General features: G+C 72.3%; 106 protein-coding genes, 3 tRNA genes and 3 pseudogenes (2 of these 112 cut by a window edge). 48 read left to right on the forward strand and 64 right to left on the reverse strand.

From position 1 onward, the window contains the following. Positions 1–281: the start of a 3-isopropylmalate dehydratase large subunit gene (leuC, locus tag ABZV00_RS15215; RefSeq protein WP_355606074.1), read on the reverse strand. It extends 1165 nt beyond the left edge of the window; 281 of the gene's 1446 nt are visible here — the first part of the coding sequence; its start codon is at positions 279–281; the stop codon falls past the left edge of the window. A gap of 49 nt (positions 282–330) precedes the next feature. Here leuC and ABZV00_RS15220 point away from each other — a divergent pair, with 49 nt between their 5' ends. Then, a complete protein-coding gene (locus ABZV00_RS15220) occupies positions 331–1017 on the forward strand; it encodes an IclR family transcriptional regulator (protein WP_007456408.1) in 687 nt (228 codons plus the stop codon). 131 nt (positions 1018–1148) lie between these two features. On the opposite strand, the gene ABZV00_RS15225 is transcribed toward ABZV00_RS15220, so the two are convergent. The 4 genes from ABZV00_RS15225 to ABZV00_RS15240 all read right to left on the reverse strand — a co-directional run bounded on the left by ABZV00_RS15225 (position 1149) and on the right by ABZV00_RS15240 (position 2565). After that, positions 1149–1221 (reverse strand) — tRNA-Glu (locus ABZV00_RS15225). 152 nt (positions 1222–1373) lie between these two features. After that, positions 1374–1446, reverse strand: a tRNA-Glu gene (locus tag ABZV00_RS15230). A 135-nt stretch (positions 1447–1581) separates the two neighbouring features. After that, positions 1582–1653 (reverse strand) — tRNA-Gln (locus ABZV00_RS15235). A 108-nt stretch (positions 1654–1761) separates the two neighbouring features. Further along, positions 1762–2565 carry a fumarylacetoacetate hydrolase family protein gene (locus ABZV00_RS15240; protein WP_328424428.1) on the reverse strand — a complete coding sequence of 268 codons (804 nt, stop codon included), beginning with the start codon at positions 2563–2565 and terminating at the stop codon, positions 1762–1764. 174 nt (positions 2566–2739) lie between these two features. On the opposite strand from ABZV00_RS15240, the gene ABZV00_RS15245 reads away from it, so the two are divergent. The 3 genes and pseudogenes from ABZV00_RS15245 to ABZV00_RS15255 all read left to right on the forward strand — a co-directional run bounded on the left by ABZV00_RS15245 (position 2740) and on the right by ABZV00_RS15255 (position 5340). Then, a complete protein-coding gene (locus ABZV00_RS15245) occupies positions 2740–4200 on the forward strand; it encodes a hypothetical protein (RefSeq protein ID WP_355606078.1) in 1461 nt (486 codons plus the stop codon). A gap of 34 nt (positions 4201–4234) precedes the next feature. Further along, positions 4235–4402, forward strand: a pseudogene (locus tag ABZV00_RS15250) (3-methyladenine DNA glycosylase); the annotation flags it as partial. Positions 4403–4710: 308 nt separating this feature from the next. Beyond that, the gene (locus tag ABZV00_RS15255; RefSeq protein ID WP_355606081.1) at positions 4711–5340 is read left to right on the forward strand and encodes a hypothetical protein; all 630 of its coding nucleotides are present in this window, start codon (positions 4711–4713) and stop codon (positions 5338–5340) included. A gap of 379 nt (positions 5341–5719) precedes the next feature. Here the strand turns inward: ABZV00_RS15255 and ABZV00_RS15260 are convergent, their stop codons facing one another. Next, on the reverse strand, positions 5720–7114 hold the full coding sequence (locus ABZV00_RS15260) for a recombinase family protein (RefSeq protein ID WP_355606084.1): 1395 nt from the start codon (positions 7112–7114) through the stop codon (positions 5720–5722). A 48-nt stretch (positions 7115–7162) separates the two neighbouring features. On the opposite strand from ABZV00_RS15260, the pseudogene ABZV00_RS15265 reads away from it, so the two are divergent. Continuing rightward, a pseudogene (locus ABZV00_RS15265) lies at positions 7163–7411 on the forward strand (3-methyladenine DNA glycosylase); the annotation flags it as partial. Between the two features lie 15 nt (positions 7412–7426). Here ABZV00_RS15265 and ABZV00_RS15270 read toward each other — a convergent pair. The 9 genes from ABZV00_RS15270 to ABZV00_RS15310 all read right to left on the reverse strand — a co-directional run bounded on the left by ABZV00_RS15270 (position 7427) and on the right by ABZV00_RS15310 (position 14847). After that, positions 7427–8023 carry a TetR family transcriptional regulator gene (locus ABZV00_RS15270; RefSeq protein ID WP_328424418.1) on the reverse strand — a complete coding sequence of 199 codons (597 nt, stop codon included), beginning with the start codon at positions 8021–8023 and terminating at the stop codon, positions 7427–7429. Positions 8024–8096: 73 nt separating this feature from the next. After that, positions 8097–9095 (reverse strand): aldo/keto reductase, encoded by a 999-nt coding sequence (locus ABZV00_RS15275; protein ID WP_355606087.1) that lies wholly within the window; start codon positions 9093–9095, stop codon positions 8097–8099. Between the two features lie 120 nt (positions 9096–9215). Next, complete coding sequence (arfB, locus tag ABZV00_RS15280; RefSeq protein WP_328424414.1) at positions 9216–9641, reverse strand: alternative ribosome rescue aminoacyl-tRNA hydrolase ArfB; 426 nt, start codon at positions 9639–9641, stop codon at positions 9216–9218. A 34-nt stretch (positions 9642–9675) separates the two neighbouring features. Then, complete coding sequence (locus tag ABZV00_RS15285; RefSeq protein WP_355606091.1) at positions 9676–9972, reverse strand: hypothetical protein; 297 nt, start codon at positions 9970–9972, stop codon at positions 9676–9678. A 110-nt stretch (positions 9973–10082) separates the two neighbouring features. Further along, entirely contained in the window at positions 10083–10940 is an 858-nt protein-coding gene (locus ABZV00_RS15290; RefSeq protein WP_355606094.1) for a trypsin-like peptidase domain-containing protein, read from the reverse strand. A gap of 38 nt (positions 10941–10978) precedes the next feature. Continuing rightward, the gene (locus ABZV00_RS15295; RefSeq protein WP_355606097.1) at positions 10979–11938 is read right to left on the reverse strand and encodes a VWA domain-containing protein; all 960 of its coding nucleotides are present in this window, start codon (positions 11936–11938) and stop codon (positions 10979–10981) included. Beyond that, positions 11935–12948 (reverse strand): DUF58 domain-containing protein, encoded by a 1014-nt coding sequence (locus ABZV00_RS15300; RefSeq protein ID WP_355606390.1) that lies wholly within the window; start codon positions 12946–12948, stop codon positions 11935–11937. The genes ABZV00_RS15295 and ABZV00_RS15300 overlap by 4 nt, the downstream gene beginning before the upstream one ends. A 26-nt stretch (positions 12949–12974) precedes the next feature. Next, complete coding sequence (locus ABZV00_RS15305) at positions 12975–14024, reverse strand: MoxR family ATPase (protein WP_355606100.1); 1050 nt, start codon at positions 14022–14024, stop codon at positions 12975–12977. Positions 14025–14343: 319 nt separating this feature from the next. Continuing rightward, on the reverse strand, positions 14344–14847 hold the full coding sequence (locus tag ABZV00_RS15310) for a hypothetical protein (RefSeq protein WP_355606103.1): 504 nt from the start codon (positions 14845–14847) through the stop codon (positions 14344–14346). Positions 14848–15241: 394 nt separating this feature from the next. Here ABZV00_RS15310 and ABZV00_RS15315 point away from each other — a divergent pair, with 394 nt between their 5' ends. Beyond that, positions 15242–16180, forward strand: a complete 939-nt coding sequence (locus ABZV00_RS15315) for an endonuclease/exonuclease/phosphatase family protein (protein WP_355606393.1) — start codon at positions 15242–15244, stop codon at positions 16178–16180. A gap of 34 nt (positions 16181–16214) precedes the next feature. Here the strand turns inward: ABZV00_RS15315 and cimA are convergent, their stop codons facing one another. Beyond that, positions 16215–17798 (reverse strand): citramalate synthase, encoded by a 1584-nt coding sequence (cimA, locus tag ABZV00_RS15320; protein ID WP_355606106.1) that lies wholly within the window; start codon positions 17796–17798, stop codon positions 16215–16217. A 322-nt stretch (positions 17799–18120) separates the two neighbouring features. Here cimA and ABZV00_RS15325 point away from each other — a divergent pair, with 322 nt between their 5' ends. Continuing rightward, positions 18121–18579: a PRC-barrel domain containing protein gene (locus ABZV00_RS15325; RefSeq protein ID WP_355606109.1), complete on the forward strand. Its 459-nt coding sequence runs from the start codon at positions 18121–18123 to the stop codon at positions 18577–18579. Positions 18580–18635: 56 nt separating this feature from the next. After that, on the forward strand, positions 18636–19376 hold the full coding sequence (locus ABZV00_RS15330; RefSeq protein ID WP_355606112.1) for a tyrosine-protein phosphatase: 741 nt from the start codon (positions 18636–18638) through the stop codon (positions 19374–19376). Positions 19377–19502: 126 nt separating this feature from the next. On the opposite strand, the gene ABZV00_RS15335 is transcribed toward ABZV00_RS15330, so the two are convergent. Together ABZV00_RS15335 and ABZV00_RS15340 are read right to left on the reverse strand one after the other, a co-directional pair. Continuing rightward, positions 19503–20600, reverse strand: a complete 1098-nt coding sequence (locus ABZV00_RS15335; RefSeq protein ID WP_355606115.1) for a branched-chain amino acid aminotransferase — start codon at positions 20598–20600, stop codon at positions 19503–19505. A gap of 172 nt (positions 20601–20772) precedes the next feature. After that, the gene (locus tag ABZV00_RS15340; protein ID WP_355606117.1) at positions 20773–21804 is read right to left on the reverse strand and encodes a 3-isopropylmalate dehydrogenase; all 1032 of its coding nucleotides are present in this window, start codon (positions 21802–21804) and stop codon (positions 20773–20775) included. Between the two features lie 227 nt (positions 21805–22031). On the opposite strand from ABZV00_RS15340, the gene ABZV00_RS15345 reads away from it, so the two are divergent. After that, positions 22032–22874: an FAD:protein FMN transferase gene (locus tag ABZV00_RS15345; RefSeq protein ID WP_355606120.1), complete on the forward strand. Its 843-nt coding sequence runs from the start codon at positions 22032–22034 to the stop codon at positions 22872–22874. 369 nt (positions 22875–23243) lie between these two features. Next, entirely contained in the window at positions 23244–23600 is a 357-nt protein-coding gene (locus ABZV00_RS15350; protein WP_355606123.1) for a hypothetical protein, read from the forward strand. 78 nt (positions 23601–23678) lie between these two features. Here the strand turns inward: ABZV00_RS15350 and serA are convergent, their stop codons facing one another. Beyond that, positions 23679–25277: a phosphoglycerate dehydrogenase gene (serA, locus tag ABZV00_RS15355; protein WP_328424388.1), complete on the reverse strand. Its 1599-nt coding sequence runs from the start codon at positions 25275–25277 to the stop codon at positions 23679–23681. A gap of 265 nt (positions 25278–25542) precedes the next feature. On the opposite strand from serA, the gene ABZV00_RS15360 reads away from it, so the two are divergent. Then, complete coding sequence (locus ABZV00_RS15360) at positions 25543–26535, forward strand: hypothetical protein (RefSeq protein WP_355606126.1); 993 nt, start codon at positions 25543–25545, stop codon at positions 26533–26535. A gap of 52 nt (positions 26536–26587) precedes the next feature. On the opposite strand, the gene ilvC is transcribed toward ABZV00_RS15360, so the two are convergent. From ilvC to ABZV00_RS15380, 4 genes are all read right to left on the reverse strand, one after another. Beyond that, on the reverse strand, positions 26588–27601 hold the full coding sequence (gene ilvC, locus ABZV00_RS15365) for a ketol-acid reductoisomerase (protein WP_328424384.1): 1014 nt from the start codon (positions 27599–27601) through the stop codon (positions 26588–26590). A gap of 57 nt (positions 27602–27658) precedes the next feature. Continuing rightward, positions 27659–28174 (reverse strand): acetolactate synthase small subunit, encoded by a 516-nt coding sequence (gene ilvN / locus ABZV00_RS15370; RefSeq protein WP_089017348.1) that lies wholly within the window; start codon positions 28172–28174, stop codon positions 27659–27661. A gap of 27 nt (positions 28175–28201) precedes the next feature. After that, a complete protein-coding gene (locus ABZV00_RS15375) occupies positions 28202–30085 on the reverse strand; it encodes an acetolactate synthase large subunit (protein ID WP_355606130.1) in 1884 nt (627 codons plus the stop codon). A 187-nt stretch (positions 30086–30272) separates the two neighbouring features. Next, positions 30273–32645 (reverse strand): EAL domain-containing protein, encoded by a 2373-nt coding sequence (locus ABZV00_RS15380; protein WP_355606133.1) that lies wholly within the window; start codon positions 32643–32645, stop codon positions 30273–30275. Between the two features lie 110 nt (positions 32646–32755). Between ABZV00_RS15380 and ilvD the strand changes: the two genes are divergently transcribed. Both ilvD and ABZV00_RS15390 read left to right on the forward strand, forming a co-directional pair. Next, positions 32756–34603, forward strand: coding sequence for a dihydroxy-acid dehydratase (gene ilvD / locus ABZV00_RS15385; RefSeq protein ID WP_355606135.1), 1848 nt, complete (start codon positions 32756–32758; stop codon positions 34601–34603). A gap of 144 nt (positions 34604–34747) precedes the next feature. Continuing rightward, positions 34748–35584, forward strand: a complete 837-nt coding sequence (locus tag ABZV00_RS15390; protein ID WP_355606138.1) for a hypothetical protein — start codon at positions 34748–34750, stop codon at positions 35582–35584. A 175-nt stretch (positions 35585–35759) separates the two neighbouring features. Here ABZV00_RS15390 and ABZV00_RS15395 read toward each other — a convergent pair whose 3' ends face one another. Further along, entirely contained in the window at positions 35760–36950 is a 1191-nt protein-coding gene (locus tag ABZV00_RS15395) for an ROK family transcriptional regulator (protein WP_355606141.1), read from the reverse strand. Between the two features lie 193 nt (positions 36951–37143). Between ABZV00_RS15395 and ABZV00_RS15400 the strand changes: the two genes are divergently transcribed. Genes ABZV00_RS15400 through ABZV00_RS15425 form a run of 6 tightly spaced genes read left to right on the forward strand, consistent with a single transcriptional unit; the run spans position 37144 to position 42137 of the window. Further along, entirely contained in the window at positions 37144–37872 is a 729-nt protein-coding gene (locus tag ABZV00_RS15400) for an amino acid ABC transporter ATP-binding protein (protein WP_328424369.1), read from the forward strand. Positions 37873–37891: 19 nt separating this feature from the next. Continuing rightward, positions 37892–38860: a glutamate ABC transporter substrate-binding protein gene (locus tag ABZV00_RS15405; RefSeq protein WP_355606144.1), complete on the forward strand. Its 969-nt coding sequence runs from the start codon at positions 37892–37894 to the stop codon at positions 38858–38860. Between the two features lie 16 nt (positions 38861–38876). Then, positions 38877–39521, forward strand: a complete 645-nt coding sequence (locus ABZV00_RS15410) for an amino acid ABC transporter permease (RefSeq protein ID WP_328424365.1) — start codon at positions 38877–38879, stop codon at positions 39519–39521. Continuing rightward, positions 39518–40384 carry an amino acid ABC transporter permease gene (locus ABZV00_RS15415; RefSeq protein WP_328424363.1) on the forward strand — a complete coding sequence of 289 codons (867 nt, stop codon included), beginning with the start codon at positions 39518–39520 and terminating at the stop codon, positions 40382–40384. The genes ABZV00_RS15410 and ABZV00_RS15415 overlap by 4 nt, the downstream gene beginning before the upstream one ends. Further along, a complete protein-coding gene (locus ABZV00_RS15420; RefSeq protein ID WP_355606149.1) occupies positions 40381–41397 on the forward strand; it encodes an asparaginase in 1017 nt (338 codons plus the stop codon). Before ABZV00_RS15415 ends, ABZV00_RS15420 begins: the two co-directional genes overlap by 4 nt. Beyond that, positions 41394–42137: a copper homeostasis protein CutC gene (locus tag ABZV00_RS15425; protein WP_355606151.1), complete on the forward strand. Its 744-nt coding sequence runs from the start codon at positions 41394–41396 to the stop codon at positions 42135–42137. Before ABZV00_RS15420 ends, ABZV00_RS15425 begins: the two co-directional genes overlap by 4 nt. A gap of 109 nt (positions 42138–42246) precedes the next feature. Here the strand turns inward: ABZV00_RS15425 and ABZV00_RS15430 are convergent, their stop codons facing one another. The 6 genes from ABZV00_RS15430 to rsgA form a co-directional block, all read right to left on the reverse strand. Continuing rightward, the gene (locus tag ABZV00_RS15430; protein WP_355606154.1) at positions 42247–42783 is read right to left on the reverse strand and encodes a hypothetical protein; all 537 of its coding nucleotides are present in this window, start codon (positions 42781–42783) and stop codon (positions 42247–42249) included. A 306-nt stretch (positions 42784–43089) separates the two neighbouring features. After that, the gene (locus tag ABZV00_RS15435) at positions 43090–45540 is read right to left on the reverse strand and encodes a glycoside hydrolase family 2 protein (RefSeq protein WP_355606157.1); all 2451 of its coding nucleotides are present in this window, start codon (positions 45538–45540) and stop codon (positions 43090–43092) included. Continuing rightward, complete coding sequence (locus tag ABZV00_RS15440; protein ID WP_355606396.1) at positions 45537–46379, reverse strand: carbohydrate ABC transporter permease; 843 nt, start codon at positions 46377–46379, stop codon at positions 45537–45539. The genes ABZV00_RS15435 and ABZV00_RS15440 overlap by 4 nt, the downstream gene beginning before the upstream one ends. Positions 46380–46444: 65 nt before the next feature. Further along, positions 46445–47464 (reverse strand): sugar ABC transporter permease, encoded by a 1020-nt coding sequence (locus ABZV00_RS15445; protein WP_355606160.1) that lies wholly within the window; start codon positions 47462–47464, stop codon positions 46445–46447. Between the two features lie 359 nt (positions 47465–47823). Continuing rightward, positions 47824–49131, reverse strand: a complete 1308-nt coding sequence (locus tag ABZV00_RS15450) for a bifunctional class I SAM-dependent methyltransferase/N-acetyltransferase (RefSeq protein WP_355606163.1) — start codon at positions 49129–49131, stop codon at positions 47824–47826. Then, the gene (gene rsgA / locus ABZV00_RS15455; protein ID WP_355606165.1) at positions 49128–50225 is read right to left on the reverse strand and encodes a ribosome small subunit-dependent GTPase A; all 1098 of its coding nucleotides are present in this window, start codon (positions 50223–50225) and stop codon (positions 49128–49130) included. The genes ABZV00_RS15450 and rsgA overlap by 4 nt, the downstream gene beginning before the upstream one ends. A gap of 947 nt (positions 50226–51172) precedes the next feature. Here rsgA and ABZV00_RS15460 point away from each other — a divergent pair. Then, on the forward strand, positions 51173–51478 hold the full coding sequence (locus ABZV00_RS15460; RefSeq protein ID WP_355606168.1) for a hypothetical protein: 306 nt from the start codon (positions 51173–51175) through the stop codon (positions 51476–51478). 24 nt (positions 51479–51502) lie between these two features. Here the strand turns inward: ABZV00_RS15460 and ABZV00_RS15465 are convergent, their stop codons facing one another. Both ABZV00_RS15465 and ABZV00_RS15470 read right to left on the reverse strand, forming a co-directional pair. Next, on the reverse strand, positions 51503–52366 hold the full coding sequence (locus ABZV00_RS15465) for a recombinase family protein (RefSeq protein ID WP_355606171.1): 864 nt from the start codon (positions 52364–52366) through the stop codon (positions 51503–51505). 193 nt (positions 52367–52559) lie between these two features. Beyond that, positions 52560–52964 (reverse strand): extracellular solute-binding protein, encoded by a 405-nt coding sequence (locus ABZV00_RS15470; RefSeq protein ID WP_355606174.1) that lies wholly within the window; start codon positions 52962–52964, stop codon positions 52560–52562. A gap of 384 nt (positions 52965–53348) precedes the next feature. Between ABZV00_RS15470 and ABZV00_RS15475 the strand changes: the two genes are divergently transcribed. Further along, positions 53349–54368: a LacI family DNA-binding transcriptional regulator gene (locus tag ABZV00_RS15475; RefSeq protein ID WP_355606177.1), complete on the forward strand. Its 1020-nt coding sequence runs from the start codon at positions 53349–53351 to the stop codon at positions 54366–54368. A 22-nt stretch (positions 54369–54390) separates the two neighbouring features. On the opposite strand, the gene ABZV00_RS15480 is transcribed toward ABZV00_RS15475, so the two are convergent. Further along, positions 54391–56829, reverse strand: coding sequence for a GGDEF domain-containing phosphodiesterase (locus tag ABZV00_RS15480; protein WP_355606180.1), 2439 nt, complete (start codon positions 56827–56829; stop codon positions 54391–54393). Between the two features lie 216 nt (positions 56830–57045). Here ABZV00_RS15480 and ABZV00_RS15485 point away from each other — a divergent pair, with 216 nt between their 5' ends. Next, complete coding sequence (locus ABZV00_RS15485) at positions 57046–57423, forward strand: PH domain-containing protein (protein WP_355606183.1); 378 nt, start codon at positions 57046–57048, stop codon at positions 57421–57423. 33 nt (positions 57424–57456) lie between these two features. On the opposite strand, the gene ABZV00_RS15490 is transcribed toward ABZV00_RS15485, so the two are convergent. Further along, complete coding sequence (locus tag ABZV00_RS15490; RefSeq protein WP_355606186.1) at positions 57457–58383, reverse strand: 2-hydroxyacid dehydrogenase; 927 nt, start codon at positions 58381–58383, stop codon at positions 57457–57459. 185 nt (positions 58384–58568) lie between these two features. On the opposite strand from ABZV00_RS15490, the gene ABZV00_RS15495 reads away from it, so the two are divergent. The 3 genes from ABZV00_RS15495 (at position 58569) to ABZV00_RS15505 (ending at position 63289) form a co-directional block, all read left to right on the forward strand. Continuing rightward, complete coding sequence (locus ABZV00_RS15495) at positions 58569–60386, forward strand: SpoIIE family protein phosphatase (RefSeq protein ID WP_355606188.1); 1818 nt, start codon at positions 58569–58571, stop codon at positions 60384–60386. Positions 60387–60468: 82 nt separating this feature from the next. Continuing rightward, entirely contained in the window at positions 60469–61641 is a 1173-nt protein-coding gene (locus tag ABZV00_RS15500; RefSeq protein ID WP_355606191.1) for a PQQ-dependent sugar dehydrogenase, read from the forward strand. Positions 61642–61702: 61 nt separating this feature from the next. Further along, positions 61703–63289, forward strand: coding sequence for a metallophosphoesterase (locus tag ABZV00_RS15505; protein WP_355606193.1), 1587 nt, complete (start codon positions 61703–61705; stop codon positions 63287–63289). 36 nt (positions 63290–63325) lie between these two features. Here ABZV00_RS15505 and ABZV00_RS15510 read toward each other — a convergent pair whose 3' ends face one another. From ABZV00_RS15510 to ligA, 6 genes are all read right to left on the reverse strand, one after another. Continuing rightward, positions 63326–65683 carry a pyruvate dehydrogenase gene (locus tag ABZV00_RS15510; protein WP_355606195.1) on the reverse strand — a complete coding sequence of 786 codons (2358 nt, stop codon included), beginning with the start codon at positions 65681–65683 and terminating at the stop codon, positions 63326–63328. Between the two features lie 142 nt (positions 65684–65825). Continuing rightward, positions 65826–67325 carry an Asp-tRNA(Asn)/Glu-tRNA(Gln) amidotransferase subunit GatB gene (gene gatB, locus ABZV00_RS15515; RefSeq protein ID WP_355606198.1) on the reverse strand — a complete coding sequence of 500 codons (1500 nt, stop codon included), beginning with the start codon at positions 67323–67325 and terminating at the stop codon, positions 65826–65828. Positions 67326–67338: 13 nt separating this feature from the next. Further along, positions 67339–68814 (reverse strand): Asp-tRNA(Asn)/Glu-tRNA(Gln) amidotransferase subunit GatA, encoded by a 1476-nt coding sequence (gene gatA, locus ABZV00_RS15520; protein ID WP_355606200.1) that lies wholly within the window; start codon positions 68812–68814, stop codon positions 67339–67341. After that, complete coding sequence (gene gatC, locus ABZV00_RS15525) at positions 68811–69116, reverse strand: Asp-tRNA(Asn)/Glu-tRNA(Gln) amidotransferase subunit GatC (RefSeq protein ID WP_328424332.1); 306 nt, start codon at positions 69114–69116, stop codon at positions 68811–68813. The genes gatA and gatC overlap by 4 nt, the downstream gene beginning before the upstream one ends. Before the next feature lie 156 nt (positions 69117–69272). After that, the gene (locus tag ABZV00_RS15530; protein WP_355606203.1) at positions 69273–71930 is read right to left on the reverse strand and encodes an EAL domain-containing protein; all 2658 of its coding nucleotides are present in this window, start codon (positions 71928–71930) and stop codon (positions 69273–69275) included. Between the two features lie 158 nt (positions 71931–72088). Further along, positions 72089–74224 (reverse strand): NAD-dependent DNA ligase LigA, encoded by a 2136-nt coding sequence (ligA, locus tag ABZV00_RS15535; RefSeq protein WP_355606206.1) that lies wholly within the window; start codon positions 74222–74224, stop codon positions 72089–72091. A gap of 186 nt (positions 74225–74410) precedes the next feature. Between ligA and ABZV00_RS15540 the strand changes: the two genes are divergently transcribed. After that, positions 74411–74956: a type II toxin-antitoxin system PemK/MazF family toxin gene (locus ABZV00_RS15540; RefSeq protein WP_355606209.1), complete on the forward strand. Its 546-nt coding sequence runs from the start codon at positions 74411–74413 to the stop codon at positions 74954–74956. Between the two features lie 56 nt (positions 74957–75012). Here the strand turns inward: ABZV00_RS15540 and ABZV00_RS15545 are convergent, their stop codons facing one another. From ABZV00_RS15545 to ABZV00_RS15565, 5 genes are all read right to left on the reverse strand, one after another. Beyond that, positions 75013–76023 carry an ADP-ribosylglycohydrolase family protein gene (locus ABZV00_RS15545; RefSeq protein ID WP_355606212.1) on the reverse strand — a complete coding sequence of 337 codons (1011 nt, stop codon included), beginning with the start codon at positions 76021–76023 and terminating at the stop codon, positions 75013–75015. A gap of 30 nt (positions 76024–76053) precedes the next feature. Next, a complete protein-coding gene (locus ABZV00_RS15550) occupies positions 76054–76419 on the reverse strand; it encodes a VOC family protein (RefSeq protein WP_355606399.1) in 366 nt (121 codons plus the stop codon). Between the two features lie 36 nt (positions 76420–76455). Then, the gene (locus ABZV00_RS15555; protein WP_355606215.1) at positions 76456–77460 is read right to left on the reverse strand and encodes a methionine synthase; all 1005 of its coding nucleotides are present in this window, start codon (positions 77458–77460) and stop codon (positions 76456–76458) included. A 75-nt stretch (positions 77461–77535) separates the two neighbouring features. After that, positions 77536–78609 (reverse strand): tRNA 2-thiouridine(34) synthase MnmA, encoded by a 1074-nt coding sequence (gene mnmA, locus ABZV00_RS15560; protein WP_328424318.1) that lies wholly within the window; start codon positions 78607–78609, stop codon positions 77536–77538. Positions 78610–78789: 180 nt separating this feature from the next. Continuing rightward, the gene (locus ABZV00_RS15565; protein ID WP_355606218.1) at positions 78790–79965 is read right to left on the reverse strand and encodes a cysteine desulfurase family protein; all 1176 of its coding nucleotides are present in this window, start codon (positions 79963–79965) and stop codon (positions 78790–78792) included. Positions 79966–80153: 188 nt separating this feature from the next. Here ABZV00_RS15565 and ABZV00_RS15570 point away from each other — a divergent pair. Continuing rightward, positions 80154–80432, forward strand: a pseudogene (locus ABZV00_RS15570) (anti-sigma factor); the annotation flags it as partial. A 133-nt stretch (positions 80433–80565) separates the two neighbouring features. Here the strand turns inward: ABZV00_RS15570 and ABZV00_RS15575 are convergent. From ABZV00_RS15575 to ABZV00_RS15590, 4 genes are all read right to left on the reverse strand, one after another. Beyond that, positions 80566–81525, reverse strand: a complete 960-nt coding sequence (locus ABZV00_RS15575; RefSeq protein WP_355606221.1) for an electron transfer flavoprotein subunit alpha/FixB family protein — start codon at positions 81523–81525, stop codon at positions 80566–80568. A 14-nt stretch (positions 81526–81539) separates the two neighbouring features. Continuing rightward, a complete protein-coding gene (locus tag ABZV00_RS15580) occupies positions 81540–82319 on the reverse strand; it encodes an electron transfer flavoprotein subunit beta/FixA family protein (protein ID WP_355606223.1) in 780 nt (259 codons plus the stop codon). 198 nt (positions 82320–82517) lie between these two features. Beyond that, complete coding sequence (locus tag ABZV00_RS15585) at positions 82518–82925, reverse strand: hypothetical protein (protein ID WP_355606226.1); 408 nt, start codon at positions 82923–82925, stop codon at positions 82518–82520. A gap of 2 nt (positions 82926–82927) precedes the next feature. Continuing rightward, positions 82928–83725, reverse strand: a complete 798-nt coding sequence (locus ABZV00_RS15590; RefSeq protein WP_355606229.1) for a GNAT family N-acetyltransferase — start codon at positions 83723–83725, stop codon at positions 82928–82930. A gap of 41 nt (positions 83726–83766) precedes the next feature. Between ABZV00_RS15590 and ABZV00_RS15595 the strand changes: the two genes are divergently transcribed. Genes ABZV00_RS15595 through ABZV00_RS15605 form a run of 3 tightly spaced genes read left to right on the forward strand, consistent with a single transcriptional unit; the run spans position 83767 to position 84943 of the window. Next, positions 83767–84159 (forward strand): DUF202 domain-containing protein, encoded by a 393-nt coding sequence (locus tag ABZV00_RS15595; protein WP_355606232.1) that lies wholly within the window; start codon positions 83767–83769, stop codon positions 84157–84159. 34 nt (positions 84160–84193) lie between these two features. Then, the gene (locus ABZV00_RS15600) at positions 84194–84499 is read left to right on the forward strand and encodes a DUF202 domain-containing protein (protein ID WP_355606235.1); all 306 of its coding nucleotides are present in this window, start codon (positions 84194–84196) and stop codon (positions 84497–84499) included. A 27-nt stretch (positions 84500–84526) separates the two neighbouring features. Further along, positions 84527–84943: a PLD nuclease N-terminal domain-containing protein gene (locus ABZV00_RS15605; RefSeq protein WP_355606238.1), complete on the forward strand. Its 417-nt coding sequence runs from the start codon at positions 84527–84529 to the stop codon at positions 84941–84943. 45 nt (positions 84944–84988) lie between these two features. Here the strand turns inward: ABZV00_RS15605 and ABZV00_RS15610 are convergent, their stop codons facing one another. From ABZV00_RS15610 to ABZV00_RS15625, 4 genes are all read right to left on the reverse strand, one after another. Then, complete coding sequence (locus ABZV00_RS15610) at positions 84989–85798, reverse strand: ABC transporter permease (protein ID WP_355606241.1); 810 nt, start codon at positions 85796–85798, stop codon at positions 84989–84991. Further along, positions 85795–86766 carry an ATP-binding cassette domain-containing protein gene (locus ABZV00_RS15615; protein WP_355606244.1) on the reverse strand — a complete coding sequence of 324 codons (972 nt, stop codon included), beginning with the start codon at positions 86764–86766 and terminating at the stop codon, positions 85795–85797. Before ABZV00_RS15615 ends, ABZV00_RS15610 begins: the two co-directional genes overlap by 4 nt. A gap of 167 nt (positions 86767–86933) precedes the next feature. Next, positions 86934–88556: an acetolactate synthase gene (locus ABZV00_RS15620; protein ID WP_355606247.1), complete on the reverse strand. Its 1623-nt coding sequence runs from the start codon at positions 88554–88556 to the stop codon at positions 86934–86936. A gap of 116 nt (positions 88557–88672) precedes the next feature. Then, entirely contained in the window at positions 88673–89446 is a 774-nt protein-coding gene (locus ABZV00_RS15625; RefSeq protein ID WP_328424289.1) for an enoyl-CoA hydratase-related protein, read from the reverse strand. A gap of 98 nt (positions 89447–89544) precedes the next feature. On the opposite strand from ABZV00_RS15625, the gene ABZV00_RS15630 reads away from it, so the two are divergent. The 3 genes from ABZV00_RS15630 to ABZV00_RS15640 all read left to right on the forward strand — a co-directional run bounded on the left by ABZV00_RS15630 (position 89545) and on the right by ABZV00_RS15640 (position 91104). Beyond that, complete coding sequence (locus ABZV00_RS15630) at positions 89545–90024, forward strand: DUF6232 family protein (RefSeq protein ID WP_355606250.1); 480 nt, start codon at positions 89545–89547, stop codon at positions 90022–90024. Positions 90025–90253: 229 nt separating this feature from the next. Further along, positions 90254–90736, forward strand: coding sequence for a DUF6232 family protein (locus tag ABZV00_RS15635; RefSeq protein WP_355606253.1), 483 nt, complete (start codon positions 90254–90256; stop codon positions 90734–90736). Continuing rightward, positions 90733–91104 (forward strand): hypothetical protein, encoded by a 372-nt coding sequence (locus ABZV00_RS15640; protein ID WP_355606256.1) that lies wholly within the window; start codon positions 90733–90735, stop codon positions 91102–91104. Before ABZV00_RS15635 ends, ABZV00_RS15640 begins: the two co-directional genes overlap by 4 nt. A 48-nt stretch (positions 91105–91152) precedes the next feature. Here the strand turns inward: ABZV00_RS15640 and ABZV00_RS15645 are convergent, their stop codons facing one another. Further along, positions 91153–92760 carry an alpha/beta fold hydrolase gene (locus ABZV00_RS15645; protein ID WP_355606259.1) on the reverse strand — a complete coding sequence of 536 codons (1608 nt, stop codon included), beginning with the start codon at positions 92758–92760 and terminating at the stop codon, positions 91153–91155. 100 nt (positions 92761–92860) lie between these two features. On the opposite strand from ABZV00_RS15645, the gene ABZV00_RS15650 reads away from it, so the two are divergent. Further along, a complete protein-coding gene (locus tag ABZV00_RS15650) occupies positions 92861–93586 on the forward strand; it encodes a hypothetical protein (protein ID WP_355606261.1) in 726 nt (241 codons plus the stop codon). Between the two features lie 37 nt (positions 93587–93623). Here the strand turns inward: ABZV00_RS15650 and ABZV00_RS15655 are convergent, their stop codons facing one another. Next, positions 93624–94082: a rhodanese-like domain-containing protein gene (locus ABZV00_RS15655; protein WP_355606264.1), complete on the reverse strand. Its 459-nt coding sequence runs from the start codon at positions 94080–94082 to the stop codon at positions 93624–93626. 70 nt (positions 94083–94152) lie between these two features. On the opposite strand from ABZV00_RS15655, the gene ftrA reads away from it, so the two are divergent. Next, the gene (gene ftrA / locus ABZV00_RS15660; RefSeq protein WP_355606267.1) at positions 94153–95187 is read left to right on the forward strand and encodes a transcriptional regulator FtrA; all 1035 of its coding nucleotides are present in this window, start codon (positions 94153–94155) and stop codon (positions 95185–95187) included. Positions 95188–95197: 10 nt separating this feature from the next. Here ftrA and ABZV00_RS15665 read toward each other — a convergent pair whose 3' ends face one another. Further along, positions 95198–96091 (reverse strand): ribokinase, encoded by an 894-nt coding sequence (locus tag ABZV00_RS15665; protein ID WP_355606270.1) that lies wholly within the window; start codon positions 96089–96091, stop codon positions 95198–95200. A gap of 26 nt (positions 96092–96117) precedes the next feature. Next, positions 96118–96960, reverse strand: a complete 843-nt coding sequence (locus ABZV00_RS15670; RefSeq protein ID WP_355606273.1) for an ABC transporter ATP-binding protein — start codon at positions 96958–96960, stop codon at positions 96118–96120. 131 nt (positions 96961–97091) lie between these two features. On the opposite strand from ABZV00_RS15670, the gene ABZV00_RS15675 reads away from it, so the two are divergent. Further along, positions 97092–98099 (forward strand): ABC transporter ATP-binding protein, encoded by a 1008-nt coding sequence (locus ABZV00_RS15675; protein ID WP_328424269.1) that lies wholly within the window; start codon positions 97092–97094, stop codon positions 98097–98099. Next, entirely contained in the window at positions 98096–99112 is a 1017-nt protein-coding gene (locus ABZV00_RS15680) for an ABC transporter permease subunit (protein WP_355606276.1), read from the forward strand. The genes ABZV00_RS15675 and ABZV00_RS15680 overlap by 4 nt, the downstream gene beginning before the upstream one ends. Positions 99113–99377: 265 nt before the next feature. On the opposite strand, the gene ABZV00_RS15685 is transcribed toward ABZV00_RS15680, so the two are convergent. Then, positions 99378–100490: an RNA-guided endonuclease TnpB family protein gene (locus ABZV00_RS15685; protein ID WP_355606279.1), complete on the reverse strand. Its 1113-nt coding sequence runs from the start codon at positions 100488–100490 to the stop codon at positions 99378–99380. Between the two features lie 119 nt (positions 100491–100609). Continuing rightward, entirely contained in the window at positions 100610–101785 is a 1176-nt protein-coding gene (locus tag ABZV00_RS15690) for an ROK family transcriptional regulator (RefSeq protein WP_355606282.1), read from the reverse strand. Positions 101786–101953: 168 nt separating this feature from the next. On the opposite strand from ABZV00_RS15690, the gene ABZV00_RS15695 reads away from it, so the two are divergent. The 4 genes from ABZV00_RS15695 (at position 101954) to ABZV00_RS15710 (ending at position 105149) form a co-directional block, all read left to right on the forward strand. Next, positions 101954–103408, forward strand: a complete 1455-nt coding sequence (locus ABZV00_RS15695) for a glycoside hydrolase family 3 N-terminal domain-containing protein (protein ID WP_355606283.1) — start codon at positions 101954–101956, stop codon at positions 103406–103408. Between the two features lie 118 nt (positions 103409–103526). After that, positions 103527–103997: a hypothetical protein gene (locus ABZV00_RS15700; protein ID WP_355606286.1), complete on the forward strand. Its 471-nt coding sequence runs from the start codon at positions 103527–103529 to the stop codon at positions 103995–103997. Continuing rightward, positions 103994–104488, forward strand: a complete 495-nt coding sequence (locus ABZV00_RS15705) for a DCC1-like thiol-disulfide oxidoreductase family protein (RefSeq protein ID WP_328424259.1) — start codon at positions 103994–103996, stop codon at positions 104486–104488. The genes ABZV00_RS15700 and ABZV00_RS15705 overlap by 4 nt, the downstream gene beginning before the upstream one ends. Beyond that, positions 104451–105149, forward strand: a complete 699-nt coding sequence (locus ABZV00_RS15710; protein WP_355606288.1) for a TetR family transcriptional regulator — start codon at positions 104451–104453, stop codon at positions 105147–105149. Before ABZV00_RS15705 ends, ABZV00_RS15710 begins: the two co-directional genes overlap by 38 nt. A 255-nt stretch (positions 105150–105404) precedes the next feature. Here ABZV00_RS15710 and ABZV00_RS15715 read toward each other — a convergent pair whose 3' ends face one another. Both ABZV00_RS15715 and ABZV00_RS15720 read right to left on the reverse strand, forming a co-directional pair. Then, entirely contained in the window at positions 105405–106067 is a 663-nt protein-coding gene (locus ABZV00_RS15715) for a GNAT family N-acetyltransferase (protein ID WP_355606291.1), read from the reverse strand. A 95-nt stretch (positions 106068–106162) separates the two neighbouring features. Further along, positions 106163–106642: a DUF4396 domain-containing protein gene (locus tag ABZV00_RS15720; RefSeq protein ID WP_355606294.1), complete on the reverse strand. Its 480-nt coding sequence runs from the start codon at positions 106640–106642 to the stop codon at positions 106163–106165. 211 nt (positions 106643–106853) lie between these two features. Between ABZV00_RS15720 and ABZV00_RS15725 the strand changes: the two genes are divergently transcribed. Beyond that, on the forward strand, positions 106854–107051 hold the full coding sequence (locus tag ABZV00_RS15725) for a DNA repair protein (protein WP_355606297.1): 198 nt from the start codon (positions 106854–106856) through the stop codon (positions 107049–107051). Positions 107052–107165: 114 nt separating this feature from the next. Further along, positions 107166–107681, forward strand: coding sequence for a hypothetical protein (locus ABZV00_RS15730; RefSeq protein ID WP_355606300.1), 516 nt, complete (start codon positions 107166–107168; stop codon positions 107679–107681). A gap of 10 nt (positions 107682–107691) precedes the next feature. Here ABZV00_RS15730 and ABZV00_RS15735 read toward each other — a convergent pair whose 3' ends face one another. Together ABZV00_RS15735 and ABZV00_RS15740 are read right to left on the reverse strand one after the other, a co-directional pair. Next, positions 107692–108423 carry a Clp protease N-terminal domain-containing protein gene (locus ABZV00_RS15735; RefSeq protein ID WP_355606303.1) on the reverse strand — a complete coding sequence of 244 codons (732 nt, stop codon included), beginning with the start codon at positions 108421–108423 and terminating at the stop codon, positions 107692–107694. 104 nt (positions 108424–108527) lie between these two features. Continuing rightward, positions 108528–108992 (reverse strand): carboxymuconolactone decarboxylase family protein, encoded by a 465-nt coding sequence (locus ABZV00_RS15740; protein ID WP_355606306.1) that lies wholly within the window; start codon positions 108990–108992, stop codon positions 108528–108530. Between the two features lie 148 nt (positions 108993–109140). On the opposite strand from ABZV00_RS15740, the gene ABZV00_RS15745 reads away from it, so the two are divergent. Further along, complete coding sequence (locus ABZV00_RS15745; RefSeq protein ID WP_355606309.1) at positions 109141–110007, forward strand: sigma-70 family RNA polymerase sigma factor; 867 nt, start codon at positions 109141–109143, stop codon at positions 110005–110007. Positions 110008–110009: 2 nt separating this feature from the next. Here ABZV00_RS15745 and ABZV00_RS15750 read toward each other — a convergent pair whose 3' ends face one another. Next, positions 110010–111026: a glycosyltransferase gene (locus ABZV00_RS15750; RefSeq protein ID WP_355606311.1), complete on the reverse strand. Its 1017-nt coding sequence runs from the start codon at positions 111024–111026 to the stop codon at positions 110010–110012. A gap of 125 nt (positions 111027–111151) precedes the next feature. Between ABZV00_RS15750 and ABZV00_RS15755 the strand changes: the two genes are divergently transcribed. The 4 genes from ABZV00_RS15755 to ABZV00_RS15770 all read left to right on the forward strand — a co-directional run. After that, the gene (locus tag ABZV00_RS15755) at positions 111152–111979 is read left to right on the forward strand and encodes a DUF72 domain-containing protein (protein ID WP_355606312.1); all 828 of its coding nucleotides are present in this window, start codon (positions 111152–111154) and stop codon (positions 111977–111979) included. 105 nt (positions 111980–112084) lie between these two features. Continuing rightward, positions 112085–112507 (forward strand): VOC family protein, encoded by a 423-nt coding sequence (locus ABZV00_RS15760; protein WP_355606314.1) that lies wholly within the window; start codon positions 112085–112087, stop codon positions 112505–112507. Between the two features lies 1 nt (position 112508). Beyond that, positions 112509–113060, forward strand: a complete 552-nt coding sequence (locus tag ABZV00_RS15765; protein WP_355606316.1) for a YdeI/OmpD-associated family protein — start codon at positions 112509–112511, stop codon at positions 113058–113060. 77 nt (positions 113061–113137) lie between these two features. Next, a protein-coding gene (locus ABZV00_RS15770; protein ID WP_355606319.1) for a nuclear transport factor 2 family protein crosses the window boundary here: on the forward strand, positions 113138–113294 show its start. 242 nt of this gene lie beyond the right edge of the window; only the first 157 of its 399 coding nucleotides appear in the window; it begins with the start codon at positions 113138–113140; its stop codon lies off the right edge, out of view.

The following is a 113294-nucleotide window of genomic DNA, read 5'->3' on the forward strand; positions in this document are numbered from 1 at the left end:
GTGGGGTCCGCGATGGTGAGCAGGTCACCACGGCGGAGCCGGAACGCCGGATCGGCGTACCCGGTCGGGGTGTTGTGGTCCTCGGTCGCGAGCGTCAGGTCGGTACGGCGCACCCGGCGCCCGGCGAGCCGCAGCCCGTCGAACGCCTGCGGGCTGGTCACCTCGTGCAGCAGGTGCAGGTCGATGAAGAGCAGGTCCGGCTCACCAGCGGCGGACCGTACGACGTGCGCGTCCCAGACCTTCTCGGCCAGGGTCCTCGGCTCAGGAGTGACTCCCACCATCTGGACATCCTAAATTCTGGGAGGTAAGTTTCGGCTTGTGGGACACAGTATGAGCGGTGTCGGCGTTCTCGACAAGGCGGTGGTCATCCTGGCCGCCTGCGTCGACGGCGCCAGCCTGGCCGAACTCGTTGAACGTACGAAGCTGCCCCGGGCCACCGCACACCGGCTGGCACAGGCACTGGAGATCCACCGGATGCTGGTCCGGGACACCCAGGGTCGCTGGCGGCCCGGCCCCCGGTTGGGTGAGCTGGCCAACGCCGCGCCGGACGTCCTGCTGACCGCCGCCGAGCCGTTGCTGGCCGCGCTGCGCGACGCCACCGGCGAGAGCGCACAGCTGTACCTGCGCCGCGCCGACGAGCGGATCTGCGTGGCGGCGGCGGAGCGCGCCAGCGGCCTGCGGGACACCGTTCCGGTCGGCTCGGTGCTGCCGATGACCGCCGGTTCGGCGGCTCAGATCCTGCTCGCCTGGGAGCCGCCGGAGGCGGTGATGCCGCTGCTGCCGCGCAGCAAGTTCACCGGCCGCACCCTTGCCGAGGTACGCCGCCGCGGCTGGGCGCAGAGCGTCGCCGAGCGTGAGGCCGGTGTGGCGAGCGTCTCCGCCCCGATCCGCGACCGCACCGGCCGGGTGATCGCCTCGGTCAGCATCTCCGGCCCGATCGAGCGCCTCGGCCGCCGCCCCGGCGAACGTCACGCCATGGCGGTAGTGCGAGCCGGCCAACGCCTCTCCGGCCTCTGACCGACGCGTTGATCATGAAGTTGGCGTCACCGGCACCGGCGTGTCGCACCGCAAACTTCATGATCAACGCGGGTAGGTGGGGGTGGGACGGGAAAGGCTCGTCTCGCTGCGCGAGACGAGCCTTTGGTATGTAGCCCCGACCGGATTCGAACCGGCGCTACCGCCTTGAGAGGGCGGCGTCCTGGGCCACTAGACGACGGGGCCAGAACTTTCCTGCTTCACCGCCCTCGCGGGCGGTGCGGCTGTAGTCTAGCGGCACCGCACCCGGGGGTGAGCCCGGGGTGCGGGGCGGCCGGCGCACTCCGCTGGACACGAAACAGCCCGCCTCACCAGGTGAGACGGGCTGTGCACAGATGTAGCCCCGACCGGATTCGAACCGGCGCTACCGCCTTGAGAGGGCGGCGTCCTGGGCCACTAGACGACGGGGCCAGAACTAATTCTGCTCCTCAGCCCTCTCGGGCGGAGGAGCTGCACTCTACCAGAGACCACTCTCCGCCCCCGAAGGGGCGGAGTCGAACTCCGTCAGAATCCAGCGATCCGGGATTCTCGCGAATCCCAGCTGCGCTGGGGTACCAGGACTCGAACCTAGACTAACTGAACCAGAATCAGTCGGGCTGCCAATTACCCCATACCCCATTGGCCCCTTGCGGCGCCGGGAGTGAACATTACCCTCCCCGTGCCGGCAGGCCAAATCCGATCCCCCCGAACCACGCGTGAGCTGTGGAAACAGGGGCATCGCGCGGATCAGGCGACGGGGACCACGGTGTTGCTGAGTTCGCCGATGCCCTCGATCCGCACGGTGACGGTATCCCCCTCGACGAGCGGGCTAACCCCCGCCGGGGTGCCGGTGAGCACCACGTCGCCGGGCAGCAGAGTCATCACATGCGAGATGTACGACACCAGGCCCGGCACGTCGAAGACCATGTCCTTCGTCCGGCCGAGCTGGCGTACCTCCATCTCCTCCGGGTTGCGGCCCACCTCACACCGGATCTCCAGGTCGGAGACGTCCAGGCCGGTGGTGATCCACGGACCGATCGGGCAGAACGAGTCGAAGCCCTTGGCCCGGGTCCACTGCCCGTCCGAGCGCTGGAGGTCCCGGGCGGTGACGTCGTTGGCGCAGGTGTAGCCGAAGATCGCGCGCTCGGCGGCGGCCCGGTCGGCCCGGCGCGCCCCCGGCGCGCCGATCACCACCGCCAGTTCCGCCTCGTGTTCGACCTGCTTGGAGAAGATCGGCAGCCGGATGGCGTCCCGGGGACCGATCACCGAGGTGGACGGCTTGAGGAAGAGCAACGGCTCCTTGGGCACCTCGCTGCCGTGCTCGGCGGCGTGCTCGGCGTAGTTGCGACCCACGCAGACCACCTTGCTGGGCAGGATCGGCGAGAGCAGCCGGACGTCGGAGAGGGCCCAGCGGGCCCCACTGAAGGACAGTTGGCCGAACGGATGACCCTCGATCTCGGCGATGGTCAGGCCCTGCAGCCCAGCCTCCGCCTCGCCCTCGACGACCCCGAACGACATTCCCTTGGCATGAGCGAAACGAGCGATACGCACCTGGCCAATCTAGCCCCGTCGACGGGCCTGCCGGCCAGGACCGGCTGCCGGGTGTGCTCAACCCGTCAGGGCGGGGCACCTTACCCGAGGCCGCAACGGTCGGGGCGGACTTCCCGACTTCGTACCCGCACGGAGGGAGCCCGCCCCTAGCGTCGGCTCCGGAGGTTCGTTCGTATGCCTGCATCGACACGACACCACAGAGCCCTCGCAGTGTTCGTGCACTGCCTCGGCATCCTCGCCGCCGTGCCGGCCCTGCCGGCGGCGGCTCCGGAGGCGGCGGCCACGCCACGACCACCGGCCGTCACGCCACAACCACCGACAGCCACGCCACGACCGACGGCGGCGGCCACGCCCAGTTCGGTGGCGGCCACGCTGCCACCGGTCACCAGCACGCCGCCACCGGTGGCGGTGGCCGCGCGGGCGCCCACGGCGACCGCGGAACCAACACCACCCTCAGCCCCACCGGCGGTGGCGCCACCCGCCCGGGTACCGGCGTCGACGCCGCCGCCACCGGTCACGGTGGCGGTCGCCCCGGAGAGCAGCCCGGCACCGCGGTACCGGATCCACGTGCGCAACGTGGGCAACTCGCCGGTCGACACCACCGTGCGCCAGGAGCTGCCACCCGGCTCCTCGGCCACCTCGATCAGCGCCGGCGGCCGGTCCACCCGGGCCGGCGGGTCCGCCGCAGAGGTGACCTGGCGGTTGAGGCTGCCCGCGCACAGCACCACCACGCTGGGCACCGCGCTCACCGCGACCGCGCCCGGCCAGCCGCTGACCGCGCCGGCCTGCGCGTTCACCAGCGACGGCAGCCGGCCGTACGACTGCGGCACGGCCACCTGGCAGGCGGCAGCGCCACCCCCGGCCAAGGTCACCGAGACACCGCCCTGGCAGCGGATCCCGGTGCTGCTGGCGGGAGCGGCCATCCTGCTGCTGCTCAGCGCCGGTCTGGTCTGGGTGTGGCGACGGCGGCGCGGGCGTCGGGTGACGGCCGCCGCCCTGGCCACCGACGGCGGGCCAGACGCTGGACGGGGAACGATCTACCCGCGCCCGGCCGCACCCAGCCCGGCGAAGCGCCGGCGTACCCCGCCGGTCTGGTTGCTGGTGGGCGTGGCCGTGGCGGTGCTGGCCGGGGTGATCGGCGCGGCGGGGTGGACGGCGACCCAGCGGGTCGCGGCGATCGACACCGAGAAACAGCCGACCAGCGGCGCGTGGATGGGCACCGGGGTCTCCGGGCCGGTTGGTGTGCCGCTACGCGAGTCGGCGTTCGAGTTCACCGTGTACGGGATGTCCTGCGGCTCGGCCGGGGCCGCCCGGCCGGCTGACGGGGGCGGTGCGGCTCCGGCCGCCGGTCGACGCTGCCAGGCCACCGTGGGCGTGCGCAACGTCACGGGCGACCACCAGCCCTGGCACGGTCAGCTGCAACGGGCCTACCTGCCCGGGGGACGCTGGGTGAGCACCGACGAGTCGGCCACCAGGGCGGCCAACCTGGGTCGGGACGTCTTCGCCGACCCGATGGCCGCGGGCAGCCGGGTGGTGCTCCCGCTGGTCTTCACCGTCGACGGTCGGGACCCGCCCCGGCAGTTGGAGCTGCGCAGCGGGGTGTTCTCCGCCGGCGTGCGGGTGGACATGCCCTGATCGGCGGACGGGCGGCGGTCGTACCCTGGGGTCCGTGACCGCCGCCCTCGCCCCCGCCGTGCTCGACGTGGCGGCCTGGCAGGCCCGCCGCCGGGCCCACGAGGAGCGGGTGGACGTCTGGCTGACCCCGCACCTGGCCCGCCGACGCCGGGGTGAGCGGCACCCGGTGAACGACTTCCTGTTCACCTACTACTCGCACCGGCTGGTATGCAAGCGGTACGAAGCGGACAACAAGGGCCCGAACCGGTGACCAGCCTCCCAGCCACAACCTGGCTTCCCCTGTTGGAAGCTCACGAGAAGCGCGCCGACTCCCTCACCGCAGGCCACCGTGCTCGCAAGGCAACGAGGGAACGCCATGCGATCGATGACTTCTTGTACGACTACTACGGCACCAGGCCCTCTGTGCTGCGGCGGTGGCACCCCGGCGTAGGCATCTCCTTGGAGCCCGGACCGAACGGCTCTGCTCCACATCAGCAGTGGCGTTGGTACGCCACGAACGCGAACGGAGTCGTGAGCCTCGACGTCGCAGCGCTCAGGGTCGACCGGGCAGAGTCGGTACGCTTCATCCATCGGCTGCTCTCCGCGATCGCATCGCGGCCAGCCTTCACTGGCTGCTTCGGCCTGCATGAGTGGGCGATGGTGTACCGCCAACGTGAGCATCGGCATCCCCTCCCCCTGCGACTTGGGCAAGAGGGCACTGACGCGGTAGTCGAGTCCCACCAGATCCGCTGCACACACTTCGACGCGTTCCGGTTCTTCACCCCGGACGCAGTCAGCCTCAACCGGCTCCAACCCACCAGGGAGAGCCAGGTAGAGCTTGACCAGCCAGGCTGCTTGCACGCCTCGATGGACTGCCACAAGTGGGCGACCAAGCTGGGGCCTGCGGTTCCAGGGGACCTGGCGCTCGACTGCTTCGAGTTGGCGAGGGACATCCGGCTACTCGACATGCAGGCATCCCCGTACGACTTCTCCTCGTACGGGGAACCGGCAGTAGCCATCGAGACTCCTGAGGGCAAGGCCGAGTACGTCGCGCGGCAGCGCGAGTTCTCGCAGCGTGCCGGCCATCTGCGTTCCCGACTGATCGATGTCTGCGCGGCCTTGCTCGACCCAGCGGAGCCAGCGGCACGGGTGGGAGTATGACCCCCTGAAGGGCCTCACCCGCACCGCCATGTGTTAGCAGCTGTCATCTTGCCCCGGTTTCCGGGTCGATCAGACGGGGCGTCCCCCTTGAACTGGGCCGACACCACCGGATCGGCTGCCGTAACCGACCCTGGCATCAACAGACGCCCGCCTCGGCGTGGCCGCAGCCGTTAAGGCGCTTGTCAAGTGGGCGACCACACGGTCCAGCACGGCGCGGAACTGCTCGACGTCGTCCAACTCAACATGTTCGCTCACCACCGCATCCGAGCCTGCCGCAACGTAGTCGACATCGACCCATCCACCGGCGTAGAGCACGAACACCGGAGTCCGAAGATGGGCCCCTTCGGGGCCCTCTCCCCGGTTCGGTTCCTCCCCTGTGTCAGATGCTTGCCACCTTCGCGGGGTCGCCCGCCCTGAACAACACATCGACATGCCGCTCATCGGTGCGGCGGACGCCACGCCCCTTCTGGCGGAGACGACAGCTCACGACAACCGCGAGGATCAGGGACCGCCTGCGGTCTACATCCAACCCATCCCAGTGACGGCGTACCTGCTCGTCCGTCATCCCGGTGATGCCCTTGACCGCGCTGTCACTCCCCAGTTGGGATAGCTGATCCTCCAACTCATCCACCCGACTGCGCATGGTCTGGGATGCAGTCAGGAACTGCGATCGCGTAACGAGCCCGGCAGCGTAGTCGGTGGCCAGATCATCGAGCCGTGACCGCAGGCTCCCCAGTTCGTCTCTCATCTGCTGAACAGGCAGGTCATCCTCGCTCTGCTCGAACGCTTCCGCGAACTGGGGAGCGGTCAGGAACCGGATCACACGCTCGCTGACCATGGTGTCAGCCTCGTCCTGACGGTGGGATACGCAGTGCTTGAGCTTGCACTCGTACACGGCGTAGCTACCCTGCTCGCCCTTCCGTCCACGCCGTGCCGTGCGGATGGGGCCACCGCACTTGGCGCAGGTAGCGACACCCGTCAGCAGGCTGCGACGGGGACCGCCACCACCAGTCTTGCGGGCAGGGGAGTTGAGCACACGGACAGCGGAACGGTAGATCTCCTCGGGCACCAAGGCATCCCAGTTCCCAGGGCCGACCTCACCCCCTGCGTACGTACGGATAGCGCAGTTCCTGGCAGACATGAGGAGCTGACGAACAGTCGCGCCCATCCAACTCCTCCCCCTGGTGGTGAGCATGCCCTGGCGGTTCCACTCGTCAGCGATCGACAACAGGGAGCGCCCCGCCAGCAGATCCTGGTACGCACGCTGAACGGCGTCGGCTTCGCCAGCACGAGGCGATCCGTCACGCTCGTATCCGAAGGGTCGAGCCGACCACCAGGGCCGGCCCTGGGAAGCGCGCTGCGTGGCTGCGAGGCGCTGACGAGCAGCCTTCTGCTGGCCCTCGAACTGAGAGAACGCGGTGACCACGTTGGCCATCAGGATGCCTGTCGGGTTGCTCAGGTCCAGCATCCCTGCGGTCACGGCGTGGACGGGTACGCCGTAGCTGATCACCCGGTCCAGCTCACGGGTGAGGCGGACGAGCCGGTCGAGATGCCAGACGATGATGGCATCAGGCTTCGGGCTCAGGGTGAGCAGCTTCTCGAACGCCGGCCGGACACGGCCGGTCGTGGCGCTGATGCTGTTGTCGATCAGCTCCCGCGTCACGGTCCAGCCCTGACGAGCTGCCAACTCCCGGCAAGCTTCGAGCTGCCGATCAACGCCCAGCTCGTTACCCAGCTTGTCCAGGCTGAGCCGTGCGTAGATGACGACGTCCATCCCTGCGTTCCCTCCCTCGAAGTTGCCTGGGATGATGATACGCATGGTCTGTACAAGTGGGCGTACAAGCTCTCCCCGTTGGTCAGCTCGGAGCTGGTGGCCGACGCCTTCGCGCTGGCCCGGGAGATCCGCACGCTGGACATGCGGGCCAGCCCGTACGACCTGGCGGCGCTTGGTTGCCCCCCGGTACGGGTGGAGACGCCGGAGGGCCGGGCGGAGTACGCCGCCGCGCAGCGCGGGTTCACCGACCGGGCCGCCGTGCTGCGCGACCGGCTGCTCGCGGCCGTTCCCGCCTGACCGGGGTCGGCCAGGTCAGCTCGCCGGGCGGGTACGCAGACCGTCGATGAGCAGCGCGACGACCGCCGCCAGGTCGTCGTCGAGGCCCGGCTCGCTCCACTCGGCGCGGTGGGCGGGATGGTGGAACCGGGCGGTGGCCTGCAACAGCGCCCGGCCGGCCACCGCCGGGTCGGGCACGCTGAACTCGCCGGCCGCCACCCCGTCTGCGACGATCAGGCTGAGCTGACCGGCGAGGACCTCCAAATGGTTGGCGACCACGCCCTCGGAGAGGGTGGCGAGCTGGTGGAAGTTGGTGAACAGCTCGGGGTCCTCCCGGGCAATCCGGCGCTTGGTGCCGCTCAGCTCGGCCAGCCAGCGGCGCAGCCGTTGCGGGGCCGGGCCGGGCCCGGTGGCAACCTCGATCAGCGGGGTGGAGACCCGGGCCAACCAGCGGTCGGCGACCGCCTCGCGCAGCGCGGCCTTGCTGGCGAAGTGCCGGTAGACGCTGCCGTGGCTCACGCCCAGCGCGCGGGCGACGTCCAGCACGGTGGCCTTGGCCGGCCCGTACCGGCGCAGCACCTCCTCGGCGGTGTCGAGGATGCGGTCGGCCGTCAGGGCGGTGGCGTCGCTCATCACCCCAGCCTCCCTGACCGCGCGGACGGCCGTGGCGCGGCCCCCGGCCGGCGGTCGCGCCACGGCCGGGCGGTCATGCCCGCTCGCTGTCCAGGAACGCCATCTGCGCCTCGTCGTAGCGCGTGCCGGCTGCTGCGCCGGCCGGGACGGCGGCCTCGATCGCGGCCAGGTCCGCGTCGGTCAGGGTGACCGCCGCAGCGCCCAGGGCCTCGGTGAGCCGGTCCCGGCTGCGGGCACCGATCAGGGGCACGATGCTCTCGCCCCGGGCGAGCACCCAGGCGATGGCGATCTGCGCCACGGTGACCCCCCGGGCCTCGGCGATGGCGCGCAGGGCGTCCACCAGGGCCAGGTTGCGGTCGAGGTTGGCGCCGGAGAACCGGGGCAGGTGGCTCCGGAAGTCGGTGCCGGCGGTCTCCCGCCGTGCCGTCCAGTGGCCGCTGATCAGGCCGCGGGACAGCACCCCGTAGGCGGTGATCCCGACGCCCAGCTCGTGGGCCGTCGGCAGGATCTCGGACTCCGGGTTGCGGGAGATCAGCGAGTACTCGATCTGGAGGTCGGTGATCGGGTGCACGGCGTGCGCCCGGCGCAGCGTCTCCGCGCTCACCTCGGACAGACCGATGTGCCGGATGTGGCCGGCCTTGACCAGCTCGGCCAGGGTGCCCACCACGTCCTCCACCGGCACGTCCGGGGAGAGCCGGGCCGGGCGGTAGATGTCGACGTGGTCGGTGCCGAGACGGCGCAGGGTGTACGCCAGGAAGTTCTTGATCGCGGCGGGTCGGACGTCGATGCCGTTCCAGCCGCCGTCGGCGTCGCGCAGGGCGCCGAACTTGACGCTGATCACGGCGTTGTCGCGGTTGCGGCCGCGCAGCGCGTCGCGCAGCAGCAGCTCGTTGTGACCCATGCCGTAGAAGTCGCCGGTGTCCAGGAGGGTGATGCCGGCGTCCAGTGCGGCGTGGATGGTGGCGATGCTCTCGGCCTCGTCGGCGGCGCCGTAGAGGTCCGACATGCCCATCAGGCCGAGCCCGAGGGCGGAGACGGTCGGGCCGGTGGTGCCGAGGTTGCGGGTGTCCATGGGGTGTTCCTCTCACCTGGGTTGCCCGGCCAGCGTACATCCTTTGACTGACAGATTCCAGATTCTGTCACCCGATAGCCAAAGAGGCTCCCGCTCGGACTGGAGATGAGTTGTTGGTCGTTACTCGCCGTCGGTCCGGCGGTCGCGCTTGCGCTGGGACTGACGCTTCTTCTCGGCCAGCCGGCGCTCCTTGGCGCCCCGGGACGGACGGGTCGGCCGGCGCGGCGGTGGCGGGGGCGACGCGGCCTCCCGCAACAACGCGAGCATCCGCTCGCGGGCGGCCTCCCGATTGGCCAGCTGCGCCCGGTGCTCACTGGCGGCGATCGTCAGCACCCCGTCCACCAGGCGGTTGGCCAGCCGGGCCAGCGCCCGCGACCGGACCGACTCGGGCACGGCCGGAGAGTTGGCCAGGTCGTAGCTCAACTCCACCCGGGAGTCGGCGGTGTTCACGCCCTGCCCACCCGGCCCGGACGAACGGGAGAAGCGCTCCCGCAGCTCCCCGGCAGGGACGACCCACCGGTCGGTCACCCGCAGTCCGTCGTCCACGCCCCGAGGCTAACCCCCACCGGTGTTCCCGGGGTCAGCGGTGCGGCGGTTCACTCTGCGTCGCTGACGGGCTGGGCGCCGGGCCTGCGGTCTCCTCGTCCGAGCCGACCGCGGCGTACGCCACCGCGCCGAAGAGCAGCAGCCCGATCACCGCGGCCTTCACGGCGACCCCGCGGATCAGCAGCCAGGCGCCACGGCGGGCACCCGGCACCGATTTCTTGACGGTCTGGTAATCGCTCCACCCACGCCGCGCGCGGGTGTACGCCGACCCCACTGCACATCCGATGACCAGGCCCACCAGCAGGAGGACCGTGAGAAGAGGACGCTCCACCTCCGCCAGTATCCATACCGAGCGTAATATTTCCATGGCCCGATGCTCTCCGGCCGGATATCCGACACTGCCCGTGATCCCAGCGGCCACCTCCGGGCAGTCCGTGCAGCTCAGCCGCCCTTGCCGATGATCGTGTCGGCGGTCTGCTGCACCTGCTCGATCGGGATGGCGAAACCGATGCCGATTGATCCATTGCCGTCGATGGTGGCGATCGCGGTGTTCACCCCGACCACCTCACCGCGGGCGTTGACCAGCGGCCCGCCCGAGTTACCGGGATTGATGGAGGCGTCGGTCTGCACCGCGCTGTGCCGGTTGTTGCCCAACCGCACCTGACGGTCCAACGCACTGACGATGCCCGCGGTGACCGTCCCGGACAGACCGAGCGGCGAGCCCACCGCGAGCACCGGCTCACCGACCCGGGTCGCCCCCGGCTTGGCCAGCGGCAACGGGGCGAGCCCGGCCGACGGTGGCACCTTCAGCACCGCCAGGTCGCTGCGCGGTTCCCGGCCGACCACCTCGGCGGCGAACCGGCGGCCGTCGGGCAGCTCCACCGTCACCGGTCCGCCACCGCCCTTGGCCAGGATGTGGTCGTTGGTGATCAGGTGCTGCTCGTCGTCCACAGCGAAGCCGGAGCCGGTCGCGGAGCCGCCGTTCGCGCCAGCGAGCACCGACACCACTCCGGGCACGGTTCGCTGGGCGGCGGTGACCAACTCCGCCGGCACCGGGGCGGCGGACGCCGCGGCCTCGCCCGGGACGCCGTCCCGGCTGGCCACCACGCCACCGGCCACGGCCCCGGAGACGGCGGAGAGCGCCACCACCGCCAGCGCGGCGAGCAGGCGGCCCGGCCGCCGCCCGCCAGGCTCCCGGCCGGAACCGGGCGCGTCCCACCACCCGCGCCCGTCCGGGTCGAGCTCCGGCGAGATGAACCAGGGACCGCGCGGTTCGCCCAGTCCGGTCTGCACTGCCATGCGTACTCCTTCCGGTCGAAGTCCGTTGCGCGGCGAGGTCAGGGCAGCCGGGAGAACCAGCGCATCGAGCCGGCGGCGGCGCCCATCGCGAAGACCAGGCCGAGGCCGATGAACCGGGCCGAGACGTCCTGCCGCTCGGTGCGGTAGCCGACCGAGCTGCCGATGTCGTCGTAGACGGCGCGCAGCTCTTCGGTGGTGCTGGCCTCGTGGAACATGCCGCCGGTCTCGTCGGCGACCGCCTTGAGGGTCTGCCCGTCGACCGGCACCTGGATCGGCCGCCCGCCCCGGTCCACGAACCCGGACGGGGTGCCGAAGGAGATGGCGTGCACCGGCACCTCCGCCGCCACCGCGTCCGCCGCCGCCTCCATCGGATCCATCCCGGAGGTGTTCGCCCCGTCGGAGAGCAGGATGATCCGGGCCGGCGGCGGCTCCTTCGCGGCCTGGCTGTCCAAGCCCTTGACCGCACCGAGCGAGGTGTTGATGGCCTCGCCGATGGCGGTGCCCTGTACCCCGGTCACCCCCTCGGCGAGCCGGCCGATCCCGTCCTCCAGGGCGTCCCGGTCGGTGCCGGGTGGCACCAGCACGGCCGCGCTGCCGGCGAACGCGACCAGACCCACGTTGAACTCGTCGGGCAGACCCTCGACGAAGCGCCGGGCCGCCTGCTTGGCCGCGGCCAGCCGGTCCGGCTCCACGTCGGTGGCGAGCATGGAGGTGGACACGTCGACGGCCACCATCACCGTCGCCCGTTCCCGGGGCACCTGGACCTCGGCGGTGGGCCGGGCGAAGCCGACCACCAGCAGCGCCAGCATGGCCAGGAACAGCCCGGCCGGTACGTGCCGGCGCCAGGCCGGCCGCTCCGGCGCCACCCGGTCCAGCAGTCGCAGGTTGGTGAAGCGGACCGCGTACCGGCTGCGTCTGCGCTGCATCACCAGGTACGCGACGACCAGGGCGAGCACGCCGAGCAGCAGCCAGAGTCGCAGCGGCGACTGCCAGATCACGCGGCACCTCCCCGGGCGACACCGGCCGGCGCGGCGGCCAGCCGGCGCTGGGCGTGCACGTGCCGGACGATGTCCGCACTCCAGTCCCGGTCGGTGCGCAGCGCCAGGTGGGTGGCCGCACTGCGGCGCAGCGCCTGGTGGACCTGGTCACGCTGGGCGGCTGCGGCCTCGGCGTACCGCTCCCGCAGCCGACGGTCCGATGTGCACACCTCCCGGCGACGGCCGGTCTCCGGGTCGACCAGGGTGATCAGGCCGACGTCCGGCAGCTCCAGCTCACGCGGGTCGGTCACCTCGATCGCCAGCACCTGGTGCCGGGCGGCCAGCCGGCGCAGGGTCCGTTCCCAGGGCGGCGGCTCACCGGGGTCGTCGGGCAGGCCGTCGAGGAAGTCGGAGACCACCACGACCAGACCGCGTCGGTTGGCGACCCGGTGCAGCGCGGCGAGCCCGTCGGTCAGCTCCGGCGGCCCGACCGGCACCGACACCCCCACCGACGGCATCCGCCCGGGCCGGTCGCCGGGCCCGGTGGCGCGCGGGGCGGCCAGTAGCGCGCGGAGCAGACCGAGCAGATGGGTACGCCCAGTGCGGGCCGGAAAGCGGCGTACCCCGTCGGCGCGCAGCACCTGAGCACCGAGCCGGTTGCCGACACCGGCGGTCAGGAAGCCGATCGCAGCGACCGCGGCGACCGCCAACTCCCGTTTGTCCAGGTCGGCGGTGCCGAACTCCATGCTGGCGCTGGCGTCGACCAACAGCCAGGTGGTCAGTTCACGGTCGGCGTCGACCTGCCGGACGTGCGGCACGGCGGTTCGGGCCGTCACCGCCCAGTCCATCCGGCGGACCTCGTCCTCGCCCGGCCGGTACTCCCGACTGCCGGCGGGTTCGCTGCCCGGCCCGGGCAGCAGGCCGCGGTACTGGCCGTGCAGCAGGCCGTTCAGCCGGCGGGTGACGGTCAGCTCCAGGCGGCGCAGCCGCTGGTCCGGAGCCAGTTCGGCCAGACCGGGGTCCGCCGGCACAGCGACCGGCGTGGTGCTCGCGCGCCTCATGCCGCGGCCAGATCCTGGGTCTGCTGCGGATGCCCGGTGGCCAGCCGGGGCGGTGGCACCGCCTCCACCAGCCGGCGGACCACGGTCTCGGCCGACACGCCGTCGGCCACGGCGTCGAAGGAGAGCACCAGCCGGTGGGCGAGGACGTCCACGGCCAGTTCACGGACGTCCTCGGGCATCACGTACTCCCGCCCACGCAGCAGTGCCTGTGCCCGGGAGGCCGCGACGAGGCCGAGGGTGGCGCGTGGACTGGCCCCGTACGCGAGCAGCGGCGCGAGCTCCTGCAACCCGAACCGGCCCGGATCACGGGTGGCGAGGATGAGCCGGACCACGTACTCGGCCAACGCGTGGTGGACGAAGACCCGCTCCGCCCGGGCCTGGAGGTCCAGCAGCCGTTGCGCGTCGAGCACCCGGCGCGGGCTCGGCCGGTCGGTGCTCATCCGGTAGAGGATGGCCAGTTCGTCGGCGTCGCTCGGGTAGTCCACCACCACCTTCATCAGGAACCGGTCCCGCTGCGCCTCCGGGAGCTGGTAGACCCCCTCGGATTCGATCGGGTTCTGGGTGGCCAGCACCAGGAACGGCGCCGGGACCGGCCAGCTGCGCCCGCCGATGGAGACCTGCCGCTCGGCCATCGCCTCCAGCAGCGCCGACTGGACCTTGGCCGGGGCTCGGTTGATCTCGTCGGCCAGCACCAGGTTGGCCATGATCGGGCCGAGCTCGATGTCGAAGGTCTCCTTGGAGGCCCGGTAGATCCGGGTGCCGACGATGTCCGAGGGAACCAGGTCCGGAGTGAACTGGATCCGGGAGAAGGTGCCGCCGACCACGGTGGCGAGGGTCTGCGCGGCCAGCGTCTTGGCCACGCCGGGGACCCCCTCCAGGAGGCAGTGGCCATTGGCGACCAGGGCGGTGAGCAGGCGCTCGACGAGCCGATCCTGCCCCACGATCACGCGTTTGACCTCGAAGAGGGTCTGTTCCAGCTCGACGCCGGTCGGCTCGGGATCGACCGAGCTGGGCATGCTGGCCAGGGTGTCCGAGATGTCCGTCACGGTGCTTGCTTCCCGGGCGGCAGCCCGGCAAACGTCGGATTATCGGCGCCGAAGCCTCCGAGGTGGGCGGGGTCGGGATGAACTGCCCGGTCGGGGGACAACATCCCGGGATGGCATGAGCCACGCGACCTGCCGCAGACCGGACGCCGTCCGCCCCGACCGGTGGCGGTCGCTGTTGATCGACTCGGTGTCGGCGATGTCGCGGTGTCCCGGTGCGGGGATGCCCCGATGTCGGTGATCTGGAGTTGACCATCGCCATGAACCGGCGGCTGCAGGACGAACCGGGTGCCGGCCCCGCGTGGGGCCGGCACCCGTGCCGTCAGGCGGTGTGGATGACCAGGTGGAAGCCCAGGTCGACCGGGGTACCGGCCGAGTTGCGGGTCTGGATGAAGACCGCGTTCGGTGTGCTCAGCCGCGGTGCGACCGAGATCTCGCCGCCCGCAGGGACGCAGCAGGCGTCACCGCGGCCGAGGGTGGCCACGAAGACACCAGCGGTGACGGTGTAACCGACCTGGACCTCGTACTGGCCGGGGCCGTACTTGATCACGGTGCCGACGCCGCGCACCTTGGTGCCGTTGGCGTTGACGACGACGATGCTGGTGGTCGCGATGAGCGTCGAGTTGGCCTTCAGCGCGGCGCGGGCCTTGCGGGTGGATTCCGCCGTCACCGGCGGCTGGGCGTTCGTGCCGCGCGCAGCCGGCTGGACGGCCTCCTGCGGCGCCTTCGCCGACGGCTGTGCGACGGCGATGCCCCCACCGGCCAGGCTGAGCGCCAGAACGGCGAACGTAATCGCTGCCGCCTTGCGTCGGAAAGATGTTTTCATGACAGGTCCCCCTTGTGTGACCGTGCGGATTCGGCCGACCCGCGGGGCGGGACGGATGACTGCCTATAAATAAGTGGACGACGACAATGGGACCGGAAAAAGGTCTCTCACGCGCACCTGGTGAGGTTGATTTCTCAACGATCGAGATCCGGCCTGAGCTGGGCTTACTACTCAGAGTTGCGTCGTTTAGGCCAGGTGGAACGTAGCATCGTAAAAAGCCGAGCGTCAATAGTTGACCTGGCCTTAGGCCGCTGCCGGCCAGCCGTCAGATAATTGTGAAATGTGAGCGGATAACCGTTCACGAAATGGCGCGACGAATTCCGCTAGGCTGACCGCCGTGATCGTCGACGCTCCCCCCGGTCCGACCCGACGCCGCGCCGACCGGCTCGGCACGGTGCTCTGCTGGTTGGTGGTCGTCCCAACGACCGCCTGGGCCGCCGCCCGGCTGGCCGGCCTGGACCGGGGGCCGCTGGTGCAGGCGCTCGCCTTCACCCCGTACGTCGCGGGCTGGAGTGTGCTGGCCCTGGCCCTCACCCTCGCGCTGCGGCGCTGGTGGCCGGCGGCGATCGCGGCGCTGACCGCGGTGGCGCTGCTCGGCGTGGTCGCACCCCGGGCACTGGCCGCCCCGCAGCCGGCGGCGGGTGGGCCGACCGTGCGGGTGCTCACCGCCAACCTGCTCGCCGGCTCCGCCGACCCGCGGACGCTGGTCGAACTGGTCCGGCAGCATCGGGTGGACGTGCTCACCGTGCAGGAGTTCACCCCGGACGCGCAGGCCGCCCTGGACCAACTCGGCCTCGACCAACTGCTGCCCCACCGACAGCTCAACCCGCAGATCGGCACGCCCGGGTCCGGGCTCTACTCGCGGTGGCCGATCACCGACGCCGGCATCCGGCACAACCTCGAAGGGTGGGGCTTCAGTCAGGCGTACGGCACGCTGGTCGTGCCCGGCGCGCCCCCGGTCCGCGTCGAGTCGGCCCACCCCTCGGCGCCGTACGCGCTGGACCAGGTCGACGCCTGGCGTACCGACCTGGCCGCGCAGCCACCGGCCACCCCGGACGGTGGCCTGCGGATCCTCGCCGGGGACTTCAACGCCACCCTCGACCACAGCCCGCTGCGAGCCCTGCTGCGCACCGGCTACGTCGACGCCGCGGACGCCTCCGGGGAGGGGCTGACCGGCACCTGGGGCCCGTACGACGGCGACCTCATCCCGCCGGTCACCATCGACCACGTGCTGGTGGATCGCCGTATCGCGGTCCGCTCCGTCACGGTGCTCACCCTCCCCGCCACCGACCACCGACCCGTGCTGGCCACCCTCACCCTCCCCACCCCCTGACCGCCCACCCGCGACCCGGGGGGGCCGGCGTGGGTCAGACGGTGGTGGGGGCCAGGCCGTAGGTGAGGGCGTCCACGAGGGCGTGCCAGCTGGCCTCGACCACGTTGTGGTGCACGCCCACGGTGGTCCAGTCCCGGCCGTTGCCGTCGGCGGTCTCCAGCAGCACCCGGGTGACCGCGCCGGTGCCGTGACTGCCCTCCAGGATGCGCACCTTGTAGTCGGCCAGCTCGAAGTCGCGCAGTTGCGGGTAGTGCCGCGTCAGCCCCACTCGCAACGCCTCGTCCAGGGCGTTGACCGGGCCGTTGCCCTCGGCGGTCGCGATCACCCGCTCGCCGCGTACCCGGATCTTGACGGTCGCCTCGGAGACGACCGCGCCGTCCTCGCGGTGCTCGACCAGCACCCGGTACGACTCCAGGGTGAACGGCCGGGCCGGCCGGCCCTCCGGCAGCTCGGAGCGGACCAGCAGCTCGAAGGAGGCGTCCGCGGCCTCGAAGGACCAGCCGCCCGCCTCCAACTCCTTGACCCGGTTGGTGACCCGGGTCAGGGCCTCCGGACGGCCGGCCAGATCCAGGCCCAGCTCACGGCTCTTGAGCTCGACGCTGGCCCGGCCGGCCATCTCGGTCACCAGGATCCGCATGTCGTTGCCCACCACCGACGGGTCCACGTGGTTGTAGAGCAACGGGTCGACCTTGATCGCGCTCGCGTGCAGCCCCGCCTTGTGAGCGAAAGCAGCGGCCCCGGCGTACGCCTGGTGGGTGTCGGGGGCGATGTTGGCGATCTCGGCGATGGCGTGCGAGACCCGCACCATCTGTTCCAGGCAGCCCTCCGGTAGGACCGGCATGCCCAGCTTGAGTTGGAGGTTGGCGACCACCGCGAAGAGGTCGGCGTTACCGGGGCGTTCGCCGTACCCGTTGGCGGTGCCCTGGACGTGGCGGACGCCCGCCTCCACGGCGGCGATCGTGTTGGCGACCGCGCAGGCGGTGTCGTTCTGCGCGTGCATGCCGAGCAGCCCGGCGTCGACCCCGAGCCGTTGGGTCAGGTCGACGATCGCGGCGGTCACCTGGGAAGGCAGCATGCCTCCGTTGGTGTCGCAGAGCACCATCCGCTCGGCGCCGGCGGCCAGCGCGGTCTGCACCACGGCCGCTCCGTACGCCGGGTCGTGGCGGTAGCCGTCGAAGAAGTGTTCGCCGTCGACGAAGACCCGGCGGCCCTCGCGCACGAGGTGGGTGACCGTGTCGTGGATCATCGCCAGGTTCTCCGCGCCGGTGGTGCGCAACGCGCGCTCGACGTGCCGGATGTCGGCCTTGGCGACCAGCGCCACCGCCGGGGTCTGCGCGTCCAGCAGGCCGCGTACCTGGGGGTCGTCGGTGACCGCGACGCCGGCCTTGCGGGTGGCGCCGAACGCGACCAGCACGGCGTGCCGCAGGTTGAGTTCGCTGCGCGCCCGCCGGAAGAACTCGGTGTCCTTGGGCACCGCGCCCGGCCAGCCGCCCTCGATGAAGCCGACGCCGAACTCGTCGAGCAACCGGGCCACCGCCAGCTTGTCGACCACCGAGTAGGTGAGCCCTTCGCGCTGGGCGCCGTCGCGCAACGTCGTGTCGAAGACCTGGAACGTCATCAGGATCCTTTCTGGGAGCAACAAAAAGACCTCCCGCGGGTGCGGGAGGTCTGCGCGCTCGGCGGAGGGGAGGGCCGGCGCGCTAGGTCGCAATAATCAGGGCGGTGCTGGTCACGATCACTACTGTGCCACCCCGCTCCTGTATTTGGGAGGAATAATCCACATGGCGGGACGGCGAGACAGAGTCGGTACGCCCCGAGGGGTCGACGCCGCACCTGCGGTGTCGACCCCTCACCGTTTCCGGACCCCGGCGGCCGGGTAGCTCCTGCGGGGAGGCACCCACCGACGCCGAGACGATCGGCGACAGTCAGGAGTGAACGGCATGGACAGGATCGATCCGCACGCCACCCACGCCGGGCCGGACCCGCTGCGCGGCGGCGACCAGGGCGCTGTGCCCGGCGGCGCGCCGGCCGGCACCTTCGACCCCTGGCGCTACCGGGATCAGGCCGGGGTGGCCGACGCCGACCTGGTCGGCTACAAGGTCGAGGCCATCGACGGCGGGATCGGCAAGATCGACAGCGCCAGCCACGAGGTGGACGGCAGCTACCTGGTGGTGGACACCGGCCCGTGGATCTTCGGCAAGAAGGTGATGCTGCCGGCCGGCACGGTCAACCAGGTCGACCACGACCAGCGCACCGTCTCCGTCGACCGGACCCGCGACCAGATCAAGGCCGCCCCGGAGTACGACGAGACCAGCCACAGCGACCCGAGCTACCGGGATCGGCTGGGCGGCTACTACGACGAGACGTACGGCGCACTCCCGCCCGGCACCGCACGGTAGCTGAACGGACCCGACGGCCGGTGGGGCACTGCCCCACCGGCCGTTACCGTGTCAGCGTGGACGCCATCGACGACAACCGACACATCTCGCTGCCCGCGACCTTCAACTTCCGCGACGTCGGTGGCTACGCCGGCCACGACGACCGGACCGTGCGCCGGGGCCGGCTCTATCGCTCCGACTCGCTGCACCGCCTCGACGAGCAGGACCGGGACGCGTTTGCCGCGATCGGCATCCGCACCGTCATCGACCTCCGTCGCCCGCAGGAGGTGGACCGGGACGGCCGGGTGCCGGCGTACCCGGGGCTGACCTACCGGCACATCCACCCGGAGCACGCGGACTGGGCCGGGCAGCCGCACGAGGAGGGTGCCAGCCTGGCCCGCTACCTCGCGGACCGGTACGCCGACCTGGCGCAGACCGGCACCGCCGGCCTGGCCGAGGCGGTGGGGCTGATCGCGGACTCCGCCAATGCCCCGGTGGTGGTGCACTGCGTGGCGGGCAAGGACCGCACCGGCATCGTCTGCGCTCTGACCCTTGCCGTGCTGGGCGTCGACGACGCCGACATCGTCTCGGACTACGCGCTGAGCGCGGAGGCGTCGGCCCGGTACAGCGCCTGGCTGGCCGCCACCACCAGCGGCAGGGTGGACGTGCCGGCACCGTTCCTGGCCTCGCCCGCCGAGGCGATGGAGATCTTCCTGGCCGAGCTGCGCGCGGGGCACGGCTCGGTCGAGGGGTACCTGCGCCACGCCGGGGTCACCGAGGTGCAGCTCGCCGCCCTCCGCGACCACCTGCTCGACTAGCCCGCCGGTCGTCGGGGGCGATACCGCACGGTCATGGTGATGCCCGTGCGGTATCGCCCTCCGAACCGACCGTGTCGACCCGGCCGCGCCCACCCGTCCAGCCGGACCCGTGGGCGCGTGCGGGCGTCAGAGGACCCGGTGCACCCAGCCCTGCGGGTCGGCAGCCTTGCCCCGCTGGATGTCGACCAGCTGCTGGCGCAGCGCCATGGTGACCCGGCCGGGCTCACCGCCGCCGATCAGGAACTCGCCGTCCGGGAAGCGGACCCCGCCGATCGGGGTGATCACCGCGGCGGTGCCGCAGGCGAAGACCTCGCGGAGCCGGCCGCTGGCCGCGTCGGCCTGCCAGTCGGCGAACGTGACCGGCCGCTCCTCGACCCGGTGCCCGGCCGCGCCGGCCAGCGTGATGATCGCGTCCCGGGTGATACCCGGCAGGATCGTGCCGGTCAGCGGCGGGGTGACCACGGTGTCGTCGTCGTAGACGAAGAAGACGTTCATGCCGCCCAGCTCGTCGACGAACCGGCGCTCCACCGCGTCCAGGAAGACGACCTGGTCGCAGCCAGCCTCGATGGCCTCCGCCTGGGCCGCCAGTGACGCGGCGTAGTTGCCGCCGCACTTGGCCGCGCCGGTGCCGCCGGGCGCGGCCCGGGTGTAGTCCGGCGAGACCCAGACGGTGACCGGCTTGACCCCGCCGGTGAAGTACGCGCCGACCGGCGAGGCGATCACCAGGTAGAGGTACTCGTTGGCCGGGCGGACGCCGAGGAAGACCTCGCTGGCATACATGAACGGCCGCAGGTAGAGGCTGCCGTCCTCGCCGGTCGGGATCCAGTCCCGGTCGACCTCGATGAGCTTGTGCAGCGAGTCGACGAAGACCTCGGGTGGTAGCACCGGCATCGCCATCCGCTGCGCCGAGGTGGCGAACCGGGCGGCGTTGGCGTCCGGCCGGAACATCGTCACGCCACCGTCGGCGGTCCGGTACGCCTTCAACCCCTCGAAGATCTCCTGCGCGTAGTGCAGCACCGCGCTGGCCGGGTCCATCGGGATCGGCGCGCGCGCCTCCACCCGGGCGTCGTACCAGCCCTTGCCGTCGGCGTACCGGACGGTGACCATGTGGTCGGTGAAGACTCGGCCGAACCCGGGATTGACCAGCAGGGCGGCCCGGTCGGCGGCGGATACCGGCGCGGGATTCGGACGGATCTCGAAGTCGAGCTTGTCACCACCGCTCATCGCGCTGACCTCCCTGCAGGACAACGGCATGCGGGACCGCACACCGACATGGCTGTGCCAGAAACTTACCCCGAACGGTCGTTCAGCGGGTAGCGCCGCTCGGGGGCATAGGGAACCCCGGATGGCCCCTCGTCGGACCGACCGGCGGGTGGCCGGTCGGCCCCGGGGCGAGTCAGGCTACGGCGTGCGCGGCGAGCCGGTCGCCGACCTCGGCGGTACGCAGCGTCACGCCCGGGGTCCGGCCGGCAAGCTCGGCGGCAACCGCCGCGTTGACCCGGGTAGCGGCCTCGGCGTGCCCGAGCTGCTCCAGCAGCAGCGCGGCGGAGAGCACCGCGGCGACCGGGTCGGCGATGCCCTGCCCGGCGATGTCCGGCGCCGAGCCGTGCACCGGCTCGAACATGGAGGGGTACGCCCCCTCGGGGTTGATGCAGCCGCTGGCGGCCAACCCGATCCCGCCGGTGACCGCCGCGGCGATGTCGGTGAGGATGTCGCCGAACAGGTTGTCGGTGACCACCACGTCATAGCGCTGCGGCTGGGTGACCAGGAACATCGCGGCCGCGTCGACGTGCTGGTACTCGGTGGCGATGTCCGGGTGCTCGGCGGCGACCGCGTCGAAGGTACGCGCCCACAGCGACCCGGCGTGGGTGAGCACGTTGGTCTTGTGCACCAGGGTGACCTTGCGCCGCTCCCGGCGACCGGCCCGGGTGAACGCGTCGCGGATCACCCGCTCCACGCCGTGCCGGGTGTTCAGGCTCTCCTCGGTGGCGACCTCGGCGGGGGTGTCCCGGTGCAGGGAACCGCCGGCCCCGGCGTAGAGACCCTCGGTGCCCTCGCGCACCACCACCAGGTCGACCTCGCCCGGCTTCACGTTGCCCAGCGGGCCGGCGACCCCGGGCCAGAGCCGCGACGGGCGCAGGTTGACGTACTGGTCGAAAGCGAACCGGAGCTTGAGCAGCAGGCCCCGCTCCAGCACTCCCGACGGAACGGTCGGGTCACCGACCGCGCCGAGCAGAATCGCGTCGTGCCCGGCCAGCTCGGCCAGGACCGAGTCGGGCAGCACCTCTCCGGTACGGTGCCAGCGGGCCGCTCCGAGGTCGTACTCGGTGGCCTGCACGCCGGGTAGCACGGCGTCGAGGACCTTGCGGGCCTGCGCGACCACCTCGGGCCCGATGCCGTCCCCGGCCACCACCGCGATCCGCGCCACGCCCGCACTCCTCTGTTCGACTGCCCCGTACCGGGCAACGGTACGTCGCCGTCCCGCCTCCCGGTACGGATCGTCCACACTCTGGGACACACCGATACACAGCACCCTCACAGGTGGGATCCATGAGCCAATCATCTCCGCTGCCTAACGTAGGGGTCAGCGGGTCAGGGGGGCCCGCGACACGGGGTCGCCGATGACGCGACGCCACACTGTGAGGGGCAGGTGCCATGCGCATCGACGAGCAGCCGCGGACCCGCTGGCCCGATCCGTCGGCCTTCCGGAACCGCCGGCCGGACCTGCGGCTGGGCCGCCGCCGCCAGCGGATCGATCCGGCCAGCGCCACCGAGGGCCGGATCGCTGTCCAGCACACCGTGCAGACCCCGACCGCCGAGTACACCCTGCTGCTCAACGCACCCGAGTGGCTCGGCCGCCGGGGCGTCGGCGAGGCACTGCGGGACAGCGTCGCGGAGTTGCGCGCCATCGACCTCACCTATGGCCCGAACCGGCCCGAGAGTCTGGTTTCCATGCTGCGCCGGGGCGAGATCAGTCCCGATTCGTACCCCCCACTGGCCGACCTGGTGGACCGCTGCACGGCGATGCGGGCCGCCACCGACGGGTGGTTCGACGCCTGGGCGGTGCCCGGCGGCTTCGACCCGGGCGGTCTGCTCGGCGGCTGGGCGGTGGAGCGCGCCGCCGCCCGGTTGCGCGCCGCGGGCATCCACGACTACGCCGTACTCACCGGTGCCGACCTGGTGGTCCGTGGCCACGCGCCACACGGCGGCCCGTGGCGGGTGGCGGTGCATCACCCGACCGCACCCGAACGCGCGCCGCTGGTGCTGGAGATGACCGCCGGAGCGGTCGGCACCTCCGGGGTGACCGGGCGCCAGGGACATGTGGTGGATCCGCACACCGGTGAGCCGGCCAGTCAGCTCGTCGCCGCCACCGTCGTCGGCCCCGACCTGACGGTCGCCGACGCCTACGCCACCGCGCTCTACGCCGCCGGCCCCACCGGCCTGTCCTGGTTCCGCGCTGGCTCCGACTACCGCGCGCTCTTCGCCCACCGGCGCTGAGCGGAACGTTGCCGCACCGGCCCGCCTCCCTGTGGCGCTGCGTCCGATTCGCACGTCGGCCGCCACTCGGGCCCGCGATCGGCCCCCACAGTCTCGGCAACGACCGTGGGGGCCGGTCAGCGACGAGTGCGCGTGGCTCGCACAATCGAGGGGTGCGGACCGGTCGGGCCGGACGTCGACCGCGCCACCCGAAGACGGGTCGGCGCCGCGAACTCGGCCAGTGACCGCAGTCGGTACGCTAGCGAATCGACGCAACTCGACGCAAGAGTCTCCACAGCGGACCGTCGTGACCGGAGTATGGCGGATCGGCGATTGGCCTGCGGCGAGGCAGTTTCGACATGGTGAACGACGGATGGCACGCTGTCCGCCGTGAGTTTCGATCTGAGCGTGTGGGCCCTGGAGGACGGGGCGACGCCCGAGGACGTGCGGGCCGCGGTCGAGGGGTGCCGGCAAGGGCGGCACGTCGACCGATACCCGGACCCGCGAGTGGTCAGCTTCTATCGGGCGATCACCGCCTCCTACCCGGACCGGCACCCCGGCCCGGACAGCCCGTGGGCCGTGACGCCGCTGCACGCCGCCCACGACCACGTCGAGCTGAACCTGCACCCGACCTGTGCGGACCAGGTGCTGCTGGACATCGAGCGGCTGGCCGGCGAGCACGGGCTGATGCTCTTCGACCCGCAGGACGGCTCGGTCTACCCGCCCCCGGCCCGGCTGCCCGGCTGACCGGGCGGCAGGACACCCCACCACGGGTATGACGAGGGGCCCGGCGAATCGCCGGGCCCCCCGTGGTGCTGCCGTCGACTACTCGTCGCGCAGATCCGCGGCGCTGGCCGCCGTCGCGCCGATCGAGTCGGCCGCCGAGGTGAGCAGGTCGGCGCCGAGCGCCTGGTCGACGGTGAGCGTCATCAGCGTCTCGCCGCCCGCCTCGCGCCGGGCCACCTGCATGGCGGCGATGTTGATGCCCGACTCGCCGAGCAGGGTGCCGACGGTGCCGACGACACCGGGCCGGTCGGCGTAGCGCAGGAAGAGCAGGATGCCCTCCGCGCCGATCTCCACGTCGAAGCCGTCCACCTCGGTGAGCTTGAGGACGTCGCGAGCACCGGCGTGGGTGACCGTGCCGGAGACGCTGACCGTCCGGCCGTCCGGCAGCGCGCCGCGCACCGTGACCAGGGTGGGCTGCTCAGCCGTCTCGGCCAGGCTGGCCAGGGTGACCTCGACGCCGCGCTCGGCGGCCAGGTGCGGGGCGTTGACGTAGGTGACCTGCTCCTCGACCACCGAGCTGAACAGGCCCTTGGTGGCGGCGAGCTTGAGCACCGACACGTCGTGGCTGACGATCTCGCCGCGAACCTCGACCGTGACGCTGGCGGCGACACCGCCGGCGACCGCGGTGAAGGCCCGGCCGAGCTTCTCGGCCAGCGGGAGCAGCGGCCGGACGTCCTCGGCGACCACGCCGCCGGCCTGCACGTTGACCGCGTCCGGGACGAACTCGCCCTGCAACGCCAGCTTCACGCTCCTGGCCACCGCCAGGCCGGCCTTGTCCTGCGCCTCGTGCGTGGAGGCGCCCAGGTGCGGGGTGGCCACCACGTTGTCGAAGGCGAACAGCGGCGAGGAGGTGCAGGGCTCCTTGCTGTACACGTCGACGCCGGCACCGGCGACCCGGCCCTCGGCGATGGCGTTCGCGAGCGCCTGCTCGTCGACCAGACCACCGCGGGCGGCGTTGACGATGCGGACGCCGGGCTTGACGATCGCCAGCTCCTTCTCACCGATCAGGCCCACCGTCTCCGGGGTCTTCGGCAGGTGGATGGAGATGAAGTCGCTCTCCCGCAGCAGCTCCTCAAGCCCGACCAGGCGTACGCCGAGCTGCGCCGCCCGCGCCGGCTGGATGTACGGGTCGTACGCGATCAGCCGGGTGCCGAACGCGGCGATGCGCTGCGCGAACAGCACACCGATGCGGCCGAGCCCGACCACGCCGACGGTCTTGCCCTGCACCTCGACGCCGGTGTACTTCGACCGCTTCCACTCCCCCGCCTTGAGCGCGGAACTGGCGCTCGCGGTGTTGCGGGCCACGGCGAGCAGCAGCGCGACGGCCTGCTCGGCGGCGGACACGATGTTCGAGGTGGGCGCGTTCACGACCATGACGCCGCGCGCGGTGGCGGCGGGCACCTCGACGTTGTCCAGCCCGATACCCGCCCGGGCGACCACCTTGAGTCGCGGCGCGGCGGCGATCGCCTCGGCGTCGATCTGGGTCGCGCTGCGCACGATGACGGCGTCGGCCTCGGAGAGCGCCGAGAGCAGGGCCGGACGGTCGGTGCCGTCGACGTGACGGACGTCGAAGTCGTAGGCGAGCACCTCGATGGCGGCGGGGGCGAGTTCTTCGGCGATCAGTACGACAGGATTCATCGGTCCTCGTAGAGGTCGTGTTTGCGATCGGCCCGGGCGGTAAGGCGCCGCACTGCGCCCTGCGCTGATCCGTGCCGTGGCCGTCAGGTGCCGGCTGCGCACCTACCCGCGATCGTAGGTGCCTCGCTGGTCGGCATGTTCCGGTCCGCGGGGTGAGGGCCCTCACACGCCGGGTCGGGCGACGGACATCGGGCGTTCACCTGACCGACATGGTTGCCCTGGCCAGCTACAACCGGAGGCACCAGCCCTCGGGGAGGAGCCGCCCGTGCCGCTCGTCATCCGCATCACGCTGCTCCGACAGCTGACCCGCGTCGATCTCGCGCGGTTCGGTCCGATGCTGGCCGAGGCGTTGGTCACCCGGTCCCAGCAGGTGAGCATCCGACGCGGTTTCGTGGTCCGGCGCACCGCCGCCGCGGACGAGGCGGTCGCGCTCTACCGGCGGCTGGTCCAGGGCCGGTCGGGCCGGCACGAGGTGGGGCTCGCGCGAGCGCTCGTCGCGCAGGGTTCGGTCCCCGACGACCGCACCGTGGCGTCCGCGCTCGACCAGGGCTGGGAGGCGATCGGGTACGTCGAGAACGCGACCGACCGAGACGGGCTGGTCGTTCTGGCCGCAGCGCACCTGATGATGGCCAACCTGCTCTCCCCCAGCGCCCCTCAGGACGCGCTGCCCCTTGCTGAGCAGGCCCGGGCGACATGGCTACGCTGCGCGCCGCTCGGCGTCCGAGAGCTGACGGGGCTGGCCCGGTCGCTCACCGTGCTCGGTAGCTGCCAGGCGGCGCTGGACGCGCCGGTCGAGGCGTTGGCCGCCCGGGAGGAGGCGGTCGAGACCTTCCGGCGGCTTTCCGCCTGGGCGCGGCTGCGGTACATGCCCGCCCGATTTGACGCGGTGACCGGGCTGGCCGAGTCCCTCGCCAGCGACGGACGGTGGGCCGAGACGCTGACGCTGACAGCGGACCCCCGCGAGGATCTGACCTTCTGGGCCCGTTGGGAGCCGCTGCGGGCCCGGCCGGCGCTCGGCCGACTGCTGTTCGTGATCGCCACGTGCCGCTTAGAGCTCGGCGAACCGGAAGCGGCCGTGACGACGGCCGAGGAGGCGGTGGGGCACTTCCGTTGGCTGGCCGAGCACGATCCCGTCCGGTACGACCACCGGTTGGTCGCCGCGCTGCGCACGCTGGCCGGCATTCTCAAGGCCTCGGCCGGTACGAGGAGGCAGCCTGGGCAGCCGGTGAGGCCAGGTCGATCGAGCGTGGCTGAGTAGCGCGCGCGGCCGCCCGGCCGTGTCTGGACGGCCGGGCGGTCGCGCCGCGACGTCAGGCGGTCTCGGTGATCGGCCGGTCGACCCAGCTCATCATTCCGCGCAGCTTCTTGCCGGTCTCCTCGATCGGGTGCGCCGCACCCTCGGCCTGCCACTTCTTGAAGTTGGGCCGACCCGCCTCGTCCTCGGCAACCCACTCGCGGGCGAACTCGCCGGACTGGATCTCCCCGAGGATCTTGCGCATCTCGTCCTTGACGCGCGAGTCGATGACTCGCGGGCCACGGGAGAGGTCGCCGTACTCGGCGGTGTCGGAGATGCTGTAGCGCATCTTCGCGATGCCGCCCTCGTACATCAGGTCGACGATCAGCTTCAGCTCGTGCAGGCACTCGAAGTAGGCCACCTCGGGGGCGTAGCCCGCCTCGGTGAGCACCTCGAAACCGGTCTGCACCAGCGCCGCGGCACCACCGCAGAGCACCGCCTGCTCGCCGAAGAGGTCGGTCTCGGTCTCCTCGGTGAAGGTGGTCTTGATCGCGCCGGCGCGGGTGCCGCCGATCCCCTTGGCGTACGCGAGGGCGAGCGCGAGCGCGTTGCCGCTGGCGTCCTGCTCGACGGCGACCAGGCAGGGCACGCCCTTGCCGTCGGCGTACTGCCGGCGGACCAGGTGGCCCGGGCCCTTCGGCGCGACCATCGCCACGTCCACCTCGGCCGGCGGCTTGATCAGCCCGTACCGGATGTTGAAGCCGTGACCGAAGAAGATCGCCTTGCCCGGGGCGAGGTGCGGCGCGATCGACTCGGTGTACAGGGCTCGCTGGGCGGTGTCCGGCGCGAGCACCATGATCACGTCGGCCTCGGCCGCGGCCTGCGCCGGCGTGACCACCCGCAGGCCCTGCTCCTCGGCCTTGGGGCGGCTCTTCGAGCCCTCCGGCAGACCGATCACCACGTCGACGCCGGAGTCGCGCAGCGACAGCGCGTGGGCGTGGCCCTGGCTGCCGTAGCCGATGACCGCGACCTTCTTGGCCTGGATCAGGCCGAGGTCGGCGTCGTCGTCGTAGTACACCTCAACACTCATTGGGACTTCCCTTTCGTACGACGGCCGGAGCGGCCCGTCGTGGTCCGTGTGGATGGGTCAGGCGGCCCGCAGCGCGGGGCCAGCGGTGATCGAACGCGAGCCGCGCCCGATCGCCACGAGCCCGGACTGGACCATTTCCTTGATGCCGAAGGGCTCGAGGTCGCGCAGCAGCGCGTCGAGCTTGTCCGGGGTGCCGGTGGCCTCGATGGTCAGGGTGTCCGGCGCGACGTCGACCACCCGGGCGCGGAACAGGTTGACCGTCTCCAGTACCTGGGTCCGTGCGGACCGGTCGGCGCGGACCTTCACCAGCAGCAACTCCCGGGCGACCGAGACCTGCGGGTCCAGCTCGACGATCTTGAGCACGTTGACCAGCTTGTTGAGCTGCTTGGTGACCTGTTCCAGCGGGGACGACTCCGCGTTGACCACGATGGTGATCCGGGAGACGTCCGGGTTCTCGGTCTCGCCCACGGCGAGGCTGTCGATGTTGAACCCGCGCCGGGAGAACAGGCCGGAGACGCGGGCGAGCACGCCGGGCTTGTTCTCCACGAGCACGGACAGGGTGTGCATCGTCATGCCACGACCTCGCTTCGCTCACTCATGTCAGATGTCATCCTCGTCGAAGGCCGGGCGGACGCCGCGGGCGAACATGATCTCGTCGTTGCTGGTGCCGGCGGCGACCATCGGCCAGACCATGGCGTCCTTGCCGACCACAAAGTCGATCACCACCGGGCCGTCGTTGATCTCCATGGCGGCGGCGATGGTCTTGTCCACGTCGGCGGCGTTCTCGCAGCGCAGCCCGACGCAGCCCAGTGCCTCGGCGAGCTTGACGAAGTCGGGAATGCGGTGCTTGTGGGTGCCGAGCTCGGTGTTGGAGTACCGCTCGTTGTAGAACAGCGTCTGCCACTGCCGCACCATGCCGAGGTTGCCGTTGTTGATCACGGCGATCTTGACCGGGATGCCCTCCAGCGCGCAGGTGGCCAACTCCTGGTTGGTCATCTGGAAGCAGCCGTCGCCGTCCACCGCCCAGACCACCGTGTCCGGCTTGCCGACCTTGGCGCCCATCGCCGCCGGCACCGCGTAGCCCATCGTGCCGAGGCCACCGGAGTTCAACCAGGTGTGTGGCTTCTCGTAGGAGATGAACTGGGACGCCCACATCTGGTGCTGGCCCACCCCGGCCACGAAGATCGCGTCCGGGCCGACGATCTCGCCCAGCCGCTTGATCACGTACTGCGGGGAGAGCGTGCCGTCGGCCGGCTCGTCGTAGCCCAGCGGGTAGCGGTCGCGCAGGTCGTCCAGCTGAGTCCACCAGTCGGCCAGGTCGGTGCTGTGCCCGGCCGACCGTTCGATGGCCACCGCGGCGATCAGCTCGTCGATGACGTGCCGGGCGTCACCCACGATCGGCACGTCCGCGTGCCGGTTCTTGCCGATCTCGGCGGGGTCGATGTCGGCGTGCACCACCGCCGCGTCCGGGGCGAACGAGTCCAGCTTGCCGGTCACCCGGTCGTCGAACCGCGCACCCAGGGCGACGATCAGATCCGCCTTCTGCAGGCCGTAGACCGCCGCGACCGTGCCGTGCATGCCGGGCATCCCCAGGTGCTGCCGGTGCGAGTCGGGGAACGCGCCGAGTGCCATCAGCGTGGTGACCACCGGGATGCCGGTCTGCTCGGCCAGCGTGCGCAGCCCGTCGGTGGCACCGGCCTTGAGCACCCCGCCGCCCACGTAGAGCACCGGCCGGCGGGCGGCGGCCATCAGCCGGGCCGCCTCCCGGATCTGCTTGCCGTGCGGGTGCAGGGTGGGCCGGTAGCCGGGCAGATCCAGGGTGGGCGGCCAGGCGAAGGTGGTCGGCGCCTGGAGCACGTCCTTGGGGATGTCGACCAGCACCGGGCCGGGCCGGCCGCTGCTGGCCAGGTGGAAGGCCTCGGCCAGCACCTGCGGGATCTCCTCGGCGGTCTGCACGAGGAAGTTGTGCTTGGTGATCGGCAGGGTGATGCCCTGGATGTCCGCCTCCTGGAAGGCGTCGGTGCCGATCGACGGGCGGGCCACCTGACCGGTGATCGCCACCATCGCCACCGAGTCCATGTACGCGTCGGCGATCGGGGTGACCAGGTTGGTGGCGCCCGGGCCGGAGGTGGCCATGCAGACGCCGACCTTGCCGGTGGCCTGCGCGTACCCGGTCGCCGCGTGCCCGGCGCCCTGCTCGTGCCGGACCAGGATGTGCCGGACGGTGGAGTCGTAGAGCGGGTCGTAAGCCGGCAGGATCGCGCCGCCCGGGATGCCGAAGACGACGTCGACGCCGAGCGCCTCAAGGGACCGCACCAGCGAACCGGCGCCGGAGACCTGGGCCGGAGCGGATGGCCGTACCGCCGGGGTGGCCGGGCTGGCCGGGGTGCGCGCGGCGGCGGGGTCGACGTCGCCGGCCGGCTCGGTGGCCGCGCGGGCACGGCGGGCGGTATGGGCGAGGGTCTCGGGCGTGGGTCTCGTCATGACGGTTCTGGCCTTCGGCTGGAGTGGCTGGGGCTTGTCAAGCGATGCGACGCGGGCGGGGCCCGCCCCGACAGGTTCCGATGGCAATAAAAACGGCCCTCGTGCAGATGCACGGGGCCAGCGCACTCTCAATGAGGGAGAGTGCGCTCAGGTAAGTACTCGCAGCGACCGGTACGACGACATGCGGCTAAGCCTGACGCATCTCACGCGATGAGTCAACTGATCCCACATGTTGGTTAACGGAACGCGGCGCGTCCGCCGGCGACACGCCCTCGGCAACCGGGATGACCTGCCCGGGCCCGCCCGAAACCCGGCGCGGCGCGGGCAGCGGCCCGGGTCGCGCACCCGGCGAGGTAGCCGCCTCCAGCATCGCCTCCAGGTGCTCGGCCGGCACACCCCAGCCGAAGAGCGCGCCCTGACCGAACCGGCAGCCGGCCGCCACCACCGCGGCCAACTCCGTCGGCGCGGTCACCCCCTCGGCGATCACCTCCAGCCCCAGCTGGTGGCCCAGTCGCATGACGATGTCGACCATCGGCGCGAACGCCGGGCCGTCCTTGCCGACCGGGCGGACCGGCTCGTGCTCGGCGACCAGGCTGTGGTCGATCTTCAGGATGTCGATCGGCAGCCGGCGGAGCTGCCCCAGCGAGGAGTAGCCGGCGCCGAAGTCGTCCAGCGCGATCCGTACGCCGGTCAGCCGCAGCGCGGTGAGCCGCCGGATCAGCTCGTCCAGGTCGGTGGCGACCGCGTGCTCGGTGACCTCCAGCACCAGCCGCTGCGGCGGCACGTGGTGGGCGCGCAGCGCCTCGGCGACCTGGACCACGTACTCCGGGGCGTGCAGCTCGCGCGGCGAGACGTTCACCGAGACCCAGACGTCGTGCCCGTCGGCCAGCCAACGGGAGAGCTGGTAGCAGGCCTGGTGCAGCACCCAGGCCCCGAGCGTGGCGATCATCCCGCACTCCTCAGCCAGCGGGATGAACTCGTCCGGACGGACGTTGCCCAGCTCGGGGTGGTGCCAGCGGAGCAGCGCCTCGGCGCCGACCGGCCGCACCGACGGCAACGAGGCCACCGGCTGGAAGGCCAACCGCAGCTCGTCGCGCTCGATGGCGCCGCGCAGCTCGTGCTCCAGCGTGGTGCGCCGACGCAGCAGCTGGTCGTACGTGGCGTCGTAGCGCTCGATCCGGTTCTTGCCGCGCTGCTTGGCGTAGCGCAGCGCCAGGTCGGCGTGGCGCAGCAGCAACTCCACGTCCGGCTCGCCGGCCCACCCTGCCACCCCGATGCTCACCGACAGGAAGACCGGCCCCTCCGGCTGGTCGTACGGGCGGTTGAGCACCCCGAGCAGCCGCTCGGCCACCCGGTCCGCCTCGGCCGGCCGCCCCGGCATGAGCACGGCGAACTCGTCGCCCCCGAGCCGGGCCGCCACATCGCCGGGGCGCAGGTTGCCGCGCAGCCGCCGGCCCACCTCGGCCAGCACCGCGTCGCCCACGTCGTGGCCGCGCATGTCGTTGACGTTCTTGAAGCCGTCCAGGTCAAGCCCGAGCAGCACGCACGGGGTGCCCGCCGCCGCGCTGTCGTGCAGCGCGCGCAGCAGCCCCCGCCGGTTGGCCAACGCGGTCAGCGGATCGGTGTGTGCCAGCTCACGGAAGTGCGCCTCCCGCTCGGCCAACCGGCCGGCGTAGTCCCGGACGTCCTTGAGGGTGAGGTACTGCCGGGCCACCAGGGCGAAGCCCTCCACGCTGCCGGCCACGATGCCCGCCGCGGTGAACCGGCCGCCCTGCAGGAGGTGGTGCATCGCCGAGGCGGCCATCGCCAGCATCGGGGCGATCGCGTACTCGCCGTCGCGACCGGTCAGGTCCAGCTCGACCTGCCCCGGCCGGTCGGCCCGGAGCACCGCGAGCGCAACGGTCAGCAGGCCGGCGGCGAGCACCACCGCGCCGGTCAGTGCCATGGTCGGCCCGGCCTGGCAGAGCCCGGCGGCGAGACCCAGCCCGCCGCAGGTCACCGCGCTGATGCCGACGCCGAGCGCGGCCAGCCGCTGGCGCGGGGCGGCAGCCCGGAAGACGACGATCACGGCGAGCCCGGCGCCGAGCGCGGCGGCCACCGTGGCCACCAGGATCGCCGGGCAGGCCATCGGGGTGGAGGCGCCGAGCAACCGGGTGGGCTCGGAGAAGAGCACCCAGCCGACGAACCACAGCGCGGCGGCCATGATCAAGCCGTCCAGGGCGAGCCGGGCGGTCGCCGCCGAGGTGGCGGCCACCCCGGGCAGCCGGAGCAATCCGGCCGCGAAGGCCAGCCCGCTCACCGCCGTGCCGATCGCCACCACGGTGGCCCAGCCGGTGCGCTGCCCCTGCTCGTGCGCCCAGTGGTCGTTCGCGGCGAGCGCGGCCACCACCCCGACCACGAGGCTGAGCAGAGCGACCCCGGCGGCCACCGCGAGCAGCAGATGCGCGGGCCGGCGCGACCCGGTGCGCCGCCGGGCGACCACGGTCAGCAGTACGACGGCCGCAGCGGCGACGAGCCCGCTCAGCACCGCGACGGCGACCATGCCCGGGGGGAGATGCACGCCCCCAAGAGTGCCGGATGCGCGCTCGTCGTGGGGGACCGGATGTGCATCTGTTGGGACACGCGCGCACTCTGGACAGCCACCGTGGCGGCGGTGTCAGACTGGTACGCATGCCTGAGCTGCGGTCGAAGACCTCCACGCACGGTCGGACGATGGCCGGCGCCCGGGCCCTCTGGCGGGCCACCGGGATGACCGACGACGATTTCGGTAAGCCGATCGTCGCCATCGCCAACAGTTTCACCCAGTTCGTGCCGGGTCACGTACACCTCAAGGACATGGGCGGCCTGGTCGCCGACGCGGTGGCCGAGGCCGGCGGTGTGGGGCGGGAGTTCAACACCATCGCGGTCGACGACGGCATCGCGATGGGCCACGGCGGCATGCTCTACTCCCTGCCCAGCCGGGAGTTGATCGCCGACGCGGTGGAGTACATGGTCAACGCGCACTGCGCGGACGCCCTGGTCTGCATCTCCAACTGCGACAAGATCACCCCCGGGATGCTGCTGGCCGCGCTGCGGCTCAACATCCCGACCGTCTTCGTCTCCGGCGGCCCGATGGAGGCCGGCAAGACGATGGCGATCGAGGGCGTCGTGCACAGCAAGATCGACCTGATCGACGCGATGATCGCCTCCTCGAACGAGGCGGTCACCGACGACCAGCTCGGCGAGATCGAGCGCTCCGCCTGCCCCACCTGCGGCTCCTGCTCCGGCATGTTCACCGCCAACTCGATGAACTGCCTCACCGAGGCCATCGGGCTGGCGCTGCCCGGCAACGGCTCGACGCTGGCCACCCACGCCGCGCGCCGGTCGCTCTTCGTCGAGGCCGGCCGCACCATCGTGGAGATCTCCAAGCGCTGGTACGACGGCGACGACGACTCGGTGCTGCCCCGCACGGTCGCCTCCAAGGCCGCCTTCGAGAACGCCGTCGCCCTGGACGTCGCGATGGGCGGCTCCACCAACACGGTGCTGCACCTGCTCGCCGCCGCCCGCGAGGCGGAGATGGACTTCGGCGTCGCCGACATCGACGCGATCTCCCGGCGGGTGCCCTGCCTGGCCAAGGTCGCGCCGAACTCGCCGCTCTTCCACATGGAGGACGTGCACCGCGCCGGTGGCATTCCGGCGATCCTCGGCGAGCTGGACCGGGGCGGGCAGCTCAACCGGGACGTGCACGCCGTGCACTCGCCCTCGCTGGCCCAGTGGCTGACCGACTGGGACGTGCGGGGCGGCTCGCCGACGCCGACGGCGGTCGAGCTGTTCCACGCCGCGCCGGGCGGGGTGCGCACCACCGAACCGTTCTCCACCACCAACCGCTGGTCGTCGCTGGACACCGACGCGGCCGAGGGCTGCATCCGGGACCGGGAGCACGCGTACTCCGCCGACGGTGGGCTGGCCATCCTGCATGGCAACCTGGCCCCGGAGGGCAGCGTGGTGAAGACCGCGGGTGTGCCGGACGACTGCCTGACCTTCCGCGGGCCGGCGAAGGTCTACGAGTCCCAGGACGACGCGGTGACGGCGATCCTGGCCAAGCAGGTGGTCGCCGGGGACGTGGTGGTGATCCGGTACGAGGGCCCCAAGGGCGGCCCCGGCATGCAGGAGATGCTCTACCCCACCTCGTTCCTCAAGGGTCGAGGGCTGGGCCGCTCCTGCGCGCTGCTCACCGACGGTCGCTTCTCCGGCGGCACCTCGGGGCTCTCCATCGGGCACGTCTCCCCCGAGGCGGCCTCCGGCGGGCTGATCGCCCTGGTCCGCGAGGGCGACGAGATCGTCATCGACATCCCCGGCCGGTCCATCGAGCTGAACGTGCCGGAGGACGTGCTCCAGGCCCGGCGGGTGGCCGAGGAGAAGCGCGACAAGCCGTACACCCCGACCGACCGGCAGCGGCCGGTGTCGGCGGCGCTGCGCGCGTACGCCTCGATGGCCACCTCGGCCAGCGACGGCGCCTACCGCCGCGTCCCGGAGTGAGTGGACGCGCCGGCGCCAACGCGGTCCTGGGCACCAACGATAGATCGACGGAAAGGTGTTGCCCCGGGGTCGACAGCGTGGGATAGCGTGTCGTCGGTCTATTGGGGAGAGAGCCCCAAATCCTTCGGGGAAAGAAGCGCTCACGTGTCACTTTGGAAGAAGACCGCGGTGGTAGCGGTCTCGGCGCTCACTGCGCTCGCTGTCTCTGCCTGCGGCGCGAAGTCCGGCTCGTCCGAGGCGCCGAAGCAGCCCAGCGTCCTGGAGCTGCTCGCCAGTGATCTCAAGGGATCGTTGCAGAAGACGGTCGACGCCACCGACAAGACCGATTCGGTGACCGTGACGATGACGGGCACGGCGGGCGGCGAGAAGATCTCCATGCAGGGTGTCCTGGACCTGGGTGACCCGCTCAAGGCCGAGATGAAGACGTCCGACCCGGACGGCACCACGACCACCGTCCGGATGATCGGCGCTGTGGTCTACGTCGAGATCCCGGCGGAGGACCGCGAGAGCACGGGCGGAAAGCGCTGGATGAAGATGGACCTGAGCGCCGTGGGCGAGCAGGCGGGGATGGACTTCACCAAGCAGTTCGAGGACGTCGACCCGATCAAGCAGGTCAAGACGCTGCTCGCCACCGAGGGTGTGACCGTGGTCGGGCAGGAGACGGTGAACGGGGCGCCTACCGTCCACTACACCGTCACCACCCCCGTGGCGACCTACCTCGGGCAGGTCGACGCCAAGCTGCGGGCGGACGTCGAGAAGGGGCTGGCCAAGCAGGGCGTCAAGGAGATCAAGATCGACCTGTGGGTCGACGAGCAGTACCGGCCGCGACGCGCGGGCATGGTCATGGGCAAGATGGGCGACATGGTGGTCGACTACACCGACTACGGCAAGGCGGCGACCATCGAGACGCCGGCGGCGGCGGAGACCGCCGACTTCGCCGAGATGCTCAAGGGCCTGGAGGGCCTGACCGCCGGCAACTGACCAGAATCGGAATACTGCCCGGTCGGCGAGGAGACTCACGGCCGGGCAGTGCCGTTTCAGGAGCCGGGCAGGCCCCATCCCGGAGCCACGCCGTGCCCATTGACCCGACACCGCCGGTCTTCGCGGTGCCGCACGCGTACGCAGCCCTTTCAGCGAGGGCTGGTGTGCAGCAGGGTCAGCTGCTTGCCACGACGTGGTCGATCACCAGGTGGGCGGCGCCCGTGATGCCGACATCCTGGCCGGTGGCGACCCGCTCGATGAGCAGGGTCTGGGTGGCCAGCGGCAGGCACCGCTCGTAGAGGGTGCCCCGCATGCTGGCGAGCAGGGGTTCGCAGTCGGCGAGCCGGCCGCCGATGGCCACCACCTGCGGGTTGAAGAAGTTGACCACCACGGACAGGATCTCGCCGATGGCCCGGCCAGCCTGCCGGGCGAGCGCGGTGGCATGCCGGTCACCGTCGTCGATCAGGCGGATCACGCCGGTCAGGTCGGAGACCGGCACGCCCTGGTCACGTAGCGCGGTGACCAGGGCCGCGCCGCTGGCCACCGCCTCCAGGCAACCGGCGTTGCCGCAGGTGCAGGGTGGTGCGGGATCGGCCACCACCCGGCAGTGGCTGATGTCCCCGGCCGATCCCTGTGCGCCCCGGTGCAGCCGTCCACTGGAGATCACTCCGGAGCCGATCCCGGTGCCGGCCTTGATGTAGACGGCATGGTCCAACTCGGAATGTGCCGTGCGGTGCGCACCGAGCGCCATCAGGTTGGCGTCGTTGTCCACGAGGACCGGTACCTCGACCCGGTCGGCACAGAAGGCGGCGACGTCGAAGCCGTTCCAGCCGGGCATCCGGGACGGGCTGACGATCCGCCCGGTCGCGTGCTGCACCGGGCCGGGGATGCCGATGCCGATGCCCCGCAGCGCGCCCGCCGCCACCGCACCGCCGGCCGCTTCCCGGCCCGGCCCGCTGGGCACGGCCACCAGCGCGGAGACCTCGGCCAACAACCCGCCGAGCACCTCCTCCGGACCGTCCTCGATGCGCACCGGCAGGGTTCGGGCCTGGACCACCCGGCCGGAGAGATCCAGTGTGCCGACGCGTGCGTGATGCGCCCCCAGGTCGATGGCGCCGACCACGGCGCCGCCGGTGGGCACGGCGAGCTGGCGCGGCCGTCGGCCACCCCGGGACCGCCCGGCGCCGGTTTCCTCCAGCAACCCCTCGTTGATCAACGCCTCCACGCGCTGGGAGACCGTCGACGGGGACAGCCCGGAGAGCCGGGACAGGTCGGCGCGACTGACGGCCGCTCCAGTGGCAACCCAGCGCAGCAGCTCCCGGGGGCTGCTCCGGAGAGCGTCGCGCGGCGCGTCGTCAATCGTCACGTCAGCTTCTTAGCACCCGCAGTTTGTTCAAGCAACCGGTTGACTTAATTTCCCGTCTACCTTTAGATGGCGCTGTTGCTTCGATATGAAGCAAACTTAGTTCTGTAGTCGAAGAAAGTGGGGGCGTCTGGTGGCATCGACGACGGTCTCCGATCGCGCCGGCCGGTCCGGGACGACGGGTCCGGACCGACCGATGGTGTCGGTCCGCGGCCTGAACAAGTGGTTCGGTCCACTGCACGTGCTCAAGGACATCGACCTCACGGTGGCCGCCGGCGAGGTGGTCGTCGTGGTGGGGCCATCCGGCTCCGGCAAGTCGACCCTGTGCCGCTGCCTCAACCGGCTGGAAACAGCCGGTCAGGGCACCGTCGAGATCGACGGTGAGCCGCTGCCCGCCGAGGGCCGCGCGCTGGCCCGACTGCGCGCCGACGTCGGCATGGTCTTCCAGTCCTTCAATCTCTTCGGGCACAAGACGGTGCTGGACAACATCACCCTCGGCCCCACCCGGGTCCGCCGGATCGCCCGGCCCGAGGCGCGCCAGCAGGCGATGACGCTGCTGGAGCGGGTCGGCATCGCCGACAAGGCGAACCACCACCCCGCCCAGCTCTCCGGCGGGCAGCAGCAGCGGGCCGCCATCGCCCGGGCACTGGCCATGCGGCCGAAGGTGCTGCTCTTCGACGAACCGACCTCGGCCCTCGACCCGGAGATGGTCAACGAGGTGCTCGACGTGATGGTCTCTCTCGCCGCCGAGGGGATGACCATGATCGTGGTCACCCACGAGATGGGCTTCGCCCGCCGCGCCGCCGACCGGGTCGTCTTCATGGACGACGGCCGGATCGTCGAGTCCGGCGCCCCCGACGAATTCTTCGCAGCCCCGCGCACCGAGCGGGCCCGCGACTTCCTGTCCAAGATCCTCCAGCACTAGCCCCCAACGGGAGGGTGTCATGTCAATCCTCAAGATGAGCTTCACCGGGCGGCGCTCGCTCGCCCTCACCGCCACCGCGGTCGCGGTGGCCCTCGCCGCTACGGGCTGCGGCGGCGACAGCGACAGCGGCGCACCGGCCCTGCCCGGCAACCCCGGCCTGGGCGGCGACGGCGTGGTCGCCCAGTCGGTGTACGACGCCGCCCCGGTGGCCACCGACGCGGACATCCCGGCGGGCTCCACCATGGACGCGATCCGCAAGCGCGGCTACCTCAGCGTCGGCGGCTCGCTGGACGCACCGCTGCTGTCCCAGCAGAACCCGGTCAGCGGCACCATCGAGGGCTTCGACGCCGACATGGCCAAGCTGCTGGCGAAGTACATCACCGGCAAGACCGAGGTGAAGACCACGACCATCGGCACCCAGACCCGGGAGGCGATGCTCCAGGCCAAGTCGGTGGACGTCGTCTTCCAGACGTACACCATCACCCCGCAGCGGGCCACCCAGATCGCTTTCGCCGGGCCGTACCTCACCTCCGGTCTGGCGGTCGGGGTCCGCAAGGACGACACCTCGATCAAGAGCGTCAAGGACCTCGCCGGCAAGACCGTCATCGTCGGGGCGAACACCCCCGCGGTCACCGCGCTGCCCAGCGCCGCTCCCGGCTCGAAGCAGATCGCCTTCGGGACCGACCCTCAGGCGCTGCAGGCGCTGCTGCAGAAGCGCGGCGACGCGTACGTGCAGGACTTCACGCTGCTCGCCTCCGGCGCCAAGGCGAACCCGGGGATGAAGGTGGTCGGCGAGCCGTTCACCACCGAGGCGTACGGCATCGGCCTCAACCGGGAGGACGCGCAGTTCAAGGAGTTCGTCAACAAGTGGCTGACGAAGATCCAGGCCGACGGCACGTGGGCGAAGGTCTGGGAGGCCACCCTCGGCTCGGTGGTGGAGGGCGGGGCGCCCACTCCGCCGGCCCTCGGTTCCGCCGACGGCTCCTGAGTAGCCTCCCGCGCCGATGGACGCCCTCACCGCCCACCTGAGCGAACTCGGCCACGGCCTGGTCACGACGGTCGAACTGACCGTCGTGACCACCGTCGGCGCGATGCTGCTGGGCATCATCGTGGCCACCCTGCGGATCGCCCCCGTACCGCTGCTGCGCGCCATCGGCACGGCGTACGTCGAGGTGTTCCAGAACCTGCCGCTGCTGGCCCTGCTGGTCCTCTTCGTCTTCGCGCTGCCGACCATCGGCATCACGTTCCCGCTGTTCACCTCCGCCGCGATCGTCATCGCCGTCTACGAGGGGGCGTACCTGGCCGAGGCGATCCGGGCCGGGATCAACACGGTCGGCGTCGGCCAGGCCGAGGCGGCGCGGGCCATCGGGCTCACCTTCGGCCAGTCCCTGCGGCACGTGATCCTGCCGCAGGGACTGCGGGCGGTGATCCAGCCGATCGGCAACATCTGCATCGCGCTGCTGATGAACACCTCGCTGGCCGCCGCCGTCGGCGTGGTCGAGTTGACCCAGGCCGCCAACACCGTGAACCTCATCGAGGCCCAGCCACTCGCCGTCTTCACCGGCGCGGGCCTCGCCTACATGCTGCTGGCCTTGATCATCGGTCAGGTCACCGGCCTGCTCGAGCGAAGGCTGGCGATCGTCCGATGAACCAGACCCAACAGATCCTGTTCGACGAGCCCGGCCCCCGGGCCCGGCGACGGATCCGGATCGCCACCGTGCTGGGCGCCGTCATCCTGGTCGGCGCCGTCGTCGCGGCCGTGTACCAGTTCGCCAGCCACGGCGAGCTGGCCGCCGCCCGCTGGGAACCGTTCACCACCTGGCCGATCTGGCGGTACCTGCTCAACGGGCTCTGGGCCACCGTGCGCGCCGCCGCCGCGACCGCCGTGCTCAGCGCCGCACTCGGGTTGCTGCTGGCGCTCGGCCGGCTGTCGGCGCACCGACCGCTGCGGTGGTTGGCCGGCGCGTACGTCGAGATCTTCCGGACCGTACCCACGCTGCTGCTGATCTACGTGACGCTGTTCGCGCTGCCGCAGTACGGGATGAACTTCCCGCTGTTCTGGAAGCTCGTGGTGCCACTGGTGGTCTCCAACTCGGCGGCGTTCGCAGAGATCTTCCGAGCCGGCATCCTGGCCCTGGACCGGGGGCAGACCGAGGCCGGCCTCGCGGTCGGGCTGCGCCGCGGCCAGGTGATGGCGCTGGTGGTCCTGCCACAGGCGCTGCTCCAGCTCACCCCGTCCCTGGTCAGCCAGCTGGTCGGGCTGCTCAAGGACACCTCGCTCGGCTTCGTGGTCAGCTACACCGAGTTGCTCTACAGCGGGCAGGTGCTCTCCTCGTACACCCACCTGCTGATCCAGACATTCCTGGTGGTGGCGCTGATCTACCTGGTGGTCAACGCGTCGCTGTCGAAGTTCGCCCGCGTACTCCAGGCCCGCAACGGTCGGTTCACCGGCCGGCGCGGACGACGATCCGCGGACCTGCCGCCGTCGCTCACCGAAGGGAACATCCGGTGACCATCCCCCGCTACGCCGAACTGGCCCGGGTCGTCCGCAACGGTTTCGTCGAGAGCCGGCACTACGGCAGCGTCGTGGTGCTCGACCCGGACGGCACGGTCGCCCGCACTGCCGGCGTACCCGACGAGCCGGTGCTCCCCCGCTCCACCCTCAAGCCGGTGCAGGCGCTGGCCTGTCGGATCGCGGCGACCGCCGGGCCGGGCGACACCGATCCACTGACCGGCCGGGCGCTGGCCCTCGCCGCCGGCAGCCACACCGGCGACGACCGGCACGTCGAGGTGGTCCGGGCGATGCTCGCCGGCGCGGGTCTGACCGAGGACGCGCTCGGCTGCCCGGTGGACTGGCCGGAGGACGAGCCGACCCGGGACCGGCTGATCCGCGCCGGCGGGCAGCGCGAGCGGATCCGGATGAACTGTTCCGGCAAGCACGCCGCGATGCTCGTCGCCTGCGTCGCGCGGTCCTGGAGCACGCACGACTACCTCGATCCCGACCACCCGCTCCAGCGGGAGACCGCCGCCACCGTCGCCCGACTGGCCGGCACGCCGATCACGCACCAGGCGGTCGACGGCTGCGGCGCACCGCTGTTCGGCCTGCCGCTGACCGGCCTGGCCCGCACGTTCCAGGCGCTGGTCACGGCACCCACCGGCAGCGACGAGGACCGGGTCGCCCAGGCCATGCGCCAGTACCCCGAGTACGTGGGCGGCTGGCACGGGCACCCGAACACCGACCTGATGCGGGCACTGCCCGGAGTACTCGCCAAGGGCGGGGCCGAGGGCGTACTCGCGGTGGCCGCCCCGGATGGCCACGCGGTGGCGGTGAAGGTGGTCGACGGCTCACCCCGAGCCACTACCGCCATCGCGCTCGCCGCCCTGGAGGCCGTGGGCGTACCGGTCGGCGGGGCCGACGCCCTGCGCCGGGTGCCGGTGCTCGGCGGCGGCGAACCCGTGGGCGCCGTCACCGCCGTCATCGATTGGACCGCGGCATCGTCTCGCACCGAAAAGGAAGAGTCATGAGCACATTCGAGATCTGCATCGACAGCGTCGAGGGGGCGGTCTCCGCCGAGGAGGCCGGGGCCGACCGGGTGGAGCTGTGCTCCGCGCTCTTCGACGGCGGGTTGACCCCCAGCCTGGGCACCATCGAGACGACCCTGCGCACCGTCACCCGGATCCGGGTGCACGTGATCGTCCGGCCGCGGGCCGGCGACTTCATTTACTCGCCGCTGGAGATCGAGGCGATGGAGCGGGACGTGCAGGCCGCGGTGGCGGCCGGTGCGCACGGCATCGTGATCGGCGCGCTGACCGCCGAGGGTGATGTCGACGTACCGACCACGCGCCGGCTGATCGCCGCAGCCGGCGACGCCAGCATCACCTTCCACCGCGCGTTCGACATGGTCCGCGACCCGTACGCGGCCCTGGAGCAACTGGTCGAGCTGGGAGTGCACCGCGTGCTCACCTCCGGCCAGGAGGTCAGCGTGCTGGAGGGTGCTCCGCTCATCGCCGAACTGGTCCGCCGGGCCGCCGGACGGATCGTCATCATGCCGGGCGGCGGCATCACCCCGCGCAACATCGCCCGGATCGTCGAGGCGACCGGCGCCGACGAGTACCACTTCGCGGCCCTGGTCAGCTCGGACAGCCCGGCTGTGCACCGCAACCCGGCGCCGCTGATGGGCGGCACCCTGCACCGGCCCGAGTACGAGCGGTCCGGCACGTCCGGGGCGTTGGTCGGCCAGGTGCTGGCCGCCGCCCGGGCCTGACCCGCCACGCGCTCCGACGAGCGGTGGGCCTGAGGGACGTCCTACCCCTCAGGCCCACCGCTCGTCGCTGTCGCCCGGTCGATCGCCCCGGACTGGCCCACGGGCAGCCTCAGTAGGCCACCAGCGCGATGAGCAATGAGGACACCGCGGCGACCAGGAGCACGACGCCGGTGCCGAGCCCGACCACCGCGCTCACCGCCACGGCGCGCGCCCGGGCCACCGGGATCGCCGCGACCGCGATCAGGGTGACCAGCGCGGCGACCACATGGATCAGCGGGTAGTCCATCAGTACCGCCACCGGGAAGAGGTGCACGCCCACGACAAGGGCGACCCAGGGGGCGGTCAGCTCACGGCGCCCCAGCAGGGCGAGCAGGCCGGCACCGACGGCGGCAGCCCCGAACTCGATCCCGACGACGATGCCGAAGGTGCGGCTGGTGTCGGCGTCGAACGCCGTACCGTCCGACCAGTGACTCCAGGCGAGGAGACCACCGGCGGCGGCCGTCAGCAGCGAGAGAACCGAACCGGCGATGAGCGCCGGCCGCCACGGCTTCGGCGGCGCCTCCTGGGCCCAGCCGAACCAACTGGAGGCGAAGAACCCGAAGACGAACGCCGTCGCCGCCGCGTCTCGGACATGTTCGGTGATCATTGCGCTCCCCGGGGTACCGCGTGGCTCGACGACCGTTTTCGCCTCTGTCGGCCGCGCTGTCACCAGCGTCCACGACGCGGTAATACTGCCCTGACGGTGCGCTCGCCGACAGCGCGGGTTGCGGTCGCTCAGGCCGCAGCCCCCCTGTCCGGTGACGAGGTTGCTGGCGACGCCGATCGCGACGAACGCCGCCAGCCCCGCGACCCGCCATGGACTGTCTGGACCGTGATACCTCAGCGGCATGAATATGCCGCTGAGGTATCACGCTCACCGGAGAGAATCGGCCGAGGCGACCGGGGACGCTGCTTAGCTTCGCCCGATGTCGTTGACGCAGCGCAGCACCGGCCGGGAGGTCAGGGCTGCGGCGTCCAGCGGGGTGTCGGCGTGGACGGTGAAGGTCGTCGACTCCCCTGGCAGCAGGGTGATCAGCACCTCGTCCACCTCGGCGGACGGCTCCAGCCGGTCCGGGAAGAGGGTCAGGTCGCGCAACACCGTGCGGGCGGTGACCCGGACCCGCTGTCCACCGTCGACCGGCTCGACCGTCGCGTCCCAGGCCGCCGCGGGCCAGTCGACGTCCCGGTCCTCGGCGAAGAGCCAGAGCGCACGCCGTGCGCTCTCCCCAGCCTCGGCCACCAGCAGCTCCCGCCGGGCCTCCTCCGGCCGCGACAGCTCCGCCGGCAGCGTCAGCGTCACCGCCGAGTACGCGGGGACGTCCAGCTCCATCGTCGTCTTCGCCCGGGGCTCGCCGGTGAGGGTCAACCGGGTCACCGAGGCCGACGCCCGCCAGGGCGTGCCACCGTCGTTCACCGCGACCAGGGCCAGGCCGCCTTCGCGGGGCTGCACGGTGAGCAGCCGGTCTGCGTACGCGTGGCGCAGCGCGTACCACAGTGGTTTGCGCCGGCCGTCTCCGTCGACGGCCGACCAGGAGGTGACCGGCCAGCAGTCGTTGAGCTGCCAGACGATGGTGCCCGCGCAGACGCTCCGGTGCGAGCGGAAGTGCTCAACCCCGAGCTGGATCGCCCGGGCCTGGTTGAGTTGCGTCAGGTAGTGCCAGTCGTCGAAGTCTGCCGGGGCGGGCAGGTGCGCGTCCAGGCCCCGCTGGAGCTTGGCGTCCCCGCCGGCCGCCTTCTGGTGGTGCGCCATCCCCGGCGAGTCGTGGGCGAGGGGTTCGTCGCTCAGCGCCCGACGCAGCGTGGCGTACGCCGGCGGCCCCTGGTAGCCGAACTCGGCGACGAAGCGCGGCACGTACTCCCGGTACTTGCGGTAGTCGTCGGTGTTCCACACGTCCCAGATGTGCGTGGTGCCGTGCGCCGGGTCGTTGGGGTGGATCTCGTCCGTGCCTGACCAGGGGCTGCCCGGCCAGTACGGGCGGGTCGGGTCCAGCTCGCCGACGATGCGGGGCAGCACGTCCAGGTAGTAGCCGCGACCCCAGGTGCGCCCGGCCAGCACCTCCTGCCAGTCCCAGTCGTGCCAGCCCCAGATGTTCTCGTTGTTGCCGGTCCAGAGCACCAGCGACGGGTGCGGCGCCAGCCGGGTCACCTGCTCAGCGGCCTCGGCGGCCACCTCGCTGCCGAACGGCTCCTCCTCCGGGTACGCGGCGCAGGCGAACAGGAAGTCCTGCTGGACCAGCAGCCCGCGCTCGTCGGCGAGGTCGTAGAAGTCCGCCGACTCGTACCGGCCACCGCCCCAGACCCGCAGCAGGTTGATGTTGGCCGCCGTGGCCTGGTCGAACCGCTCGGCCAGTCGCTCCCGGGTGACCCGGTTGGGAAACACGTCGTCCGGGATCCAGTTGACCCCGCGCACGAAGACCGGGACGTCGTTGACCGACAGCGCGAACGGGGTGCCGTGCTCGTCGGGGGTGGTGTCCAGCCGGACCGAGCGGAAGCCGATCCGCCGGGACCAGCTGTCCAGGATGTCGCCGTCCGGCGCGTGCAGGGTCACCTCCATCAGGTGGCGCACCTGCTCGCCGTACCCCCGGGGCCACCACAGCGCGGGCTCGCGGGCGGTGAGGGTCAGCTCGGCCGTGCGCTGCCCGGCCGGGACGACCACCTCGGCGTGGGCGCCGGCGACGGTGGCCCGGACGGTCAGCGGGACGTCCGCGACCCGCTCGACCTCGACGTGCAGCTCGACCCGCCCGTCCCGGCCGGCCAGGGTGACCAGCGGGCGGACGGTGGCCAGCCGGGCGGTGGACCAGGCGTGCAGGCCGATCTCCTGCCAGATGCCGGCGGTGACCAGCGTGGGGCCCCAGTCCCAGCCGAAGTTGCAGGCCATCTTGCGGATGAAGTGGAACGGCTCCGGATAGGCGTTGGGCCGGTCGCCGAGCCGCTCCTGCTGCGCCTCGGCGTACCGGTAGGCGGAGTCGAACGCGACGACCAGGTCGTTGTCGCCGTCGCGCAGCAGCGCTCGGACGTCGAACCGGTAGCCGCGGTGCATGTTCTCGGTACGGCCGACCTCGACACCGTTGACGGTGACCGTGGCGACGGTGTCCAGGCCGGCGCAGACCAGGTCGACCCGGTCGTGGTCGCCCGCCGGGCGCCGGAAGCTCGTCCGGTAGCTCCAGTCGGTGCGCCCGATCCAGGCCAGTGCCAGTTCGTTGTCGTCGAGGTAGGGATCGGGGATCAGCCCGGCGTCGAGCAGGTCGGTGTGTACGCAACCGGGCACGGTGGCCTGGACGGTCAGCCCGGCGATCTCGGCCGGCACCGGCGCTCCGGGCGTCGCCTGCAGGGTCCAGCCGTCGTGGAGTGCCTGTCGGCTCAAGACTTCACCGCACCTTCCATGATTCCGCGGACGATCTGCCGTCCACCGATGAACAACATGATCAGCAAGGGGATGGTAGCCACGAACGCACCGGCGAGCACCCGACGGTAGATGACGTAGTTGCCGCTGGCCAGGTCGGAGATGGCGACCATCGAGGTCGGGTAGTCGGTGCCGCCCAGGGTGATCAACGGCCACTGGAAGTCGTTCCAGGTCGCCACGAAGGTGAGTAGGCCGAGCACCGCGAGGGCCGGCCGGATCGCCGGCAGGACGATGGACCGGTAGACCCGCATGGTGGTCGCGCCGTCCATCCGGGCCGACTCGATCAGCTCGTCGGGGACGGTGTTGAGGATGAACTGCCGCATGTAGAAGACGCCGAACGCGGTGACCAGGCCGGGCACGATGACCGCCAGCAGGGTGCCGTTCCAGCCCAGCTTGCCCGTCACGATGTACAGCGCGACGACGCCGAGCTGGTTCGGCACGGTGAGGGTGAGCACCACGAACAGCATCAGCCACCGGCTGCCAGCGAAGCGCAGTTTGGCGAAGGCGAACCCGGCCAGGGAGCAGAAGAACAGCATCGAGACGGTCACCACGGTCGAGACGATGACGCTGTTGATCAGCGAGGCGGCGAAGTAGACGTCCTGGAGGGAGAAGACCTCGTCCAGGTTGACCAGGAACCGGTCCCCGGGGATCACCGCCGGTGGGATCTGGGCCAGTGCCTCGTCGTTGCTGGTGGCGATGACGAACATCCAGTACAGCGGGAACGCCGCGAACAGCATGGTGGTGGCCAGCAGGAGGTACGTCCCGACGCCGGCCGGGGTGTCCTGTGGGGCGCGGCCCATCAGGGCGGCCCGTCGCCGGCGGCTCTTGGTGACCGCCGACCGGGGCGGTGTGGTGTCGACGGCGCTCACCTGGATCGCCCTCCGGAGAGTCGGTTGGTCAGCAGCGTGTTGATCCCGGCGACGACCAGGATGATCAGGAAGAGCGCCCAGCTCATCGCGGCCGCGTAGCCGAGGTTGAGGTCCTTCCAGCCGACCTTGTAGATCAGCTGGGCGATGGTCTGCCACTCGCCGTTGGGTCCGCCGGTGGCGGCCTGGGCGTTGAGGTCGAAGAGCATCGGCTCGATGAAGAGCTGGAACCCACCGATGGTGGAGAGGATGACGGTGAACACGATCACCGGCTGGATCATCGGCACGGTGATCCGCCAGAGCTGACGCCACGGGCCGGCCCCGTCGACCGCGGCGGCCTCGTAGACGTCGCGCGGGATGGACTGCATGGCGGCCAGGTAGAGCAGCGCGTTGTAGCCGATCCACTTCCAGTTGACCATCGTGGCGATGGCGATCCAGGCGTGCAGCTTGTCGGCCCGCCAGTTGATCGGGTCACCGTCGCCGATGCCGAACAGGCCGAGCACCCAGTTGGCCATCCCGAAGTCGCGGGAGAAGAAGACGCTGAACACCATGGTGGAGGCGACGATCGGGGTGACGTACGGCAGTAGCACGCCCACCCGCCACCAGGTCTGCGCCCGGAGCCGGCGGTTGAGCAACGACGCCACGATCAGCGCGAGCAGCAGCTGCGGCACCGAGGAGAGCAGGAAGATGCCGAAGGTGTTGTAGAGCGCGTTCCAGAAGTCGTCGTCGCCGAAGAGCTGGCGGAAGTTGGCCAGACCGGCCCACCCGGTGAGCGTCGGATCGTCCAGCCGGTAGTTCCGCAGGGCGATGACGCCGTTGAAGATCAGCGGGAACAGGCCGAAGATCAGGAAGATCAGGAAGAACGGCGCGATCAACACGTACGGCATGTAGCGCATGTCGAACCGGTACAGCCGGTCGCGCCAGCTGGGCCGGCGGTGGTCCGGGTCGGTGCCGTGACCGTGCCGCCCGGCGGCGGCACGGCGGCCCGACGACGCGGGCGCGGCGCGGGTGGTGGACATCGGGACACTCCAGGGCCGAAGAGACGAGGTACGCGCGGATGGCGCGGGGGCGGCCCGGGTCCGGCCCGCCCCCGCGCAGCGGGCTCAGGAGGTGCTGGCCTTCTCGGCTTCCTTGACCGCCTCACCTCAAGATCGTCCTACTGCCCCTTTCGGCCGTACCTTGGCGGCATCCCTACTAGCCGGTGTCCTGGCAACGGCGCCTGACCTACGCCGGCGAGCTCCTGGCCGCGCGGCGACCGGGCCCGCGTCGGTTCGCGTCCCGTATGGCGGGATGGCTCCGATCGTCGTGCCGGTCCGCTCCTCGATGGAAGGGGCTGTGGTACCCCGGGCGTTTGAGCCCCGGGGCACCACAGGAGGGGTCAGACGCCGAACGCGGCGGGGTACTGGATGGTTCCGGCGGGGACCGTGCGGGTGTTGTCGAGGGCCATGGCCATCATGGCCTCGTCCGGTACCTCGAAGGGTGCGCGGATACCGAAGCGGGAGGCCGGTGTGAAGCCGAACCGCGGGTAGTAGTCGGCGTGTCCCAGGACGAGGACGAGGTTTTCGCCCATGGCCCGGGCGGCGTCGAGTGCGGCGCGGATGGCGGCGGAGCCGGCGCCGGTGCGCTGGGCCGAGGGCAGCACCGCGCAGGGTGCCAGGGCGAGAGCGGGTACGCCGTCGACGTGGCAGCGGGTGAGCAGCGCGTACCCGGTCGCGGTGCCGTCGGGGGTCGCGGTGACCATGGACAGTCCGTCGATCCACGCCTTCGGGTCGGCGCGCAGGGCGTCGACGATGTCGGCCTCCAGGGCGGTGGGGAAGGCCGCGAGGAGGATGTCGCGGATGGCGGGGATGTCCTCGGTGGTCTCGGAACAGGCGGTCCAGGTCGTCATGGTTTCGTCCTCGGTGGTGTCGGGGGTGTGGTCGTGGGGGCGGAGGATGTAGACGGCGTAGTTGTAGTCGCTGCCGTGTTCGCGCCGCATGTCGATCTCTGTCCGGTGTGCGGCCAGGGCCTGCGGCATGCCGGGGTGCTGCGGGTCCGCTCGGTCCATGCGCTGGGTGAGCGGCGTGTAGTACTCGTCCCACCAGTCGCTTTCCGGCAGCGACCGGTGCGCGTGGAGACGGTAGCCCGCGGCCTGTGCGGCGTCGGTGTTCGCGGTGTGGGTGCGCAGCGGGTAGGCCGCGTCCCAGTAGGCGCGCACCGGGGCAGCGGGGCTGGGCACGGTCCATTCCATTTCGGTGACGACGAGGACGCCGCCCGGGGCGAGCAGGCGACGCCAGGCGCGCAGGGCGACGTCGAAGCCGATGGTGTAAACGGACCCCTCGGCCCAGATCACGTCGAAGCTGTGATCGGGGACGGGCAACTGGTCCATCGAGCAGTTGACTACCGTGATCCGGTCGCCCAGGCCCCGGCGGGCCGCTTCGGCGGCAAGGCTGTCCAGGTACGGCTGGTGCAGGTCGACCGCGGTCACGTGCGCGCCGGCTTCTTCGGCCAGCAGCAGTGCGGAGCGGCCGGGGCCGCAGCCCGCGTCCAGGACCCGCGGGTGCTCGGGCAGCGGTCCGGCCGTCTCCAGCGCGTGCCGTGTGGTGGCGTCCGAGCCTGGGCCCTGCCGGGGCAGGTCGTGGTGCAGGGTGAAGAACGCCTGCGTCACCGGGTCGCCGCCGGGGGTGGGGGTGTCGTTGTTGTTCACTGCCGGTGCTCCCGGAACTGGTAGGTGGCGCGCAGGTGGCGCGTGATGTCCTTCCTGGTGGCCTCGCGGTCGGCGCGCAGCCGCGAGTCGGTGCGGGAAGCGGAGTAGGCGTTCTCCCGCAGCAGCCGGTGGTAACTGTCCAGACGGCGTTGGGGAATCTCGCCTGCCTCGACGGCGGCCAGCACCGCGCAGCCGGGTTCGTTCACGTGTGCGCAGTCCGTGAACCGGCAGGCCTGTGCGAGGTGCTCGATCTCGGCGAAGGTCTGTTCCAGCCCGCTCTGGGCGTCGTGGAGACCGATCGCGCGCAGGCCGGGGGTGTCCAGCAGGACCCCGCCGCCGGGTAGCGGGAGCAGTTCCCGCCAGGAAGTGGTGTGTCGGCCCTTGCCGTCCACCTCGCGGACGGCGCCGGTGGCCAGCCGGTCCTCGCCCAGCAGCCGGTTGCCCAGGGTGGACTTGCCCGCTCCGGAAGGGCCGAGCAATACGATGGTGCCGTTCAGGACGGCGGTCAGGGTGTCCAGGCCTTGTCCGGTCACGGCGCTGGTGACCAGTACGTCCACACCGGCGGCCACCCCGGACACCTGCTCCTCGGCGGAGGGCAGGTCCGCGCATGCGTCGGCCTTGGTGAGCACCACGACCGGCTGGGCGCCGCTCTCCCATGCCAGGGCGAGCATGCGTTCGGTTCGACCGTGCTTGAGTGGTGCCGCGAGCGACACCGTCACCACGACGGTGTCGACGTTGGCGGCCAGGACCTGGCCGTGCGAGGTACGCGAAGAAGACGAGCGCACCAGGGCGGTGCGACGTTCCAGCATCGCGTGCAACACCGGCGCGCGGCCGGTGGTGACGGGGCGCAGTGCCGCCCAGTCTCCCGTGCACGGCGCCGACAACGGATCACCGTGATCGGCGGTGCCGGGAATCTCCGCACGGACGATTCCGGCGTCGGTGACTGCTTCGCACGAGCCGCGTTCGGCCCGCACGATGCGGGCGGGGATCAGTCCGGCGGCGCGATGGGGTGCGAAGGCGTGCTCACACGCCTCGTCCCAGCCGTAGTCCGCCAGGGAATACGGCTGAGCATGATGCCAAGAGGATTGAGACAACGTAGGAACCCTTGAAAAGGGACCCCGATCGGCACAGTGGATTGCCTTCCGCGAGCTGTCAAAGCTCTTGCGGGGGCTTCGACGTCAGGTCAGACCGGGGCCCGGGACGTGAGGATGGTCCGGCGGGCACTGCACACGGCAGTGGCCTTGGCGACAGACATCAACTCACCTCCCAATTCTGGTCCTGCAGTGACCTGGTTGTCTCTGCACCAGTGAGGATAGCACCTCCATTCCCGGCTTCGGACAATGCCGGGAACGGAGGTGCGTCGGCGCATGGTTCAGCTCGGGCGGCGAGGTCGCGTGCGGCGACATGTCGCGCCCCGGCGTCGACGCCGGGCGGGCGTACCGGTCCAGGGAGCGGACGAAGGCGTGGCGGGAGCGGGCCGGCAGCGTCGGGGCGGAGGCGGCGGACTCGGCGTCGTAGGCCAGGGTGCTGTGGGCGCAGCTTGGCGCAGGGGCCAGCCGTCCAGGTCCTCGATCCTTGATGTACTCGGGGGGAGGTGAGCGGGTTAGCCGGCGGCCGAGTGTTCTCCTCGAAGAGGAGTCGACGCCCGCCGGCGAACACACCGCAGGTCGAGCCCGGTCGGGTGCACGCGGACACGCAAGGTCAGAGTTTCCCGTCTTCGGGCCGGCGCACGTCCTGGATGGGGTACGGCGTCAACGAGGAGACGCTCGTACAGGGAGGTTGCGCGTTCCGGGTCGCCCGAGGCCCGGTAGACGTTGGCGGAACGGCCCCTGCCGCCACGGCGATTACGCTCCAACCCCCGCGTCATCAAACGCAAGATGTCCAACTGGGCACTCAAGCGAACCGAACACCGCAAGACGCACCCACAGAACCCACCCGACGTCACACTCGTCGGACCGACCCGCACCACCCCAACCCGCCGCAGAAAGACCTAAAAACACCGGTATTGGGGCTAGGGGGTCGGTCCTCGGTGATGTGAGCCATGCACCGTGTGATGGCGGTCCCGGGCACTACAGTTCGCCGGCGTGAGATCAGGCTCGACGCGATCGACTGGCCGTCGCTGTACCACGCCTACGGGTACGGCGGCGACGTCCCGGACCTGATATGGGCCCTGTACTCGGACGATGCGGATCGCGCCGACAAGGCCCTGGGCGAGTTGTTCAACCATGCGCTGCACCAGGGATCGGTCTATCCGGCGACCGTGGCGGCCGTGCCCTTCCTCGCCCACGCCGCCGTGCACGCCCTCCACGGCCCTGTCCTCCCGAAGGAACGACGAAGCGACAAGTAACGCTGTGTGACTAAGGCCGGTCGATCACGAGGCTGCGCGAGTCTTTTCGTCATGTTCGCGGAGCATGCGCATGACGGTCGCTGGGGACGGGTGGCGGCCCTTCTTCTTGCCGGTGGTGATCACGAGCCGGGCTGCGATGTCGCGAAGACTCATCTCCTGGTCGCGCAGGTGCAGGGCCATGGAGATCATGTGATCGTCGGCGACGCCGGCCCCGCCGATGGTCTTGCCCCGCTTGCGGGCGGACTCGTGGCCTTCGAGAGTGCGGTCGCGGATGTACTCGCGTTCCATACCGGACAGGGCCGCGAGCACGGTGAACACGACTCCGGAGGGGTCGTGGGAGCCCTGGAGTTCGCCGGTCAGGAACTCCAGGCCGACGTCGCTCGCCTTCAGGTCCTCGGCCAGGGCCGCGAGGTCGATGCCGCGGCCGAGCCGTTTGTGCTCGTGGACCACGAGGGTGACCCGGACCCCGGAGGCACGCAGCTCGCGGGCCAGTCCGACGACCTTCTCCAACTCGGGTCGTCTGGTGGCGCGGGTGGAGATCTTCTCCGAGAACACGCGGGTGACGCCCGCCTCGGCGAGGGCGTCGAGTTGGGAGTCCAGCGATTGGCGGGCGGTGGACGCGCGTGCGTATCCCAGGCGGGCGTGTCCGACCGGTTCGGTGCCCGCGCCCGCCGGGCGGGGCAGTTCGGTCCACGCGGCCCCGGGCCGGCGGACGGCCGGCGTGGTCACGGCGAGGGCCTTGGCGAGTTGGGGCACGAGTCGGAACCGGGCGGTGTGGTACTGGATCGCCACCCGGCCCTTGCCGGTGCGGCACGGCGAGCCGGCCGGCGCCGCGCAGGAGGACATCGGGCAGTTGTGCGCTTCCACACGCGTGAAGTCGTCGCTCACACCCCGAACCGTTTCATGGGTGCGTTTCAACTGTCCAACCGTTTGCAACAACCCATGAAACAGAAGACGCGCAGCTCGGGTCGGGGCGGGCGCGGTGTTTCACGAGCGAACACATATGAAACGCGAGAGTTGATCACCGCGCGCGTGGCCCCGGATCCCCGACTTCGCCGAAATCAACAGAAGTAGTTGATGACTACGGAGAGCTACTCGCCACTTCGTCGTAGCTATACGAGCGCAGGGCCTTGTCGAGCAGGTTGACGAACTTGTCCGACTGGCTGCGGAAATGCACCATGAAGCCCTCGTCGATGGCGGCGATGTCCGCCGCGCCGGAGCCGGCTACCAGCTTCTTCTGCAGGTCCTCGTGCTGGGCGTTGTACTCCCCCGAGTTCAGCTGGATCTTGACGTTCGGGTTGGCCGCCTCGTACTTCGTCTTGAGGTCCTGAAGGCCGAAGTCACCCCAGAAGTTGATTTTCAGGGTGACCTGCCCGTCCGTCGCGCCGGAATCCTGCCCGCTCTTGCCGCTGCACGCGGCGACCAGGGCGAGACCGACCGTGCCCACGGCGACCGCGCGGGCCCACCGGGTCCAGGAGCGTTTCATGGCATCCTCCGAGCAAGTGGGAACGCTCCCGACATCGAGAGACGTTGACTGAACCGGATAAGTGAGGCCACCGTACGGGCCGGTTCCAGGAGTGTCAACGGCTCGTTAACGCGGTGCACGAGCGGTCCAGGTAAAGGCCCATGGGAGCGCGAACAGTCGTGGTGTAGCGCCTGCCGTCGCAGCTCCGCGCACCGGCCGGCACGCCCGAACCGAGGACACACCGGTACGCTGAACCGGGCAAGTACGCCGCGCCCGGTGCCCGAGGTCTACCGTGGACGGTCGGTTGGCAGCCGCCGACACCGGCTGCGCTAGGTTGAGGCCGCCGGCTTGCCGCGGCAGTCAGAAGATCCGACCCCCGTGGCCGGAGAGTGGAGGAGCACGCCGGTGAAGCGGCCGACCATCGCCGACGTCGCCCGACGCGCCGGGGTGTCCAAGGGCGCCGTGTCGTACGCGCTGAACGGGCAGCCCGGCGTCTCCGAGGCCACCCGGCAGCGCATCCTGGCCATCGCCGCCGAGATCGGGTTCAGCCCGAGCAGCGCTGCCCGGGCCCTCTCCGCCGCCACCGCCGAGGCCGTCGGCCTGGCCCTGTGCCGGCCCGCCCGGATACTGGGCATCGAGCCGTTCTTCATGGAGCTGATCAGCGGCGTCGAGGCCGAACTCTCCGCCCGCTCGTACGCCCTGACCCTCCAGGTGGTGGCCGACCACGACGCCGAGATCGCGGTCTACCGACGCTGGTGGGGCGAGCGGCGGGTCGACGGCGTGCTCGTCTGCGACCTGCGCACCGACGACCGCCGCATCCCCGCACTGGAGCAGCTCCAACTGCCGGCGGTGGTGATCGGCGGGCCGGGCGGCACCGGCGACCTGGCCAGCCTCTGGTCCGACGACGCGGCCGCCCTGACCGAGGCGGTGGAGTACCTGGTCGCGCTCGGGCACCGGCGGATCGCCCGGGTCGGCGGCCTGCCCGACCTGCGGCACACCGAGATCCGCACCGAGGCCTTCGCGGCGGTGTGCCAGCGGCTCGGCCTGGTCGAGGCGGTCACCGTCTGGTCCGACTACACCGGCGAGGTGGGCGGACGGGCCACCCGCCGGCTACTCAGCTCGGCCCAGCGGCCCACCGCGGTCATCTACGACAACGACGTGATGGCCATCGCCGGGCTCTCCGTCGCCCAGGAGATGGGGCTCACCGTGCCGGGTGATCTGTCCATCGTGGCCTGGGACGACTCGCCGCTCTGCCGGCTGGTGCACCCGCCGCTGACCGCGCTGGGCCGGGACATCCCGGCGTACGGCGCGCACGCCGCCCGGCAACTGCTCGTCGTCATCGCCGGACAGCCCGCGACCCGGGTGCAGGACGAGACCCCGCACCTCACCCCGCGCGGCAGCACCGCACCGCCCCGGGACAGGTGAACCGGTTCATCCCGGGGGCTGGTCAGCGGGACGTCGAGGGAAACTCCTCGAAGTACGCCTCGACCCGCTCGGCGGTCGCGGGGCGGGCCAGCGCGAAGCCCTGCCCGTACCGACAGCCGGCCCGGTGCGCCCCCTCGACCTGGGCCGGTGACTCCAGCTCCTCGGCGACGATCTCCACTCCCAGCCGCTCGCCGACGTTGACCACCACGTCGATCAGCGGCGGCTGCCCGTCCGGCCGCGCGCCCACCAGCTCCGGGCCCACCTTGAGCAGGTCGATTGGCAGCCGGCGGAGCTGGGCCAGCGAGGCGTGCTCGGCCCGGAAGTCGTCCAGGGCCGTGCGGACTCCCAGCGACCGCAGACCGGCCAACCGGGCCACCACGGTCGACAGGTCGGCGGCGACCCTCGGCTCGGCCACCTCCACCACCAGCCGCTCCGGCGACACCCCGTACGCGGCCAGCACGGCGGCGGCGCGCTGCACGAAGTCGGGGGTGGTCAGCTCCCGGGTGGTGACGTTGACCGCCATCCACAGCTCCCGACTGCCCGCCGACCAGTCGGCCAACTGCCGGCAGGCCCGGTCCAGGACCCACCACTCCAGCTCGCCGACCAGGTCCAGGTCCTCGGCGACCGGCAGCAACTCGGTCGGGAGCACCGTGCCGAGCACCGGGCTGCGCCAGCGCAACAACGCCTCGGCGCCCACCGGCTGCCGGCTCGCCAGGTCGAGCACCGGCTGGTAGACCAGATCCAGCTCGCCACGCGCCACCGCACCGGGCAGCTCACGTTCCAGATCGAGCCGGCGGACCAACTGCTCCTCCAGGAACGCGTCGTACCACTCGACCCGGTCCCGGCCCAGCTGCACGGCCCGCCGCCGGGCCAGCTCGGCCTGGCGGAGCACGTCCGCCGGCCCGGCGCCGCTCACCTCGGCCAGCCCGATGCTCGCCTGCACCCGCAGCACCGACCCGGCCAGCTGGTAGGGCGGGGTGAGCACGGACAGCAGCCGGGTGCCCAGCGCGTACGCCACCACCGGGCCGGCGGAGGTGACCACGGCGAAGCCGGCGCCCGTGCACCCGGCGACCAGATCACCGCGCGCGATGATCGCGCGGGCCCGGCGGGCCGCCTCGGCCACCACGTCCTCGCGGCCCGTCGGCCCGATCGCGTCTGCGCTGTGCAGGTCCACCAGCAGCAGCGCGCCGACCGGCACCGGCACGTCGCCGATCGCGGCGAGGGCGTCCAGCAGGGCCGCGCGCTCCCCCGGACCGCCCCCAGCGGACAGAACGGACCGACGGCCGAGCGCCGACCAGGTCGCGCCGTCGTCGGGCGGCCAGGTCGAGCCGACGCCGTCCGAGATGGCCGACCCGGCAGCGGTCGTACCGGCCGGATGCTCCGACGCGCCGAGCCAGCGCTGCTGAGCCGCACGGCGGTGCCGGACCGCCCGACCGCTACGCCGGCGGTGTGCGGCACGCCGCTCGGGGGAGGCCGCGTCACCGGCGCGCAGCAGCTCGCGCAGCACCAGTGGCGGCACCGCCGCCAGGGCCAGCAGCACGCTCGTCCGATCCGGCGCCCGGCCCGCGCCCAGGTGCAGGCCCCCCGCCAGCAGCAGCACCGCCGCCGGAAGCACTGCCCGGGGCCAGGCCGGGGCGACCCGACCCACCGTCGCCACCGCGTCGCCCGTGGCCACCGCGTAGCCAGCCGCCACCGCGTCGCCCGCACCGAGCGCGGTGAGCAGCATCCCGAGCACCAGCGGCGGCACGGCCAGCAGGGCCGCCCGACCGGCCGACGCGGGCGGCAGGGCGGTCAACAGCACCAACCCGACCAGGGTCAGCAGGACCCCACCCCGGCAGATCGCGCCGGACGCGCGTCGGTACGGGCCGGTGAACGCACTGAGCGCCGCCATGCCAAGCCCGCCGAGCACCAGCGCGGCGGCCATCCGGGCCGGCACCGGCAGCGTGTCGCGGGGCAGCAGCAACCAGCCGGCGAGGGCCAGCCCGATGGCCGGGCCGGTCGCCTCGATCAGCAACCGCAACCGGGCCTGGGTCGGTGTCCGCGTCCGGCCGACGAGTCGGCGCAGCCCGGCCGCGGACAGGGCCGCCACGACCAGCGACCCGACCAGCGCGGCGGCCCGATGCCCGCTGTCGGCCAGCGGCAACACAGCGGCGCTGACACCAGCTGCCACCACCGCCGCGTCGAGCAGCACCGCCGCCGCGCGCGGCGAAGAATCGGGGTGCGACAGATCGGGGTGCGACGGATCGGCGGGCGACGGATCGGCGGAGCGCCGGGTGGCCAGCCGGGAGAGCCGCACCCCGGCGAGCGTGGCGCCCGCACCGCCGGCCAGTGCGATCACCACCGACGTCGGGGCCAGGCCAGCGGCGCCAGCGAGGACAAGCAGCGTCACCGCCGCGGACACGGCGGCCTCCGGCGCCGCCCGGCGGGGGACGAGGACGCGGAACGGGTACGCGAGGAGCACGGCGGTCGCCTTCGTGAGGGGGCACGGGGCGGTGCGGCGGTGCGGGACATCGGACGTTGCGGGTCCGCTGCCCACCAGTCGAGAACGACCGGCGGTCAAATCGGTTACGCGCCGGACACCGAAAGGAAGCAGTGACCCGTGTCACTGTACGGCGTGCCGGGCGGCCCGGTACCGCCCGCCGCGAGCCGGACCGGCCGGGGGTGGGATCATCGGAGGGTGAGTACGCCCAACACGATCCGCTTCCGGTACAACCAAGCCATCCTGGCCGCCGCGATCATCGCCTTCATCGGCGCCCTGCCGCTGGCCAACGCCCGGGCGTACCTGCTGCCGGTGCTGCTCGTCCCGCTCGCCGTCGGCGTGTGGGCCTGGCGGGCCGGCACCGACGCCGACGACCGGGAGCTGCGCCTGCGCGCACTGGCGGGGCAGCGCAGGATCGGCTGGGACCGGGTCGTCGAACTGGCCACCGACCCGCGCGGGCGAGCGGTCGCCCGACTCGATGACGGCCAGCAGGTCGTCCTGCCGGCGGTACGCGGCTCGGACCTGCCCCGGCTGGTCTCGGCCACCGGCCAGACGCTGCCCGGCGCGGCCGGCTGAGCCACGCAGTCAGCGGCCGGCTGAGCCACGCGGTCAGTAGCCGTCGACCACCGTGTTGATCAGCGGCTGGCCGGCGGCGAAGCGCCGCACCTGATCGCCGACCAGCCGGTAGGCGCGCGGCAGCAGCCCTCGCACCGACCCGGCCACGTGCGGAGTGAGCAGCACGTTCGGCATCGTCCACAGCGGAGAATCGGCGGGCAGCGGCTCCGGGTCGGTGACGTCGAGCGCCGCCGAGATCCGGCCGGTGCCCAGCTCGGCGACGAGCGCCTCGGTACGGGCCACCGGCCCCCGGGCCGCGTTGACCAGCAGCGCGCCGTCCGGCATCGCGGTCAGGAACTCCTTGTCGATCAGGCCGCGCGTCTGGTCCGTGAGCGGCACCAGCACCACCACCACGTCGGCCTCCGGCAGCAGCCGGGGCAGCTCCTCGACGCCGTGCACCCCCTGCTCGGGCCGGGCGGTCCGGGCGACCAGGGTGAAGTTCACCTCGAACGGGGCGAGCCGGTCCCGCACCGCGGTGCCGATCGAACCGGCCCCGACGATGAGCACCCTCTTGCCGGTGAGCTCGTCGGTCGGGGCGACGTCGCCGAATGCCCACCGTCGGTCGGCCTGCGCCCGGACGAAGGCCGGGAACGCCCGTAGCTGGGTCAGGATCGCGGTGACGACCCACTCGGCCGTGGACGGATCGTGCACTCCCCGGGCGTCGCAGAGCGTGACACCCGTCGGCGTCCGGCCCGCCCAGGCGTCCGCACCGGCGGAGAGCAGTTGCACCACCGCCAGGTCGGGCAGTTCGTGCAGCAGCGCGGTCGCGTCCGAGCCGGCCAGGAACGGCGGTACCCAGAACCGCACGCCGGCCACCGCTGAGGGCAGCCGCTCGGCGTGCTCGACGACTTCCACCGTCACGTTCGGGGGCAGCTCGCCGACGAGGTTCAGGCCGGCCTGGTGCGGAATCCATACCTTCACGTCCGCCGACGATAGCCCCCGCACCGGCGGCCGGTGCGGGCACGGCGGCGAACCGGCGTCGCGGGGGATGGCGCGCCGAGTCGGCCCGGGCGAGACTCGGCACACCGACGTTCGGCCGCGGCGCGAACCAGGTATAACGGATGGTCGGAGTGCCGGTCGGCCTCCGCCCCGGCAGACAGGTGCTCATGACCGACGGCTCCCCCGCCCGCCCCCGGCGTTCGATCGCACCACCCCTGGCGCTCGGCGATCCGGCACGGTTGCGGGCGCTCGCCGACACCGGGCTGGACGCCGCTCCGGACGAGGCGTTCGACCGGTTCGCCCGCCTGGTCAGCGACCTGCTGGACGTACCCGTCGCGCTGGTCTCCCTGGTCTCCGCCGAGCGGCAGTTCTTCCCCGGCGCGGTCGGGCTGCCGGAGCCCTGGGCGGAGCGCCGGCAGACCCCGCTGAGCCACTCGTTCTGCCAGCACGTGGTGGACATCGAGGTGCCGATGGTGCTGCCGGACGCCCGGCTCTACCCCCGCGTGCGGGACAACCTGGCCATCGAAGACCTCGGCGTGGTCGCGTACGCCGGGATGCCGCTGACCGACCTCTCCGGCCGGGTGCTCGGCTCGCTCTGCGCCATCGACAGCAAGCCGCGGGCCTGGACCGCCGGGCAGCTGCGGACGCTGGCCGACCTGGCCGCCGCCTGCTCGTCGGAGCTGCGACTGCGGATCGCGCTGGACGGGGCGGAGGAGGCACGTCGGCGGGTCGTGCAGGCGCACGAGCGACTGGAACTGCTCGCCGGCCTGAGCGAGACGCTGGCCGGCACGCTGGACGTGGGCACCGCGCTGCGCCGGCTCGCCGACACCATGGTGCCGCTGCTCAGCGACTGGTGCCTGCTCACCCTGGTCGGGCCGACCGGCCTGCCCCGCGAGGTGGTCGCGGTACACCGGGACCCCGCCCGGACTGCGGACGTCGACCGCTTCGCCGAGCTGCTGCGCACCGGGCTGAGCGCGGATTCGGCCATCCGGGCGGTGCTGCGGACCGGCCGGCCCCGGCTCGGCGGTGTGGCGTCGTTGGCCGACGTGGCACGTGGCACGACGAATCCGGAGATGGCGTCGATCGCCGGCCGCCTGGGCATCGCCTCCTACCTCTGCGTGCCGGTCCGCGCCGCCGGCGGCACGGTGCTCGGCGCGATCACCCTGGTCAACGATGCCCAGCGCCAGCAGTTCGACGACCGCGACCTGCTCACCGCGGTGGACATTGGCCGCCGCGCCGGGCAGGCGATCGGCAACAGCTCGATGTACGGCGAGCAGCGGCACGTCGCCGAGGTGCTGCAACACAGCATGCTGCCGCGGCTGCCGGTCGTACCCGAGCTGGAGCTGGCGGCCCGCTACCAGCCGGCGGCCGACCGGGTGGAGGTGGGCGGTGACTGGTACGACGCCTTCGTCCAGCCCGATGGGGACCTGATCGCGGCGATCGGGGACGTGGCCGGGCACGACATCGAGGCGGCGGCGACCATGGGCCAGCTGCGCAACCTGGTGCGCGGCAACGCGTTCGGCCGGCCGGACGCGGTCGGGGAGCTGATGACCCACCTGGACGGCGCGATCCGTGGCCTGCGGCTGCCGATCGCGGCCACCGCGACGCTGGTCCGGATCTGTCCCCAGCGTTCCGGTGGCTGGGAGATGACCTGGTCCAATGCCGGGCATCCGCCGGCCCTGCTGGTCCGTGCCGGCGGCGCGGTGGAGGTCCTCGAAGCGCCGCCGGAAGCGCTGCTCGGCCTGGCCCGGCCGGTGCGGCGGACCAGCCAGTCGACCAGCCTGGCCACCGGCGACACCCTGCTGCTCTACACCGACGGGCTGATCGAGCGGCGGGACCGGTCCATCGACGAGGGGCTCGCCGAGCTGCTGGACCGGCTGACCGGCACCGACACGCTGCCCCTCGACGAGCTGTGCGACCTGCTGCTCGCCTCGACCCGGCACCGCGAGGACGACACCGCGCTGCTGGCCGTGCGGGCACGCTGAACGGTCCACCCCGGAGCACCGCCGGCATCCGCCGTGTCCTGTCGGGCCCGGCCGGGCCGTCCGGCGGGATACCCTGGGCCGGGTGAGCGCCCGTCCCTCGTACTCTCGCACCCGCCGCCTCCGGGCGGCCCTCGCGGCGTCCAGCGCGGCGCTGCTGTTCGCCGCCGGTTGCAGCTTCGGCGAGCCGGAGCCGGACCCGGCCGGTGAGCCGCCCAACCTGCCGACCCCGTCGGCGCCGGCGAGCCCCGGCGGCGCCGGCCAGCAGGCGGTGGCGACGGTGCTCGCCAAGGGGCTGCGGGTGCCCTGGGCGATCGCCTTCCTGCCGGACGGCGGCGCGCTGGTCACCGAGCGGGACAGCGGCCGGATTCTCCAGGTCGGTCCCGAGTCCGGGCCGGACGGGCTGCGGGTCCGGGTGGTGCAGACGATCACCGACGTGGCGGCGGCGGGCGAGGGCGGCCTGCTCGGCATCACCGTCTCCCCCGGCTACGACAAGGACCGCACGGTCTTCGTCTACTACACGACCGAGCAGGACAACCGGGTCGTCCGGCTGCAGCTCGGTGGGCAGCCCACCCCGATCCTCACAGGCATCCCCAAGGCCAACGTGCACAACGGCGGCGGGCTGGGCTTCGGCCCGGACGGGCAGCTCTACGCCAGCACGGGTGACGCCGGTGAGCGCCCCGCCGCCCAGGACGTGAAGAGCCTCGGCGGCAAGATCCTGCGGATCACCCCGGACGGGAAGCCCGCCGCGGGCAATCCGTACCCCGGCTCCCCGGTCTGGTCACTGGGGCACCGCAACGTGCAGGGCTTCACCTGGGACGCCGCCAAGCGGATGTACGCCGTGGAGTTCGGCCAGAACACCTGGGACGAGATCAACCAGATCACCAAGGGCGGCAACTACGGCTGGCCGCAGGTCGAGGGGCGGGCCGGTGACAAGCGGTACAGCGACCCGATCACCCAGTGGGCGACCTCGGACGCGTCCTGCTCCGGGCTGGCCGCCGCGGATCGGCTGCTGGTCACCGGCTGCCTGCGCGGCAAGCGGCTCTGGGTGATGGAGCTGACCGACATGGGCACGCTGCTCGGTCAGCCCAGTGAGCTGCTCACCAACCGGTACGGCCGGCTGCGCGCGGTGGCCGCCGCCCCGGACGGATCGCTCTGGGTGAGCACCTCCAACCACGACGGGCGGGGCAACCCGGCGGCCGACGACGACCGGCTCCTGCGGGTGGTCTTCGCCGGCGGCGACGGCGGTCGCAGCTGACCTTCGTCACCATCCGCGCAGGTTTGCCAAGATCCTCCGACGGGCAGGTCAGAATCTCAGCATGGACGGGCAGCACGACGAGCAGCACGACGACGCCGGAGACCGGGACGACCCGGTGACCGGTGGCGAGTCGGTGACTGATGGCGAGCCGCAGCGGTCGGCCGGCCTGCGGGCTGGCCGGCTCGGTGCACTGCGCCGCACCGGGGTGATCCTCGCCGTGCTCGCCGTGGCCCTGGCCGGGGCGGTGCTCGGGGTGCTGGCCGGCGGCCGGGTGGACACCGACATCGGGCCGTTCCGGGCCAGCCTCACCCTCACCCCCGCCAGCGACGGCGGCACCACCGTCGACGTGCCTCCGCTCGGTGCGCTGCTGCTGAACAGCCACGACGGGCCGACACATCTCACCGTGCGGCTGGGCGCGCTCGACCAGGGACGCACCGAGGCGCTGCTCGACGACCCGGCCAGCATCAGCCGGGCCAGCCAGAGCGCCGTCGAGGACGTCCGGTCCGGGGTGATGCGGCTCGGCCTGCGAACCCTCGCCTCGGTGGTGCTGGTCACCCTGATCCTCGCCGGGCTGATCTTCCGCGATGTGCGGCGGACCGCCTGGGCGGGCGGGCTGGCACTGCTCGTCACCGCCGGCAGCCTCGGCACGGCGGCGGCCACCCTGCGCCCACAGGCGATCGAGGAGCCGCGCTACGAGGGGCTGCTGGTCAACGCCCCGGCCATCGTGGGCGACGCCCGCCGCATCGCCAACGACTACACCAAGTACGCCGAGCAGCTGCAACGCATCGTCGGCAACGTCAGCCAGCTCTACACGACCGTGTCGGCGCTGCCGGTGTACGAGCCGGCGCCCGGCACCACCCGGGTGCTGCACGTCTCCGACATGCACCTCAACCCGACCGGCTGGCAGCTGATCCGGACGGTGGTGGAGCAGTTCGGCATCGACGCGGTGATCGACACCGGCGACATCACCGACTGGGGCAGCGAGCCGGAGGCGTCCTTCGTCGGCTCGATCGGCCTGCTGAAGAAGCCGTACGTCTTCATCCGGGGCAACCACGACTCGGGCCGCACCGGCGCCGCGGTGGCCCGCCAACCGAACGCGATCGTGCTGAACAACTCGACGACCACGGTCGCCGGGCTGACCATCGCCGGCATCGGCGACCCGCGCTTCACCCCGGACAAGAACACCTCCCCGGCCGGCAGCGGGCTGACCCAGCAGGTGGCCGACCAGGTGATCGGGGCCGGCGAGCAGCTCGCCAGCACGGTGCGCAACTCACCGCAGCCGGTGAACATCGCGCTGGTGCACGACCCGGCGTCCGCCGGGCCGCTCGCCGGCACCTGCCCACTGGTGCTGGCCGGGCACACCCACTCCCGGCAGGTCTCCAAGCTGCCCCAGGCACCCGGGCAGCAGCCCACCACGCTGATGGTGGAGGGCTCCACCGGCGGTGCCGGGCTGCGCGGCCTGGAGGGTGAGAAGCCGACCCCGCTGTCGATGACCGTGCTCTACTTCGACCCGCAGAAGATGCTCCAGGCGTACGACGACATCACCGTCGGCGGCACCGGGCAGGCCCAGGTCAACCTGGAACGGCACGTGGTGGAGAACCCGTCCGCCGGGGCACCCGCCTCGGTCACCCCCACCCCGACCCGCTGAGCGCGGGCCGGGGTGGCAGCGTCGGGAACGTGAGCGTCAGCGCAGCGCGAGGGCGGCCAGGGCGGCGTTGACGATGCTGCCGGGCAGCAGGTCGTGCAACTCATACAGCTCGGCAACGCTGCCGGACTGGCCAAACTCGTCCACGCCGAGCGGCACCGCCGGCGCGCCGAGCGCCGAACCGAGCCAGGCCATGGCGTGCGACGCGGCGTCGTGCACGGTCACCACCGGCACCCGGTCGGCGAACGCGGACCGCAGCGCGCCCGGCACGCTGGGCACCGTGGCGGTCCGCACGCCCTGGCGCAGGGTGCGCTGCCAGGCCCGGTAGAGCCGATCCAGCGAGGTCACGTCCACCACGTGCGCGGCGACGCCCTCCTCGGCCAGCTCCGCCGCGGCGGCCAGTACCTCGGGCAGCACCGCGCCGGAGGCGGCCAGCTGCACCACCGGGGCGTCGGCCAGGTGCGGGTACGCGTGATGCGCGTCCACCAGCCGGTACGCCCCGGCGACCACCTGCCGGCGCAGCACCGCGTCACCGATCCGGGCCCGGGCCGCCTCGAACGGCGCCTGGTCCAGCGGTCGGGTGCTGAGCCGGAAGTAGTACGCGCCGTCCTCGGTGGGCGCGGCGGTCGCGGTCGGGGCCGACCCACCGGCGATCTGCCCGAGCGCGTCGCAGAGCAGCCAGTCCAGGCTGGCCGCGTACGCCGGTTCGAGGAACGTCACCCCGGGCAGCTCCAGGCCGACCGAAGCGGTGATCGTGGACTGGTGGGCTCCGCCCTCCGGGGCCAGCGTGATGCCCGACGGGGTGCCCGCGACCACGAACCGGGAGCCGGAGTAGGTGCCGTACAGGAACGCGTCCAGGCCGCGCAGCACGAACGGGTCGTAGACCGTACCCACCGGCAGCAGCGGCTGCCCGGACAGGTCCCACGACAGGCCGAGCTGCCCGAGCAGCAGGAACAGGTTCATCTCCGAGATGCCCAGCTCGATGTGCTGCCCCGCCGGGCTCTCGGTCCAGCGCAGCATCCGGTCCTCGGTCCAGGAACGCTGCTCGGTGGGGGCGAACACCCCGGTCTTGTTGATGAACCCGGCCAGGTTGGTGGAGGTGGCCACGTCCGGCGCCGTGGTGACCAGGTAGCGGCCGACCTCCCGGTCCCGGGCCAGGTCCACCAGCACCCGGCCGAAGACCTCCTGCGTGGAGATCGGCTTGGCCGCGCGTACTCCGGTGCTCTCCGGGACGGTGACGCCGAGCGCCCGCTCGCGGGGCGCGCGGGACAGCGCCTCCCGACGGGCACCGGCCCGGATGCCGGCGGGTGACGCCGGGTCGAGGCGGTCCCACTCGGTCTCCCGGGTCAGCCCCTGCGCGGCACGCAACACGTCGACCTGCTCGGTGCTGAGCAGCGCCGAGTGGTTACGCGGATTGCCGGCGATGGGCAACCCCCACCCCTTCACGGTGTACGCGAAGACGACGCTGGGCCGGTCGGTGACCGCGTCGCACTGGGCGTACGCGTCGAGCATCGCGGACAGGTCGTGGCCGCCCAGGTCGGTGACGAGCGGGCCCAACTCCTCGTCTGCGATGCCCCCCACGAAGGCACCCACCTCAGCCGGCGCACCGTCCAGGAACTGCTTGCGCAGCGCCGGGCCGGCCAACCCGAACAGCGACTGGTACTGCTCGTTGGGCATCGCGTCGATCCAGTCGCGCAGCACCTCGCCGCCCGGCCGGGCGTACGCCTCGGCGAGCCGACGGCCGTACTTGACCTCCACGACGTGCCAGCCGGCCGCCTCGAACTGACCCCGCCACTGGTTGATCCGGATGCCCGGCACCACCCGGTCCAGCGACTGCCGGTTGAAGTCCACCAGCCACATGACGTTGCCCAGACCGGTGGTGGCGGGGTCGGCGACCGCCTCCCAGATGTTGCCCTCGTCCAGCTCGGCGTCGCCGATCAGCGCCACGAACCGGGAGTGCGGCCGGGCGCCGAAGTGCGCGTCGACGTAGCGCCGGGTGGCGGCGGCGAAGAGCGGAGCCGCCGCGCCGAGACCCACCGAGCCGGTGGAGAAGTCCACCTCGTCGGGGTCCTTGGTGCGCGACGGGTACGACTGGAGGCCGCCGCGGGCCCGCAGCCGGGGCAGGTACGAGCGGTCCAGGTTGCCGAGCAGGTACTGGATGGCGTGGAACACCGGAGAGGCGTGCGGCTTGACCGCAACCCGGTCCTCGGCGTCCAGGTGGGCGAACCAGAGCGCGGTCATCGCGGTGACCAGGGAGGCGCTGGACGCCTGGTGCCCGCCGACCTTCACCCCGTCGCCGGTGGCCCGGTCGTGGTTGGCGGCGTCCACGATCCGGGTGGCGAGCCAGAGCACCCGCCGCTGGATCTCGTCGAGCACATCGAGGTCGTGGTGGTTCACGGTGGCTCCATCCGGGCGTCGCCGTTGACGCCCTCGCGAGGGGTACGGATCACGCCGCCCGAGTGGGCGACCCAGCGGGGTGGGACGTCAGGAAGGGCCCCTTCCTGTGCACGAGGCGTTGAGAAGGGGCCCTTTCGGACGGTCAGCCCTGGACGCCGAGGCGCTCCAGGACCAGCTCACGGACGGTCTTCGCGTCGGCCTGACCGCGGGTGGTCTTCATGACCGCTCCGACCAGCGCGCCGGCCGCGGCGACCTTGCCACTACGGATCTTGTCGGCGATGCCGGGGTTGGCGGCGATCGCCTCGTCCACCGCGGCGGTGAGCGCGCCGGTGTCCGACACGACCTCCAGGCCCCGGTTGGTCATGATCTCGGTGGGCGAGCCCTCGCCGTCGACCACGCCCTCCAGCACCGCGCGGGCCATCTTGTCGTTGAGCTTGCCGGCGTCCACCAGGCCCTGCAACTCGGCGACCTGGCCCGGGGTGGCGCCGATGTCGGCCAGCTCCACGCCGCTCTCGTTGGCCCGGCGGGACAGCTCGCCCAGCCACCACTTGCGGGCGGCGGCCGGGGTGGTGCCCGCGGCGACGGTGGCCTCGATCAGCTCGACCGCGCCGGCGTTCAGCACCGACTGCATGTCCAGGTCGGACAGCCCCCACTGCTGCTGGAGCCGACGCCGGTGCACCCGGGGCAGCTCCGGCAGGGCGGCCTTCAGCTCGGCTACCCACGCGGGGTCCGGGGCGATCGGCACCAGATCCGGCTCCGGGAAGTACCGGTAGTCGGTGGCGGTCTCCTTCGAGCGGCCCGGGGTGGTGTCGCCGCTGTCCTCGTGGAAGTGCCGGGTCTCCTGGGTGATCCGGCCGCCGGCGTCCAGCACCGAGGCCTGCCGGAGCATCTCCGAACGGACCGCCCGCTCCACCGAACGCAGCGAGTTGACGTTCTTGGTCTCGGTGCGGGTGCCCCACTCCTGTCCCGGCAGGTTGAGCGAGGTGTTCACGTCGCAGCGCAGCGAACCCTCCTCCATCCGCACGTCCGAGACACCGAGGGTGCGGATCACGTCCCGCAGCTCGGCGACGTACGCCCGGGCCACGTCGGGGGCGAGCACGCCGGTGCCCGGGATGGGCTTGGTGACGATCTCGACCAGCGGGATACCCGCCCGGTTGTAGTCGACCAGCGACTCGGTCGCGCCGTGGATGCGGCCGGTGGCGCCACCGACGTGCAGCGTCTTGCCGGTGTCCTCCTCCAGGTGCACCCGCTCGATCTCGATCCGCACCGTCTCGCCGTTGACCTCGACGTCCAGGTAGCCGTCGACGCAGATCGGCTCGTCGTACTGGCTGATCTGGAAGTTCTTCGGCATGTCCGGGTAGAAGTAGTTCTTCCGGGCGAACCGGCACCACTCGGCGATGGAGCAGTTCAACGCCAGGCCGATCCGGATGATCGCCTCGATGGCCGCCTTGTTGGCCACCGGCAGCGAGCCGGGCAGGCCGAGGCAGACCGGGCAGACCCGGGTGTTCGGCTCGCCACCGAAGTCGGTCGGGCAGCCGCAGAACATCTTGGTGTTCGTGCCCAGCTCGACGTGGGTCTCCAGGCCGATCACCGGTTCGTAGCGCGCGACGACCTCGTCGTACGCGGGCAGCGTCGTCGTCATCTGGGCTCCTGCCTCACAGTGCCGGTGGGGTGAACGTGCCGACCGCGGACTCCAACGCGGCAGCGACCCGGTACATCCGGTCGTCGGCCATCGTCGGGGCCATCACCTGCAGGCCGACGGGCAGCCCCTCGGAGAGGCCGCAGGGCACCGAGATGCCCGGCCCGCCATACAGGTTGGTCGGGATGGTGAACAGGTCGGCCAGGTACATCTGGTACGGGTCGGCGGTGCGCGCGCCCAACGGGAACGCCACCGACGGGGTGGTCGGCGAGATCAGCGCGTCCACCCGCTCGAACGCGGCGGTGAAGTCCCGGGTGATCAGCGTCCGGACCTTCTGCGCCTGCCCGTAGTACGCGTCGTAGTAACCCGACGACAGGGCGTACGTGCCGATCATGATGCGGCGCTTGACCTCCGGGCCGAAGCCGGCCTCCCGGGTCAGCGACATGACCTCCTCCAGCGACCGGTTGCCGTCGTCGCCGACCCGCAGGCCGAACCGGACGCCGTCGAACCGGGCCAGGTTGGAGGAACACTCGCTCGGCGCGATCAGGTAGTACGCCGGCAGCGCGTAGGCGAACGTCGGGCAGGACACCTCAACGATCTCCGCACCCAGCTTCGCCAGCGCGTCCACCGACTCGCGGAACGCGGCCATCACACCCGGCTCGGCGCCCTCGCCGACGAACTCGCTCACGATGCCGAGCCGTACGCCGGTCAGGTCGCCGGTCGCGCCGAGCTTCGCCGCCGCCACCACGTCTGGCACGGGCTGCGGGATCGAGGTGGAGTCGCGCGGGTCGTGCCCGCCGATCACCTGGTGCAGCAGGGCCGCGTCGAGCACCGTACGGGCGCAGGGGCCGGGGGTGTCCAGCGACGAGGAGAAGGCGACCAGCCCGTAGCGGGAGGTGCCGCCGTAGGTGGGCTTCACACCGACGGTGCCGGTGACCGCGCCGGGCTGGCGGATCGAGCCGCCGGTGTCCGAGCCGATCGCCAGCGGCGCCTCGTACGCGGCCAGCGCGGCGGCGCTGCCGCCACCCGAGCCGCCCGGGATCCGGCTCAGGTCCCATGGGTTGTGCGTGGGGCCGTACGCCGAGTATTCGGTGGAGGAGCCCATGGCGAACTCATCCATGTTGGTCTTGCCGAGCATCACCGTGCCGGCGGCGCGCAGCCGCTGCACGATCGTGGCGTCGTACGGCGGGCGCCAACCCTCCAGGATCTTCGAGCCCACGGTGGTCGGTACGCCCCGGGTGGCGAGCACGTCCTTCACCGCGACCGGCACTCCGGCCAGCGGGCCCAACTCCTCGCCGGCGGCCCGGCGCTCGTCGACCGCGCGGGCCGCGGCGAGCGCGCCGTCGGTGTCGACGTGCAGGAAGGCGTGCACCCGGTCGTCGACCGCGGCGATCCGGTCCAGGTGTGCCCGGGTCACCTCGACGGCGGAGGTCTCGCCGCCGGCGACCAGGGCGGCGATCTCCGTCGCGGTCATTCTGGTGAGGTCACTCATGAGGCCACATCCTCGGTGAGAATCCGCGGTACGCGGAACCGCTGGTCCTCAGCGTCCGGCGCACCCGACAGTGCCTCCTGCGGGGTCAGGCACGGCGTGACCACGTCCTCCCGCAGGATGTTGGTCAGCGGCACCGAGTGCGAGGTCGGCGGGATGTCCGCCGCGGCGACCTCGCCGACCTGGGCGACCGCCTGGAGGATCACGTCGAGCTGGCCGGCGAAGGTGTCCAGCTCCTCCTCGGTGACGGCGAGCCGCGACAGGCGCGCCAGGTGCGCGACCTCCTCGCGGGAGATGGCGGCCATCCGTGCCCCCTTCTGATGTCCTGCTGGTCGGGCGGTGTGCCGGCCGCGCGACGGGTGAGCGTGACACGCGGTGACCGGAGCGAGTCTATTGTTCCGCTCCGGTGCCGCGTCCCCGACTCCCCCTCCGCCGACCCGTGCGCGGCGTCGACGGGCGGGTCAGCGGGGGGTACGAAGGCCGTTGTCCGGCTCCGGGCCGCCGGTAGGGCGGACCGGGCGGTACCGGGCCAGCCAGGTGACCAGCTCCTCGGCGGGCATCGGTCGGGCGTAGAACCAGCCCTGCGCGGCGTCGCAGCCGGCGGCGTGCAGCATCCGCCAGGTCCGCTCGTCCTCCACACCCTCGGCGACCACCCGCAGCCCCAGCGCGCCGGCCAGCTCGATCATCGACCGGACGATCGCCGCGTCGTCGGCGTCGTCGGCCATGCCGAGCACGAACGAGCGGTCCACCTTCACCTCGGACAGCGGCAACCGGCGCAGGTGTTGCAGGGAGGAATACCCGGTGCCGAAGTCGTCCAGCGCGATGGCCACCCCGATCCGGTGCAGCCGGGAGATGGTGGCCAGCACCCGACGCGGGTCGGCCATCAGGGCACCCTCGGTGATCTCCAGTTGCAGTCGCTCGGCCGGCACCTCGTAGCGGGCCAGCCGGTCGGCGATCTGATCGGCGATCTCGCCGGTGTGCAGGTCGCGCACGCTCACGTTCAACGCGGCGCGCAGCCCGATGCCGGCCGCCGACCACTTGGCGAGCTGCTCCACCACGTCGTCGACCACCCGCCGGGTGAGCAGCCGCATCACCGCGCTCTGCTCGGCGACCCGGATCAGCTCCTCCGGGTCGACCATGCCCCGGCGCGGGTGCCGCCAGCGCAGCAGCGCCTCGACGCCGACCACCTCGCCCGTCGCGATGGCGATCTGCGGCTGGTAGTACATGGTGATCTCGCCGGCGTCGTCGGCCGGCTCACCACCGGAGCGCGCCCACTCGGTCGGGGCGAGCGGTTGCTCCGGGGCGCCCCGCCCGATGTCGCGCCGCGGACCGGGACCGCCGTCGGTCAGCGCGGGGGCGGGCACCGCACTGCCGTTTGGCGATCGCCGCCCGCGCCCGCCGCCGGAGTGCCGGTCCCGGGCCGGCCCCGGGCGGGTACCGGCGACCGTGGCGCGGGCGTTCCGGCCACGGATCGGGTCGGCTCCGGTGGCGATCCGGTTGATCAGCTCGTCGGCGTGCACCAGCTCGGCGTCGGGCCGCCGCCGGCGAACCCACCACCGGCCGCCGACCCGCCGCGCCGCGGCGATCACCGGTGCCGCGCCCGCGTGCGGCGCGGCCTCGGCGGGCAGGTCACCGGCGGGCAGCGCCGCACCATCCCCGCCGCGCAGCTCCGCCGCCGCCCCGAGGGGTACGTCGACAGCCCGCTCCGGGCCCACTGGCTCGACCGGCCCGGAATCCCGACGGTTCCCGTCGGCCTGTCCCGTCAGCTCGCCGTGTCGCGCTGGTTCGGCGTCGAGTCGCTCGTCGGCCGACGGGCCGGACTCCAGCACGCGGCGCAGGTCGGCGAGGAGGCCGAGCCGCTCGGCGGAGTTGTGGTCGGACTCCGGGGCGTAGAGCGCCACCGTGTCGTTGCGGTGCTTGGCGTCGTACATCGCCACGTCGGCGTGGCGCATCAGGGTGGCGAAGTCCTCGCCGTGCTCGGGGAAGAGGGCGATCCCGATCGAACCACCCACGTCCAGCGGCAGCCCGTCCAACGGCACCGGCTCGGCCAGCGCCCCGACCACCCGGTCGGCCAGGTCACGCGCCTGGCTCGCGTCGGTCAGCCCGGTCATCACGATGGCGAACTCGTCCCCGCCGAGCCGGGCGATCATCTGCGGCCGAGGCTCCACGTCGGTGAGCCGGGCGCTGACCTCGACCAGCAACCGGTCGCCCACGGCGTGCCCAAGCGCGTCGTTGACGTTCTTGAAGCGGTCCAGGTCGATCAGCAGCAGCGCCAGGTGCCCGTCCGGTTCCCCCCGGGCGGTCCGCTCGGCGTGCAGGTGCACCTGCTCCGCCACCTCGGTCAGCAGGGCCTTGCGGTTGGGCAGCCCGGTGAGCGGGTCGGCGGCGGCGAGGTGCTGCTGCTCGACGGTCAGCCGGGCCATCCGGTACACGGCGAAAAGCGGCACCAGCACCAGCGGGATCAGCGCCGCGCTGACGCGCGCGGCGGCGACCAGCACCGGGGCGAGCAGCAGCAGCGAGCCGGTGGAGAGCAGTTCGAAGCCGAGGCCCTGCCGGACGGTGGGCCACCACCGGTCGCCGAAGCGCAGCCGCACCGCCCAGCTGACCAGCCCGTAGTTGACCACGAACCACGCCACCGTGGCGCCGCCGACGGCGGCCACGTCGGTCCAGTGCAACCGGCCGCCCGAGAAGATGGTGCCCGGCCCGAGCTGGATGACCCCGTACGCGGCGGCGAGAGCGCAGGCGTACTGGCCGACGTTGAACGCGGTCCGCCACGCGGCGTGCCGCATCCGCCAGCCTGAGACGACCACCCCCACCGCCTGCACGGCGACCGCCGGGCCGAGCCCCCAGCCGAGCAGGATCGCGAAGGTGAAGCAGGTGGAGGGGAAGACCGCGGAGGACTGCCGACGCCCCGGGGGGACGAACGGGCGGGCGTCGCAGACCACGGCGAGCGCGGCCATCGTCCAGAACGCCACCGGCAACCGGGAGAGCTCGCCGGGGAGTGTCGCGAGTGGACCGGCGGCGGCCAACGCGGCGACCGCCAGGATGCCGAGGACGAAGCCGGCGAACGGCGCCACCCGTCCGGGAGGGACAGAGTTGCGCGGGTCGGCGACCTCCATCACACCTCCCGACCGACGGTCGGCGTGCCGGTGAGCACGCCGTGACCCAATGAAACGCCCTCAGCCCCGAGTTTCCCGGTATGACAGTCACGAATCGGTCGTAGTCGTAATTAAGTTGGTATGCGCGACCAGCCGGTGCGGCGAGACGCCGTCAGCGGTCAGCCCTCCAGCCGGGCAGCCCCCCGCGCGGCGTCCGGACCCGCGTCCAGCAGCAGCCGGAACCCGTCCTCGTCGAGCACCGGCACCTTGAGGCTGGCCGCCTTGTCGGCCTTGGACCCCGGGTTGTCCCCCACCACGACGAAGCTCGTCTTCTTGGAGACCGACCCGCTCACCTTGCCGCCCCGGCTCTGCACGGCCTCGGCGGCCTGGTCCCGGGAGAAGCCCGCGAGCGTGCCGGTCACCACCACGGTCAGCCCCTCCAACGGGCGCGGCCCCTCGTCGACAGCCTCCTCGGCCATCCGTACGCCCGCCTCGGCCCACTTGCGGACCACTTCGCGGTGCCAGTCCACGGCGAACCACTCCCGGATGCTGGCGGCGATGGTCGGCCCGACCCCGTCGACCGAGGAGAGCTCCTCCTCGCTGGCCGCGTCGATGGCCTCCATCGAGCGGAAGTGCCGGGCGAGCGCCTGGGCCGCGGTGGGGCCGACGTGCCGGATGGAGAGCGCCACCAGCACCCGCCACAGGTCGCGCTCGCGGGCGACCGCCAGATTGTCGAGCAGTTTGACCGCGTTGGTGCCGAGGCTGCCGTCCTTGTTGACGAAGAACGGGGACCGGGACAGCTGCTCGGCGTCGAGCTGGAAGAGGTCGCCCTCGTCGGTGATGATCTCCGCGTCCAGGAGCGCCCCGGCACCCTTGTAGCCGAGCACCTCGATGTCGAACGCGCCGCGGCCGGCGAGGTGGAACACCCGCTCGCGTAGCTGGGACGGGCAGCTGCGCGTGTTGGGGCAACGGATGTCGACGTCGCCCTCCTTGGACGGCGCGAGCGGGGTGCCGCAGGCCGGGCAGTTGGTCGGCATGACGAACGGCCGGGCGTCGGGCGGGCGTAGCTCGACCACCGGGCCGAGCACCTCGGGAATCACGTCACCGGCCTTGCGCAGCACCACCGTGTCGCCGATCAGCACACCCTTGCGCTCCACCTCCCGGGCGTTGTGCAGGGTGGCCAGTGCGACGGTGGAGCCGGCCACCCGCACCGGTTCGAGGACGGCGAACGGGGTGACCCGCCCGGTACGGCCCACGTTGACGTCGATGTCGAGCAGCTTGGTGGTGACCTCCTCCGGTGGGTACTTGAAGGCGATCGCCCACCGCGGGGCGCGGCTGGTCGAGCCGAGCCGACCCTGGATGGAGACCGGGTCGACCTTGACCACCACGCCGTCGATCTCGTGCTCGACGTCGTGCCGGTGCTCCGCGTAGTAGGCGATGTATTCCGCCACACCGGCCAGATCCGGCACCACCCGCCACCGGTCGCTGGTCGGCAGCCCCCACGCCTTCAGCGCGGTGTACGACTCGGACTGCGCCGTCGGCTGGAACCCGCGACGGGCGCCGATGCCGTGCACCACCAGGCGCAGCGGCCGGGAGGCGGTGACCCGTGGGTCCTTCTGCCGCAGGCTGCCGGCGGCGGCGTTGCGCGGGTTGGCGAAGGGTGCCTTGCCCTGCTCGACCAGACCCGCGTTGAGGTCGGCGAACGCGGCGATCGGGAAGTAGATCTCGCCCCGGACCTCCAGCAGCTCGGGCACGTCCGGGAATTCGGCGGACGGGGTGAGCTGGCTGGGCACGTCGCGGATGCTGCGCACGTTGGCGGTGACGTCCTCGCCGGTGCGGCCGTCACCCCGGGTGGCCGCCCGGACCAGCCGACCGGCCTCGTAGGTCAGGTTGATCGCCAGCCCGTCGACCTTCAGCTCGCAGAGGTAGGGCACCGGGCCGCCGGCATCCCGCTCGACCCGCTCGGCCCAGGCGGACAGCTCCTCGTCGGCGAAGGCATTGTCCAGCGAGAGCATGCGCTCGGCGTGGGTGACCGGGGTGAAGTCGGTGGAGAAGGTGCCGCCGACCCGTTGGGTCGGCGAATCCGGCGTGCGCAGCGCCGGGAACTCCTCCTCCAGCGCCTCCAACTCGCGCAACTGCTGGTCGAACTGGGCGTCGGCGATGACCGGCGCGTCCAGCACGTAGTAGCGGTACTGGTGCTCGGTCAACTCGCCGCTGAGCGTGGCGTGCCGCTCCCGCGCCTGCGGCGTCGGCTCAGCGCCGGCCGCCGCCTCCTGCGCCGGGCTGACCTGTTGGCCGACCTGCTCCTCGGACACACCGCCACCTTCGGACACGCCTGCGACCTCCCTGATCACGCTACTCCCGCACGGTATCGGGCCGGTCAGACAATCCGTCGGCCACCTGCGCCCACCGGCCGCGCAGTTGACGGGCGGCACGGTCGACGGCGTGCGAGGATCGCCGGACGACGGTGGCCGGTGGGCCACCAGGAGGCGGAGGTACCGATGCCCGAGGCCCTGCTCTGGGCGGTGGCGATCCTGCTGGCGGTGGCCGCCGGCTGGGCGTGGAACAGCTGGCGGCACCGGGTGGCGAACCGACGGTCGGGCACCCGGCCGGGCCGGGGCGCCACGGCGCGTACCGGTGGCCGCCGCACCACACCGCCCCGGCCGCGCGGCGGCGACCGGCCCGCCACCAAGCCCCGGTCGCGCGACACCGACCGGGCGACCGGCAAGCCGGCCCCGGGCGAGATCTGGTGGGCCGACGTGCCGTACGCCGACGGCAGCGGGTCGAAGGTCCGGCCGTGCCTGGTGCTGCGCGCCGACTCCCGGGGCGCCGACGTACTGAAGATCACCAGCCAGGACAAAAGCGACCGGGACGACCACGTGCGCATCCCCACCCGGGACTGGGACCCGGGCGCCGAGCACGACAGCTACCTGAGCCTCACCGAGCCAGCCCGGATCAGCTCGGCCGCCTTCGCCGACCGCGCCGGCAACTGCGACGGCGACCTGTGGCGACGGGTCCGCAGCCTGCACCACCTGCCCACCCGCTGACCCTCCCCCGCCCGGCGATCCCCCGGGGCGGGGCACGCCCCCGCCGCCGAACGGGATCAGTCCCAGGCCGCGCCGAGCGTGGCGAGCTGGTCGGCGTACTCGATGCGGTCGACCCAGGCGGCTGGCCAGGCGGCCATCCCGGCGGCCGCACCCACGAAGGCGCCGGCCAGGGCGGCGATCGAGTCGGAGTCACCGGCGGTGGTCGCACCCCGGGCCAGTGCCGAGACCGGGTCACCGGCGTGCCGCACCGCGCAGAGCAGAGCGGTGGCCAGCGCCTCCTCGGCCACCCAGCCATCCCCGGTTACCCGGCACGGGTCAGCGCCATCATCCGGTCGGCCCAGCGCGGTCGTCAGTCTCCCCAGCACCGCCAGGCACTCGTCCCAGCCCTGGGCGATGAACTCCTCCGGGGTACGGACGCCGGGGCGCTGCCAGAGGTCACCTAGCCACTGCTCCCGGTACACCCGGCGCTGGGTGCGCGCCCGGTCGATGAGAATCGCGGGAAGCTCGGCGAGCGTGGCGCCCCCGCGCAGTGCGAAGACCGCGTACGCGGTGAGCTCGCTGGCAGCCAGCCCGGTCGGATGGCCGTGCGTCAAACCGGCCTGTAGCTGGGCCAACCCGGCCAGCGTGTCCAGGTCCACGTCGAGCAACCCGACCGGCGTCACCCGCATGTTGGCCCCGCACCCCTTCGACCCGGCGACCGTCGCCTCCTGCCAGCGGAGCCCGCGACCCAGCTCGGCGCAGGCGCGCAGGCAGGTCATCCCCGGGGCGCGGTTGTTGTCCGGACTGATCGCCCAGGCCAGGAAACGCCGCCGCAGCAGCGGCTCCACGACCTCCGGGGTGAGCGACGGCGCCTCGTGCAGCGCCCAGCCCACCGCCAGCGCCATCTGGGTGTCGTCGGTGACCAGCGCCGGCTCACCGGACAGCTCCCGCGGACCGGTCGGACCGTACCGCCGCTCGATCTCGGCGACGGTCAGGAATTCGGTCGGCTTGCCCAGCGCATCGCCGTAGGCGAGACCGAAGAGCGACCCCGAGGCGCGCAGCGGAGAGTTGTGGATCACGGCGGCCATGATGCCCGGCCGCCGTGATCCACGCCAGGCTCAGTCCCAGCAGAGGCAGAACGGGTGGCCGGCCGGATCGGCGTAGACCCGCCAGCCGTCGCCCTCACCCGGCAGCCGTCGCGCGCCGAGCGCCAGCGCCGCCTTCTCGGCGGCCTCGACGTCGGTCACTGTCACGTCGATGTGGAACTGCTGCGGGCGCTCCGGATCAGGCCAGGCCGGCGGACGCAGGTTGAGCGCCCGCTGGAACGCCAGCCGGGGCTGCTGCCCGGGCGGGCCGCCCAGCACCACCCATTCGTCGTCGGAGTCGCCCTCGGCCAGAGGCATGCCGAGCAGCTCCGCGTAGAACGCGGCCAGCGCCCGCGGATCCGGGCAGTCGATCACCACGGAACGTAGCTGTCCAATCATGCCGCTCATCCTGCCCACCAATTACGACAGGAAACCTCAGTCCTCGACGAGGCGCCGGCCGGCGTCCCGGCAGGCGGCCAGCACCGTCCGGGCGTACTCCGGGGTGGCGCCGGCGAGGCCACAGGCCGGGGTGACCACCACCTGCTCGGCGAGCTGTCGACGGGGAAAGCCGAGGCGGTCCCAGAGCTGGCGTACCCGATCGGCGATCTGGGCGGAGGTCGGCGCCGGACCGGTCGACGGCGGCCGCGTCGGCGCGGCCCCGGCCAGCAGCCCGAGGCCGGCGTCGATCGCCTCGCCCAGCGGGTCCAGCTCGGTGAGCAGGCCCAGGTCGAGGGCGACTGCGGCAGCGCCGGTCGACCGGATCAGCTCCAACGGCACGTCCGGGGCGCAGCAGTGCACCACGGTCGGCACGCCGACCGCCTCGACGACCGTGCGCAGCAGCGCCGCCGCGTCCACCGACTCCACCGCCCGGTACGCGCCCAGCCCGCTCTCGGTGGGCACCCGCCCGGCCAGCACGGTCGGCAGCGACGGCTCGTCCAGTTGGAGCAGCACCGAGGCATGCGGCAGTTGCCGAGCGACCGCCGCGACGTGCACGCGTAGCCCCTCGGCGAGGGAGTCGGTGAGATCACGGACCGCGCCGGGGTCACGCAGCAACCGGCCGCCGATCGGCAACTCCAGCGCGGCGGCCAGGGTGAGCGGGCCACCGGCCTGCACCTTGATCGGGCCGGCGTACTCCTCGGCCTGCTCGGCGAGCTGGTCCAGATCGCGTTCCAGCAGGTCGCGCGCACGGCGCAGGTCACGGCCCGGGCGCGGGGCGACCCGCCAACGGCCCGCGTACAGCTCGACGGGCAGCTCGACCAGCACTCCGGCGGTACGACCGATCAGGTCGGCCCCGGGGCCGCGGGCCGGCAGCTCGGGCAGGTGGGGCAGCGCCGGAAGCTCGCCGAGGACCACCCGCTGGGCCTCGGCGATGTCGGTGCCGGGCAGCGAACCGATACCGGTTGCCGCGCCGGCCGGCCAGGGCCACGCCTGATCTGTCACGGCCGAAGGGTATCCGGTGCGCCAGATGCCCCGGGCTGCGACGGCCACCTCGCCGGCCCCGGCTCGCGGGCCCGCTCAGCCGGTGATGGTGGCGGAGCCGAGGACCACGTCGCCGGCCGGGTCCGGCCGGTACGCCACCACGGCCTGACCGGCGGCGACGCCGCGTACCGGCCGACGCAGCTCGGCGTGGAGCCGGTCGCCGTCGAGGGCCACGGTGGCCGGCACCACCTCGCCGTGCGCGCGCAGCTGCACCTCGCACTCGACCGGCGCGTCCGGACGCGAGCCACCGGTCCAGACCGGCCGCTCGGCGTGCACCTGGAACACCTCCAGCGCCTCGGCCGGGCCGACCGTCACCGTGTTGGTCTTCGGCGTGATGGAGAGCACGTAGCGCGGCCGGCCGTCCGGGGCGGGTCGGTCCAGGTGCAGCCCGCGACGCTGGCCCACCGTGTACGCGTACGCGCCGGTGTGGCTGCCGACCACCGCGCCGGTGCTCGCGTCCACCACGTCGCCGGGCGCCGCACCGAGCCGGCCAGCCAGGAAGCCACGGGTGTCGCCGTCGGCGATGAAGCAGATGTCGTGCGAGTCCGGCTTGTCGGCCACCGCCAGGCCACGCTCGGCGGCCTCCACGCGGACCTGCGCCTTGGTCGAGTCGCCGAGCGGGAAGATCGACCGGTCCAGCTGCTCGCGGGTGAGCACGGCCAGCACGTACGACTGGTCCTTGGCCACGTCGACGCTGCGCCGCAGCAGCCCGTCCGGGCCGAGCCGGGCGTGGTGGCCGGTCACCACCGCGTCGAAGCCCAGGGCCACCGCCCGGTCCAGCACCGCCGTGAACTTGATCTTCTCATTGCAGCGCAGGCAGGGATTCGGCGTACGGCCGGCCGCGTACTCGGCTACGAAGTCGTCCACCACGTCGGCGTGGAACCGGTCGGCCATGTCCCAGACGTAGAACGGAATGCCGATCACGTCGGCCGCCCGCCGGGCGTCCCGGGAGTCCTCCAGGGTGCAGCAACCCCGCGCCCCGGTCCGGTAGGTCTGTGGATTGCGAGCAAGCGCCAGGTGCACGCCGGTCACGTCGTGCCCGGCCGCCACCGCCCGCGCCGCCGCCACGGCCGAGTCAACCCCGCCCGACATAGCCGCCAACACCCTCACCAGCCCACTCCCTTCCCTCCCCCAGCCTATCCACCCACCCAACCCACCCCCATCCCCGCCACAACACCCCGCCCCCGCTCCGTCGATCATGGAGTTGTGGTGGGGGACAAAAGCCGCCTGCCATCGCACTCCGGGCACCACGACCCCCTGATCGACCGTGTGAGGGGTGGCCGCGGGGGGTCAGCGCTGGGTGCGGTGGGCGGCGGCTCGGCGGGCGCGGTCGACGGCCGCCGGGAGGGCGGCGATGAGGGCGTCGATCTCGGTCTGGGTGCTGGTGTGGCCGAGGGTGAAGCGCAGCGAGGAGCGGGCGCGATCGTCGTCGGCACCCATCGCCAGCAGCACGTGCGAGGGCTGGGCCACCCCGGCCGAGCAGGCCGAGCCCGTCGAGCAGGCGATGCCCTGGGCGTCGAGCAGGAGCAGCAGGGCGTCGCCCTCGCAGCCGGGGAAGGAGAAGTGCGCGTTGCCGGGCAGCCGGTCGACCGGGTCACCGTTGTAGATCACCTCGGGCACCGCCTGGCGGACCCGCTCGATCAGGTCGTCACGGAGCGCGGCCACCCGGGCCGCGTACTCCTGCTGGCCCTTCACGGCCGCTTCGACGGCGACCGCGAAGGCGACGATGCCGGCGGTGTCCAGGGTGCCGGAGCGTATGTCGCGTTCCTGGCCGCCGCCGTGCAGCAGCGGCGTGGCCGCCACGTCCCGGGCGAGCAGCAGCGCCCCCACCCCGGTCGGACCGCCCAGTTTGTGCCCGGTGACGGTCAGCGCGGCGACCCCGCTGGCGGCGAAATCGACCGGCACCTGACCGACGGCCTGGATGGCGTCCGTGTGGAACGGCACGCCGTGCTCGGCGGCGACGGCGGCCAGCTCGGCTACCGGCTGGACGGTGCCCACCTCGTTGTTCGCCCACATCGCGGTGACCACGGCCACCCGGTCGGTGTGCGCTGCCAACTCGGCGCGCAGGTCCTCCGGGTCGAGTCGACCGGCGGCGTTCACCGGCAGCCAGCCGACCTCGGCCCCCTCGTGCTGGGCCAGCCAGTCCACCGCGTCCAGCACCGCGTGGTGCTCGATGGCGCTGGAGACCACCCGGCGTCGGTCGGGGCTGGCTCCCCGGCGGGCCCAGAAGATGCCCTTGACCGCAAGGTTGTCGCTCTCCGTGCCACCACCGGTGAAGATCACCTCGGAGGGCCGGGCGCCCAGGACGGCGGCCACCCGCTCGCGCGACTCTTCGACCCGGCGGCGGGCACGGCGACCCGCCGCGTGCAGGGAGGACGCGTTGCCGACCTCGCGGGCGGTGGCGACGTACGCCTCCAGTGCCTCATCGAGCATCGGAGTGGTCGCCGCATGATCCAGGTAAGCCATCACCGTTCAGCCTACGGCCGACAGGTCGGAGACCGGATGGCGGAGGGGACTCCGGTGACCAGCCGGACCCGGAGGCCCCCGCCCGGCGCGGTACGGCCAGGGCGGGAAGAGGTTCCTCTCCCCCGTCCCCGCCCGCATCCGGACCGGATCCGGGAGACCGGCGCGGTGGCTGGTCCCGCTGGGCGGCTGCCAACGGTGACGCCCGGGTCTTCCAGGGCGGCCAACTACATCTGCACGTGGCGAATCTCCCGCGCGTGCCGGGGTACTACGAGGTCTGGCTCATCAACCCGACGACGATGCAGATGTTCTCGGTCGGCACCCTCGGTGACGGCCCGGACGCGCTGCTGTCCCTGCCCCCGAACGTCGACCTGCGCTCCTACTCGGTGGTCGACGTCTCCGCCGAGCAGTACGACAACAAGCCCGCCCACTCCGGCGACAGCCTGCTGAGGGGCACCCTGACGGGCTGATCGGCGGGCCGGCTCAGCTCCCCGGCCCGCCGATCAGCTCCCCTTCCGCGAGCACGAAAGTGGCCGCCCACTCGGGCGGCCACTGTTCGTCGTGCGGTGCCGGGGGTGCCACCGGGCGGCAGCCCCGGGCCGGTCACTTGCGCTTGCGGATCTCCTCGGCGGCCTGCGGGACGATCTTGAACAAGTCGCCCACCACGCCGAAGTCGGCCAGCTCGAAGATCGGCGCCTCGCCGTCCTTGTTGACCGCGACGATGGTCTTCGAGGTCTGCATGCCGGCCCGGTGCTGGATGGCACCGGAGATGCCGAGCGCGACGTAGAGCTGCGGGGAGACCGTCTTGCCGGTCTGGCCCACCTGGAACTGGTGTGGGTAGAAGCCGGAGTCGACCGCCGCGCGGGACGCGCCGACGGCGCCGCCGAGCAGGTCGGCCAGCTCCTCGACCAGCTTGAAGTTGTCCGCGTTGCCGACACCGCGACCGCCGGAGACGACCACGCCGGCCTCGGTCAGCTCGGGGCGGGAGCCCTTCTGCTCGGCGACCCGCTCGACGACCTTGGCCAGCTTGTCGCTGTCGGTGACCGACACCGTGAGCTGCTCGATCGTCGGGGTGGCCGCCGCCGCGGTCGGGGTGACCGAGTTGGGCCGGACGGTGACCAGCGGCAGGCCCTTGGTGACCTTGGACTTGACGATGGTGGAGCCGGCGAAGGCGATCTGGGTGGCGGTGCCGTCGGCGGCCAGGCCGACCACGTCGGTCAGGATGCCGTTCTCCAGCTTGACGGCGAGCCGGGCGGCGATCTCCTTGCCCTCCTGCGCCGAGGCCAGCAGCACGGCGGCGGGCTGCACCCGCTTGACCAGCTCGGCCAGCACGGTGGCCTTGGGGGCCACCAGGTAGCCGTCGATCTCGTCACCCTCGGCCGCGTAGATCTTCTCCGCGCCGTACTCGCCCAGCTTGCCGCTCAGCGCCTCGACCGCACCAGCGCCGCCGAGCACGACCGCGCTGGGCGTGCCCAGCTCGCGGGCGAGGGTGAGCATCTCCAGGGTGACCTTCTTGACGCCGAATTCCTTGGTGGCTTCGACGACGACGAGAACCTCAGACATGTCCAGACCCGCTCTCACACGAACTTCTCGGTAGCGAGGAACTCGACCAGCTTGACGCCGCCCTCGCCCTCGTCGGTGATCTTGGCGCCGCCGGAGCGCGGCGGGCGCTTGGTGTGCTCGACCACGGCGCTGGTGGCGCCGTCGAAGCCCACCTCGGTCGGTGCGACGCCGAGGTCGGCCAGGGAGAACGTCTGCACCGGCTTCTTCTTGGCGGCCATGATGCCCTTGAAGGAGGGGTAGCGCGGCTCGTTGATGGTGTCCCAGACGGAGACCACGGCCGGGGTGGAGGCGGTGACGACCTCGTAGCCCTCCTCGGTCTGCCGCTCGACGGTCAGCGTGCCGCCGTCGACGGTGAGCTTGCGGGCGCCGGTGAGCGCCGCGACGCCGAGCCGCTCGGCGAGCATGTGCGGCATGACCTGGACCCGACCGTCGGTGGACTCCGCGCCGCAGATCACCAGGTCGGCGTTGAGCTGACCGAGCGCGGCGGCGAGCACCTTCGAGGTGGCGACCGCGCAGGAACCGTGCAGGGCGTCGTCCACCACGTGCACGGCCTTGTCCGGGCCCATGGAGAGCGCCTTGCGGATCGACTCGGTCGCCCGGTCCGGACCCATGGTCAGGATGGTGACCTCGCCACCGTGCGCCTCCTTGATCTTCAGCGCCTCCTCGATGGCGTACTCGTCCATCTCGTTGATCACGTTGTTCGCCGAACCGCGGTCGACGGTGTTGTCGTCATTGCGCAGGTTGCGGTCCGCGCCCGAATCAGGCACCTGCTTGACGAGTACGACGATATTCATCGCGTTCGACGACCCTCCTGTGTGGTGATGCGATTCGCTCGCCCGGTCTCGGGCGCAGCCTCGCGCGTCGGTCGACGCCCGGTCAACCGCGGGCTGCTGTGCAGTTGCCCACGGCGCAATGTTACCTGCCAGTAGGTTGCGGGCCCCGGGGCACTCAGAGTGACACAGCTCACCGATGTCGCCGGGGCCGCCGCCTGCTCAGGCCGGTCCGGCCAGCGCGCCCCGGATCCGGTCGATGGCCGCGGCCTCCGCCGGGGCCACCCCGTCGTGCGCCCGGGCCACCCGGTCCGCCGCGGTCAGCACCACCTCTCGGTACGCCTCGACGTCCGCCGGCGACTTCTCCCGCAGGATCCGCACCGCCTGACCGAGCGCCGGCAGCACCACCGACTCGATCTCCAGCTGGGAGTCCCGGGGCAGCCGGGGCAGCGGACCGCTGGTCAGCGCATCCTTGACGACCCCGCTGGCGTCGGCCAGCGCGCCGGAGGCGGCGAAGCTCTCCCGGATCACCCCCAACATGCCCGGGGCGGCGTTGGAGACCAGGAACACGGCGCCAAAGACACCGGTCTTGAGGGTCAGCCGCTCATCTTCCGTCAACCGCTGCTCCATGATCACGGAGTGTAGACGTACGGGGTGGTGGTGGTGACCGGGACGAGGCCGAGCCGCTGGAGGATCGGCCGGCTGTCCTCGGATGCGTCGACCTGCAGCAGCGTCCGGTCCCGCTGGTCGGCCAGCCGGGCCCGATAGGTAACCAGCGCCCGGTAGATGCCCTTGCGACGCCACTGCGGCAGGGTGGATCCGCCCCAGAGGGTGGCGAAGCCGGTGTTCGCCGGGAAACGCACCCAGCCGGCGCTCACCACCGTCTCGCCCGCCTCGGCCACCACCACCGTGATCGAGTGCGGGTCGGCGTCAATCTCCTTGGCCAGCCCCGTGACGAGGTGCGAGCGGTCCTCCTGCCAGACCTCCTCCTCCATGGCGGCGATCCGCTCCAGGTCGGCCGGGCTGGTCACCTCACGCAGGCGTACCCCCTCGGGGGCGACCGGCAGCGCGGCCGCCAGCGGCGCGACCGGGCCGACCACCACGGTCTCCCGGTCCTCCGCCACGAACCCGGCGGCGCGCAGGCGGTCCGCCAGGTCCGCTGGCTCGTCGTGCTCGTTGAGCTTCCACTCCACCGACTGGCCGCGCTGGCGGAACAGCTCCACCTGCCGGGCGATCAGCGCGTCCAGCTCGTCCCCGGTCAACCCGCCGAGGTTGCGGTAGGTGAGGAACCCGCCGGCGTCGAGGCCGATGATCCGGACCAGCGGCCCGTCCCGCTCCACCGTCACCCCGGCTGGCACCGGGTCCGGGATCTCCGGGCGGAGTTGGTTGTCATAGGCGGTACGCAGCGTCATCACGTCGAGATCGGTCACCGCCCCAGGCTAAGCCGGAGGGGAAGCGGATAATTGGCAGCGTGTGGGAGGCGATCAGGCGGTGGTTCGACCCGGCGGACCTACGCTCGGTCGGCGAGCCACCGGACTACCGGTTCTCCCTGGCCAACGAGCGCACCTTCCTGGCCTGGCTGCGTACCGGCCTGGCGCTGGTCGGCGGCGGGCTGGCCGCCGCGCAGTTCCTGCCGCCGCTGCCGCTGACCCACCTGCGGGAGGTGATCGCGGTCGCGCTGCTGCTGCTCGGCGGCGCCGTCGCGGTCCGCGCCGTGGACCACTGGGCGCGTACCGAACGGGCCATCCGGCTCGGCCAGGAGCTGCCCGCCTCCCGCTTCCCCGCCATCCTCGCCCTCGCCATCGGAGCCGGCGCCGTGCTGCTGGTGGTCGCGGTGCTGATCCGGGCGGTCGGCGAATCGTGACCGGCGGCCCGCGCCCAAGGCCGGGGGTCGGCCGGTGACCGCCGGGCGCGACCCGGGGCTGCAACCGGAGCGGACCCGGCTGGCCTGGCGGCGCACCGCGCTGGCACTGACCGTGGTGACCGCGCTGGCCGTCCGGCTGGGGTCGACCGGCGACCCGACCGGGGCGCTGATCGCCGGCGCAACCGTGATGGTCTGGGGGGCCGTGCTCGTGCTCTGCTGGCCCCGGGCCACCGGCACCGGGCCGGCGCGCACCGGCGGCCGCACGCTGCCCCTGGTCGCGCTGGCCACCGTCGGGCTCGCACTGCTGGGTGTGCTGCTGGTGGTTCGCCGACTGTGGTGACGGGACAGGGTGCGCCATGATAGGCGTATGGCCCGGCTTGGCGTACTCCTCTTCCTGGTGCAGATCGTCCTCGCGGTCTGCGCGCTGATCAGCTGTCTCTCCGCCGAGGAGGGCCAGATCCGTGCCCTGCCCCGGATCGCCTGGGTGCTGATCATCCTGTTCTTCCCGCTGATCGGTTCGATCGCCTGGTTCCTCGCCGGCCGAGAGCCCAGCGCCGGGACCCGCACGGCCGGGCCGGCCAGCAACGGCCGCACCGGGCGGCAGCGCCCCCGCCCGCTCGCCCCGGACGACGACCCGGAGTTCCTCCGCTCGATGCAGGACCGCGCCCAACAGCAGGACCAGGAGCTCTTCCACCGCTGGGAGGAAGACCTACGCCGGCGCGAGGACGACCTGCGCCGACGCGACAGTGATCCGCCGCGTGAGGGTGACCGGCCGGAGGTGTGAGCACCGGCCCGGCCGCGCCGGTGCCGGCGACCGGGCCGCTGCGGGTCAGACCCGACGCTTGAGCCCACGCACCGCCAGCGGCGCGAAGATCACCGCGATGCCGAAGCCCCAGAGCAGCGTCTGGAGCACCGGGCCGGCCACCGGCCCGCCGACCAGGAGCCCGCGCAGCGCGTCGGCCACCACGGTCACCGGGTTGACCTCCACCCAGTTCTGCAACCAGCCCGGCATCCGGTCGGTGGGCACGAAGATGTTGCTGGTGAAGGTCAACGGGAAGATCACCATGAAGCCGAAGATCTGCACCTTGTCCGGTTCGCTCACCAGCACCCCGACCAGCACCGAGATCCAGGACGCGGCCAGCGTGAACGCCAGCAGCAGCGCGAACGCCCCGACCACCCCGAGCAGCCCGTTGCCGACGCGGAAGCCCAGGATCGCCCCGACGCCGAGCAGCAGCGCGATCGACCAGGCCTGCTTGACGGTGTCGGCGAGGATCCGACCGGCCAGCGGCGCCCACCGGGCGATGGGCAGCGCCCGGAGCCGGTCGAAGACGCCCTTGGTGAGGTCGTTGTTCAGCCCGAACCCGGTGGTCATGGTGGCGAAGAGCGCGTTCTGCACCATGATGCCGGGCAGCATGAAGGTGAGGTACTCGCCGGACGAGCCGGCGATGGCGGTGCCGAAGACGTAGGTGAACAGCAGCACGAACATCACCGGCTGGATGCTCAGGTCGAGCAGCTCCATCGGGTTGTGCTTGATCTGCACCAGGCTGCGCCAGGCCAGCGTGAACGTGTGCCGCAGCCCGGCGGCGGGACCGAGCCGGCGGGCCGGCGTCCGCGCAGGGGTGAGAGTGGCGGCGGTCATGCCGAGGTCCTTTCCAGGTCGGTGTCGGCCGGGGCGTCCTCGGCCCGGTGGCCGGTGAGGGAGAGGAAGACCTCGTCCAGGCTGGCGCCGCGCAGCGCCAGCTCGGCGACCGGAATGTCGGCGGCGTCGAGGCGACTCACCACCGCGGGCAGCACGCTGGGGTCGTTCACCGCGACGGTGACGGCGTTCTGGGCCACCTCGGGGGTCACGCCGGACACCTCGCCAGCGATGGCGACCACGGTGCCCAGGTCGGTGAGCTCGGCCGGTCGCACGGTCAGGGTCTGCCCGCCGGTCTTGGCCTTCAGCTCCTCGGGCGTGCCCTGGGCGATCACCCGGCCGTGGTCGACCACCGCGATCTCCCCGGCGAGCTGATCGGCCTCCTCCAGGTACTGCGTGGTGAGCAGCACCGTCACCCCGTCGGAGACCAGGGTGCGGACGATGTCCCACAGGTCGTTGCGACTGCGCGGGTCCAGGCCGGTGGTCGGCTCGTCGAGGAAGAGCACCTGCGGCCGGCCGACCAGGCTGGCGGCGAGGTCCAGTCGACGCCGCATGCCGCCGGAGTAGGTCTTGGCGGCCCGGTCGGCGGCGTCGCTGAGCTGGAAGTCGGCGAGCAGTTGGCGGGCGCGCAGCCTGGCGTCGGCCCGGCTCAGCCCGAGCAGCCGGCCGATCAGCAGCAGATTCTCCGCGCCGGTCAGAGTCTCGTCGACCGAGGCGTACTGGCCGGTCAGGCCGACCAACTGGCGCACCTGGTGGGCCTCGCGGACCACGTCGAACCCACCGACGGTGGCGTGCCCCTCGTCGGGGCGCAGCAGGGTGGCGAGCACCCGTACGGCCGTGGTCTTGCCGGCGCCGTTCGGCCCGAGCAGGCCGAAGACGGTCCCGGTCGGGACCGCCAGATCAACGCCGGCGAGAGCGGTGGTGGCGCCGAAGCGACGCACCAGACCCTCGGCGCGGACCGCGTAGTCCATCGCAACTCCTGTCGTCTTCGGTGGTGGCACCACCATGGGCGACAGGGCTGACAGCCCGCCGATCCCGGGCTGACGTTACGACGATCGGCGCTGACATTCCGCTGATTTAGCTGCGGAAAGACCGCGCCGCCGCCCGCTGGGCGGGCGACGGCGGCGGCAGGTGCGACTCAGGCCAGGTTCGACGACCGGGGGTACGCGTCGGTCGGGTCGGTGAGCACGTTGACCAGGTACGGCACTCCGGCGTCGAACGCCCGTTGCAACGCCGGACCCAGGTCGGCGGCCTTGGCGACCGTCTCCCCCGCACCGCCGAGGGCGCTGACCACCGTGTCGTAGCGCAGCTCCGGCTGGAGGTCGGCGGCCACGTCGTAGCCGTACATGGCCTGCATCGGGTGCTTCTCCAACCCCCAAATGCCGTTGTTGCCGACCACGATCACCACCGGCAGCTTCTGGCGGACCAGCGACTCGACGTCCATCAGCGAGAAGCCGGCGGCGCCGTCGCCCATCAACACGCAGATCTGCCGGTCCGGGTGGCTGACCCGGGCGCCCATCGCGTAGCCCATGCCGGTGCCCAGGCAGCCGTACGGACCCGGGTCCAGCCAGGTGCCGGGTTGGGCCGGCTCCAGGTACCGCCCGGCGTACGAGACGAAGTCGCCACCGTCGCCGATGGTGATCGCGTCACGGGCCAGCACCCGGCGCAGCTCGCCATAGATCCGGGCCGGCCGGATCGGGTCGGTCTCGGCGGCCATCTCCGCCGCGTCGCGGGCCCGGGCGGCGTCCTCGGCGGCGCGCAGGTCGGCGATCCAGCCGCTGTGGTCGGCCCGGTCACCGGCGTGGTCGGCCAGCGCGGAAAGGATCAGGCGTAGGTCGCCGGCGGGAGCGGCGGCCGGCTGCACGTGCCCGGCCCGCTGGCTGGGCGCGTCGACGATGTGCACCACCTTGGCGTCGCCGAAGTCACCGAAGCTGAGCCGGAAGTCGAGCGGGGTGCCGACCACCACGACCACGTCCGCGCCGGAGAGCGCGGCCCGGCGCGCCTTGGCGAAGGCGAGCGGGTGCTCCGGCGGGAGCGAGCCGCGGCCCATGCCGTTGGTGAAGACCGGCACCTGCAACGCCTCGGCCGCCTCGCGCAGAGCGGCCACCGCGTCGCCGGCGTACACGTCGGAGCCGGCGATGATGACCGGCCGCTGCGCGCTGGCGATCAGCGACGCGGCCCGGGCAACCTCGTCCGGGTCCGGCGCGACGGGGTCGATGCCGGTCGGGGCGGGCACCTCGGCCTCGGCGACGGAGAAGACCGTCTCCAGTGGGAAGTCGAGGAAGGCCGGCCCGCGGTGCGGGGTGAGCGCGGCGGTGAGGGCGGCGCCCACCGCGCGCGGGATGTCGTCGGTGCTGAACACCGTCTCGGCGTGCTTGGTGACCGGGGCGACCAGCGGCAGGTGGTCCATCTCCTGGAGGCTGCCCGAGCCCCAGCGGAACGCCGGCGCCCGGCCCCCGAGCACCAGCACCGGGGAGGCGTTGAAGTAGGCGCTGGTCATGCCGGAGATGCCGTTGGTGACACCGGGACCGGCGGTGAGCACGGCGAGGCCGGGACGGCGCTGGAGCTTGGCCACCGCCTCGGCGGCGAAGACCGCGGACTGCTCGTGCCGGACGTCGTAGATCGGGAAGTCGTTCCGGTGCGCGGCGTCGTAGAGCGGGAAGACGTGGCCACCGGAGAGGGTGAACATCTCGCGCACCCCGTACGCCCGCAGCGCGGCGAGCGCCAGCTCCCCGCCGTGACCTTCGACCCGCTCCGTCATCGCCGCTCCCCTTCGTCGCTCATGACCGAAGCCACACGCTACTGGCCGGTAAGCAGAATGTGAACCGTTCTCGGCTGACCGTCGGGCCGGCGACACGTGCCGCCGGCCCCGTCCGCTCAGCGGCCGGTGAAGCCCGGCTTGCGCTTCTCGACGAAGGCCGCCATGCCCTCGCGCCGGTCGTCCGTGGCGAACAGCGCCGCGAAGAGCTGACTCTCCCAGGCCAGGCCCGAGTTCAGGTCCATGTCCAGGCCGCCGTCGACCGCCAGCTTCGCCGCCCGCAGGGCCTGCATCGGCCCGTTCAGGTACGGCGTGACCAGCGCGACCGCCGCGTCGTAGACCTCGGCGGCCGGGACGACGCGGTCGGCCAGGCCGATCCGCAGCGCCTCCTGCGCGTCCACCATCCGCCCGGACATGATCAGATCCTTGGCCCGGGCCGGGCCGACCAGGCGGGCCAGCCGCTGGGTGCCGCCCGCGCCGGGGATGATGCCCAGCTTGATCTCCGGCTGGCCGAGCTTGGCGTCCTCGGCCACCACCCGCCAGTCGCAGGCCAGCGCCAACTCGCAGCCCCCGCCGAGGGCGTAGCCGGTGATCGCGGCGACGACCGGCTTGGGGATCCGGGCGATCGCGCCGAGCGCGCTGGACAGGTTCGCGGCTCGCTCGGCCATGTCCACGTAGGACATCTCGGCCATCTGCTTGATGTCCGCACCGGCGGCGAAGACCTTCTCCCCGCCGTACACGATGACGGCGCGGACCTCGGGGTCGTCGGTGGCCGCCGTGGCGGCGGCGCGCAACTCCTCCTGCACCTGGGTGTTGAGCGCGTTCATCGGCGGCCGCTCCAGCCGGATGGTGCCGATGCCGTCCTTGGTCTCCAGCCGAACGAACTCGCCCACGCTGCCCTCACTTCCTCGTCGAAGTCGCGTGCCAACCTTACGACCCGGCTCGTTGGGGTAAGTAGTCTGGTGTCAGCCCCGCGGGCGGGAGTCCAGCGATGATCACTTATTACGACGACAAGTCGGTCCGGGTCACCTCCACCGCAGTTCGGGTGGACGGCCGCAGCTACGCGCTGGCCGACATCAGCATGATCTGGCACCGCCGGGGCAGCCGCTCCTGGCGGGTGCTCGTCGGGCGGGGCGCGATCGGCGCCGCGCTGGCCGGTCCGCTGATCGCGGCCGTGCTCGGCATCGGCGTGGCCGTCTGGCTGCACCGCTCGCCCACCGTGACGATCGCGATCGTCGGCGCCTCGGTGCTGGTCGGGCTGGCCGTCGGGCCGGTCGCCGACTTCCTCTTCGAACACCTGGACCGCTCGTATGCCCGGGGCAGCCGGCAACTGGAGATCTGGGCGCGCTGGCGCGGCCAGCCGGTACGGCTGCTGTGCACCGGCGACGCGCTGCGCTTCGGGCAGATCTACCGGGCGGTGCAGCGCGCGGTCGAGCACAACAACCCGGTCCGCCCGACCAGCCGCCGATAGCGGCCCACGCTCAGAACCGGATCGGCTCGTCCGGCAGCTCGACGACGTCCCACGGCCGACAGCCGACAGCCGACGGACGCGTGCCGCGCGACGACCGCACCGCCGGTCAGCGCTCGGATCTTGGACACTTACCGTCCGCGTCGATCAGTCCGCGTCGATCGGTAAGTGTCCAAGATCTGAGCGGAACGCACCGGACGCCTGGGTTGCCTGCTGGTGGTTAGGCTTAGTGATGGCCCTCTATTACCGGGACGACGCGGTGCAGGTGACCTCCGAGTCGATCCGGGCGGGCGGTCACGTGATCGCCCTCTCCGATGTGACGTTCGTCTGGCACGCGCGCGGCGCGAAGACCATCGCGGTGCGCGGCCGGGTGTTCGGCCGGGGTGTCCTGGTCCTGCTGCTCTCGCTGCCACCGCTTGTCGCGCTGGTCTGCGTGCTCTCGCTGGCCTATGCGGCGCAGGACCGGGGAAACTGGAAGATGGCGCTGATCATCCTCGCCGCCTGCGCGGTGGGGGCGCTGGCGCTGACCCCGTTCCTGGAGATTCCACTGACCTGGCTGGACCGCTCGTACGAGCGCGGCAGCCACGTGCACGAGCTGTGGGTGCAGCACCACAACCGGGAGCAGTTGCTGCTGCGTACGCCGGACGCGCTACGGTTCGGCCAGATCTACCGGGCCGTTCAGCGTGCCGTCGAACAGCAGGGGGACCAACGGTGAGCAACCGCCGTGGCGAGGCCGCCGCGCTGGCCGGGCTGCTTGCCGTGGCCGGCGCCACCCACCTGCTGCGCCCCGGCCTCTACGACCCGATCGTGCCGGGCGCGCTGCCCGGCCCGGCCCGGTTCTGGACGTACGCCAGCGGGGTCGCCGAGCTGGCGGTGGCGGCGGCGGTGGCGAACCCGGCCACCCGACGGGCCGGCGGTCGGGCCGCGGCTGCTCTCTTCATCGCCGTGCTGCCGGCGAACGTGCAGATGGCGGTGGACTGGCGGCACCGGCGTCCGGCGAAGCGGGCCATCGCCTACGGCCGGGTGCCGATGCAGGTGCCGCTGATCTGGTGGGCCCTACGCGTCGCCCGCGCCGCCCGGTAGGCCCGGGGCCGGTCAGCTCAACGGCAGGGTGCTCAGGCGGCAGGCCGGTCAGGTCAACGGCAGGGTGGTGGCGATCGGCCAGCCCACCAGGGCGGCGCCCAACGCGGCCGGCAGCCAGCGCGGGCCGCCGTACCGGCGCAGCACGGTCGCCCAGGCGGCCTGCCAGCCGAGCAGCAACGCGAACAGCGGCACCACCAGCAGGACGAAGCCGGGCGCCAGACCCACCAGCGCCGACGCCGTCAGCACGAGCACGGTGACCGCGACGACCAGCAGGTGTCGCCCCGTCCGCCCGGCGGCGACCAGCTCGACGCCCAGCAGGAACCGCAGGCAGGCTCCCGCCACCAACGGGAGCAGCCACCAGCGGGCACCGACCGGCAATGCCGAGGTCAGTCCAAGGTGGATCGGCAGCGCGACGGCGAGGACGGCGTACCCGGTCAGCACCAGCGCCGCGACGGCGGTCCGTGCCGGTGCGCGCCGGCCCGCCGGCGCGGCCGTGCCGGACGGCGGTGGCGACGCGCCGAACAAGCCCGGCAGCCAACGCTGACCGGCGACCAACAGCACTCCGGTGACCAGCAGGAAGCCGGTGACGTAGCCGCCAACCGCGAGCGGGAGCCAGGCGGTCGGCAGCACCGCCGCGACGGCCGCGCCGACGCCGGCCGCGAGCACCGCCATCGCGAACAGCAGCAGGCCACCGAACGGCACCCGATCCCCGGCCGGCGCCGGACTCCCAGGCGGCGCTGGACTGTCGGGCTGCGCCGGCGCGTCGGGTTCCCGGCCAGAGGGTGGCTCGGTCGATCGGCGGTCGGTCGCCGGGCGCGGCAGGAGCAGGGCCGCCAGCGGGACCACGCCGATGCCGAAGGCGAACACCAGCAGCGCCGCCCCGGCGAGCCGGGCGGTCGGTCGGGGCTGGGCGGTGCCGTCGGCGATGGGCAGCCAGCCGGCGATCCCCTCGTGGGTGCGCGGGGCGAAGAGCACCGAGATGTGCTCAGCACCGGGCACCACCACCACTGGCTGTCGGCTCGTGCCCGCGCCGCGCCGGACGGCATCGTCAGCCGCCCGGCGGAAGGCGGGTAACTCCGCACCGCCCACGATCAGCAGCAGCTCCGCCGGTCGGCCCGGGGACAGCTCGCCGGCGTCGGGCAGCGAGATCGCCACGGTTCGAGCGATCTCCGGGTGCCCGCTGGCGTACCGGGTGACCGCACCGGCGCCCATCGAGTGTCCGACCAGGACGATGCCGTCCGGATCGACGTCCGGCCGGGAGCGTAGGTAGCCGACGGCGGCGTCCAGGTCGGCGGCGAGCGTGGCGGCGGACGTGTCCGGGCCCGCGCCGGGCAGCCGGGCCGGGTTGGCACCGTGTCCGGCGAAGTCGAACAGCAGCGCGACCGCTCCCCGCCGGGCGACGGTGTCGGCGATCGGGCGCATCAGCTGAGCCGAGCCGGCGAAGCCGTGCGCGATCACCACCCCGGGCCGCCGGACGCCGGGCGTCGGAGGGCGGGCACGCACCTCGGTCATCGGCACCCCGGCGACGGTGACGTGCCGGGCGGTGAGGCCGGCGTCCGCCCGGACCAGCACCAGCGCGGCGGCGGCCACCGCCAGCACGGCGAGCAGGACGGCGGTGCGGGTGCTCGGCGGGCGGTGCGGCGTGGGTGCCGACATGCCGGCACCCTACCGTCGGACGACCCGCCCGACGCTCCACCGAGCGCGCCGGCCAAGCGCCGCCGGGCGGTTGTGGTGCGGCCGACGCACACTTGATCCCATGGCGATTCCCCTCCCCACACCGGCCGCCGTGGTCGGCCTGACCCGATCCGCTCTCGACCAGGCGCTCGGCTCGGCCGCCTCGTTCGCCGCCGTGCCCACCCGCGCGTTCGCGGTGCTGGACGGGGTTGAGGCGCTGCTGGCCCGAATCAACGGGGTGGTGGACCGCATCGAGACGACCCTGGACCGGACCGACCAGGTGCTCACCGACGCCGAGACAGCGGTCCGCGAGGTGGCCGTGATCAGCGCCGCCGCGACCACCGCCATCGACACCGCCACCGAGGTGGCGACGGCCGCCGCCGTACTGGTCCAGGAGGCCGACAAGGTCGCGCGGGTGGCCGGCACGGTGGTCGCCGAGGCCGACGCGGTGGCTGGCCGAGCCGCCGTCACCGTGGGCACCGCGGCGGAGGCGGCCGCCACAGCGGCCGAGCTGCTGGCGGTGTACGAGCCGACGCTGCGGCGGGCCGCACCGATGACCGAGCGGTTCGTCGAGCAGCTCAGCCACGAGGAGATCACCGCGGCGATCCACCTGATCGACGAGCTGCCCAAGCTCAAGGAGCACCTGACGGCGGACATCCTGCCGATCCTCGCCACCCTCGACCGGGTCGGGCCCGACCTGCACGACCTGTTGGACGTCACCCGCGACCTCAAGCTCGCCGTGGCCGGCATCCCGGGGCTGGGCATGCTGCGCCGGCGCGGCGAGAAGCTCAGCGACGACGCCGTCTGAGCCCTCGCCGGCCAGCGACGACCTGTCCGCCGCCACCTCAGCAGTCGCAGGTGATCGTTGACCGTGGCGCGGTCAGGTCGTCGACCGGGCGACGGGTCACCCCGGCCCCGGTCACCACCGGCAGCCCTTCCCGCACCCAGTACTCGAACCCGCCGAGCATCTCCTTGACCGGGTGGCCGAGCCGGGCGAACTCCAACGCGGCCCGGGTCGCACCGTTGCAGCCCGGCCCCCAGCAGTAGGTGACCACCGCCGACCCGGCTGGGATCAGCCCGGCAGCCCGGGTGGCGATCTCGGCGGTGGGCAGGTGCACCGCCCCTGGCAGGTGTCCCTGCGCCCAGGCGGCCTCGCCCCGGGAGTCGACGACCACCAACCCGGGAGTACGGGCGGACAGGTCGGCGTGCACGTCGCTGACGTCGGTCTCGATGCTGAGCCGGGCGAGGAGGTGGGCGGCGGCGGTGGCCGGATCGGCCGCCGGGACGGCGAAGGTGTAGGTCATGCACCGATCCTGGCCGCCGTCCCCGCTCCGGACGAGTGGCGGAAACGACGTCCTGCGCTAACATCCCGCCATGCCGACCCGCGCCGTGGCCGCCAACCCACTCCCGTTGCCAACGGCCCGTCGGCCGGCCGCCGGACACCGGGTCGCCGTGCTCGCGTACCCGGGGATGTCGGTGTTCGAGACCGGCATCGTCACCGAGGTGTTCGGACTGCCCCGGCCCGAGTTCGACGTCGACTGGTACGACCTGGTGGTCTGCGCTGAGCGGCCCGGGCCGGTGCCGGTCGTCGGTGGGGCCAGCCTGCACACCCCGTACGGCCTGGCGGAGCTGGCGGCGGCACAGACGGTCATCGTTCCCGGCGTGCCCGACGTGACCGCCGACCCGTCATCCGAGTTGGTGAGCGCCCTGCTTCGAGCGCACCGGCGGGGTGCCCGGATCATGTCGATCTGCTCTGGCGCGTTCGCGCTGGCCGGCGCCGGGCTGCTGGACGGGCGGCGGGCCACCACCCACTGGCAGTACGCGGAGCTGCTGGCGCGGCGGTACCCGCGGGTCGAGGTGGACCCGGACGTGCTCTACCTCGACGACGGCGACCTGCTCACCAGCGCCGGCAGCGCCGCCGGGCTCGACCTCTGCGTGCACGTGGTTCGGCGGGACCACGGCTCGGCGATCGCCAACGCGGTCGCCCGCCGGTTGGTGATCCCCCCGCACCGCGACGGTGGGCAGGCCCAGTTCGTGGAGGCGCCGGTGACCACCGACCCGGACGACGACCGGATCGCCGCCAGCATCGACTGGGCGCTCGCGCACCTCACCGAGCCGCTGACCGTGGCCCAGCTCGCCGGGCAGGCGCACATGTCGCCCCGCACCTACCTGCGGCACTTCGCCCGAGCCACCGGGACCAGCCCGATCCGGTGGCTGATCGACCAGCGGGTCCGGGCCAGTCTGGCGCTGCTGGAGGAGACCGACGCCCCGGTCGAGCAGATCGCCGGCGCGGTGGGCTTCGACACCCCGGTCACCTACCGCCACCATTTCGGTCGGGTCATGCTGACCTCGCCGTCGGCGTACCGCCGGGCCTTCCGTACCGGAGCGGCGACGGGCCGGCCGGCGTAGCGCGGGCGGGTCAGCCCCGGGCGTACAGCTCGTCGATCTCGGCGCGGCGGGGCAGAGCCACCGAGGCGCCGAGCCGGCGCACGCAGGCCGCGCCGGCCGCCGCCGCCCAGCGCACCGCGTCGAGCAGGTCCCGTCCCTCGCCCCAACCGACGGCCAAGGCGGCGGTGAACGCGTCGCCCGCCGCCGTGGAGTCGACCACATCGACCCGGACGGCGGGCACGTGCACCTCGGCGCCCTCGCGGTCGACGTACCAGGCACCCTCGCCGCCGAGGGTGAGCACGGCTCGGGGCACCAGGTCGAGCAGCGCCCGTGGCTCCCGACCTCGGCCGGTGAACGCCTGCGCCTCACCCTCGTTGACGACCAGCAGGTCCACCGCCGCGAACAGCTCCGGCGGCACATCCCGGGCCGGTGCGGCGTTCAGGATGACCCGGGTGCCGGCGGCGCGGGCGGCCACCGCGGCGTCGGCCACCGTCTGCACCGGGATCTCCAGCTGGGCGACAAGGACGTCCGCCGCACGGACCGTGGCCAGTTCCTCCTCGGTGAGGCCGAGCAGCGCGTCGTTCGCGCCGGGGGTCACCACGATGGCGTTCTCCCCCTCCGCGTTGACCATCACCAGCGCCACCCCGGACGTGCCGTAGACCACCCGCAGCTGGCCGGTGTCCACCCCGGCCGCCGCGATCCGGGCCGTGAGGGTGACGCCGAACGCGTCGGAGCCGATCGCACCGAGGAAGGCACAGGAGGCGCCGGCCCGGACCGCGGCGACGGCCTGGTTGGCGCCCTTGCCGCCGGGCACCATCACGAAGTCGGTGCCGAGCAGGGTCTCGCCCGGTCGGGGCAGCGCGGGCGCCATCGCGACCAGGTCCATGTTGGCGCTGCCCACCACGACCACCCGGGTCTGCGGCACGGTGACCTCCCGCCCTGTCCCCGGGCTCAGGCGGCGCGGGCGGTGAAGCGGTCGCCCGAGCGCTCGACCACCAGCGGCAGGCCGAAGGTCTTGGAGAGGTTGTCGCCGGTCAGCGTCTCGGCGAGCAGGCCCTGCGCGACGGCTACGCCCTCCCGCAGCAGCAGTGCGTGGGTGAATCCCGGCGGGATCTCCTCCACGTGGTGGGTGACCAGCACCAGAGCCGGGGCGTCCGGGTCGTACGCCAGCTCGGCCAGGCGGGCCACCAGGTCCTCGCGCCCACCCAGGTCGAGCCCGGCGGCGGGCTCGTCGAGCAGCAGCAGCTCCGGGTCGGTCATCAGCGCGCGGGCGATCTGCACCCGCTTGCGCTCACCCTCGGAGAGGGTGCCGTAGCGGCGCTCGGCGAGGCCGCCGATGCCGAGCTGGCTCAGCAGCGCCCGCGCCCGCGCCTCGTCGCCGCGCTCGTAGCTCTCCCGCCAGCGGCCGACCACCGACCAGGCGGCGGTCACCACCACGTCGCTGACCCGCTCGTCGGCGGGCAGTCGCTCGGCGAGCGCGGCGGTGGAGAGCCCGATCCGGGTGCGCAGCTCGTTGACGTCGGTGCGGCCGATCCGCTCACCGAGCACGTGGGCGACACCGGTGGTGGGGTGCAGTCGGCCGGCGGCGAGGTTGAGCAGGGTGGTCTTGCCGGCCCCGTTGGGACCGAGCACCACCCAGCGCTCGTCCAGCTCGACCCGCCAGGTCAGGTCCTGCAGTAGAGCGGTGCCGGACCGGCGTACACCGACGTTGTCGAGGCTGACCACCAGATCCGGGTCCACGGGTGCGGAGGCGGAGGCGGCGCCGGCAGCGCCGCGGATCAGGTCACCAGTCACCGGACCATCCAACCACGCAGCGCGGCGATGCCCCCCGCGGGCGGCGCCGTGGCCATAGGGTGAGGCACCGTGTCGTTGATCACCACACCCGGAGGACCGACCATGCCCGGTCGAGGTACGGAGTCGCGCGAATGAGCGCGGTCATCGAGATCGAGGGTCTGCGCAAGACCTTCCAGAGCCTGCGGAGCGGCCGACGGGTCGCGGTCGACGGCTTCGACCTGCTGGTCGAGGCGGGCCAGATCCACGGTTTCCTGGGCCCCAACGGTTCCGGCAAGACCACCACGCTGCGTGCCCTGCTCGGGCTGGTCCGGGCCGACAGCGGGCAGATGAGGGTGCTCGGCGAGCCGTCGCCGCAGCAACTGCCCCGGGTGGCCGGCAGGGTCGGCGCCATCGTGGAGAGCCCACAGTTCTTCGGCAACTTCACCGGGCACCGCACGCTACGGCTGCTGGCCCGGGCCGGTGGGGTGCCGACCTCGCGGGTGGACGAGGTGCTGGAGCTGGTCGGCCTGCACGACCGGGGCGACGAGCGGGTGAAGGGCTACTCGCTGGGCATGAAGCAGCGCCTCGCGGTGGCGTCCGCGCTGCTGAAGGATCCGCAGCTGCTCATCCTCGACGAGCCGGCGAACGGGCTGGACCCGGCCGGCATCCGGGAGATGCGGGACCTGATGCGGTCGCTGGCGGCGGCCGGCGTGACGGTGCTGGTGTCCAGTCACATCCTGGCCGAGATCCAGCTGATCTGCGACCACGTCACGATCATCTCGCAGGGGCGGCGGGTGGCGGCCGGCCGGGTGGACGAGGTGCTGGCCGGCCACGACCGGCACGAGTTCCTGGTCCGGGTGGCCGAGCCGGAGCGCGCCGCCGAGTTGCTGCGCGCGGCCGAAATGGCGGCGACCGTCGATGGCGGGGCACTGGTGGTGGGCGGGGTGACCGACCCGGCGGCGATCAGCCAGGTGCTCGGCGAGCAGGGGCTGTGGGTGGGCGAGCTGACCCCGCTGCGGCCCGATCTGGAGAGCGTCTTCCTCGAGCTGACCGGCGCCGGCGGGCACCCGTCGGTGCCCCGCCAGGTGGACGACTCGGCGCTGCCGCCCGACGTTGAGGGTGACGCTGTGATCAATCTCGATCGGGGAGTGGACGCGTGAACCTGGTTCGTGCCGAGTTGGAGCGGCTGTCCGCGCGTCGCTTCGTGCAGCTCATGGTCGTCCTGCTGGCACTGGCGTTCGCCGTCACCGCGGCGACCACCCTGGCCGGCTCCCACAAGCCCACCCCGAGCGAACTCAGCACGGCGCGGGCGCAGGCCGCCGAGGCGCGGCAGAGCATGGAGAACCACTTCCAGCAGTGCCAGGCCCGAAAGAACGGCACGCTCCCGTCGAGCGACGAGCTGTACTACCCGTCCGACTGCTCGGAGATCGACCCGATCCGGCAGGACCGGCTGCCGATCGCCGCCGACTTCCTCCCCGGGGTGTTCAGCTTCGCCCAGCAGGCCCGCCCGCTGCTCTACTTCCTCATCGCGTTCCTGGTGCTGTTCGGGTTCCTGGTTGGCGCCTCCTATATCGGCGCGGACCTGAACTCCGGCGGCGTGGTGAACCTGCTGCTCTGGCGACCGCGCCGGATGACGGTGCTCGGTGTCAAGCTGGGCACCCTGCTCGGCACGGTGTTGGCGCTGGCGGTGACGGCCTCGTTGGCCTACCTCGCCACGTTCTGGGTGATCGGGCAGACCGCCGGTCTGGCCGGCCGGCTGGGCGGGGACTTCTGGCGCTCACTCGGGGCGGTGCACGGCCGTGGCCTGGTGCTGGTGCTGCTGGCCAGCGCGCTGGGCTTCGCCATCGCCACGCTGGGCCGACACACCTCGGCGGCGCTCGGCGCGGTCGCCGCGTACGCGGTGGTCTGGGAGTTGGGCGCCCGGCTGGTGCTGCAGATCGTCGACGCCCCGCGCCCGGACCAGCTGATGCTCTCCAGCTACATCGGGGCGTGGCTCAGCGGTGAGGCGCGGTTCTACGACGGCCAGCTCTGCAGGGGCGACAGCGTGGGCGGCGGGTTCTGCGAGGGGTTCTATTCGCTGACCTGGGCGCCGGCCCTGGTGGTACTGCTCGTGCTCACCGGCGGGTTGACGGCGGCGGCGTTCGCCGTGTTCCGTCGCCGCGACCTGATCTGAGCCTCCGCCGGGCCGCCCGCCTGGGCCGGGCGGCCCCACCTGCTGCGGGCCGCCCGCCCTGGTCCGGGCGGCCCGGCGGACCGGAACGGATGCGGCAAGAGCTTGCAGCACGATGGCCGGCGGCGGTGAAATATTCCTTCACTTGACATCCTCCACCGCCCTGAAGGGCGGGGATTCCCTCGGTCACCCGAGGGGGTTCCTGTTTCACCGGGCCGTGCCTTCGCCGCTTTCGCGGGTCGGGTCTTATCGGCCCTCCACAGGCGTTTCACCTCTCCGCCAGCCCGGCGGCGAGAATGTTCTTCGCGGCGTTGATGTCCCGGTCGTGCACGGCATCGCAGCCGGGGCACGTCCAGGCGCGAACGCCGAGGGTCATCGCGGTGTTGATCCGCCCGCACGCCGAGCAGGTCTTCGTGCTCGGGTGCCAGCGGTCGATGGCGATAACGGTCCGCCCGTACCAGGAGGACTTGTACTCGACCATGGTGCGCAGTTGTGTCCACGCCGCGTCGGAAATGGCGCGGGCCAGCGAGTGGTTGCGCAGCATGTTGCGCACGCTGAGGTCTTCGATCACGACCGTTTGGTTCTCGCGGACGAGTCGAGTCGACAACTTGTGCAGGTGATCCCGCCGCCGATCGGCGATACGGGCATGGATGCGGGCCACCGCAAGCCGAGCTTTGGCCCGGTTCTTGGTGTCCTTGCCCTTGCGGGACAGGTTCCGTTGCGCCTTGGCCAACTTGCGCCGGTCAGCGAGCTCGTGGCGCGGGTTGGTGATTTTCTCCCCGGTGGACAGGGTGAGCAGACTGGTGATGCCCGCGTCCACCCCCACCGCCGTATCGACCGGCGGGAGCGGCGTCACGGTGGGATCCTCGACCAGCAGGGACACGAACCACCGACCGGCCGCGTCGCGGGACACCGTGACCGTGGACGGCTCGGCGCCCTCGGGCAGGGCCCGGGACCACACGATGGTCAGCGGCGCGTCCATCTTGGCCAGGGTGAGCTGCCCGTCACGCCAGCGGAATGCCGAGCGGGTGTACTCCGCCGACGCCCGAGACTTCCGCTTGGACTTGAAACGCGGGTAACGCGACCGCTTGCCCCAGAACGCCGCGAACCCGGCTTGCAGGTGCCGCAGCGCCTGCTGCAAGGGCACGGAGCTGACCTCGTTGAGGAACACCAGTTCCTCGGTGCGCTTCCACTCGGTCAGCCACGCCGAGGACTGCACGTAGGTGCTGCGCTGCCGGTCGACGGCCCACGCGCGGGTGCGCGCCTCCAGCGCCAGGTTGTACACCTTGCGGACGCATCCGAAGGTCCGGTTCAACTGTTCAGCCTGCTGCGGGGTTGGATAGAAGCGGTACTTGTACGCTCGCTTCACCACCTCACCCACGCTTCACATTCTAGCATTTGCCTATGTGAGTCTGCACTTGAAGGGAGGGGGCGGCGTTTCCTCCCCCGCCTGAAGGCAGGGGTATCCACGCCGCGACAACGATGACCCCGCCAGCGGGCTCAGCCGACGGTGGAACCGAACACCTCGTCGCGGACGGCGTCCAGCGCGGTACGCAGCGCACCGCGCAGGATCGGCTCCTCGGTCAGCCCGGTGGGCACCACCCGAGGCCGGACCAGGGTGATCGCCGCGACCTCCTGCTGCACCCGGTCGGCGAGCGCCGCGCCGCCGGCCTGACCGACCTCACCGGCGAGCACCACCAGCGGTGGGTCGAGCACCACGCACGTGCTGGCCACGCCGAGCGCGAGCCGGCGGGCCAACTCGTCGAGCATCGGGCCGCCACCGGCACCGTCGGCGACGGCCGCGCGAACCGCGTCGGCGGCGTCGGCGTCCGGGTAGCCGTACTCGCGGGCGATCGCGCGCACCGAGTCCGCCCCGACCAACTGCTGGAAGGCCGGCTTGGCGCGGCGGGAGACGTCGCGTGGGATGGGCGCGCCGGGCACCGGCAGGTAGCCGATCTCACCGGCCGCGCCGCTGCTGCCGTGGTGCAGCCGCCCACCCAGCATGATCGCCAGGCCGACGCCAGCGCCCACCCAGACCAGCACGAAGTCGGTCAGCCCCTGCGCGGCGCCGGACTGCGCCTCGGCCACCGCGGCCAGGTTCACGTCGTTCTCGAAGACCACCGGCGTGTGCAGGTCGTCGCGCAGGGCGGCGAGCACCCCGCTGTGCCAGCGCGGCAGGTTGAAGGCGAAGGTGATGTCACCGGTGCCGGGGTCGACCAGACCCGGCGTGCCGAGCACGATCCGCCGTACGCTGCTCAGCTGCGCCTGGGCGCTGCTCGCGGCCTGCACGACGGCGTTGTGCACCACGCCCACCGGGTCGTCGGTGTCCCGGGTGGACTGCTCCACCCGGCCGATGACCGCGCCGGTGATGTCGGCGCAGGCAGCCACCACCCGATCCGCCCCGACGTCCACCCCGACCACGTGGGCACTGCTCGGGCGTACGGCGTAGAGCTGGGCGTTCGGCCCTCGTCCACCGGCCTGCTCGCCGACACGGCTGACCAGACCGCGCTCCTCCAGCCGCTCGACCAACTGGGAGGCGGTGACCTTGGACAGCCCGGTCAGCTCACCGAGCCGGGCCCGGGTCAACGGGCCGCGTTCGAGGAGCAGTTCCAGCGCCGCACGGTCATTGAGCGCCCGCAACAGGCGGGGGGTGCCGGGCAGCCGGGTCGCACTCATGCCACGTCCTTTAGTTTTAGTAAACTTTGCTAACTGTAAACTGACCTGCGAACGGGTAGCCGTAGCGTAACGGCCACCCGGAGGTGGAGCGCTCGGCCGACCCGGCAGGGCGATGACCACCGCCGTACGACGTTTCGTGCCCGCCGGGCACCGAGAGGGGAAGATCACGTGGGGCTGGATCCAGGACTACGCCGGCTCGCGCTCGGCACGTTGCTTGCCGCGTACCCGGGACCGGTCCCGCCGGACTGGGCCGTTGACCTGGTGGCCGACGGGCTGGCCGGGCACACCCTCTTCGGCACCAACGTGCACGACCCGGCCCAGGTCGCGGCGAGCACCGCCGCCCTGCGCGTCGGCCGCGCGGACGTGCTGATCGCCATCGACGAGGAGGGTGGCGACGTGACCCGGCTGGCGCACGCCACCGGCAGCCCGTACCCCGGCAATGCCGCCCTCGGCGCGATCGGCGACGTGGCGCTCACCCGACGGGTCTACCAGGCGATCGGCGCCGAGCTGGCCGCGCTCGGCATCACCGTCAACCTCGCCCCGACGGTGGACGTGAACACCGCCGACGACAACCCGGTGATCGGCACCCGGTCGTTCGGCGCGGACCCGGTGCGGGTGGCCGCCCACTCGGCCGCCGCCGTGAGCGGGCTACAGGCCGCCGGCGTCGCCGCCTGCGCCAAACACTTCCCCGGCCACGGTGCCACCATCACCGACTCGCACCACGAGTTGCCCACCGTGGACGTCCCGCTGAGCCTGCTGCGCCAACGCGACCTGCCGCCGTTCGCCGCGGTCGTGGCCGCCGGGGCGCGCGCGGTGATGACCGCACACATCCGGGTGCCGGAGCTGACCGGCACCGGTCCGGCCACCTTCAGCCGGGCCGTCCTGGTCGACCTGCTCCGCACCGAGTACGGCTTCACCGGCGCCGTCATCACCGACGCACTGGAGATGAAGGGCGCCGCGGTGGCCGCTGGCGGTGTCGGGCCGGCCGCGGTCCGCGCTCTGGCCGCCGGGGCCGACCTGCTCTGCATCGGCGCGAAGGTCGACGCCGGGCTGGTCGAGCGGGTGGCCGCCGAGATCGCCGGCGCGCTCGCCGACGGGCGGTTGGCGACCTCCCGGGTCGAGGAGGCGGCCGGCCGCGCCGCCGCGCTCGCCGCCTGGACCCGGGCCGCCGGCGCATCGGCGACCGCCACCGAAACCGACCTGGGGTACGCGGCGGCGCGCCGGGCGGTCCGGGTGGACGGAGTGCTCACCGGCCTGGACCGTCCGCTGGTGGTGCAGTTGCACACCGAGTCCACCATCGCCGAGGGGCGGGTGCCGTGGGGCCTCGGTCCGCACCTGGACGGAGTGCAGGAGGTCCGGGTGATCGCCGCCGAGACCGATCAGGCGACGCTGCGCGGGCTGGCCGGTGACCGGCCGATCGTGCTGGTCGGGCGGCACCTGCACCGGCTGCCCGGCGGCCCGGAGCTGATCGCCGGCCTGGCCGCGGACCACCCGGTGACCGTGGTGGAGATGGGCTGGCCGGCGCAGTGGCGCCCGGCGGGCGTACGCGCCTTCGTCACCACGTACGGCGCGAGCCACGCCAACGGCCGGGCGGCCGCCGAGGCGCTCGGGCTGTCCGGCTGAGGCAGAGCGGCAACCGGTCGGGCCGGGAACGGCCCACCATCCTCTCTTGAACACGTTCAAGAACTGCCCTACGCTGACACCGTCGGTAGTTGAACACGTTCAAGAAGGGCCTGTGCGCATGGACATCAAGGTCTGGATGTACCTGATCTACCTCGCGGTCAGCATCGGCCTGACCATCTGGGTGGCCCGGGCGTTGTCCCGCAACGGTCAGGTTTTCCTGGAGGAGGTGTTCGCCGACGAGCGGCTGGCCCGAGCGGTGAACAGCCTCCTGGTGGTCGGCTTCTACCTGCTCAACCTCGGCTACGTCACGGTGGCGATGAAGCACCCCGACCCGGTGGATTCGACCAGCCAGGCGATGGAAGAGCTATCCCTCAAGATCGGCTTGGTGCTGCTGGTGCTCGGCGCGCTGCACTTCTTCAACGTCTTCGCGCTCGGCCGCTACCGCCGGAGTCGGCTCCGCCAGCTCGCCACCCACCCGCCCATCGCGCCGATCGGCCGGCTGCCCATGCCGTCCACACCGCACGGCTCATACCCGATCGGGGCGCAGCCGGGCGCCGGGCCGGTGACCAATCCACCGCCGACCCGATGACGCTCCCACCGACCGACGGCTCCGGCCGACTCCCGGATCCCACCGCACACGGGGGCGGTGGGATCCGGGGGTTCACCGTCCTGTTCGACGCGAACTGCCCGCTCTGCCGTACCGCCCGCCGATGGCTGGCATCCCACGCCCAGCTCGTACCCCTGGAGTTCGTGCCCGCCGGGTCGGCCGAGGCCCGGCGGCGCTTTCCCGGCCTGGACCACGACGCGACGCTGCGCGACCTCACCGTGGTGGCCGACACCGGCGAGGTGTACGCGGGCGACGGCGCCTGGTTCGCCTGCCTCTGGGCGTTGGCCGACCACCGGTCCACGGCGGAACGGCTGGCCCGACCGAGCCTGTTGCCGCTTGCCCGGCAGGTGGTGGCCACCGCCTCAGCGATCCGGGAGCGGGTTCGCGATCCGTGGGCCGAGCCGACGGACGAACCAGCGGGATACGGTGACCCCGATGACCGAGCAGCCTGCGCCGACGACCACTGCGGGTGAACCTGCGACCGCCCGGGGCGAGCAGACCCGGCAGCTGATCCGGGACACCGCGATGCGGCTGTTCCGCGAGCGTGGTTACGCCCAGACCACGATGCGCGCGATCGCGCAGGAGGCCGGCGTGGCGGTGGGCAACGCCTACTACTACTTCGGCTCCAAGGACCACCTGATCCAGGAGTTCTACGCCCAGTCCCAGGTCGAGCACCGGGCCGCCGCCCAGCCGGTGCTCGACCGGGAGGACGCGTTCGCCGCCCGGCTCGCCGGAGTGCTGCACGCCGGCATTGACGTGCTGACCCCGTCGCACGAGTTCGCGGCGACCTTCTTCAAGACGGCGGCGGAGCCCACATCCCCGCTCAGCCCCTTCTCCGCAGAGTCGTCCGGCCCCCGACAGGCGGCGATCGACCTCTTCGCCGAGGTGCTGACGGGCTCGACCGCCAAGGTCGACGCCGAGCTGCGCCCCGAGTTGCCCGAGCTGCTCTGGCTGGCGTACATGGGCGTGGTCCTCTACTGGGTACACGACCGATCTCCCGGGCAGGCCAAGACCCGACAGCTGATCGACGGCGTCGTGCCATTGATCGACCGGCTGGTGGCGCTGTCCCGGCTGCGGGTACTTCGCCCGGTGACCCGACAGGTCCTCGACCTCATCCGCACGCTACGTCACTGACCCAGCCAGCAGCTTCGCTCGACTCCACCGCAGGTCAAGTCCGCTATTCGACACTCCGAACCGACAGCTCACACCTTGCACCGAGTGTGTTCGATACGTAGCGTGATCGACACGAACCGGCCCTGCCCAGCGGGCGGCCGGGCGCCCGAAACCGGGACCTGGGGGGAGGTTGCGGACCGTGGATCCGGCCCGGGATCCACGGTCCGCGCCCTACGACGACAGCGTTGCGCGGGCACTCGCGGTGCCGACGGCCGCTCAGCGCGGATAGACCCCGTACGCCCGCCAGCCCCGGTCCGGGAAGCCTGCCGCGTCCGCGACCCGGGCCGAGGCGGCGTTGTCCCGCTCGTGCAGGTAGGTCGGGATCGCCCCCTCGTCGAGCACCCGCCGGGCCGCCTGCGCCACCAGCCGCCGGGCGAGGCCGCGACCCCGGGCGGCGGGCACGGTGCCGATGGCCAACTCCTGCCCGTACGCGTCGTGCCGTTTCATCCCGGCCCCAGCCAGGTAGTTGCCGTCCGCGTCGCGGACCACCAGCACCGGACGGTCGAACAGCCGAAGCCAGGGCGGCAGCCCGGGGGCCATCGACTCGGTCCACTCCCCCACATCGGGCAGCGGCGCGGGGGCCAGGCTCCACCGGAAGGGACCGTCGTGCACACACCAGTCGGGCAACCCGACGGCCTCCGGCAACGCCGGCAGCAGCCGGTCCGGCGTACGCCGGGCCAGCGCGCGGATCGCCGCCACCCGGTCCGGCGGGACGGAGAGCACGGCGCTCTCACCGCTGTCCACGGCGAGCGCCGGGCGCAGCCGGCCATCCCAGGCCGGTCTGGCCCGCCGGTGCGAGGCGACCACGTGCAGCCCCTTCCCGGCCGGCCACTGGCCGAGCCAGGTGGCCAGGTGCAGCTGAAGCCGTCGGTCGAGCATGCGCACCTCCCCGTCACCCGGCCCGTCGTGGATCACCGTACGCCGGGCGACGCTACCGGGCGGGGCGATCCGTCGGGGCCGGGGCCCGGGCCAGGCTACGACGCCGCCGGAGTGGTGGGGTGGTGCTCCCCGTGGTGGTGCTGGTGCACGACCGCGTGCCCCCTCCCGCGGAGGATCAGTGCCCGGTTCACCGGCACGGTGACCACAAAGGCCACCGCCAACGCGCCGGCCAGGCTGCCCCAGAACAGTGGGTCGGCGAGGCCGGCCCGCATCGCGCCCGGCACGGCGAGCATGACGCCGTTGTCCACCAGCTCCATGACCGCGATGCTGAGCGTGTCGGCGACCAGGGCCACCCGGATCGCCCGGCCCAGCGGCAGTCCGGAGCGGAGCACCGGGCGGACCGTCAACGCGTAGCCGAAGACGAACGCCAGCGCGACGGCGAGGGCGATGGTGGCCAGGTCGGACCAGCCGAGTGCGGTGCCGATGACCATGCCGAGCACCTCGCCGATGGCGCAGCCGGTCAGGCAGTGCAGGGTGGCGGCGACGGCCAGTCGAGTGGGATTTGCGTTCTCCATGACCCGCAGCCTATACCCCCCGGGGGTACCTGGCCGAGCGACGAGGATCACTCTTTCGTCGAGTCCACCGATCCGGTCGATTACCGACGCGGCGCGCGGGGTACGACTCGGGTCACCGTCAATCCCCGTGCCGGCAAACGGAACCACGCGCACCGATCGACCGTCATATCTATTTCCATACATGGACACCTTTCTTTGGGACGGTATGGTCATGCCGATTCAGCCGAACGACCGCTACCAGCAGCACCCCGAGCGACTCTGGCGGTCAACGGAGCCCGCCGAACGCTTTCCGGCCCAGCCGCGATACCGCGGGACCCGTACGACGAAAGGCGCGGCCGCCCTGTCCTGGGCGGAGCTGAACAAGCTGCCGGCCGGCAGTTCCACCCGGCCCGGCCTCAACACCCGCTGACTCCGGCAGTACCGACCACGACACACCCGAGCCGTCCAACGCGGGCTTTCGCACACCTGTCGGGTAATTTCTTCTGGTCCGGAATCCCGGCCTACGACAGGAGTAGCTCCGCGCATGGGCAAGAAGACGATCCACGTCTCCGACTTCAGTGGCACGGTTCTGCAGAGCGACGACGAGGTGGTCCGCATCGTCGTCCTGGAGCACCCAGACCTGATCGCCGGGCCCGTGCAACTGGACGCCACCCCGACCGAGGTGGAGAACGTCGATGACGCCGCGCTGGACGTGGCGGTGGTCGAGATCCATGACCGGCACGGCGGCGGCGAGCCGCGCCGGGTGGTGCTGACCGCCAGCGAGTTCGACGCGATGGCCACCGACGTGCCGATGGCGCAGCTACTCAAGACGGCCGAGCGGGTCCGTCCGCCCAAGGCCCGCAAGAGCGCCGAGAAGATCGACTACGGGACGCTGGAACACGCTGGCAAGCCACATCGGGGACGGGCCACCGAGGAGGAGGCCCGACTGGTACGCGAGCACCTCGACGAGGTCAACAAGCGGCTCGCCGACGCGGGCGTACGCCAGATCGACCCAGCCGACCCGGAGCACGCCCTGCGTTACGGCTTCCCGACGCCCTGACCCCGGGAGGTCACTTCTGCCCGGCGAGCGTGGCGAGGGCGGCGGCCAGGTCGGCCTCGACGGCGGCCTTCTCCAGCCCGAGGTCGGTGAGCACTCCCGTGCCGTCCTCCTGCTCCAGCAGGGCCAGCAGGATGTGCTCGGTGCCGATGTAGTTGTGGCCGAGCCGCAGCGCCTCCCGGAAGGTCAGCTCCAACGCCTTCTTGCCGCGCGCGTCGTACGGGATGAGGTCCGGCACCTGGTCGGCCGGCGCCGGGAGGGCGGCGCTGACCGTCTCCCGCACGGTCTCCAGCGGTACGCCCCGGGCGACGATCACCCTGGCGGCCAGCGCTTCCGGCTCGGCCAGCAGGCCCAACACCAGGTGCTCCGGGCCGATTTCGGCATGCCGGCTGGCGCGGGCCTCCTCCTGTGAGGCCATCACCACGTTGCGGGCGCGGGGGGTGAACCGGCCGAAGCCGGCGTTCGGGTCGAGCGCCGCCGCCTCGGTCGACGCCTTCGCCACGAAACGCTTCTGCGCGGCCTGCTTGCTGACCCCCATGCTGCGGCCGATGTCGGTCCAGGAAGCGCCCGAGCGCCGCGCCTGATCGACGAAGTGCCCGATCAGGTGGTCGGCGACGTCACCCAGGTGGTCGGCGGCGATCACGGCGTCGGTGAGCTGGTCGAGCGCGTCGGTGTGCGCCTTCTTGATCGCCTGGATCAGGTCGTCGAGGCGAACGGGATTGGTCATCTGAATAGGATCCGTCATGCGTCAACCATAGGTTGACGCCCCTTCGTCGTCAACCTCAAGTTGACGATCGCCGGCAGCCCGGAGTGCGGCGCGGCACCCCGGGCTGCCTCATCACGGCACGGTCAGCCCCATGCCTGCGGGGCCGGCTGCCGGGTGGTGACGTTGAGCCGGTTGAAGAAGTTGCTGGTCGCCACCCAGAGCACGATCGCGGCCAGCTCCTTCTCGCCGAAGTGCCGAGCCGCCTCCGCCCAGACGTCGTCGGGCACCGCGTCGGCCCGGTCGGCGAGCCGGGTGGCGGCCTCCGCGAGCGCGAGCGCGGCCCGTTCCGCCTCGGTGAAGTACGGGGTCTCCCGCCAGGCGGCCACCGAGAACAGACGCTCCTCGGTCTCACCAGCCTTTCGGGCACCCCGGGCCCCGGAGTCGACGCAGGCACCGCATCCGTTGATCTGACTGACCCGCAGGTGCACCAGCTCCAGCGTGCTGCCCGGCACCCCGACCGAGTGCGCGGCCTTGTAGAGCAGATTGATCGCCTTCACAGCGTCCGGCAGCAGGCCAGCGGGGTTCTGGATGCGCGGCTCGATGATCATTTCTGTCGTCCCGTCTTGTTAGGCTGCCCGGCATGTCTCGCCTTACGACGTCCCGGTTGTCAACGGGATGTCGGCCCGCGAGCCGACGGCGTGACAGATGTGTCAGCGGTCACAGGACCGCTCGGGTGCGCCCGGGGGTGGAGAGGTCGTGAGCGAGGCGGACCTGCTGGCCCGACGCTTCGAGGAGAACCGGTCGCGGCTACGGGCGGTCGCCCACCGAATGCTGGGCTCCGGCACCGAGGCCGAGGATGCCGTCCAGGACACCTGGTTACGGCTCAGCCGAGCGGATGTCGCGGGCATCGACAACCTGCCCGGATGGCTGACGACCACCGTCGGCCGGGTCTGCCTGGACCGGCTGCGAACGCATACCAGCCGTCCCGAACAGCCGTGGGACACCGCCACACCGGAGCCCGACCCGTCGGACGGCGGGCCGGTCGACCCGGAGCGGGAGGCCATGCTGACCGAGTCAGTCGGCCGAGCGCTCCTGGTCGTCCTGGACACCCTCGCGCCAACCGACCGGTTCGTGTTCGTCCTGCACGACATGTTCGCGGTCTCGTTCGAGGAGATCGCCGCCGTGGTCGATCGCAGTCCCGCCGCCGTCCGCCAGATCGCCAGCCGAGCCCGCCGCAGGGTGCACCAGGACGGGACCGTCCGGGAGACGGACCCGGCCCGTCAGCGGCAGGTGGTCGAGGCCTTCCTCGCCGCCTCGCGGGAGGGCCGGTTCGACGACCTGGTCAGCCTGCTCGACCCGCACGTCGTCATGCGCGCCGATCCGGTGGCCGCGGGCCTGGGGTCAGCCGCCGAGACGCACGGCTCGGCCGCGATCGCCGGCTTCTTCAACGGCCGCGCCCAGGCGGCGTCCCCGGCGTACGTCGACGGGGTACCCGGCGCGGTCGTGAACCTCGGCGGGGATCTCCGGCTCGCGATCAGCTTCATCGTCACCGACCGGATCATCGGCATCGAGGTGGTGGCCGACCCGGCGCAGCTCGCGACGCTCGACCTGACCGTCGGGTAGGTCTATCCCGCCCTGGCGTACTCGGGTAGGCGGCGGGCGACGGCGGCCGGGGAGGGCATGCGGGCGATCTCCTCGGCGATCGTCCGGGCCGCGTCGCGATGTTCGGCGCTCCCCTGGCGCGGCAGCAGCCTCCGGGTGTGTTCGGCGATGGCGTCCGCGCTCACCTCGTCGGGGAGCAGGCGCAGGGCGGCACCCGCGGCGCTGACCGCGTCGGCGTTGGCGAACTGGTCGGCACCCTGCGGCAGGATCAGTTGCGGGACACCGACCGCGAGCGCCCCAAGGGTGGTGCCGCTGCCGCCGTGGTGCACCACCACATCGACGTACGGCAGCAACTCCGCCTGGGGCACCCAGGGGTGCACGGTCACCTGGTCGGGCACCTCGCCAAGCTGCTCCGCGGGCACCCGACCGGCGGCCACCACCACCCGCGCGTCCAGCGTCGCCAATCCCGCGACGGCGGTGGCCAGCAGCTCCGGCGTGCCGAACGCCGTACCGAGAGTCAGGTAGACCAGTGGCCGGGACGCGTGACGGCTGACCCACGCGGGCAGCGCCGCCGGCGTCGAGAACGGGACCGGTCGCAGCTCGATCCGGCGTTCCGTGGCGAGGAAGTCCTTGTCCTGCAAGGAGGGCGGGCAGATGTCGAGGTGCGGGCGACCGGCGACCTCGCCGGTCTTCGTGGGCAGTTCGAGACCGATGCCGTCAGGGAACATCCGGCCGAACCCGTGCCAGAGACCGGGAATGCCGGCACGCTGGGCGGCGATCGCCGCGCCCGGCAGTCCCCATTCGTGCACCACCAGGTCGGGGCGCAACCGGGCCAGTTCCGGTTCGAGATCCTCGGCGTACACCTCGTAGAACGCGTCGCCGGGGCGGAACGGCCGCAGGCCGTTCGCGGCCAGCGGCGCGTGCACCTCCGCACCGGCGGCGAAGTGCACCTCGTGGCCAGCCTCCCGCGCGGCGACCGCCAGCGGGATCAGCGGGTAGGTGTGACCGACGGACGCCAAACTGGCGAACAGCACGCGCATGGCGTCGGACCCTACCCGCCGCACCGTCGGTCCCGTTCCCGCCGGCGGCGCGTATACCGTGGGCTCCGGTCAGGCGCGGTTCACCCGGAGGAAGGGCGGTCATGCGGCTTCACGTGGGATGCGCGATGTGGACCCACAAGTCGTGGCAGGGCCGACTGCTGGCGCATCCGCTTCCACCACAGGAGCGCCTACGGCACTACGCCAGCTGGTGCGACGCCGTCGAGGGAAACACGACCTTCTACGCGACGCCGGCCAGGGACACCGTCACGTCGTGGGCCCGGCAGACCGATCCCGATTTCCGGTTCGTCCTCAAACTTCCCAAGGTCATCACGCACGAACGACGGCTCACCGACTTCGAGGAGCCGCTGCGCGCCTTCCTGGACGCGATCGAGCCGCTCGGCCCACGCACCCACGCCCTCTGGATCCAACTGCCAGGGTCGTTCTCCCCCGCCGACGTCCCGACACTGAGCCGGTTTCTGGGCCAACTCCCCCGGTCGCACCGGTACGCCGTGGAGGTCCGCCATCCCGCGTTCTTCGACGACCCCCGTGCGGCCCGGCTCCTCGCGGAGGCACTCACCACCGTGGCCGCCGAGTGGATCCCCTTCGACACCACCGCGTTCTTCGCGAGCCCGCCTACCAGCGACGCGGAACGAGATGCCTGGACCAAGAAGCCGCGCGTACCGCTCCGGTCGCTCGCGCTGACCGATCGGCCGATCGTCCGCTACCTCGGTCGCGACGACACCACGCGGACGGTCGAGGGGTGGCAGCGCTGGGTCGACGTCACCGCCGACTGGCTGCGCGAGGGTCGCTCGCCCACGGTGTTCATCCACACCCCGGACAACGCCGACGCGCCCGTGCTCGCCCGCCGCTTCCACGACGAGGTACGGGCCCGCGTACCTGAGCTGGAAGCACTGCCCGAACCGATACCGGTCGAGCCCCTGACCCTCTTCTGACGGGTGCGGCCGCCGACAATCCCCGACCGCGCCCGTCATCGCGGAAGCTCACCTTCCGCAATCGTCGATACCGTGACCCGGAAGACATCGACGAGAGGACGCGTAATGAGCCTGCGAGGATTCGCCACACTCAACATCTGGGCGGACGACGTGGCAGCGGCCACGGCCTGGTACGCGGAGTTCCTGGGCCAGGAGGCGTACTTCCTGCGGTCGGGGCCCGACGGACGCCCGGCCTACACCGAGTTCCGGATCGGCGACTACCAGGGAGAGCTGGGCATCATCGACCGCAGGTACGCGCCACCCGGCGCGACCGGGCCCGGCGGCGCGGTCATGCACTGGCACGTCGACGACCTCGACGCCACCGTACAGCGCCTGCTGGCGATGGGCGCCACGGAGTACCAGCCGATCACCCCGCACGGGGACGAGGGGTTCGTCACGGCCGCGGTGGTCGACCCGTTCGGCAACGTGCTGGGCGTCATGAACAACCCGCACTACCTCGACGTCCTCTCCTCCATGAAGCCGGCATGACGTGGACGTCCTCGACTTTCCCGATGCCGAGGCATGGGAGTCCTGGCTCGCCGCGCGGCACGAGGTGCAGGGCGAGGCGTGGCTGCGGATCGCCAAGCGACACTCCGGGCTCGCCTCGATCGCGATCGCGGACGCGCTCGACGTGGCCCTCTGCTACGGCTGGATCGACGGCCACCGCAAGGGCCTCGACGACGTCTCGTTCCTCCAGCGATACTCGCGCCGCCGCCCGCGGAGTTCGTGGTCGCAGGTCAACGTGGCGAAGGTCGAAGCGCTGACGGCGGCCGGCCGGATGCGGCCCGCGGGGCTCGCGGAAGCCGCGGCCGCCAAGGCCGACGGCCGCTGGGAGGCGGCGTACGAGTCGCAGCGCACCGCCGAGGTGCCGCCCGATCTCACGGCCGCGTTGACCGGTGACCCCCGCGCATCCGCCGCGTTCGAACGGCTCGGCCGGTCCGCCCGGTACGCCGTGATCCTTCCGCTGCTCAAGGCTCGTACCCCGGAGACGCGGGCGAAGCTCCTCGCCCAGACGGTCGCACGGCTGGTGGCTCAGGAGTAGGCAGTGTCCCTTGGGATGTCAGGGGTCAGTGGTACGACTGGCGATGACAGAGGTGCCGGTTGACCGAGGAGGCGTACGTGGACACGCGAGAGGCGGCCCAACGGTGGGCCAGGACCTGGACCGATGCCTGGCCGGTCAGGGACGTCGAGGCGCTCACCGCCCTGCAGAGCGAGAGCGGCGACCACTGGGCCTCGATGTTTCGTCCGTACCGTGGGCGGTCCGGCCTTCGGGTCT

Origin of the sequence: Micromonospora sp. NPDC005173, from assembly GCF_040608515.1 — a bacterium.
Taxonomy (GTDB): domain Bacteria; phylum Actinomycetota; class Actinomycetes; order Mycobacteriales; family Micromonosporaceae; genus Micromonospora.

Coding starts and splice junctions, on each gene's coding strand:
- ABZV00_RS15220 (WP_007456408.1), top strand. CDS start 331: ATGAGCGGTGTCGGCGTTCTCGACAAGGCGGTGGTCATCCTGGCCGCC.
- ABZV00_RS15245 (WP_355606078.1), top strand. CDS start 2,740: ATGCCTGCATCGACACGACACCACAGAGCCCTCGCAGTGTTCGTGCAC.
- ABZV00_RS15260 (WP_355606084.1), bottom strand. CDS start 7,114: ATGGACGTCGTCATCTACGCACGGCTCAGCCTGGACAAGCTGGGTAAC.
- ABZV00_RS15270 (WP_328424418.1), bottom strand. CDS start 8,023: ATGAGCGACGCCACCGCCCTGACGGCCGACCGCATCCTCGACACCGCC.
- ABZV00_RS15275 (WP_355606087.1), bottom strand. CDS start 9,095: ATGGACACCCGCAACCTCGGCACCACCGGCCCGACCGTCTCCGCCCTC.
- ABZV00_RS15290 (WP_355606094.1), bottom strand. CDS start 10,940: ATGGCAGTGCAGACCGGACTGGGCGAACCGCGCGGTCCCTGGTTCATC.
- ABZV00_RS15310 (WP_355606103.1), bottom strand. CDS start 14,847: ATGAAAACATCTTTCCGACGCAAGGCGGCAGCGATTACGTTCGCCGTT.
- cimA (WP_355606106.1), bottom strand. CDS start 17,798: ATGACGTTCCAGGTCTTCGACACGACGTTGCGCGACGGCGCCCAGCGC.
- ABZV00_RS15325 (WP_355606109.1), top strand. CDS start 18,121: ATGGACAGGATCGATCCGCACGCCACCCACGCCGGGCCGGACCCGCTG.
- ABZV00_RS15335 (WP_355606115.1), bottom strand. CDS start 20,600: ATGAGCGGTGGTGACAAGCTCGACTTCGAGATCCGTCCGAATCCCGCG.
- ABZV00_RS15345 (WP_355606120.1), top strand. CDS start 22,032: ATGCGCATCGACGAGCAGCCGCGGACCCGCTGGCCCGATCCGTCGGCC.
- serA (WP_328424388.1), bottom strand. CDS start 25,277: ATGAATCCTGTCGTACTGATCGCCGAAGAACTCGCCCCCGCCGCCATC.
- ilvC (WP_328424384.1), bottom strand. CDS start 27,601: ATGAGTGTTGAGGTGTACTACGACGACGACGCCGACCTCGGCCTGATC.
- ilvN (WP_089017348.1), bottom strand. CDS start 28,174: ATGACGATGCACACCCTGTCCGTGCTCGTGGAGAACAAGCCCGGCGTG.
- ABZV00_RS15375 (WP_355606130.1), bottom strand. CDS start 30,085: ATGACGAGACCCACGCCCGAGACCCTCGCCCATACCGCCCGCCGTGCC.
- ilvD (WP_355606135.1), top strand. CDS start 32,756: ATGCCTGAGCTGCGGTCGAAGACCTCCACGCACGGTCGGACGATGGCC.
- ABZV00_RS15400 (WP_328424369.1), top strand. CDS start 37,144: ATGGTGTCGGTCCGCGGCCTGAACAAGTGGTTCGGTCCACTGCACGTG.
- ABZV00_RS15405 (WP_355606144.1), top strand. CDS start 37,892: ATGTCAATCCTCAAGATGAGCTTCACCGGGCGGCGCTCGCTCGCCCTC.
- ABZV00_RS15410 (WP_328424365.1), top strand. CDS start 38,877: ATGGACGCCCTCACCGCCCACCTGAGCGAACTCGGCCACGGCCTGGTC.
- ABZV00_RS15415 (WP_328424363.1), top strand. CDS start 39,518: ATGAACCAGACCCAACAGATCCTGTTCGACGAGCCCGGCCCCCGGGCC.
- ABZV00_RS15425 (WP_355606151.1), top strand. CDS start 41,394: ATGAGCACATTCGAGATCTGCATCGACAGCGTCGAGGGGGCGGTCTCC.
- ABZV00_RS15430 (WP_355606154.1), bottom strand. CDS start 42,783: ATGATCACCGAACATGTCCGAGACGCGGCGGCGACGGCGTTCGTCTTC.
- ABZV00_RS15440 (WP_355606396.1), bottom strand. CDS start 46,379: ATGGGCCGCGCCCCACAGGACACCCCGGCCGGCGTCGGGACGTACCTC.
- ABZV00_RS15445 (WP_355606160.1), bottom strand. CDS start 47,464: ATGTCCACCACCCGCGCCGCGCCCGCGTCGTCGGGCCGCCGTGCCGCC.
- ABZV00_RS15460 (WP_355606168.1), top strand. CDS start 51,173: ATGCACCGTGTGATGGCGGTCCCGGGCACTACAGTTCGCCGGCGTGAG.
- ABZV00_RS15470 (WP_355606174.1), bottom strand. CDS start 52,964: ATGAAACGCTCCTGGACCCGGTGGGCCCGCGCGGTCGCCGTGGGCACG.
- ABZV00_RS15495 (WP_355606188.1), top strand. CDS start 58,569: ATGACCGACGGCTCCCCCGCCCGCCCCCGGCGTTCGATCGCACCACCC.
- ABZV00_RS15505 (WP_355606193.1), top strand. CDS start 61,703: ATGGACGGGCAGCACGACGAGCAGCACGACGACGCCGGAGACCGGGAC.
- gatB (WP_355606198.1), bottom strand. CDS start 67,325: ATGACGACGACGCTGCCCGCGTACGACGAGGTCGTCGCGCGCTACGAA.
- gatA (WP_355606200.1), bottom strand. CDS start 68,814: ATGAGTGACCTCACCAGAATGACCGCGACGGAGATCGCCGCCCTGGTC.
- gatC (WP_328424332.1), bottom strand. CDS start 69,116: ATGGCCGCCATCTCCCGCGAGGAGGTCGCGCACCTGGCGCGCCTGTCG.
- ABZV00_RS15530 (WP_355606203.1), bottom strand. CDS start 71,930: ATGGAGGTCGCCGACCCGCGCAACTCTGTCCCTCCCGGACGGGTGGCG.
- ABZV00_RS15540 (WP_355606209.1), top strand. CDS start 74,411: ATGCCCGAGGCCCTGCTCTGGGCGGTGGCGATCCTGCTGGCGGTGGCC.
- ABZV00_RS15545 (WP_355606212.1), bottom strand. CDS start 76,023: ATGGCCGCCGTGATCCACAACTCTCCGCTGCGCGCCTCGGGGTCGCTC.
- ABZV00_RS15550 (WP_355606399.1), bottom strand. CDS start 76,419: ATGATTGGACAGCTACGTTCCGTGGTGATCGACTGCCCGGATCCGCGG.
- ABZV00_RS15565 (WP_355606218.1), bottom strand. CDS start 79,965: ATGGCTTACCTGGATCATGCGGCGACCACTCCGATGCTCGATGAGGCA.
- ABZV00_RS15575 (WP_355606221.1), bottom strand. CDS start 81,525: ATGTCTGAGGTTCTCGTCGTCGTCGAAGCCACCAAGGAATTCGGCGTC.
- ABZV00_RS15580 (WP_355606223.1), bottom strand. CDS start 82,319: ATGAATATCGTCGTACTCGTCAAGCAGGTGCCTGATTCGGGCGCGGAC.
- ABZV00_RS15585 (WP_355606226.1), bottom strand. CDS start 82,925: ATGGAGCAGCGGTTGACGGAAGATGAGCGGCTGACCCTCAAGACCGGT.
- ABZV00_RS15605 (WP_355606238.1), top strand. CDS start 84,527: ATGGCCCGGCTTGGCGTACTCCTCTTCCTGGTGCAGATCGTCCTCGCG.
- ABZV00_RS15610 (WP_355606241.1), bottom strand. CDS start 85,798: ATGACCGCCGCCACTCTCACCCCTGCGCGGACGCCGGCCCGCCGGCTC.
- ABZV00_RS15615 (WP_355606244.1), bottom strand. CDS start 86,766: ATGGACTACGCGGTCCGCGCCGAGGGTCTGGTGCGTCGCTTCGGCGCC.
- ABZV00_RS15620 (WP_355606247.1), bottom strand. CDS start 88,556: ATGACGGAGCGGGTCGAAGGTCACGGCGGGGAGCTGGCGCTCGCCGCG.
- ABZV00_RS15630 (WP_355606250.1), top strand. CDS start 89,545: ATGATCACTTATTACGACGACAAGTCGGTCCGGGTCACCTCCACCGCA.
- ABZV00_RS15635 (WP_355606253.1), top strand. CDS start 90,254: ATGGCCCTCTATTACCGGGACGACGCGGTGCAGGTGACCTCCGAGTCG.
- ABZV00_RS15645 (WP_355606259.1), bottom strand. CDS start 92,760: ATGTCGGCACCCACGCCGCACCGCCCGCCGAGCACCCGCACCGCCGTC.
- ABZV00_RS15650 (WP_355606261.1), top strand. CDS start 92,861: ATGGCGATTCCCCTCCCCACACCGGCCGCCGTGGTCGGCCTGACCCGA.
- ABZV00_RS15655 (WP_355606264.1), bottom strand. CDS start 94,082: ATGACCTACACCTTCGCCGTCCCGGCGGCCGATCCGGCCACCGCCGCC.
- ftrA (WP_355606267.1), top strand. CDS start 94,153: ATGCCGACCCGCGCCGTGGCCGCCAACCCACTCCCGTTGCCAACGGCC.
- ABZV00_RS15675 (WP_328424269.1), top strand. CDS start 97,092: ATGAGCGCGGTCATCGAGATCGAGGGTCTGCGCAAGACCTTCCAGAGC.
- ABZV00_RS15690 (WP_355606282.1), bottom strand. CDS start 101,785: ATGAGTGCGACCCGGCTGCCCGGCACCCCCCGCCTGTTGCGGGCGCTC.
- ABZV00_RS15700 (WP_355606286.1), top strand. CDS start 103,527: ATGGACATCAAGGTCTGGATGTACCTGATCTACCTCGCGGTCAGCATC.
- ABZV00_RS15705 (WP_328424259.1), top strand. CDS start 103,994: ATGACGCTCCCACCGACCGACGGCTCCGGCCGACTCCCGGATCCCACC.
- ABZV00_RS15710 (WP_355606288.1), top strand. CDS start 104,451: ATGACCGAGCAGCCTGCGCCGACGACCACTGCGGGTGAACCTGCGACC.
- ABZV00_RS15715 (WP_355606291.1), bottom strand. CDS start 106,067: ATGCTCGACCGACGGCTTCAGCTGCACCTGGCCACCTGGCTCGGCCAG.
- ABZV00_RS15720 (WP_355606294.1), bottom strand. CDS start 106,642: ATGGAGAACGCAAATCCCACTCGACTGGCCGTCGCCGCCACCCTGCAC.
- ABZV00_RS15725 (WP_355606297.1), top strand. CDS start 106,854: ATGCCGATTCAGCCGAACGACCGCTACCAGCAGCACCCCGAGCGACTC.
- ABZV00_RS15730 (WP_355606300.1), top strand. CDS start 107,166: ATGGGCAAGAAGACGATCCACGTCTCCGACTTCAGTGGCACGGTTCTG.
- ABZV00_RS15735 (WP_355606303.1), bottom strand. CDS start 108,423: ATGACGGATCCTATTCAGATGACCAATCCCGTTCGCCTCGACGACCTG.
- ABZV00_RS15740 (WP_355606306.1), bottom strand. CDS start 108,992: ATGATCATCGAGCCGCGCATCCAGAACCCCGCTGGCCTGCTGCCGGAC.
- ABZV00_RS15750 (WP_355606311.1), bottom strand. CDS start 111,026: ATGCGCGTGCTGTTCGCCAGTTTGGCGTCCGTCGGTCACACCTACCCG.
- ABZV00_RS15755 (WP_355606312.1), top strand. CDS start 111,152: ATGTGGACCCACAAGTCGTGGCAGGGCCGACTGCTGGCGCATCCGCTT.
- ABZV00_RS15760 (WP_355606314.1), top strand. CDS start 112,085: ATGAGCCTGCGAGGATTCGCCACACTCAACATCTGGGCGGACGACGTG.